This window comes from Pseudomonas sp. Z5-35, assembly GCF_051131945.1.
Classification (GTDB): Bacteria; Pseudomonadota; Gammaproteobacteria; order Pseudomonadales; family Pseudomonadaceae; genus Aquipseudomonas; species Aquipseudomonas marvdashtae.
The window spans coordinates 1,338,663-1,453,084 of record NZ_CP071640.1 but is presented as its reverse complement, the minus strand read 5'-3'; the positions used below and the strand labels follow the sequence as shown (position 1 = coordinate 1,453,084).

The following is a 114,422-nucleotide window of genomic DNA, read 5'->3' as shown; positions in this document are numbered from 1 at the left end:
CGCAGGATCGCCAGGCGGTGCGCGGGTTCCCCGATGTGGTGCAGCAAGCGCATGCAAAAAATGCTGTCGACGGCGTTATCAGGCAAGGCGATGTCGAAGGCAGAAGTGTGCAAGGGTTGTACCCGTTTTACGGCGTCGGTGGGTTGAACGCTCATTGCGGTCTTTAACATGGCTTCGGAATTGTCCGCACCGATGACTACCCGGTTCGGTTTTTCCGCCAGCAATGACCAGAAACGCCCTGCGCCGCACGGCAGATCCAAGACCAAGCCTGGATCACCGGCCAGGGCCAGGGCGCGGCGGGCCAGTTGTTGGTCCCGCAGGTTGGAGAGACGGCGGCTCAGGCCGCTGCGATGTTTGTGAAAATACTCTTCGGCGTGCTGTTCATCGTACTTTTCGGAAAAATCCAGCTTGACGGCTTTGGACATGGGGTGGCTCTCCCTTATTGATCAGCTCACCCTATGAACCGGCATGTCATCGCCTTGTGAAAAAACCGTCATGTAACCGAACGAATCATTTCAATTTTTTTCAGTGAGCCGTCATTCTTTCGGATTCAAAGCCACTTCGAAACGGCAACCGTTAGGCTCCATCGTGCTGAGGCTGACCGTCCAACCCTGATCCTCGCAAATCCGCTGCACCAACGACAGCCCGAGCCCCAGCCCCTCGCCGCGCTTTTCATTACCGCGCACGAACGGCTCGAACATCGCCTCACGCTTTTCCTCGGGAATCCCCACGCCGCTGTCTTCGACCACGAACCCCGTGGCGGTCAGCGAGACGCGGATAAAACCCTGGTCGGTGTAGTGCAAGGCGTTACGCAGCAAATTCCCCATGACGGCAGTCAGGAATGTGGCGTTATACGGCGTATCGGTGGTGTGCCCTGGCTCGAAGACCAATGTGAGGCCCTTGGATTCGATCGGCGTGCGCCAGACCCCGAGAAGGTTTTCTGCCACCTGTCCCAATGTCGCTCGAGGCGACATGCCGTTGTCTTCACGCTGGGCCCGGGCGAGCATCAGGAAGGTCTGCACCAGCTCGCGCATTTCTTCACTGGCACGGTTGATGCGCTCGACCTGAGTGCGTCCCCGTTGATCCAGTGCCGGATTTTCCAACAGCAGTTCGCAGGACGTGGCCAAGACCATCAACGGGGTGCGCAGCTCGTGGCTGACATCGCTGGTGAACAGCCGCTCACGGGTCAGGGCTTGGCGCAGCCGTCCCAATGTCGCGTCGAAGGCCACGGCCAGCTCGCCCACTTCGTCGGCGGCATAGTCCGGGGCCAGCGGCGGAGCAAGTCCCAGGAGCTGGTCGCGATGTCGCACTTGCCGGGCCAGGCGAACCACCGGCGCCATCACTCGGCGTGCCAGCACCCAGCCCAGGAATACCGCCAACGCCAGACTGAGCACGAAACCCACCAGCACCACGGCGAAGAGCACGCGTTCGCGCTCTTCGAAATCGCTCTGATCTTGCAATAACACGTAGTGTCGGCCGTCAACGATCTCTACCATCGCGTGATAGGACAGTTGGTCGCGAAACACTTCATGGAAGCCACGGTCGAGATGGCGCAAATCCTTGGGCAACTCGAAATCACCTGGGCCGCCAGTGAAGTAGAACAATTGGTCGGGTTCAGGGCGATGACTCCAGTCGGAAACACTGTCCATCAGCAGCAGGCGTTGCAGGTCTCCACCGAGACCGGCGGAAATCAGTTTTTCTTCCACCAGGTGAACCGTTGCCACGATACCGAGGGCAAAAGCCCCCGCCACCAATGCGCTCATCAGTGCGAAAGCGATGATGATCCGTTGGGCAAGGCTTTGCTTAAACTCCATCTCGGCCCTCGGCCAAGCGGTAACCCACGCCGTGCACCGTGTGCAGCAGCGGCTTCTCGAACGGCTTGTCGATCACCTGGCGCAATTGGTGGACATGGCTGCGCAGGCTGTCACTGTCCGGACAATCGTCTCCCCACAAGGCTTCTTCGAGGATTTCGCGGCGTAGCACGTGAGGGCTTTTCTGCATCAATACCGCCAGCAGCTTCAGGCCAACGGGGTTGAGCTTGAGCAGCCGCCCTTCACGGGTCACTTCCAATGTATCGAGGTCGTAGCTCAAGTCTGCGACCTGCAGGGCGCGCCGGCCGCCGCCCTGGGCGCGGCGCATGACAGCTTCGATCCGTGCTGCCAGCTCGGACAAGGCAAAGGGCTTGACCAGATAATCGTCAGCCCCGGATTTGAAGCCTTGCAGACGGTCGTCCAATTGGTCTCGCGCAGTGAGCATGATCACCGGCGTATCGCGCCGGGCGTCTTCGCGCAAGCGCTTGCACAAGGTGTAGCCGTCGATGCCCGGAAGCATGATATCGAGCACGATCAAGTCATAGTGTTCGGTCGCGGCCAGGTGCAACCCCGACAACCCGTCCTGGGCGCAATCGACGGTATAACCCTTGAGTCCCAGGTAGTCGGCCAGGTTGGCCAGGATGTCACGGTTGTCTTCGACCAATAGAATTCGCATGGGCATCTCCTCTGCGCACGTAGGCAATCGTCGTGGCCCGCGCAGCTTAAGGCCAAGCGTGCCGCACCGCTAGGGTTGTATCCGCTTGTGTCAGGCCAGCGGGGAGCAATCCCAGAAGAGAGCCAGCTGGATTGACGAGTTTTTCACCACGGATTCACGCCTCGCCAACGCCGCGGGGAACAGACTCCGCATCACCTGCTGCCCACGAAGACTTCCCACATAGGTATCGCCATGGTTTCCATCGCCCTGCGCCCCGCCTCCAGACCGCTGAACTTACGGATCGCCCTGGGTGTTCCTGTCGCAGTCGCGCTCATCCTGGTGCTGCTGGAATTGACCACGCTGGATATGACATTGGCCAGGCTTTTCTACAGCTCCGCTGATGGTGGATTCATTGGCCGGCATAGTTTTTTTCTAGAAGACATCCTGCACGACCGGGCCAAACAACTGGTCATCGTCTTTTCGGTACTTTCGGTCCTCGGCTTCGTCGCTTCGTTTTTTATCGCTCGACTCGCGCCTTTCAAGCGGGAGCTGGGTTGCCTGGTCCTGTCCCTCGCGCTGGCAACTGCCTTTGTCACGCCGCTCAAAGCCGTGACGGCCGTGCAATGCCCCTGGAGCCTGAAGGAATTTGGCGGCAAGGAAACCTACAGTGAATTGCTGAGCCCGCGTCCGGCGACGGAAAAACCTGGCCGCTGCTGGCCGGGCGGGCACGCCGCCACTGGTTTTACGCTCTTCGCGCTGTTTTTCGTATTGCGTGACCGCCGCCCACGCCTGGCTCGCCAGGCGCTTATCTTCGCATTTGGGCTGGGTACGGTGTTTTCGGTGGGCCGGATGATGCAAGGGGCGCACTTTTTCTCCCACAACGTGTGGACGGCAGTGTTCTGTTGGCTGATTTGCCTGGGTTGTTATTGCTGGATTCTTTACCGGCCGGCCTCCAAGGATGAGCGTGCGGTTGGCATTCAGCCCGTCAGCGCCTGAATTCGCGTCGCAGGGTGAATCCAACGTATTAAAAAACCCCGCCTGCTTTCGCAGGCGGGGTTTTTCGCTACAGGGGTAAGGCTGGCTTACATCATGCCGCCCATACCACCCATGCCGCCCATGTCTGGCATGCCGCCGCCAGCTGGAGCGTCGTCCTTGATTTCAGCGATCATCGCCTCGGTGGTGATCATCAGGCTGGCAATCGACGAAGCCGCTTGCAGGGCCGAACGAGTCACTTTGGCTGGATCCAGGATACCCATTTCGATCATGTCGCCGTATTCGCCGGTGGCAGCGTTGTAACCGTAGTTACCCGAACCCTGCTTGACCTTGTCGACCACTACGCTTGGCTCGTCGCCGGAGTTGGCAACGATCTGGCGCAGAGGCGCTTCAACAGCGCGACGCAGCAACTGGATGCCCACGTTCTGGTCATCGTTGTCGCCTTTGAGCTCGCTGATGGCTTGCAGGGCACGAACCAGTGCCACGCCGCCGCCAGGCACCACGCCTTCTTCAACGGCTGCGCGGGTCGCGTGCAGGGCGTCTTCAACGCGGGCTTTCTTCTCTTTCATTTCAACTTCGGAACCGGCGCCAACCTTGATGACAGCAACACCGCCGGACAGCTTGGCCAGGCGCTCTTGCAGTTTTTCACGGTCGTAGTCGGACGAAGTCTCGGCAACTTGTGCACGGATCTGGGTTACGCGAGCCTGGATGTCAGTCTCAACGCCAGCGCCGTCGATGACGGTGGTGTTTTCCTTGGTCACGGTCACGCGCTTGGCATTACCCAGGTGTTCCAGGGTAGCGCTTTCCAGGCTCAGGCCGATCTCTTCGGAGATAACGGTACCGCCGGTCAGGACAGCGATGTCCTGCAGCATGGCCTTGCGGCGATCGCCGAAGCCTGGTGCCTTGACGGCAACGACCTTGACGATACCGCGCATGTTGTTCACAACCAGCGTCGCCAGGGCTTCGCCTTCAACGTCTTCGCTCACGATCAACAGCGGGCGGCCGGCCTTGGCAACAGCTTCCAGCACTGGCAGCAGCTCACGGATGTTGGAGATCTTTTTGTCGACCAGCAGGATCAGCGGACCGTCGAGCTCGGCGGTCATGGTGTCCGGCTTGTTGACGAAGTACGGGGACAGGTAGCCACGGTCGAACTGCATGCCTTCTACAACCGACAGTTCGTTTTCCAGGCCCGAGCCTTCTTCAACGGTGATCACGCCTTCTTTACCGACTTTTTCCATGGCTTCGGCAATGATGTCGCCGATGGAGCTGTCGGAGTTGGCAGAGATGGTGCCGACCTGAGCGATTGCCTTGGTGTCAGCGCATGGCTTGGACAGGGCCTTGAGCTCTTTGACAATGGCGATGGTTGCCTTGTCGATACCGCGCTTGAGGTCCATCGGGTTCATGCCGGCAGCGACGGCTTTCAGGCCTTCGTTGACGATCGACTGAGCCAGTACGGTCGCGGTGGTGGTACCGTCGCCTGCGTCATCGTTGGCACGGGAGGCAACGTCTTTAACCAGCTGCGCGCCCATGTTTTCGAAGCGATCTTTCAGCTCGATTTCTTTGGCTACGGAAACGCCGTCCTTGGTGATGGTCGGAGCGCCGAAGCTCTTCTCGATGATCACGTTACGGCCTTTCGGGCCCAGGGTCGCTTTTACTGCGTCAGCCAGGACGTTGACACCGGCGAGCATTTTCTTGCGGGCGGAATCGCCGAATTTAACTTCTTTAGCAGCCATGATCGATATTCCTTAAATACTTTGTAGTAGCGGGAAAATGAGCGGGGAATCAGCCTTCGACAACAGCGAGGATTTCGCTTTCGCCGATAACCAGCAGGTCTTCACCGTCGACTTTCACTGTGTTGCTGCCGGAGTAAGGGCCGAACACAACCTTGTCACCCACTTTCACGGACAGCGCACGTACTTCACCGTTTTCCAGGGCTTTGCCTGGGCCAACAGCGAGGACTTCACCCTGGTTTGGCTTTTCAGCAGCCGAACCTGGCAGGACGATACCGCCAGCGGTTTTCTTTTCTTCTTCGCTGCGACGGACGACGACGCGGTCATGCAGAGGACGAAGCTTCATTGTCGATCTCTCCTAATTGTGGTTTTCATCGGCCGGTGTAGTCCCGGCGGGTTTAACGAATCCGGCGGTGCCGGGTGCGGTTCGCCAAGCGAACCGCGGAAGTCTGTCCGGCGTTGCCACCGGAAACCTTGCGGTGACCCATACATAAGGGCGTACAAGCCGATTACAAGGGCCGGGTATGAATTTTTTTCTTCAAGCGGGCAAACGAACACGGCACCCGAAGGTGCCGTGTGGCTGGCTGCCGTGTCACTGGAAAGCTACTTGGGATCGCGGTGTTCGAATTCGCCTTCGATCACGTTGGGCTCGCGGCCCAGGGGTTCTCGCGGAGCCGGCCCGCCACGTGGCTGCAGGTCGTCGGCGAAGGCCCGCTGGTGCATCGCCTGTTCTTCGGCGCGCCGGCGCATTTTATTGGCCACCAACCGCCGGGTGATTGGCAACAACATGACCAGGCCCAGCACATCGCTGATGAAGCCAGGCAGGATCAACAGACCGCCACCCAGGGCGAGCATCAGGCCCTCGAGCATGGTCTGCGCAGGCAGCTCGCCCCGACTCAGGCTTTCACGGGCGCGCAGCGCCGTGGCAAGGCCGGCGATACGCAGCACGAACACGCCGAGCATCGAGCCGAGAATGACCAGCAGCAGCGCCGGGAAAAACCCGATCGCACCGCTGACCTTGACGAATACGAACAGCTCCAACACCGGGAACAGCAGAAAGAGCAACAAAAAAGGGCGCATCAAATGGTTCCTCAACGCAAGAATACCTTGCTATGAAAACCTAAATGACGTCGCCCTTTCGTGAATTCAAGCGCCGACCTCCAGATTTTTCGGCCATTGCTCAGCGTGAGCCAGGTAAACCAACGCTTCGCGCACTTGTGTCGGCGTGTTGCAAGGTGCGGGAAACGCCAACCAATGCAAGCCTTCGCCGATACGCAGGTGCATGCCTTCACTGTCGATACCCACCAGTTGCGCCGGTTCGGTTTTCGGCAGGCTGGCCAAGTCCACGTAGTGGGCGATGGCCTTGGCGTGATCGGCGTTCATATGTTCGATCATGCTGGCTTCGGCCTTGCCCGCAAAGGGGTTGGCCAAGGTGATCTGATCGATCCAGTGAATCGCGCCAAAGCCACCGATGTAACGGTGGCGCACCGGGGTGAGCACCCAGAAATCAAAATCGTGGGCCTTGTGATAGTTCTGCGAATCAGGGAAATAGCGGTAATAACGTTCGGCGGCAAACTCGATGGCGGCACTGTCCTCGAGCTTCTGCGCCTCGGCCAGGTAAGTCAGGCGCCCTACCGCTTGCACATCTTCAGCGCCCCGCTCGCCGACCAGCATCGAGCACCTGGCGTCCTTCTGGAGGTTGTGGGTGTGCTGCGCGATGCGGCTAATGAGAATCAACGGCCGGCCCTGATCATCCAGGCAGTACGGCACCACGGAACCGAACGGGAAACCAGGCATGGCTTTGGAATGGGTGGAGAGCATCCCACGGTATTCCTTGAGCAGTAATTCTCGTGCATGCTTAGCGGGCTCAACGCTCAATTTATGACTCCTTTTATGAAATCCGTCTAAAAACCGTCGGGTGACTGAGATATTGTTCCAGTACGCCTTCGGGCAGCTCTCGTGTGGGCCAAGGAACTGGCACGATACGGCATCCGCGTGGCGGGTATCGCACCGGGCTTTATCGAAACCGAGATGACCCTGGGCATGAAGCCCGAAGCCCTAAAAAGATGACGTCCGCAATTCCGCTCAAGCGCATGGGCAAACCCGAGGAGATCGCCCATTCGGCCGCCTACATCTTCGAGAACGATTACTACACCGGGCGCATCCTGGAAATGGACGGCGGATTGCGGATCTGACATCACCGCAGAGGGACGCGCTTGCTCGTGTCCCTCTCTGATCAGCTCATCAATCGTCGCTGACGGTAATGTTCGGCATCGCCGGCGTCGCCGCTTCCTGCAACACGATCCGCGCGCCCACGTGGCGGGCCAACTCTTGATAGACCATGGCGATCTGGCTGTCCGGCTCGGCGATGACGGTTGGCTTGCCGCCGTCGGCCTGTTCGCGGATCAGCATCGACAGCGGCAGCGAGGCCAGTAGCTCAACGCCGTACTGAGTTGCCAGTTTTTCACCGCCGCCTTCACCGAACAGATGCTCGGCGTGTCCGCAATTGGAGCAGATGTGCACGGCCATGTTTTCCACCACGCCCAGCACCGGGATGTTCACCTTGCGGAACATCTCCACGCCCTTGCGGGCGTCCAGCAAGGCCAGGTCTTGAGGCGTGGTGACGATCACCGCGCCGGCCACCGGGACTTTCTGTGCCAGGGTCAGCTGGATGTCACCGGTGCCCGGCGGCATGTCGATCACCAGGTAGTCCAGGTCGCCCCACGCGGTTTGCGTGACCAACTGCAGCAAGGCGCCCGAAACCATCGGCCCGCGCCAGACCATCGGCGTGTTGTCGTCGGTCAGGAACGCCATGGACATGACTTCCACGCCATGGGACTGGATCGGCACGAACCACTTCTGGTCCTTGATCTGCGGTCGGGTGCCCTCGGCGACGCCGAACATGATGCCCTGGCTCGGGCCGTAGATGTCGGCGTCGAGAATACCGACCTTGGCCCCTTCACGGGCCAAGGCCAGGGCCAGGTTGGCGGCGGTGGTGGACTTGCCGACGCCGCCCTTGCCCGACGCCACGGCGATCACATTCTTGACGTTGGCCAGCCCAGGCACCTGCGCCTGGGCCTTGTGGGCGGCAATCACGCTGTTGACCTGGACCTTTGCGGCTGCCACGCCGTCCAGGCCCTCGATCGCCATCTGCAGCATTTGCGCCCAACCGCTCTTGAACAGGTCGGCGGCATAGCCAATTTCCAGCTGGACGCTGACACGATCCCCCTGGATATCGATGGCGCGCACACATCCGGCGCTCACCGGGTCCTGGTTCAGGTAGGGGTCGGTGTATTGGCGAAGAACGGCTTCCACCGCTGCGCGATTGACGGCGCTCATGGGCAACTCCGATAGCAAGACTTGAAAACAGGCCGCTATCCTACGCCGCGCATGCTGTCGTGGCGACCCGATTAAGGACGACAAACGCTCTTGTGGCGAGGGAGCTTGCTCCCGCTCGACTGCGCAGCAGTCGCAATGGGGCTGACGCAGTTCGCCTGCATGCCTGGCTGACAGCTTTGGGGCGGCTTCGCCACCCAGCGGGAGCAAGCTCCCTCGCCACAACCGCGCAGCACTCTGAAACAGCCCCGAAGGGTGAAAAAAAGCCGCCAGCGCTTTATAGTGGCCGACCTCCGTTTCATCAAGTAGCCGAGCCCCATGTCCGAGCCACGCAAGATCCTCGTCACCAGCGCCCTGCCCTATGCCAATGGTTCGATTCACCTCGGCCATATGCTGGAATACATCCAGACCGATATGTGGACGCGCTTCCAGAAACATCGCGGCAATCAATGCATCTACGTCTGCGCCGACGACGCCCACGGTTCGGCCATCATGTTGCGCGCGGAAAAAGAAGGCATCACCCCGGAGCAACTGATCGCCAACGTCCAGGCTGAGCACAGCGCCGACTTTGCCGAGTTCCTGGTGGACTTCGACAACTTCCACTCCACTCACGCCGAAGAAAACCGTGAGCTGTCGAGCCAGATCTATTTGAAGCTGCGTGATGCCGGGCACATTTCGACCCGTTCGGTCACGCAGTACTTCGACCCGGAAAAGAAAATGTTCCTGGCCGACCGCTTCATCAAGGGCACCTGCCCGAAATGCGGCACCGAAGACCAGTACGGCGACAATTGTGAAAAATGCGGCGCCACTTACGCACCGACCGACCTGAAAGACCCGAAATCGGCGATTTCTGGAGCGACCCCGGTGCTCAGGGACTCCCAGCATTTTTTCTTCAAGCTGCCGGATTTCCAGCAGATGCTGCAGACCTGGACCCGCAGCGGCACGTTGCAGGACGCCGTGGCCAACAAGCTCGCCGAGTGGCTCGACTCTGGCCTGCAAGAGTGGGACATTTCCCGCGATGCGCCGTATTTCGGCTTCGAGATTCCCGGCGAGCCTGGCAAATATTTCTACGTATGGCTGGATGCGCCCATCGGCTACATGGCGAGTTTCAAGAACCTTTGCGACCGCACCCCGGAGCTGGACTTCGATGAGTTCTGGGCAAAGGACTCCACGGCCGAGGTGTATCACTTCATCGGCAAGGACATCGTCAACTTCCACGCGCTGTTCTGGCCCGCCATGCTTGAAGGCGCCGGTTTCCGCAAGCCGACCGGCATCAACGTCCATGGCTACCTGACCGTCAATGGCCAGAAAATGTCCAAGTCCCGCGGCACCTTCATCAAGGCGCGGACTTACCTGGACCACCTGTCGCCGGAATACCTGCGCTATTACTACGCGGCCAAGCTGGGCCGTGGCGTCGATGACCTGGACCTGAATCTCGAAGACTTCGTGCAGAAGGTCAACTCCGACCTGGTGGGCAAGGTCGTCAACATTGCCAGCCGTTGCGCCGGGTTCATCCACAAAGGCAACGCCGGTGTGCTGGTGGCGGGCAATGCCGCGCCGGAGCTGACCGAGGCCTTCCTGGCCGCCGCGCCAAGCATCGCCGAAGCCTACGAGGGCCGCGACTTCGCCCGTGCCATGCGCGAAATCATGGGGCTGGCCGACCGTGCCAATGCCTGGATCGCCGACAAGGCACCGTGGTCACTGGCCAAGCAGGAAGGCAAGCAGGACGAAGTGCAGGCGATCTGCGCCCTGGGCATCAACCTGTTCCGCCAGTTGGTGATCTTCCTCAAGCCGGTGCTGCCGTTGCTGGCCGCCGATGCCGAAGCGTTCCTGAACGTTGCGCCACTGACCTGGAACGATCACCAGACCCTGCTGAGCAACCATCAGTTGAACGAGTTCAAGCCGCTGATGACCCGCATCGACCCGACCAAGGTACAAGCCATGATCGACGCCTCCAAGGAAGACCTGGCCGCCAGCCAGACCGACACCGGCGGCCCTGCCGGCAATGGCGAACTGGCCAAGGATCCGTTGTCGCCGGAAATCGATTTCGATGCGTTCGCCGCCATCGACCTGCGCGTGGCGCTGATCGTCAAGGCTGAGGCCGTCGAAGGCGCCGACAAGCTGCTGCGCCTGACCCTGGATATCGGCGATGAGCAACGCAACGTGTTCTCCGGCATCAAGAGCGCGTACCCGGACCCTGCCAAGCTCGAAGGCCGGCTGACGATGATGATCGCCAACCTCAAGCCGCGCAAAATGCGCTTCGGTATTTCGGAAGGCATGGTGATGGCGGCCGGCCCCGGCGGCGAGGAAATCTACCTGCTGAGCCCCGACAGCGGTGCCAAGCCAGGCCAACGAATCAAATAACACGACGGCGCGCTGCACCGATCCCACGGTGGCTGTCGAGCGACTGTGGGATTTTCATATCTGGCTCACTCTCACGGCGTGCCGGATAATGCCTACTCTTGTAACAGGCACTGTCACCCAATACCCATGACCGAAATCCTCTTGCCCCTATTGAGCGCGGCCCTGATCAACAACCTCGTGTTGCATTGGCCGCTGGGCGTCGATCCGCTCTTGGCAGCCGAGGGCAGAGACCAGGTCCATGCCTTGGGCCTGGCGACGGCATGCCTGATGCTGATAGTGGGGACCTTGGGGTATCTGATCGATTATTGGCTGCTGGTGCCGGCCGACCTGGCGTCGCTGCGGTTATTCGTGTGGCTGCCCCTGAGCGTATTGCTGATCGGGCCGTTGTTGCGGCGGCTGGCGCGCACGTTTCCCTTGTTACCATTCGACGGCCTGTGGCCCGTGTTGCTCGGCAACGCCGGCATATTGGGTGTCACCCTGCTCAACAGCCGGGAGGGATCAGGCTTGGGCCAGGCCATTGCCGGGAGCTTGGGCGCCGGGCTGGGTTTCTGGCTGGTATTGAGTCTGTTCGATGACCTGCGCCAGCGAGTCCTGGGTAACAATATTCCCCAGCCTTTTCGAGGCCTGCCGATTCAGTTGATCAGCGCCGGACTGATGGCGGTGGCCTTTCTCGGATTACGCGGGCTGGTCAAGACATGAGCCTGATTCAACGTATCGACGCCTTGCTCCCGCAGACTCAATGCGGTAAATGCGGCCATCCCGGTTGCAAGCCTTACGCTGAAGGCATCGCCCAGGGTGAGCCCATCAACAAATGCCCGCCAGGCGCAAGCGAGACCATCACGGCCCTGGCCGAGCTGATGAAGATCCCGGTGCTGGAGCTGGACGTCAGTCGCGGCTCGGCGCCGGCGCAGCTCGCCTTTATCCGCGAGGCCGAATGCATCGGTTGTACCAAATGCATCCAGGCCTGCCCGGTGGACGCGATTGTCGGCGCGGCAAAGCTGATGCACACCGTGCTAGTCGACGAATGCACTGGTTGCGATCTGTGCGTGGCGCCATGCCCAGTGGACTGTATCGAGATGCGGCCATTGCCGATGGCAACCGTATTGCCGATCGTGGGGGGCTTGGCCTTCAGCGTCGAGGAACAGCAGGCGCGAACCGCCAAGCGCAATCACGCCCGCCGACGCTTTGAACAACGCAACGCGCGCCTGCGTCGCGAAGAAGAGCAGCGCCAGGCCGAGCGTCTCGCCCGGACCCAGCGCAACGTCCAGCAAGCCGAGGCACAGCCCCTTGACCCGGTGCAGGCCGCGCTGGAGCGAGTGCGCGCACAGAAAGCCGCCAGCGCCGATGCCGCCTTGAAAAAAGCCAAGATCGATTTGGCCATGAGTCGGGCGCAACTGAACAAATCCTTGAAAGCGTTCGGCCATCCGCCGACCTTCGAGCAGCAGTCGCAACTGATCGTGCTGCAACGCCAGTTCGAGACGGCGGAGCAAGTGCTGGCCCAACTGGAAAACAGCGCTTGCCCCGTTGCTTCAGCGCCAGCCGCCATGCCGGTAAACGACGCCGAGCTCAAGCGGGCCAAGATCCAGCTGGCGATGCGTCGCGCAGAGCTGAGCAAGGCCCGGACTGCCGCGGCATCGCAGGAGCAACTGCAAGCGTTGGAGCAAGCCGTAAAAGACGCCGAACAGCAAGTGAACGCCCATGCCGCTACCTGACCCGGTGGACGAACGACTGCGACAAGCCATGCGGCAAGTGCTGCTGGCGGCGCTGCCCGGAGTGCTGGTGTCGGTGTGGGTCTACGGCTGGGGCGTGCTGCTCAACTTGCTGTTGTCAGGCCTCGCCGCACTGGCGGTCGAGGCGCTGGTGTTGCGTTTGCGGCGATGGCCACTCAAGCCGGGCCTGAGCGACGGTAGCGCATGGGTCAGCGCCCTCTTGCTGGCCTTGGCCTTGCCGGCGTATTGCCCTTGGTGGCTGATCGTCACAGCGGTCGCCTGCGCCTTGTTGTTCGGCAAGCATTTATGGGGCGGAGTCGGCAGCAATCCGTTCAACCCGGCGATGTTGGGGTATGCCCTGGTGCTCGTGGCGTTTCCCCAGTACATGAGCCAATGGCCCTCGCTCCACGGCATGGACCTGCTCGAGGGCTTGCGGCAGGTTGCTGGCATTGCCCAGGCGCCCGACGGGTGGGCCGCAGCCACAGCATTGGACAGCCTGCAGATCAATAGAAGCCTGACCATCGACGAGCTGTTCGCCAGCGACCCGGCGTTCGGTCGCTGGGGTGGACACGGTGTCGAGTGGATCAACCTGGCCTTCCTCGCCGGGGGCCTGTTTCTGTTGCGACAACGGGTATTCAGCTGGCACGCCCCGGTGGGCATGCTTGTCAGTTTGTTCACGATCAGCTTGCTGTGCTGGAGCGGCTCGGGCTCGGACTCCCATGGCTCGCCACTGTTTCATCTGCTGACCGGAGCCACCATGCTGGGTGCGTTTTTTATCGTGACCGAACCCGTGTCGGGCGCGAAGGCCCCGCTCGCCCGGCTGTTGTTAGGCGCCGGCGCAGGATTACTGGTCTATCTGATTCGCACGTGGGGCGGTTTCCCGGATGGCGTGGCGTTTGCGGTGTTGTTGATGAACCTCGGCGCGCCCGCGCTGGACCGCTTCGTCGAGGCACGACAAAGGCGTTCGGTGACATGAAAAACGTCACGGGCATTGTAATCCTGATACTGCTGACTGGCCTTTGCATCGGCGCCACGTATGTCATGCAAATCAATACCACCGGACGCATCGAAGCCCAGCGACAAGCGATAGCCAACAAAACCTTGCTCGACGTACTGCCGGCCGACCGCTACGACAATCAGCCGCTGGAGCGGCCCGTCCTCGCGACCCCGTTCACGTTATCTCACAGCACCGTGTTGGGCGGTTACCTGGCGACCCACACCGGCCGGCCCAGAGCAGTACTGTTACGCAGCCAAGTATCGGGTTATGAAGGCAGCATCGAACTGCTGATCGCTATCGACCCGACAGGCCGACTACTGGGAGTGAAGACACTGCGCCAGTCGGAAACCCCAGGCCTGGGCGCGGCGATCGCCGGCTGGCCGAACACTTGGCTGCAAACCTTTCACGGAAAGTCACGCCAGGCGCCTACCGATGACGGCTGGGCCTTGAAAAAGGATCAGGGCCAATTCGATCAACTGGCTGGCGCGACGGTCACGTCCCGGGCCGTGCTCCAGGCTGTGCACGACGCGCTGCGTTACTTCGACGAGAACAAGGCTCGGCTGACAGGAGCGGTTGATCATGAATAAACCTGCGGCCTGGACCCGTGGACTGGTGCTCGTCCCCCTGGTGGGCGCAAGCGACTCGCTGATCAATTCGCTGCTTCTATGGTGTGCCTGGGTTCTGATCAGCTTCACCCATGGCGGCACCATGATTTTGCTGAGGCAACGCCTCACGGCCAACCAACGGCTTCTTGCGTCCGTCGTCCTGGCCGCGACGCTGACCGCTTGCGCAGGCCTTGTTGCACAGGCCTGGCTGCTGGAGCGCCACGCAGCGTTGAGCCTGTATATCGGATGGATCGCCGTGAGCTGCGTAGCGCTGGAGCACGCAACCATCGTCGAGCCCCGCATGGCTGCCCATCTCAGGCTGGCGGGACAGTTTGGCCTGTTGATCATCACCCTGGGTGCTCTGCGGGAACTGATCGGCAGAGGCGTCCCACTGGCCCTGCTCGCCCCTGGCGGATTCATTCTGCTGGGCTTGCTGCTGGCGGCTTACCAAGCCTGCAAAACCATCAAAGCCCCATCACCCCAAGAGGAACCGCCGCGCCCATGAACGCCGCAAAACGCCTGGAAATATTTCGTCGTTTCCATGAAGACAACCCGGAGCCGAAAACCGAACTGGCCTATTCTTCTGCGTTCGAGTTGCTGATCGCGGTGATTCTGTCGGCCCAATCCACCGACGTCGGCGTCAACAAGGCTACGGCCAAACTATTCCCCGTGGCCAATACGCCTCAGGCGATCCACGCCCTGGGCGTTGAAGGGCTGTCCGAATACATCAAGACCATCGGGCTGTTCAATAGCAAGGCAAAAAATGTGATCGAAACCTGTCGCCTGTTGATTGAGCGCCACGGGGGCGAAATCCCACAGACTCGGGAGGAGCTGGAGGCCCTGCCGGGCGTCGGTCGCAAGACTGCCAACGTAGTCCTCAACACGGCGTTTCGTCAGTTGACGATGGCGGTCGATACCCACATTTTCCGCGTCAGCAACCGCACCGGCTTGGCTCCAGGCAAAAATGTGGTGGAAGTGGAAAAGAAGCTGCTGAAATTCGTACCCAAGGAATACCTGCTGGACTCCCATCACTGGCTCATCCTCCACGGGCGTTACGTTTGCCTGGCGCGCAAGCCACGCTGCGGGAGTTGCCGGATCGAAGACCTCTGCGAATACAAGCACAAGACATCGGACGATTGAGGCGCTATTGCTTTTATTGATAAGTCGATTGAAAAAATCTTTTTTACCCGCCGGTGGTTTATCGATATAAGGAGCGCCAATGGCATCCTTAGCCTGGAGTCGACCCCATGAGTACTGGCAAAGAACAATTGGATGTAGAAGACGATTTCATCGCCGTCGAGGCTGACGACGCGGAGCCTGCGGTCGTGGAAGTGGCGAAAACCAACCTGAGCAAACGCCGCACCATCGATAACCTGCTGGAAGAGCGTCGACTACAAAAGCAACTCGCCGAGTATGACTTTGATCTCTGACACGTAAAAGCCTCCCTGATGGAGGCTTTTTTCTGATTACGCGTAGCCGGAAACTCACACCAAGCCGTTTCGCTGTGCCAGTTCGATCAGGTCGACCAGCGAACGGGCATTGAGCTTCAACAACAAGCGAGTCTTGTAGGTGCTGACGGTCTTGTTGCTCAGGAACATCCCATCCGCTATTTCCTTGTTGGTCTTTCCGCGAGCCAGTTCCTGCAGGACCATCATTTCCCTTGCGGACAGGCGATCAACCATATCGGACTCGCTGGCATTCCCAAGGCTTGAACGAACCGTATGCAAGGCTTGGTTAGGGAAATAGCTGTAGCCGGACAGCACCGCCTTTATTGCGCTTAACAGTTCGGTCAAATCCTGTTGCTTGCAAACATAGCCGGCAGCGCCTGTCTGCATGCAGCGCATAGAGAAATGTCCGGGTGCTTGTGAAGTCAGCACTAATACTTTCAAGGGTAATGGATTGGCGGTCAAACGAGCAATGACCTCCAACCCATCCAATTTCGGGATTCCAATATCCAGGATGACGATGTCGGGCATTTGTTCCCTGGCAATCTGTAACGCATCGACGCCATTATCTGCTTCAGCGATAACTTCATATCCATGGCGCTCCATTAGCAAACGTACAGCAAGACGAATGACGGGATGATCATCCACGATCAGCACTTTATTCATGGGCAAATCCAATTCGCTGTTCGAGTTTTTAGAGCACGCACAATAGCCTAGTCATTTCGGCCTTGGCATGCCGCCCCCCATGACCGCTCGCACCGAAAGACATAACCTACAAGCAATACAGAAAAATCCTACAAATAACCTGAGAGATGATGTGCCACGATTTTTTCCACAGACATGAAGCGGCTTATTCTGACGAGCCGGAAACCCTATAAACAATGCGAGCTTTCCCGGAAAAACGTCCCTGACGGCAACATCAGGAAAAAGCCATTTATCATAAATAGTTACTGATTTATTTATAGACAACAGCAAAAATTTCGCCCAGAGGAATGAGTTTCTGTATAAAAGATTCTATCTGATCGGCGACAGAACAATTGCACCATCAATATTATTATCGCTTCAGAGCACGCAATACTACTTAATCTTATTTAACTCTTCGAGCATGAAACTATTTATGAGTATCCACCATGAACAAACCACCGAGAACCGTTACCAACCCCCTGACACTTATCGCCATACTAGCAACTTTATCCGAAAGCTCCGCCGCCATCTCCCTGCCGTTCCTGGATGACCAGGATCGCGAATACTTTCTTTGGTTCCTGATCAGCTTTCCGTTCTACTTGTTACTTCTGTTCTTCACTACGTTGAACTTCAACTACCGTTCCCTGTATTCACCTTCGGATTTTCGCAAGAGCAAGCATTTCACGAAAAGCATGGACGTCTCCTCCGAGGATAGCCATCGCCCACGTCGTTCACCTGGTAAAAGGCGCAGGCGTTCTGCCAGATAATCCGCGTTATCAACTGGGAAGTCGAGTCATCACGGGGATGAGCCGAAAGGGGGACGATAGAAGGAATGTATAAAAAAACGGCCTGCTCATGGCAGGCCGTTTTTTAAAACCGGATCAGAACAACTTACGACCCTTGTTCGCCGCAATGCGCATGCGCAGGGCGTTGAGCTTGATAAAGCCGGCCGCGTCGGCCTGGTTGTAGGCCCCACCGTCTTCCTCGAAGGTCGCGATGTTGGCATCGAACAACGACTCGTCGGATTTGCGTCCGGTGACGATCACGTTGCCTTTGTAGAGTTTCAACCGCACGACGCCATTCACGTGAGCCTGGGAGGCATCGATCATCTGTTGCAGCATCAGACGCTCCGGGCTCCACCAGTAGCCGGTGTAGATCAGGCTGGCGTACTTGGGCATCAACTCGTCTTTCAAGTGAGCCACTTCGCGGTCCAGGGTGATCGATTCAATCGCCCGGTGCGCGCGCAGCATGATGGTGCCGCCCGGGGTTTCGTAGCAGCCACGGGACTTCATGCCAACATAGCGGTTCTCGACGATGTCCAGACGACCAATGCCGTGTTCGCCGCCGATACGATTCAGCGTCGCCAGAACGGTGGCCGGGCTCATTTCCACGCCATCCAGCGCGACAATGTCACCGTTGCGATAGGTCAGTTCCAGGTATTGCGGCGTATCGGGGGCTTTCTCCGGGGAGACGGTCCAGCGCCACATGTCTTCTTCGTGCTCGGTCCAGGTGTCTTCCAGCACGCCGCCTTCATAGGAGATGTGCAGCAAGTTGGCGTCCATCGAGTACGGCGATTTCTTCTTGCCGTGGCGCTCGATCGGGATCGCATGCTTCTCGGCGTAGTCCATCAATTTTTCACGGGACAGCAAGTCCCATTCGCGCCACGGGGCAATGACCTTCACGCCCGGCTTGAGGGCATAGGCGCCCAGCTCGAAACGCACCTGGTCGTTGCCTTTACCGGTGGCGCCATGGGAAATGGCGTCGGCGCCGGTTTCGTTGGCGATTTCGATCAGGCGCTTGGCAATCAGCGGACGGGCAATGGAAGTACCCAACAGGTACTCGCCTTCATAAACAGTGTTGGCGCGGAACATTGGGAACACGAAGTCGCGGACAAACTCTTCGCGCAAGTCGTCGATGTAGATCTCTTTGACGCCCATGGCCTGAGCCTTGGCGCGTGCAGGCTCGACTTCTTCGCCCTGCCCCAGGTCAGCGGTGAAGGTCACCACTTCGCAGTTATAAGTGTCCTGCAGCCACTTGAGGATCACCGAAGTGTCCAGGCCGCCGGAATACGCCAGAACGACCTTGTTTACGTCCGCCATGCCATCACTCCACGGGTTGTACGGAAAGCCGGGAAGTCTAACGTCCAGCGCGAATAATTTACAGGGGCGCGACAGCTTATGACGACGAAGCGACAGATTATGTCGAGCCGGCGACGATCAGGGCAGGATCAGGAGGTTCGCGCCGTCGCCGCAGCGGGGGCTGCAGTTTTGGTGGGAGCGACCGGCGTCGGAACCTTGCCAGGCGCCCCTACCGGTGCCGCAGGTGGCGTCGTCGGCTGTGGCGTCGGAGCTTGAGTCGCCGTCACACGCGCCAGATGCACAACCACGCGCCGGTTCTTGGCTCGATTGGCGGCGTTGGTATTAGAGACGAGGGGATAACGCTCACCGTGAAAACGCACGGTGAATTGGGATTCCTGGAAACCGTTGGCCTTGAAGAAATCCATGACCGCCAGCGCACGACGGCGCGACAATTCACGATTGGTCAAACGGTTGCCACTGTTGTCGGAATGGCCGTCGAGTTCGACATGATTGACGCTCGGGTCAGCCTTGATGAAGTCGAGCATGACTTGCAACTGCGCCTTGGCTTGGGCGTCGAGTTCAATCCCCTCGCCGGGAAAGCCGATCTGGGTTTGCTTGATCTGCTCGAAATTCTTCGGTAACAGTTTCGCTACACAGCCTTGATAATCGCTGAAAGCCTTGTTGAAGCGCACAGGCAACAGGCGGACCTCCGATACCCGGCCGTCCTCGGTATTGCGTCGGACCACAGGGCTACGACCCTCCATCAGCCCACTGATCAGACGGCCCGCCTGCACTTGGGAGCTGTCGAACAGCACATCGCCGCTGCCGATCCTGACCGAGCCCAGGTTGATGTCACCCCGCCCTGGCTGCCAAGGCGCCGCAGCCGCCAGCAACGTGGCGGAGCCGCCACCCATCATCGGGTTATAGGCCTTGAGCCGGAACGTGGCCTGCTCGCCTGCCCGGCGCACGAACTCGCCGCTACCGAAATCGGTGATCGGCTGGCTCAGCCGGCACTCGAACTTGTCGCCTTCGACCGTCCACTCGATGCTCTCCAGACGGGTCTGGAAAGTGAGCGCCATCGCGGGAAGGCTGGCAAACACACTGAGCAAGGCTAGATAACGCTGGCGCACGGGAGGCTCCACTGGCTTTATACGGAAATCGAAAAACACGTGGCATGACGCTTGTCCGAGACACCGCACGGAATCGTGGCACACCTGAAGGGGCTATCGGTCACTTGCGGCAAAACTTGATAGCGGGTGCCCGCATCGGTCTTTTCCGGTAGCATTCCCCAGAGTTTGACCCGCCTGGAAGCCCCCCATGTCCGACCGCCTGACCCTGCTGCGTCCCGACGACTGGCATATTCATCTTCGCGATGGTGCTGTGTTGACCCATACCGTCGCCGATGTCGCGCGCACCTTCGGGCGCGCAATCATCATGCCTAACCTGGTTCCGCCCGTGCGTAACGCCGTCGAGGCTGACGGCTATCGCCAGCGCATCCTCGCCGCGCGCCCGGCTGGCAGCCGCTTCGAGCCACTGATGGTGCTTTACCTCACCGACCGCACCCAGCCCGAGGAAATACGCGAGGCCAAGGCCAGCGGTTTCGTCCACGCGGCCAAGTTGTACCCGGCCGGCGCCACCACCAACTCGGATTCCGGCGTCACGAGCATCGACAAGATTTTCCCGGCGCTGGAAGCCATGGCCGAAGTCGGGATGCCCCTTCTGATCCACGGTGAAGTCACCCGCAGCGATGTCGACGTGTTCGACCGCGAGAAAATCTTCATCGACGAGCATATGCGTCGCGTCGTGGAGCGTTTCCCGACGCTCAAGGTGGTCTTCGAGCACATCACCACCGGCGATGCCGTGCAGTTCGTCAACGAAGCCCCGGCCAATGTCGGCGCGACGATCACTGCGCATCACCTGCTGTACAACCGCAACCACATGCTGGTGGGCGGCATCCGGCCGCACTTCTATTGCCTGCCGATCCTCAAGCGCAACACCCATCAGGAAGCCTTGCTCGACGCCGCCACCAGCGGCAGCGCCAAGTTTTTCCTCGGCACGGACTCGGCGCCCCACGCCCGCCACGCCAAGGAAGCCGCTTGCGGTTGCGCCGGGTGCTACACCGCCTACGCCGCCATAGAGATGTACGCCGAGGCGTTCGAGCAGCGCAATGCGCTGGACAAGCTCGAAGGTTTCGCCAGCTTGCAAGGCCCGCGTTTCTACGGCCTGCCGGTGAACACCGATTGTATTACCCTGGTCCGCGACGAGTGGACCGCCCCCGCCAGCCTGCCCTTTGGCGAGCTGACTGTCATCCCGCTGCGCGCCGGTGAAAAACTGCGCTGGCGCCTGCTGGAGGAAAACGCGTGAGTGAAGATCATTTCGACGACGAACTGGACGGCAACGCTGGTTCCGGGGGCGCTCGCCATCCCATGGCCGCTCGGTTCCGGGGCTACCTGCCGGTGGTGGTCGACGTAGAAACCGGCGGATTCAACTCCGCCACCGATGCGCTGCTGGAAATCGCCGCGACGACCATCGGCATGGACGAAAAAGGTTTCGTCTTCCCTGACCACACCTATTTCTTCCGCGTCGAACCGTTCGAAGGCGCCAACGTCGAAGCCGCCGCGCTGGAATTCACTGGGATCAAGCTTGATCACCCACTGCGCATGGCAGTGAGTGAAGAAACCGCCCTGACCGACATCTTCCGCGGCGTGCGCAAGGCGCTGAAGGCCAACGGTTGCAAGCGCGCGATCCTGGTGGGTCACAACAGCAGCTTCGACTTGGGCTTTCTCAATGCCGCCGTTGCGCGGTTGGACATGAAGCGCAACCCGTTCCATCCGTTTTCCAGCTTCGACACCGCAACCCTCGCGGGCCTGGCGTACGGCCAGACCGTATTGGCGAAGGCCTGCCAGGCCGCTGACATCGATTTCGATGGCCGCGAAGCCCACTCGGCCCGCTATGACACTGAGAAAACTGCCGAGCTGTTCTGCGGCATCGTCAATCGCTGGAAGGAAATGGGCGGCTGGCAGGATTTCGACGACTGATAGCGGCTAAGCCTGGCTCTGGCTCTGGCTCTTGTGCTCTTGAGCTCTTGTGGCGAGGGAGCTTGCTCCCGCTTGAGTGCGAAGCGCTCACACAGTTTTGAGGGCGGCTGCGCCCCCCAGCGGGAGCAAGCTCCCTCGCCACAGATATCTGCATTGCAGCTGATAACCGGCCCATAAAAAAACCGGCCCATCAAGGGCCGGTTTTTTTATGCCGCGTGCGCTTACAGCTTGTCGCTGTGCTCGCCCAGATAGGCGGCTACGCCTTCAGGCGATGCAGTCATGCCCTTGTCGCCTTTTTTCCAGTTGGCCGGGCAGACTTCGCCGTGCTCTTCGTGGAATTGCAGGGCGTCGACCAGACGGATCAGCTCTTCCATGTTACGGCCCAGCGGCAGATCGTTGATGATCTGCGAACGAACCACGCCTTTGTCATCGATCAGGAACGCGCCACGGAAGGCCACGCCGCCTTCGGACTCAACGTCGTAGGCCTTGGCGATTTCATGCTTCATGTCGGCAGCCATGGTGTACTTCACTTGGCCGATCCCGCCATTGTTGATCGGGGTGTTGCGCCAGGCGTTGTGGGTGAAGTGCGAGTCGATCGAAACCGCGACCACTTCAACGTTGCGCGCCTTGAAGTCGTCCATGCGGTGATCCAGTGCGATCAGCTCGGATGGGCAGACGAAGGTGAAGTCCAGCGGGTAGAAGAACACCAGGCCGTATTTGCCTTTGATGGCGGAGGACAGGGTGAAGCTGTCGACGATTTCGCCGTTGCCGAGGACGGCTGGAACGGTAAAGTCAGGGGCTTGTTTGCCTACGAGTACGCTCATTGGATATCTCCTGGTGTAGTAACGTGAAAACAGAGTCCGCGCCAGCCTGCCACCCTCAGGCGACAGCCCTGTGACACGAACCCGCTTTGCAAGGACCGACCATCATACACCGCACATTTGGACTGTCCTCAACGGTTTTTCAGCGACATCGAAAATCCGAAGCACCTGGCGGCATGCACCTCCACCAAACCGTTCGTCAGCCTGATGCCGCTCTGGTGAAAGAGCTTTAGAAACCACTTTGACAATCATTCTCGTTAACATTAAGATCTGTCTCAATTGAGTCACAACCAGCGACGGTTCTTACTTATGTATGTATGCCTCTGCACTGGCGTCACCGACGGACAAATCCGCGAAGCGATCTATGAAGGTTGCTGCAGCTACCGCGAAGTCCGCCAGGCCACCGGCGTAGCCAGCCAATGCGGTAAATGCGCCTGCCTTGCCAAGGAAGTGGTGCGTGAAACCCTCGCCAAAGTGCAGACCGCCCAGGCCTCGATCCCTTATCCGGTAGAATTTACTGCCGCATAAATCCAGCTTTTTGAAGAACCGGACTCAATGTCCGGTTTTTTTATGCCTGTAAATCAATTGCTTAGCGTCCAGACGCGGAACACAAACATTCTTATTCCGATTAATTTTCATTTATTATTCAATAACTTAGGTTTGACACCCGGAAATGGGCGGCTCAAACTCCGCCTTATACACAGCTATTACAGGGCAGGCCCTCACCATGAAAGGCGACATTACAGTCATCCAGCATCTCAACAAGATCCTCGCCAATGAGCTGGTCGCGATCAATCAATACTTCCTGCATGCACGCATGTATGAAGATTGGGGCCTGAACAAGCTGGGCAAGCACGAGTACCACGAATCCATCGACGAGATGAAACACGCGGACAAGCTGATCAAGCGCATCCTGTTCCTCGAAGGCCTGCCGAACGTCCAGGACCTGGGCAAGCTGCACATCGGCGAACACACCCGGGAAATGCTCGAATGCGACCTGCGCATCGAACGCACCGGCCACGCCGACCTGAAAGCCGCCATCGCCCACTGCGAAACCGTCGGTGACTTCGGCAGTCGCGAGCTGCTCGAAGATATCCTCGAGTCCGAAGAAGAACATATCGACTGGCTGGAAACCCAGTTGGGCCTGATCGACAAGATCGGTCTGGAGAATTACCTGCAATCGCAGATGGGTGAAGAATAAGCTTCCCCGAAAGCAAGCCACAAAAAAGCCCCGCCCTCTTTCGAGGAGCGGGGCTTTTTGTTGCCTGGATTTCCAGGCATCCCACAACGTTCGTCCACCACACCCCGTGCGGCGAACAGAACCGTCATGGATCAAGCTTCAGTCTTGTTCGCCGCTGCCGCTTCTACAGCTGCTTTGATCGCGGACTGCAACGAACCGTCAGCCGCCATCTCGGTCATGATGTCGCTGCCGCCAATCAACTCACCGCCGACCCACAACTGTGGGAAGGTTGGCCAGTTGGCGTACTTGGGCAGGTTGGCGCGGATTTCCGGGTTCTGCAGGATGTCCACGTAAGCGAACTTCTCGCCACACGCCATCACCGCTTGAGCAGCCTTGGCCGAGAAGCCGCACTGAGGCGCATTCGGCGAGCCTTTCATGTAAAGCAGGATGGTGTTGTTGGCAATCTGGTCTTTGATCGTTTCGATGATATCCACGGAGCACCTCGGCTTGAACTTTGCGACTACAGATGTCGACACGGTGGCGCATTGTAACGGAAAGCCGAGCACCCTGCTCGGTCCGCCCCAAGGACAATTCTACGCAGCCGCCACCTTCACCGGAACCCCATTAAGCGCCGCGTTGCCGGACAACTCATCGAGTTGGCATTCATCGGTCAAGTCATTGGCACTGGAACCGGGCTGCGCGCTGGCAATGGCCATCTGCACACCCGGTCGGGCATGGCCCCAGCCATGGGGAAGACTGACCACGCCTTTCATCATGTCCAGGCTGCCCTGCACCTCCACTTCGATCACGCCTACTCGCGAACTGACCTTGACTCGTTGCCCATCGACAAGACCCCGGCTCGCCAGGTCATCGGGATGCATCAGCAGCTGATGGCGCGGCTTGCCTTTCACTAGCCGATGAAAGTTATGCATCCAGGAGTTGTTGCTGCGCACATGGCGACGGCCAATCATCAGCAGCTCATCGGATGCCGGCGCTCGCAACACGGCAAAGCGCGCCAGGTCGGCAAGGATCACCGCGGGCGCGGCCTGCAAGCGACCATTTTCAGTTTTCAACCTTGCGGTGAGATTGGGTTTGAGCGCACCGAGATCAATGCCGTGGGGATGATCAAACAGAGTCGCCAGGGACAGCTTGTGCGGCGATGCATCCCCATAGGCACCCGCGCGCAGCCCCAGATCGATCATCTGCGCTGGCGGCATGGTCGGCTTGAGTTCCTTGCCGGTCCGGGCTGCAAAGGCCTTGGCCAGGCCGACGAATATTTCCCAGTCATGCAGCGCACCCTCAGGCTTGGGCAGGATCGCCCGATTGAAACGGCTGACGTTACGCACCGCGAACAGATTGAACGTGGTGTCGTAATGATCGTTTTCCAGGGCAGAGGTCGACGGCAGGATCAGGTCGGCATAGCGAGTGGTCTCGTTGATGTACAGATCGATACTGACCATGAACTCCAGGCCATCCAGTGCCTGCTCCAGCTGCCGCCCATTGGGCGTGGACAACACCGGGTTACCCGCCACGGTGACCAACGCACGGATCTGCCCTTCGCCCTCGGTGAGCATTTCTTCGGCGAGGGCCGACACCGGCAGCTCCCCCGCGTATTCGGGACGCCCGGACACTCGACTTTGCCATCGGTTGAAGTGTCCGCCCGAGGTGCTCGCCACCAAATCCACCGCTGGCTCGGTGCACAGCGCCCCGCCGACCCGATCAAGATTTCCGGTCACCAGATTGATCAACTGGATCAGCCAATGGCAAAGCGTGCCGAAAGCCTGGGTCGATACGCCCATCCGTCCGTAACACACCGCTGACGGCGCGGCGGCAAAATCACGCGCCAGCTGACGGATCTGCGTCGCCGGAATCGCACAGAGAGGGCTCATCGCCTCCGCGGTAAAGCTTGCAACGGCCTGGCGCACCTCTTCGAGGCCATCCACCGGCAAATGACCGTCACGAGTCAGGCCTTCGCTGAAGAGCGTGTTGAGCAAGCCAAACAGCAACGCAGCATCACCACCGGGGCGTACGAAGACATGCTGGTTGGCGATGGCCGCGGTCTCGCTGCGCCGAGGATCGACCACCACCACTTGGCCGCCCCGGGCCTGGATCGCCTTGAGGCGTTTCTCCACGTCCGGCACGGTCATGATGCTGCCGTTGGAAGCCAACGGGTTTGCACCCAAGATCAGCATGAAGTCGGTGTGGTCAATGTCCGGAATTGGCAGTAAGAGGCCGTGGCCGTACATCAAGTGGCTGGTCAGGTGATGGGGCAGTTGGTCCACCGAGGTCGCCGAGAAGCGGCTACGGGTTTTCAGCAGACCGAGAAAATAGTTGCTGTGGGTCATCAGCCCATAGTTATGCACGCTCGGGTTGCCTTGATAGACGCCCACCGCGTTCTGGCCGTGGCGTTCCTGAATGCTTGCCAGGCGTTCGGCCACCAACGCGAACGCGTCCTCCCAGGCGATGGGTAGCCATTCGCTGCCCATCCGCCGCATGGGCTGGCGCAGCCGGTCCGGATCGTTCTGGATATCCTGCAGCGCGACGGCCTTGGGGCAGATGTGTCCACGACTGAAACTGTCCAGCGGATCCCCCTTGATCGAGGTGATCGCCGGGCCTTGGCCTTCAGTTTCGGTGGTTTCGAGCGTCAGGCCACAGATGGCCTCACACAGATGGCACGCACGGTGATGAAGAGTCTTGGTCATGGCCAGTCTCTGTTTTATTCGTAGCGGCCGCTTTTGGCCGCGGGAACAAAACTATGGCCCGTGATCCCCTACCGCGCCAGCGACGTTCGTCCTGTGAATCGGCGGGCATCAGGCCAGCCGATTTCAGGGCTGCTCGGGAGGCGGCGCCAGCAACTGGATTTCCTCGATGGTCTCCACTTCCTCATGGGAGATGGGTACGCCCGTCAACTCGCCAATCAAGCGCCAATGCTCGTCAAGTCCACTGCTGATAGTGGCCATGCGATCAATCATCCGCCGACCCGCGGCCTTGGTCACTTCGTCGTCGCTGCGCAACAACTCGAATGACATGGACGTCACCGAAGCGGTCAGGTGCGTCAGGGAGCGCGCCGTCAGCCCCAGCAATTCCATCAGTTGTCGCTCTTTCGAATCCATTTGGGGGCTCCTGCATATAGGGGTTCATTTATAACCCAGGCCCTTGGTTTAGGAAATCTCACATCCGACAACGGACACTGGGAAATCCACGCCCGCCCGCCGAAAACCGAGCGTTTATCGTCCCACGCCCGTCCGGCTTGTTTGCCAAGCGCCGCCACGCCAGTGTACAAATGGGCTGCTGCTGTCAGGAAACCGGCTTTAAATACGTCATTGCAGTCCTGCCGTGACTTCGCTGAAATCCCCTATAACCGTAGCCCTATTGGTAAGACGCGACATTTAATGTCAATATCGCGCCTTCCCCTAATTTCGTCGCCCCGTGCGGCTTTTGCCGCAGGTCTCGCCCGTTTTTCCATTAAACAAGGCTTTGAGTATCTGCGGTCAGTAACAAAAGGTAGTCAATCATGAGCGCAAGGCACTTTCTCTCCCTGATGGATTTCACGCCCGATGAGTTGCTCGGCGTCATCCGTCGAGGCGTGGAGCTCAAGGACCTGCGTAAGCGCGGCGTACTGTTCGAGCCCTTGAACAACCGTGTACTGGGGATGATTTTCGAGAAGGCCTCGACGCGCACGCGCATTTCGTTCGAAGCCGGCATGATCCAGCTCGGTGGCCAGGCGATTTTCCTGTCGCCCCGCGACACCCAGCTCGGCCGCGGCGAGCCCATCAGCGATTGCGCCATCGTCATGTCGAGCATGCTCGATGCGGTGATGATCCGGACCTTTGCCCACAGCACCCTGACCCAATTCGCAGCCCATTCCCGCGTGCCGGTGATCAATGGCCTGTCCGATGACCTGCATCCCTGCCAGCTCCTGGCCGACATGCAGACGTTCCTCGAACACCGGGGCTCGATCCAGGGCAAGACCGTGGCGTGGATCGGTGACGGCAATAACATGTGCAACAGCTATATAGAAGCAGCGATCCAATTCGATTTCCAGCTGCGCATCGCCTGCCCTGAAGGCTACGAACCCAATCCGCAATTCGTCGCCCGGGCCGGTGACCGCGTAACCCTCGTTCGCGACCCGCAACAAGCGGTCACCGGCGCGCACCTGGTAAGCACCGACGTCTGGACGTCCATGGGCCAGGAAGAAGAAACCGCCAAGCGCCTGAAGCTGTTCGCGCCTTTCCAGGTCAATCGCGCCCTGCTCGACCTGGCGGCCGACGAAGTGCTGTTCATGCATTGCCTGCCGGCCCATCGTGGCGAAGAGATCAGCCTCGACCTGCTGGATGATCCGCGCTCCGTGGCCTGGGACCAGGCCGAGAATCGTCTCCACGCACAGAAGGCCCTGCTCGAATTTCTCGTCGAGCCGGCGTACCACCACGCATGAGCCATTCCTTGTTGTTGAATTTGCACAACTTGGCCTGCGGTTATCAGGACCAACGGGTCGTACAGAACCTCAACCTGCACCTCAACGCCGGCGATATCGGCTGCCTGCTCGGCTCGTCCGGGTGCGGCAAGACCACGACCTTGCGGGCCATCGCTGGTTTCGAGCCCGTGCATGAAGGTGAGATCCAGCTGGCCGGGGAAACCATTTCCCGCGCGGGCTTTACCCTCGCCCCCGAGAAGCGCCGTATCGGCATGGTGTTCCAGGACTATGCGCTGTTCCCGCACTTGAGCGTCGCCGAGAACATGGCCTTCGGCATTCGCAAACATCCTCAAAAGGATCGCGTGGTCGAAGAGCTGCTGGAATTGGTCAACTTGAAGAACCTGGGCAAGCGCTTTCCCCATGAACTTTCTGGGGGCCAGCAACAACGCGTGGCGCTTGCCCGGGCGTTGGCGCCCGAGCCGCAACTGTTGTTGCTCGACGAACCGTTTTCCAACCTCGACGGCGAGCTGCGACGCAAGCTCAGCCATGAGGTGCGCGACATTCTCAAGGCTCGCGGCACCAGCGCAATCCTGGTGACTCATGATCAGGAAGAGGCCTTTGCCGTGAGCGATCATGTCGGTGTGTTCCGGGAAGGTCGACTGGAACAATGGGATACACCTTACAACCTGTATCACGAACCGCTGACGCCTTACGTCGCCAGCTTCATTGGCCAGGGTTATTTCATTCGCGGCCAACTCGACAGCCCGGAATCGGTGCAAACTGAACTGGGCGTGCTGCGCGGCAACCGAGCCTACACCTGGCCGATCGGCGGCGCCGTGGATGTGCTGCTGCGCCCGGACGATATCGTCTATGCGCCAGACAGCCAGCTGACAGCCACTATCGTCGGCAAGACGTTCCTTGGTGCTTCTACCTTGTATCGCCTGCAATTGCCGACAGGCGCGCAATTGGAATCGATTTTCCCGAGCCATGCCGATCATCAGGTCGGGGCGACCGTTGGTGTCCGAGTGGCGGCTGAGCACTTGGTATTGTTCCAGGCCTCGGGCAGCACAGCGGCACATCTGCCGCCGGTGGAAAATGGCGTGCGGCGACACAGCGCGGCCAGCTAATGCTTCGGGAGGCTTTTGTGGCGAAGGGGCTGGCTCCCTCGCCACAAGTCAACCCAGGGACAGCGTCCCGCTCGCCACAAGCGTCGCATGCCCGCCGATCTTCACCCGCTCTCCCTCCAACCGACAAAACAATGCCCCGCCCCTGGCTGAACACTGATACGCCGTAAGACCGTGCTTGTTCAGGCGCTTGGACCAGTATGGAATCAAGCTGCAATGGGTCGACCCGGTGACCGGATCCTCATTGATGCCGATCGCCGGGGCAAAATAGCGCGAGACGAAATCGTGCTTGCTGCCCGGCGCCGTCACGATAGCGCCCGGCCACGGCAGCTTTGCCAAGGCTGCCATATCAGGCTTGCAGTCGAGCACGGCTTGCTCCGATTCCAACACCACGAACAGCTCGTTGGAGCTCAGCACGTCCACCGCCTCGACCCCCAAGGCATTCTGGACCGCCAGGGAAGCGCCCAATTCGGCCGGCACTATCGCAGGGAAATCCAACCACAGCCGGTCACCTTCGCGGCTGACGCTCAGCGCTCCAGACTTGCAGATGAAATCCAGCCGCTGCGCGGTTTCGTGATAGACCTCGAACAATACGAAGGCGCTGGCCAATGTCGCATGTCCACAGAGCGGGACTTCCGTGGTGGGAGTAAACCATCGAATGTGCCACTGCTGGTTTTCACGCACCAGGAAAGCGGTTTCAGCCAGGTTATGTTCGGCCGCGATCTTCTGCATCAAGTCGTCGGCGAGCCAGGCATCGAGCCGATAGACCATCGCCGGGTTACCGCCAAACGGCCGGTCACTGAACGCATCGACCTGATGAAACGCGAGCTGCATGGCACTTCTCCTTTTTATAGATGCGCGAGCATGAGCCGCACCGGCACCGTTTATCCAGTGACAGATGAGCACAATTTTTGCCCTACAGCACAGGACGGAAGTTTTGACACCCAATGAAACCTGAAGCCTCAGATTATCTTGGCAAGGGATTCAGGGACGCCCAATGTCGGCGAATGCCGCCCCGGTATGTTCCTTCAATACCAAAGGCGCCAATTCGACTTCCAAACCACGCCTGCCCGCACTGACGAACAGACTGGCTAGAGGCTGCGCAGAATTATCGATAAACGTGCGAAGACGTTTTTTCTGCCCCAGCGGGCTGATACCGCCAAGCAGATAACCCGTCGAGCGTTGAGCGGCGGCTGGATCAGCCATCTCGACTTTTTTCACCCCCGCGGCGTGGGCCAGCGCTTTCAGGTCCAGGCTTCCAGCCACGGGCACCACCGCCACCAGCAGCTCGCCCTTTTCGCTGGCGGCCAACAAGGTCTTGAACACCCGCGCCGGCTCCAATCCGAGCTTTTCAGCTGCCTCCAGTCCATAGGACGCTGCCTTGGGATCGTGTTCGTAGCTGTGGATGCGATGTTCGGCGCGCACTTTCTTAAGCAGATCCAACGCGGGGGTCATGGCCACTCCTGACAGAAAAACCAAAAGACTATGAGGAATTCTATGCGATCGGCGGGTAAAAGGCTTCGCGGCGGTCATTCACGCCACGAATAATCCCAAAGTGACTGATGGTTCACTTTCGACCTTTGACAGCGGCGTTTCTTGTCTATATTTTTTCGAAACTGAAAGCAGAAACACGTGTCTCAAGCAACAGCCCGAGCGCAGGATGGGGATCCCGCCCTCGGTGAAAACGCGCTGACGAGTTGTATCCGACGCGCAGGACAACAAAAAGAACCGAGGTTTGAATGACAACTGCTTTACAACAACCCTCCCTTTCCAGCCAATGCCTGGCCGAGTTTCTCGGTACGGCCCTGCTGATCTTTTTCGGTACCGGTTGCGTTGCGGCGCTCAAGGTCGCGGGTGCGAGTTTCGGCTTGTGGGAAATCAGCATCATCTGGGGCGTCGGTGTCAGCATGGCGATCTATCTCAGCGCCGGTATTTCCGGTGCCCATTTAAACCCCGCCGTCAGCATCGCGCTGTGTATTTTTACTGACTTCGAAAAACGCAAACTGCCGTTCTACATCATCTGCCAAGTCGCCGGCGCCTTCTGCGGTGCGCTCTTGGTCTATACGCTGTACAGCAATCTGTTCTTCGATTTCGAACAGTCTCGCCAGATGATTCGCGGCACCGAAGCAAGCCTCGAACTGGCGTCGGTATTCTCTACCTACCCGCACCCAGCACTGTCCACCGGCCAGGCCTTCCTGGTGGAAACGATCATCACCGCCATCCTGATGGGCGTGATCATGTCCCTTACCGATGACAATAATGGCCTGCCTCGCGGTCCGCTGGCTCCGCTGCTGATCGGCCTGCTGATCGCCGTGATTGGCAGTTCGATGGGGCCGCTGACAGGCTTCGCGATGAACCCGGCGCGGGACTTCGGTCCAAAACTGATGACATTTTTCGCTGGCTGGGGTGAAATTTCCCTGACCGGGGGACGCGACATCCCGTACTTTCTGGTGCCTATCTTCGCACCGATTGCGGGGGCTTGCCTGGGTGCCGCCGCCTACCGCGGGCTGATTGCCCGTCACCTGCCCGGCGCCGTGGCTGCTACAAAGGATGCAGAGCCGACCATTGACGGCAAGCCCAGAACATCCTGAACAGTCGGCGCAGGCTCCTGCCATTCCGGTCTGCGCCGTGGCTTCTTTATCTACGTCTCCCTTTATGAAAGACCCGAGGCAATCGACATGACCGACATTGAGAATAAAAACTACATCATTGCCCTAGACCAAGGCACGACCAGCTCGCGGGCGATTATTTTCGACCGTGACGCCAACGTGGTCTGCACAGCCCAACGCGAATTCGTCCAGCATTATCCGCAGCCAGGCTGGGTCGAACATGATCCGATGGAAATCTTCGCCACGCAGAGCGCGGTCATGGTAGAGGCCTTGGCCCATGCCGGGCTGCACCACGACCAGGTTGCCGCCATCGGCATTACCAACCAGCGCGAAACCACTGTGGTCTGGGACAAGTCCACCGGGCGTCCGATCTACAACGCCGTCGTCTGGCAATGCCGACGCAGCACCGAGATCTGCCAGCAACTCAAGCGCGACGGCCACGAGCAGTACATCAGCGAAGCCACCGGCCTGGTCACCGATCCGTATTTCTCCGGGACCAAGCTCAAGTGGATCCTCGACCACGTCGAAGGCAGCCGCGAACGCGCGCGCAACGGCGAATTGCTATTCGGCACCGTGGACAGTTGGCTTATCTGGAAATTCACTGGCGGCAAGGTCCACGTCACCGACTACACCAACGCCTCGCGCACCATGCTGTTCAACATTCACTCGCTGGAATGGGACGCGAAGATGCTCGACATCCTCGACATCCCTCGCGAGATGTTGCCGGAAGTGAAATCTTCCTCGGAAATCTACGGCCGCACCAAAAGCGGCATTGCCATCGGCGGTATCGCCGGCGACCAGCAAGCCGCCCTCTTCGGCCAGATGTGCGTGGAACCGGGCCAGGCGAAGAATACCTACGGCACCGGCTGCTTCCTGTTGATGAACACCGGCGACAAAGCCGTCAAATCCAACCATGGCATGCTCACCACCATCGCCTGCGGCCCGCGCGGCGAAGTGGCATACGCCCTGGAGGGCGCGGTGTTCAACGGCGGCTCCACGGTCCAGTGGTTGCGCGATGAACTCAAGATCGTCAACGACGCCCTCGATACCGAATATTTCGCCAACAAGGTCAAGGACAGCAATGGCGTGTACCTGGTGCCGGCGTTCACGGGCCTTGGTGCGCCGTACTGGGACCCTTATGCCCGCGGCGCACTGTTCGGCCTGACCCGTGGCGTACGAGTCGATCACATCATTCGGGCGACGCTGGAATCAATCGCCTATCAGACCCGCGACGTGCTCGATGCCATGCAGCAGGATGCCGGCGAACGCCTCAAGTCCCTTCGCGTGGACGGCGGCGCGGTGGCCAACAACTTCCTCATGCAGTTTCAGGCAGACATTCTTGGCACCTTGGTCGAGCGCCCGAAAATGCGCGAGACCACCGCACTGGGCGCAGCGTACCTGGCCGGTTTGGCATGCGGCTTCTGGGGCAGCCTGGACGAGTTGCGCGGCAAAGCGGTCATCGAGCGCGAGTTCGAGCCGCAGCTGGATGAACAGGCCAAGGAAAAACTCTACGCCGGCTGGAAAAAAGCCGTCAGCCGCACCCGCGATTGGGAGCCACACGAAGACGCTGAGTAAGCCGAAGCCGGGAACGATGAGGATCTGAAACTGGTCGGGAATGGATTCCTGCGGCATCATGGGCAAATTTTGTACGGCAGCCCAAAGGAAGCCCCATGAATCTGCCTCCCCGCCAGCAGCAAATCCTCGAGCTGGTCCGCGAACGCGGCTATGTCAGCATCGAGGAAATGGCGCAGCTCTTCGTCGTCACCCCGCAAACCATCCGCCGCGACATCAATCAATTGGCGGAAGTGAACCTGCTGCGCCGCTACCACGGCGGCGCCGCCTATGATTCGAGCGTCGAAAACACCGCCTACGCCATGCGCGCCGACCAGATGCGCGACGAAAAGCAACGCATTGCCGAAGCCATCGCCGCCCAGATTCCCGATCACGCCTCGCTGTTCATCAATATCGGCACCACCACCGAGTCGATTGCCCGGGCGCTGCTCAATCACAACCATCTGAAAGTCATCACCAACAACCTGCACGTGGCATCGATCCTCAGCGCCAAGGATGACTTCGAAGTCCTGATTGCCGGGGGCAACGTACGCCGTGATGGCGGCGTGGTAGGCCAGGCCAGCGTCGATTTCATCAACCAGTTCAAGGTGGACTTCGCCCTGGTGGGTATCAGCGGGATCGACGAAGACGGCAGCCTGCTGGATTTCGATTATCAGGAAGTGCGGGTTTCCCAAGCCATCATCGCTAATGCGCGGCAGGTATTGCTGGCGGCCGATTCCAGCAAGTTCGGGCGCAACGCCATGGTACGCCTGGGCCCGATCAGCCTGATCGACTGCCTGGTGACCGACCAACAGCCAGTGCCGGCGCTGGCGCAATTGCTGAGCCAGCACAAGATTCGGCTGGAAGTGGTCTGAAGCCCCACTACCCTGTGGCGAGGGAGCTTGCTCCCGCTCGGCGGCGTAGCCGTCGCAAATTTTACTGAATGCGGCTCGCCTGAAGAAACGCGTCGGCCTGATTGGGATGGCTTCGCCATCCAGCGGGAGCAAGCTCCCTCGCCACAAGAGCCCTCCCCAACTCCTTTTTGTTCGAAAATTTTCCTTCAGCGTCGTTCGATCAGTATTTTCAATCGAATTCGACTGGCTGTCGCTGTGCTTATGGGCTAGTATTTTCGCAAATGAACATTTATGTTCGAATTCAAATATTACGAAAAGAGCCCGAGGCCAGCCGATGCCCACTTCTACCTTGCCTACGCCCCCTCTCGCAGAGATCTATGATGTCGCCGTCATCGGTGGCGGTATCAACGGCGTGGGGATTGCCGCGGACGCTGCCGGTCGCGGCCTTTCGGTGTTCCTTTGTGAAAAGGATGACCTGGCCAGCCATACCTCGTCGGCGAGCAGCAAGTTGATCCACGGCGGTCTGCGCTATCTCGAGCATTACGAATTCCGCCTGGTGCGTGAAGCGCTGGCCGAGCGCGAAGTGCTGCTCACCAAAGCCCCGCACATCGTCAAGCAAATGCGCTTTGTGTTGCCCCATCGGCCGCACCTGCGTCCTGCCTGGATGATTCGCGCCGGCCTGTTTCTTTACGATCACCTGGGCAAACGCGAGCAACTGGCCGGTTCCAAGAGCCTGAAATTCGGCGCCGACAGCGCATTGAAAAGCGAAATCACCAAAGGTTTCGAATACTCCGACTGCTGGGTAGATGACGCACGACTGGTGGTGCTCAACGCCATGGCGGCCCGTGAAAAAAGCGCGCATATCCACACCCGCACCCGCTGCGTGAGTGCTCGCCGCAGCAAGGGCCTGTGGCAGCTGAACCTGGAACGCACCGATGGCAGTCTGTTTTCCATCCATGCCAAGGCGCTGGTCAACGCCGCCGGGCCGTGGGTCGCCAAGTTCATTCGCGATGACCTGAAGCTCGAATCGCCCTACGGCATCCGCCTGATCCAGGGCAGCCACCTGATTGTTCCGAAGCTCTACGAAGGCGAGCACGCGCACATTCTTCAAAACGAAGATCAGCGCATCGTGTTCACCATTCCGTACCTGAACCAGTTCACCCTGATCGGCACCACCGATCGCGAATACACCGGCGACCCAGCTTCAGTGGCGATTACCGAGGGCGAAACCGATTACCTGCTGAAGGTGGTCAACGCACACTTCAAGAAGCAGATCAGCCGTGACGAGATCCTGCACAGCTATTCGGGTGTTCGCCCGCTGTGCAATGACGAATCCGACAACCCATCCGCCGTGACCCGGGACTACACCCTCGCGCTCTCCGGCGGCGGCGATGAAGCTCCATTGCTGTCAGTGTTCGGCGGCAAGCTGACCACTTATCGCAAGTTGGCCGAATCGGCCATGGCGCAGCTGGCTCCCTATTTCACGCAGATGCGCCCAAGCTGGACCGCCCTGGAAACCTTGCCTGGCGGCGAAAACATGACCACGCCGCAGGCGTTGTGCTCGGCCATTCGCGACAAATTCGACTGGCTGCCGACCGATATCGCCCGCCGCTGGGCCACCACTTATGGCAGCCGTACCTGGCGCATGCTTGAAGGGGTGCAAAGCCTCGCCGACCTGGGCGAACACATCGGCGCAGGACTCTACACCCGGGAAGTCGACTATCTGTGCAGCGACGAATGGGCCGTGTATGCCCAGGACATTCTCTGGCGTCGCAGCAAGCTGGGCCTGTTCACCAGCGCCTCGGAACAAGAGAAACTGCAGCAGTACCTTGACAAGGTCGAGCACAACCGACGCAAGATCGAAGCGGCCTGAAATCACCGCTGAGTAAATGAAGCCCCCGGATCGAAAGATTCGGGGGCTTTTTGCTGCCTGGCGCCCTTTCCCCAAGCACACGCCCTATGCGGCGCATTCGGTTTTCCGAACGCGACCCGACGGTCAATTCGGCAAACCGGATAAGTTATCGGCCGAAAAGCTGAAACAAAACGTTAATTTCCTTTTAAAACAACTAGATGATCATTTGGCGCTGGCCTGGCACGAGTCATGCTCTACACTCGTGGAGACGAACGCCTGTACGCCAACACAACAGGAGCTGCCAGGCATTCGAAGCACTCAGGGCCGGTTGAACCGGCCGAATAAAAAAAACAATGTCGAGGAAATATCGATGCGCATCGTTCCCCATCTCCTGGGCGCAGCCGTTGCTGCCGCTCTGATCAGCACTCCGGTCTTCGCAGCCGAACTGACCGGTACGCTGAAAAAGATCAAAGAGTCCGGCGTCGTTACGCTCGGCCACCGCGACGCCTCCATCCCGTTTTCCTACATTGCGGACGCTTCCGGCAAGCCGGTCGGCTATTCCCACGACATCCAACTGAAAGTCGTCGAAGCGCTGAAAAAAGAGCTGGACGTGCCGAACCTGCAGGTCAAGTACAATCTGGTCACCTCGCAAACCCGTATTCCCCTGGTGCAGAACGGCACCGTCGACCTGGAATGCGGCTCCACCACCAACAACGTCGAGCGCCAGCAACAAGTCGCTTTCTCCGTAGGCATCTTCGAGATCGGCACCCGGCTGCTGACCAAGAAAGATTCCAAGTACAAGGATTTTGACGACCTGAAAGGCAAGAACGTCGTGACCACCGCCGGCACCACGTCCGAGCGCCTGCTCAAGTCCATGAACGCCGACAAGCAAATGGGCATGAACGTCATCTCCGCCAAGGACCATGGCGAATCCTTCCAGATGCTCGAAGGCGGTCGTGCCGTCGCGTTCATGATGGACGACGCCCTGCTGGCCGGCGAAGCCGCAAAGGCCAAGAAGGCTGATGACTGGGCCGTGACCGGTACCGCACAGTCCTACGAAATCTATGGCTGCATGGTGCGCAAGGGCGACGAGCCGTTCAAGAAGGCTGTGGATGACGCCATCAAGGCCACCTACGCTTCGGGCGAGATCAACAAGATCTACGAAAAATGGTTCATGCAGCCAATCCCGCCAAAAGGCCTGAACCTCAACTTCCCGATGAGCGACGAACTCAAGGACCTGATCGCCACCCCGACCGACAAAGCGGCTGACGACAAAAAATCCTGATTTCTGACTAACCTTACCTCTTGGAAGGGCCCAGCCCTTCCAAGAGTGTGTCATTCCCTGCTGGCAATAATGGAAACACTCGAACGGTGAGGTCGAGCCGTCGGTGTGTGCCTGATCGTCAAGATTAGGCGGGAAAGGATTTCCCCCTGCAGATATTTGTACATCGATCGATCTGAGGGGAGACCCTGATGAATTACAACTGGGACTGGGGTGTGTTCTTCAAGTCCACCGGCGTGGGCAGCGAGATCTATCTCGACTGGTACGTGGCCGGCCTGGGCTGGACCATCGCCATCGCCGTCGTCGCCTGGATCATTGCCCTGCTGCTGGGCTCGATCCTGGGCGTGATGCGCACCGTGCCGAACCGGCTGGTGTCGGGCATCGCGACTTGCTACGTGGAGCTCTTTCGTAACGTGCCGTTGCTGGTACAGCTGTTCATCTGGTACTTCCTGGTACCGGACCTGCTGCCCGCAGACATGCAGGAATGGTACAAACAGGACCTGAATCCGACCACCTCGGCCTACCTGAGCGTTGTCGTGTGCCTGGGCCTGTTCACCGCCGCGCGAGTTTGCGAACAGGTACGCACCGGGATCCAGGCGCTGCCGCGCGGCCAGGAATCCGCCGCACGCGCCATGGGCTTCAAGCTGCCGCAGATCTACTGGAACGTGCTGCTGCCCCAAGCCTACCGGATCATCATTCCACCGCTTACCTCGGAATTCCTCAACGTCTTCAAGAACTCTTCCGTGGCGTCGCTGATCGGCCTGATGGAGCTGCTCGCGCAGACCAAGCAGACCGCCGAGTTCTCCGCCAACCTGTTCGAAGCCTTTACCTTGGCGACCCTGATCTACTTCACCCTGAACATGAGCCTGATGTTGCTCATGCGCATGGTCGAGAAGAAAGTCGCGGTGCCCGGCCTGATCTCCGTGGGGGGTAAATAATGGAATTCGACTTCACAGGCATCATCCCCGCCATTCCCGGCTTGTGGAATGGCATGGTGATGACCCTCAAGCTGATGGCCCTGGGCGTGGTTGGCGGGATCATCCTGGGGACGATCCTGGCGCTGATGCGCCTGTCCCACAACAAGCTGGTTTCCAACATCGCCGGCGCCTACGTCAACTATTTCCGCTCGATCCCGTTGCTGCTGGTGATCACCTGGTTCTACCTGGCGGTGCCGTTCGTGCTGCGCTGGATCACCGGCGAGGACACGCCTATTGGCGCGTTCGGTTCCTGCGTCGTGGCGTTCATGATGTTCGAAGCGGCGTATTTCTGCGAAATCGTCCGGGCCGGCGTGCAGTCGATCCCCAAGGGCCAGATGGGCGCGGCGCAGGCGCTGGGCATGAATTATGGCCAGGTCATGCGCCTGATCATCCTGCCCCAGGCGTTTCGCAAGATGACTCCGCTGTTGCTGCAACAGAGCATCATCCTGTTTCAGGACACCTCGTTGGTCTACACGGTCGGCCTGGTGGACTTCCTCAATGCTTCGCGAGCCAATGGCGACATCATCGGCCGCTCCAATGAGTTCCTGATCATCGCAGGTCTCGTGTACTTCACAATCAGCTTTGCCGCCTCGCTGCTGGTCAAGCGTCTGCAAAAAAGGTTCGCCGTATGATCTCTATCAAAAATATCAACAAGTGGTATGGGGACTTCCAGGTACTGACCAATTGCAGCACCGAGGTCAGCAAAGGTGAAGTGGTGGTGGTCTGCGGGCCGTCGGGTTCGGGCAAGTCCACGCTGATCAAGTGCGTGAACGCGCTGGAGCCGTTCCAGAAAGGCGACGTCGTGGTCGATGGCACATCCATCGCCGACCCGAAGACCAACCTGCCGAAACTGCGTTCGCGCGTCGGCATGGTGTTCCAGCATTTCGAACTGTTCCCGCACCTGACCATCACCGAGAACCTGACCATCGCGCAGATCAAGGTGCTGGGCCGCAGCAAGGAAGAAGCCACCAAGAAAGGCCTGCAACTGCTCGAACGCGTCGGCCTCTCGGCCCACGCCCACAAGCACCCTGGCCAGCTCTCCGGCGGCCAGCAGCAGCGCGTGGCGATCGCCCGTGCCCTGGCGATGGACCCGGTGGTCATGCTGTTCGACGAACCCACCTCGGCCCTTGACCCGGAAATGGTCAACGAAGTGCTCGACGTGATGGTGCAACTGGCCCACGAAGGCATGACCATGATGTGCGTGACCCACGAAATGGGCTTCGCCCGTAAAGTGGCGAACCGGGTGATCTTCATGGACCAGGGCCAGATCATCGAGGACTGCCCGAAAGAAGAGTTCTTCGGCGACATCAGCGCCCGCTCCGAACGCGCCCAGCATTTCCTTGAGAAAATCCTGCAGCACTAAGCGTCGCCTTCCTTAGACACGCTTGCCCTTGTGGTGAGGGAGCTGGTTCCCTCCCCACAAGGCCGCGTTTGAAGGACGACCGCCGCCACACTGGTTGACCCAAGGCTTCTGTGATGAAATGCGACCCCACCTTCTATCGCGCCGCGCCGCCATCACTCGCCGTGAAACCCCGCCTGATCCGCCATCTATTTTTGCCGCCCTTGGTCATTGCCCTGATGATCGGCTTGGGTTACCTCGGCTTCTGGCTCAGCGAGCACTATGGCATTCGCGGCCTGGCCGAGAATGGCGAGCGCCAGCTGGAACTGCATGCCCGCGCGGTGGAAAGCGAAATCAGCAAGTACACCTATTTGCCCAGCCTGCTGGAGCTTGAATCGAGCGTCGCGCAACTGCTCGACGACCCGACACCCGAACACCGCAAGACCGTCAACGAGTACCTCGAAGGCCTGAACCGGCGTAGCCGCAGCCGGGCCATCTACGTCATGGATACCACCGGCCGGGTGATGGCCACCAGCAACTGGCGCGATGTCGACAGTTACCTTGGCGAAGACCTGTCCTTCCGCGCCTACTTCCAGAATGCCGTACGCGGCCAGCCAGGGCGCTTCTACGGCATCGGCAGCACCAACGGCGAGCCCGGCTATTACCTCGCCCATGGCCTGGAAGAACAAGGCAAGATCATCGGCGTGGCCGTGGTCAAGGTACGCCTCGAAGCCATGGAGGAACGCTGGCAGCGGGCACGCCTGGAGGCCTTCGTCAGCGACGAGAACGGCATCATCATCCTCTCCAGCGACCCGGCACGACGGCTCAAGTCCGTACGCCCGCTGAGCGATGAAACCAAGGAACGCCTGGCCCGCAGCCTGCAATATTACTGGTTCCCGTTGAATGAGCTGATCCCCCTGGCCCGGGAGCGGCTGGGCGAAGGCATGGAAAAACTGACCTTCCCCGCCAATACCGAAATCGCCACCGAACAGCAGGCCATCAGCTACCTGTCACAGACCCGCCCGTTGAGCGACACACCGTGGAATTTCACCTTGCTCACGCCGCTTGAAGACCTGCGTCGCCAAGCGATCAACCAAGGCATCCTGGTGGCCGTGGCGTTTGCCCTGGTGGCCTTCCTGTTGATCGCCTGGAACGAGCGGCGCAAGGTGATCGCCACGCGCCTCGCCGCCCGCGAAGCGTTGCAACAGGCCAACAACCAACTCGAACGTCGGATTACCGAACGCACCACTGACCTTCGCGCCAGCAACGAACAGCTCAAGGGCCAGATCCGCGAGCGACGGCAGGCCGAAGAGACCTTGCGCCGCGCCCAGGATGAACTGGTGCAGGCCGGTAAACTGGCGGCCATCGGCCAGATGTCCACCAGCATCGCCCATGAACTCAACCAGCCGCTGGCGGCGTTGCGCACCCTGTCCGGCAATACCGTGCGCTTCCTGGAGCGCGGCCAGTTGGACATCGCCAGCACCAACCTCAAGACCATCAATGAACTGATCGACCGCATGGGCCGGATCACCGCCAGCCTGCGCGCATTTGCCCGGCGCGGCGACGACAAGGGCCAAGCCAGCCTGGGCAAGGCCGTCGAGGCGGCGCTGCAATTGCTCGGCGCACGCCTTGAGAAACTCGGCATCCAGGTTCACTCGGCTTTCGAAGACGCCCAGGTGCAGATCGACCAGACGCGCCTGGAGCAGATCCTGGTCAACCTGATCGGTAATGCGCTGGACGCCATGCAGGTCCAACCCGAGCCGAAACTGTGGCTTGTCGGCGACACCAGCGATGGCAAATACCGCCTGCGGGTGCGCGATAACGGTCATGGCATCGACCCGCAAGCGCGCAAGCATCTGTTCGAACCGTTCTTCACCACCAAACCCGGCGAACAGGGGCTGGGCCTTGGCCTGACGCTGTCGGCAAGCCTGAGCGCCGCCGCTGGCGGGCACTTGGGCGTCGAGCATCCGGAGGACGGTGGCACCACGTTTGTCCTCAGTTTACCGTTGGTAAGCCTTTCACCTGCCGAGCCGCTATGAACAACGACCTGAGCGTATTGATCGTCGAAGACGACCCCCATGTCCTGTTGGGCTGCCAGCAAGCCTTGACCCTGGAAGACATTCCCTGCATCGGCGTGGGCAGTGCCGAAGAAGCCCTGGAGCGGGTCGACGACAACTTCGCCGGCATCGTCATCAGCGACATCCGCCTGCCGGGCATCGATGGCCTGGAGCTGCTCACCCGCCTCAAGGCCCGCGACCGCAGCCTGCCAGTGGTGTTGATCACCGGCCACGGCGACATCTCCATGGCCGTCGACGCCATGCAGAAAGGCGCCTATGACTTCATGGAAAAACCGTTCTCTCCCGAGCGCCTGGTCGATGTCGCCCGCCGCGCCCTGGAGCAGCGCAGCCTGGCCCGCGAGGTGTCATCGCTGCGGCGGCAACTGGCCGAACGTGATTCGCTGGAAGGCCGGATCATTGGCCGTTCGCCGGCCATGCAGCATCTGCGGGCGCTGATCGCCAACGTCGCCGACACGTCGGCCAATGTGCTGATCGAAGGCGAAACCGGCACCGGCAAGGAATTGGTCGCGCGCTGCCTGCATGATTTCAGTCGGCGCCACGACAAGCAGTTCGTCGCGCTGAATTGCGGCGGCCTGCCGGAGAATCTGTTCGAAAGCGAAATTTTCGGCCACGAGGCCAATGCCTTCACCGGTGCCGGCAAACGCCGGATCGGCAAGATCGAGCACGCCGACGGTGGCACGCTGTTTCTCGATGAAGTGGAAAGCATGCCCCTGCCCTTGCAGATCAAGCTGCTGCGCGTGCTGCAGGAACGCACCCTCGAACGCCTGGGTTCAAACCAGAGCGTGGCCGTGGATTGCCGGGTGATCGCCGCCACCAAATCCGACCTCGACGAAATGGGCCGGTCCGGACAGTTCCGCAGCGACCTGTATTACCGCCTCAACGTGGTCACCCTGGAATTGCCGCCGCTGCGCGAGCGGCGCGAAGACATCCTGCAACTGTTCGAGCATTTCCTCCAGCAATCGTCCCTGCGCTTCGACCGCACCGTGCCGGAGCTGGACAACCAGACCCTGTCGAACCTGATGAGCCACGACTGGCCGGGCAACGTGCGGGAACTGCGCAACGTCGCCGAACGCTACGCCTTGGGCCTGCCGGCGTTCAAGAAGTCCGGCGCCAGCAGTGGCAGCCATGGCCTGGCCTTCGCCGAAGCAGTGGAAGCCTTCGAGCGCAATCTGTTGATGGACGCGTTGCAACGCAGCGGCGGCAACCTGACCCAGGCCAGCCAGGAACTGGGCATGGCCAAGACCACGCTGTTCGACAAAGTCAAAAAATATGGCCTGAGCCATTGATCCGGGATGTGAACCTGTGGACCTGATTTTCAAGGCGGCGCTCGGCGCAGCCGTGGTGGTCATCCTGGCGATGCTCGCCAAGACCAAGAACTATTACATCGCCGGGTTGGTGCCGCTGTTTCCGACCTTTGCCCTGATTGCCCACTACATTGTCGGCAAGGGCCGCTCGGTGGACGACCTGAAGACCACCATAGTGTTCGGCATGTGGTCGATCATCCCGTACTTCGTCTATCTTGCGACGCTGTACGTGATGATCGATCGCATGCGCCTCGAAGCCTCATTGGCCGTAGCAGCCGTCGCCTGGCTGATGGCGGCGACGGTGCTGGTCAGCGTCTGGGTACGGCTTCACGGCTGAACCCTGTGATCAATAACCGACGGTGAACCGCGTCCGTGGAAACTGCGGCGTTTCGACTTCATCGATCATCGCAATGGCGTAGTCGGCGAAGCTGATCCAGCTGCGTCCAGCAGCATCGAACAGCAGATGGTCCTTGCCGACACGGAACTGGCCGGTACGTTCGGTTTCGACGAACTCCGCCGAGGGCGACAAAAAGGTCCAGTCCAGATCCTGCTCCTTGCGCAACACGTCGAGGAACAAGGCACCGGCGCTGGCTTCGGCCAGGTATTCCTCCGGGAAGCCCTCGCTGTCAATGACACGGCTGTCATCCGGCAGCAGCAACGAACCGGCACCGCCCACCACCAGCAGACGCTTGACGCCGGCGGCTTTCACCGGGGCGATGACCTTGTCGGCCGGTACGGTGGCAAAGTGCGCGGCGCTGATTACCAGGTCATGCCCGTCGATGGCGGCGATCAACGCCTCGCTGTCCAATACGTCCAATGGTTTGCTGACCACCCCGGTCCTTTCGCCGATTTTCGCGGTGTTGCGGGCAATGGCCGTCACGCTGTGACCACGGCGCAGGGCTTCTTCCAACAGTTGGCTGCCGGCCCGGCCGGTGGCGCCGATGATTGCGATTTTGCTCATGTGATTCTCCTATGGTTATTCGTAGGGATTACTTCAACGCGTCTTGGAGCCATGAATACATTCGTGGCGAGGGAGCTTGCTCCCGCTCGGCTGCGAAGCAGCCGCAAAAAGGTTCATGCGGTGTGCCAGGTACAACTCATTTGCTGGTATGGGGGCTGCTGCGCAGCCCAGCGGGAGCAAGCTCCCTCGCCACAAAAGCCCCGATCAAAGGTTGAGGGTCACCACTTCATCTCGCCCTTGGCAACCTTGGCGCTGAGTTCCAGGGAGCTGTCTTCCCCCAGGTCCGGGTAGCGTTTTTTTATGGCGGCGATCAGCGCGGCGGAATCCTTGGCCTTGGCGGTTTCCTCGTCGAACGCCTTGATGTAGCCAGCAGTAAAGCGCACCGGGGCCAGGGAACGGGCGCTTGCGCCCAGGTAATGTCCAGGAATCACGGTGGCCGGTTGCAGCTTTTCGAGGTTATCCAGCGTCGCCAGCCAATCCTTGTGAGACTGCGGCGTCTGGGTGTCGGCCATCCAGACGTGAATGTTTTCCGCCACCACCACGCCACCAACCACTGCCTTGATCGATGGAATCCAGACAAAGCTGCGGTCCGGTTGCGGGCCGTCGAGGCCGATGATCTGTAAGCGCTTGCCTTCCAGCGTCAAGCTGTCGCCCTTGAGCACCTGGGGACGATGGCCTTGGTTGGGGCATCGGTCTTCAGGATCGGCGCCCAATATTTCAGCTTGCCGTCCATGGTGTGCTTGACGTGTTCGACGGTCGGCGCCGAGGCCAGCACCTTGGCCTCAGGGAACGCGGCGGTGAGGGTTTCCAAGCCAAAATAGTAGTCTGGATCGCCATGGCTGATGTAGATCGTGGTCAGTTGCTTGCCACTGGCGCGAATTTTCTCGACGACTTGCTCAGCCTGGGATCTGCCGAACTGGGCGTCGACGAGAATGGCTTCTTTTTCACCACTGACCAACACTGACGTCACCGGAAAAATCGCCGCCGCGCCGGGGTTGTAGACGTCAAGCGTCAAGTCGGCGGCCCAGGCCTGGGCCGTGAAAGCCAGGGCGGCGGTTGCCAGCAGCCAGCGCTTGATAGGGGTGAATCCGGTCATGAGATGCTCCGTCGTCCAAAGGCCCGCAAGGGAATGAAACAGAGCTTAGTTGCCAGAGTCGTTACAAAAAATGCCATGCTGGAACACAGTTTGTTTCTGAAAGCGGGCAAATCATGGATCGTCTACAAGCAATGCGGGTGTTTGTCACCGTGGTGGACCTGGGCAGCCAGTCGGCGGCGGCCGAGCACCTGGACCTTTCGCGGCCAGTGGTGTCGCGGTATCTGGCGGAGCTGGAGGATTGGGTTGGTGCTCGGCTGATGCACCGCACCACCCGCAAGCTGAGCCTGACGGCCGCCGGCAGCGAGATCCTGCCGCGTTGCCGGCAGATGCTCGAGCTGTCCGGCGACATGCAAGCCGCCGTGAGCACGCCGCAAGACGCGCCACGGGGCCTGCTGCGCATCACCGCCAGCCCCTCGTTCGGCCAGGCCCAGTTGGCCTGCGCCATGGCCGACTTTGTCCGGCGTTACCCAGGCGTGACCGTCGACCTGCAAATGCTCGACCGCACGGTGAACCTGGTGGATGAGCGCATCGACCTGGCGATCCGCATGAGCAACGACCTCGACCCGAACCTGATAGCCCGCCGCCTCACGGTGTGCCGTTCGGTAATCTGCGCCTCGCCCCGCTACCTGCGCGAGCATCCGACGCCGCAACGCGTGGAGGATTTGAGCCGGCACAATTGCCTGACCCACTCCTACGTCGGCAAAAGCCTTTGGCATTTCGAGCAGGACGGCGAACCGGTCTCGGTGCCGGTGCAGGGCAACATCAGCGCCAACGAAGCCAGCACGCTGCTGCAAGCAACGATAGCGGGCGCCGGCGTGGCGATGCTGCCCAGCTATCAAGCCGGTCCCCACATCCAGAATGGTGAACTGGAACGCCTGCTGGCCCACGCTGAACCTCGCCGGATGAACATGTACGCGGTATACGCGTCGCGCAAACACATGCCATCGGCGTTGCGCAGCCTGCTGGATTTCCTGGTGGAGAGGTTTCCGGAAACGCCGGAATGGGATGCGGGGCTCTAACGTCCCTCAGCCATCAGGATTTGCTGCGCTCGCAACGGTGTCCCCGGGATTTCACCAATAGCCCGCCCCAAGGCATACTTGCCACCCATCGTATTCCAGAACCCAAAGCCGCCCCATGCGTATCCACGTCAGTTTCATCGACCGCGTCGGCATCACCCAGGAAGTCCTGGCCTTGCTCGGCGGTCGCAATCTCAACCTGGATGCCGTAGAGATGGTGCCGCCCAACGTCTACATCGACGCCCCGACCCTCAGCCCGCAAGTGCTGGATGAATTGCGCGAGGCGCTGTTCAGCGTGCGCGGCGTGCAGGCGGTAACCGTGGTGGACATCCTGCCGGGCCAACGCCGGCACTTGCAGCTCGATGCCTTGCTCGCGGCGATGACCGACCCGGTCCTGGCGCTGGACAGCGCTGGCAAGGTGTTACTCGCCAACCCGGCGCTGATCGCCCTCTACGGCCGTGAGCCGGCCGGGGAAAGCGTGGCCGAGCTGTTCGGTGATGCGGCATTGCTCGATGCCCTGTTGGAGAATGGTTTTCGCCTGCCGCTGCGGGAAATCACCCTCAACGGCCAGACGCTGCTGCTGGACGCCACCCCGATCACCGACGCCGGGGCGCTGCTGACGCTGTATCAGCCCAATCGCATCGGTGAGCGCCTGTCGGCGCTTCACCACGACCATGCCGAAGGCTTCGACGCGCTGTTGGGCGAATCCCCGGCGATCCGCACCCTCAAGGCCCGGGCCCAGCGGGTCGCGGCCCTGGATGCACCGCTGCTGATTCAGGGTGAAACCGGCACCGGAAAGGAACTGGTGGCCCGTGCCTGTCATGCCATCAGCGCCCGTTACGGCGCGCCATTCCTGGCCCTCAACTGTGCGGCACTACCGGAGAACCTGGCCGAGAGCGAACTGTTCGGCTACGCCCCCGGCGCCTTCACCGGCGCACAACGTGGCGGCAAGCCGGGGCTGATGGAGCTGGCGAACCAGGGCACGGTATTCCTCGATGAAATCGGCGAGATGTCGCCCTACCTGCAAGCCAAGCTCCTGCGGTTCCTGAATGACGGCAGCTTCCGCCGGGTGGGCGGCGACCGGGAGATCAAGGTCAACGTGCGGATCCTCAGCGCCACCCACCGCAACCTGGAAAAAATGGTCAGCGAAGGCTCGTTTCGCGAAGACCTGTTCTACCGCCTGAACGTGCTCAACGTCGAAGTCCCGCCACTGCGCGAACGCGGCCAGGACATCCTGCTGTTGGCGCGTTACTTCATGCAGCAGGCCTGTGCGCAGATCCAGCGTCCGGTCTGCCGCCTGGCCCCCGGTACCTATCCGGCGCTGCTGGGCAATCGCTGGCCGGGCAACGTGCGGCAACTGCAGAACGTGATCTTCCGCGCCGCCGCTATCTGCGAAAGCAGCCTGGTGGACATCGGCGACTTGGACATCGCCGGCACCAGCGTGGCGCGTCAGGGTGATGTGGAAGTCGAAAGCCTGGAGCAGGCCGTCGAAACGTTCGAAAAGCAATTGCTCGAATCGCTGTACACCAATTATCCCTCCACCCGCCAACTCGCCAGCCGCCTGCAAACCTCGCACACCGCGATCGCCCATCGGCTGCGCAAGTATGGGATCTCCGGCAAGCCTTAGCCGTGTTACGGTCGAAAACGCATTAAAAACGACCTCGACCGTACTGAAAGCGCTACAGCGGAACGATATCGCTACACCGGGCGCTGAGCGGCGCTGGGTAAGGCTTTGATCCCAGGGTGATTTTCTCCTGTCTGGATACTGTAGCGATTTCGCTACAGAGTAAAAGCCTTTCGCCTTTCAAAATCTAATTAAGTCACTGAAAAATAAGAGATTTAAAACATTGGCCACGTTCTTGCTAAGGCTATGGTCATTCGGCCGGGCCAAGCCCCGCGCCTTTCTTCGCGTCCACCAGACGAAATCTGGCCCCAGGAGTTTCCATGAGCGAGTTGCGTTTTACTGAAGATCACGAATGGCTGCGCACCGAAGCAGACGGCAGCGTCACCGTAGGCATTACCGCCTTCGCGCAGAACGCATTGGGCGACGTGGTTTTTGTGCAACTGCCTGAATTGCAGTCCTACGCCAAGGGCGACGAAGCCTCCACGGTTGAATCAGTGAAAGCCGCCAGCGGTGTGTACATGCCCCTTGATGGTGAAGTACTTGAAGTGAACGACAAGCTCGGCGACAGCCCGGAACTGGTCAACGAAGATCCGCTGGGCGACGGCTGGTTCTTCCGCTTTAAACCGACCGACGCCGACGCAGTGGCTAAGCTGTTGGATCAAGACGCCTACGATCGCCTGATCAAAGCCAACGCCCAAGCCTGAGGAGCCACGACATGACCGTTAATCTCGGCACCGCCAACGAATTCATCGCCCGCCACATCGGCCCGCGTGCAGGCGACGAGCAAGCCATGCTCGAGCGCCTGGGCTTCGACTCCCTGCAAGCCCTGAGCGCCAGCGTCATCCCGGAAAGCATCAAGGGCACCAGCGTGCTGGACATGGGCGACGGCCAGAGCGAAGCCGATGCATTGGCCTCGATCAAGGCCATCGCTGGCAAGAACCAACTGTTCAAGACCTACATCGGCCAGGGCTACTACAACTGCCACACCCCGTCGCCGATCTTGCGCAACCTGCTGGAAAACCCGGCCTGGTACACCGCCTACACCCCGTACCAGCCGGAAATTTCCCAGGGCCGTCTCGAAGCGTTGTTGAATTTCCAGACGCTGATCAGCGACCTCACCGGCCTGCCGATCGCCAACGCCTCGTTGCTGGACGAAGCCACCGCCGCCGCCGAAGCCATGACCTTCTGCAAGCGCCTGAGCAAGAACAAGGGCAGCAATGCCTTCTTCGCCTCCGTCCACAGCCACCCGCAAACCCTTGATGTGCTGCGCACCCGCGCCGAGCCCCTGGGCATCGACGTGGTGGTGGGCGATGAGCGCGAACTGACCGATGTGAGCGCGTTCTTCGGCGCGTTGCTGCAATACCCGGCCAGCAACGGCGACCTGTTCGACTATCGCGAGCTGACCGAACGCTTCCACGCCGCCAACGCACTGGTGGCGGTCGCGGCTGACTTGTTGGCCCTGACCCTGCTGACCCCACCGGGTGAATTCGGCGCCGACGTCGCCATCGGCAGCGCCCAGCGCTTCGGCGTACCGCTGGGCTTCGGCGGCCCGCACGCGGCTTATTTCTCCACTAAGGATGCGTTCAAGCGCGACATGCCGGGCCGTTTGGTCGGTGTTTCCGTGGACCGTTTCGGCAAGCCGGCCCTGCGCCTGGCGATGCAGACCCGTGAGCAACACATCCGCCGCGAGAAAGCCACGAGCAACATCTGCACCGCCCAAGTGCTGCTGGCCAACATCGCCAGCATGTACGCGGTGTACCACGGCCCTAAAGGCCTGACTCAGATCGCCAACCGCATCCACCACCTCACCGCGATCCTCGCCAAGGGCCTGGGCGCGCTGGGCCTGAACGTGGAGCAAGAGAGCTTCTTCGACACCCTGACCCTGCACACCGGCGCACAGACCGCCGCCCTGCATGACAAGGCCCGCGCCCAACGCATCAACCTGCGCGTGGTGGACGCCGAACGCCTGGGCCTGTCCCTGGACGAAACCACCAGCCAGGCTGACGTGGAAATTCTCTGCGGCCTGTTGGCCGACGGCAAGGCGCTGCCGGACTTCGCGGCCCTGGCCGCCAATGTCCAAAGCCGTATCCCGGCGGCGCTGGTGCGCCAGTCGGCGATCCTCAGCCACCCGGTGTTCAACCGCTACCACTCCGAAACCGAGCTGATGCGCTACCTGCGCAAGCTCGCCGACAAGGACCTGGCGCTGGATCGCACCATGATCCCGCTGGGTTCCTGCACGATGAAACTCAACGCCGCCAGCGAAATGATCCCGGTGACCTGGGCCGAGTTCGGCGCCCTGCATCCGTTCGCCCCGGCCGAGCAGAGCGCCGGCTACCAGCAACTGACCGATGAGCTGGAAGCGATGCTCTGCGCCGCCACCGGCTATGACGCGGTGTCGCTGCAACCCAACGCCGGTTCCCAGGGCGAATACGCCGGTTTGCTGGCGATCCGTGCCTATCACCAGAGCCGTGGCGAAGACCGCCGAGACATCTGCCTGATCCCGTCTTCGGCCCACGGCACCAACCCGGCCACCGCCAACATGGCCGGCATGCGCGTGGTCGTGACCGCGTGCGATGCCCGTGGCAACGTCGACATCGAAGACCTGCGCGCCAAGGCCATTGAGCACCGCGAGCACCTCGCCGCGCTGATGATCACCTACCCGTCCACCCACGGCGTGTTCGAGGAAGGCATTCGCGAGATCTGCGGCATCGTTCATGACAACGGCGGCCAGGTGTACATCGATGGCGCCAACATGAATGCGATGGTCGGCCTCTGCGCCCCGGGCAAGTTCGGCGGCGACGTGTCGCACCTGAACCTGCACAAGACCTTCTGCATCCCTCACGGCGGTGGCGGCCCGGGCGTCGGCCCGATCGGCGTCAAGTCGCACCTGGCGCCGTTCCTGCCGGGCCACGCCAATATGGCGCGCAAGGAAGGCGCGGTGTGCGCGGCACCGTTCGGCAGCGCGAGCATCCTGCCGATTACCTGGATGTACATTCGCATGATGGGCGGCGCTGGCCTCAAGCGCGCCTCGCAACTGGCGATCCTCAACGCCAACTACATCGCCCGCCGCCTGGAAGAGCACTACCCGGTGCTCTACTCCGGCAGCAACGGCCTGGTAGCCCACGAATGCATCCTCGATTTGCGTCCGCTCAAGGACAGCAGCGGCATCAGCGTCGATGACGTCGCCAAGCGCCTGATCGACTTCGGCTTCCATGCGCCGACCATGTCGTTCCCGGTGGCCGGCACGTTGATGATCGAGCCGACCGAAAGCGAATCCAAGGAAGAGCTGGACCGCTTCTGCGACGCCATGATCTGCATTCGCGAAGAAATCCGCGCGGTGGAAAATGGCAGCCTCGACAAAGACGACAACCCGCTGAAAAACGCCCCGCACACCGCGGCGGAACTGGTCGGCGAGTGGACTCACCCCTACAGCCGCGAACAAGCGGTCTACCCGGTGGCGTCGTTGATCGAAGGCAAGTACTGGCCGCCAGTGGGCCGGGTCGACAACGTGTTCGGCGACCGCAACCTGGTTTGCGCCTGCCCGTCGATCGAAAGTTACGCATAAAAAGCAGCTACGAGCTTCAAGCTGCAAGCTACAAGTTAAAAGCCGAACGGCTCTTCTTGCAGCTTGTAGCTCACAGCTTGTCGCTGCTCCCCCAGGAGCCCCCCCATGTCATTAAGCGTGTTCGACCTGTTCAAGATCGGCATCGGCCCTTCCAGCTCCCATACGGTCGGCCCGATGCGTGCCGCCGCCCGTTTCGCCGAAGGGCTGCGTCGTGATGACCTGCTCAATGCCACTGCCAGCGTCAGGGTCGAGCTCTACGGCTCGCTCGGTGCCACAGGCAAAGGGCACGGCAGTGACAAGGCCGTGCTGCTGGGCCTGGAAGGTGAGCACCCGGACACCGTGGACACCGAAACAGTCGACGCCCGCCTGCAACAGATTCGCAGCAGCGGTCGCCTGAACCTGTTGGGTGAACACTCCATCGAATTCAATGAAAAGCTGCACCTGGCGATGATCCGCAAGCCGTTGGCCTTTCACCCCAACGGCATGATCTTCCGCGCCTTCGACGCGGCGGGCCTGCAAGTGCGCAGCCGCGAGTACTACTCGGTGGGTGGAGGCTTTGTGGTCGATGAAGGCGCGGCCGGCGCTGACCGGATCGTCGAGGACGCCACGCCCCTGACTTTCCCGTTCAAGAGCGCCAAGGACCTGCTGGCCCATTGTACGACCTACGGCCTGTCCATCAGCCAAGTGATGCTGACCAACGAAAGTGCCTGGCGCCCCGAGGCCGAAACCCGCGCCGGCCTGCTGAAAATCTGGCAGGTGATGCAGGATTGCGTGGCCGCTGGCTGTCGCAACGAAGGAATTTTGCCAGGCGGGCTGAAGGTCAAGCGACGAGCCGCGGCGCTGCACCGCCAGTTGTGCAAGAACCCGGAAGCCGCGCTGCGCGACCCGTTGTCGGTGCTGGACTGGGTCAACCTGTACGCCCTGGCGGTCAACGAAGAGAACGCCTACGGCGGGCGTGTCGTGACCGCGCCCACCAACGGTGCGGCCGGAATCGTGCCGGCGGTGCTGCATTACTACATGCGCTTCATACCCGGTGCCAATGAAGATGGCGTGGTGCGATTTTTGCTGACCGCCGCGGCCATTGGCATTCTGTACAAGGAGAACGCCTCCATCTCCGGCGCCGAAGTCGGCTGCCAGGGCGAAGTCGGCGTGGCCTGTTCCATGGCTGCCGGCGCGTTGTGCGAAGTCTTGGGCGGTACGGTGCAGCAAGTGGAAAACGCCGCCGAAATCGGCATGGAACACAACCTCGGCCTGACCTGCGACCCCATTGGTGGCCTGGTGCAAGTGCCGTGCATCGAGCGCAACGCCATGGGTTCGGTGAAAGCCATCAATGCGGTGCGCATGGCCATGCGCGGTGACGGGCATCACTTTGTCTCCCTCGATAAAGTCATCCGCACCATGCGCCAGACCGGCGCCGACATGAAAAGCAAATACAAGGAGACCGCCCGCGGCGGTCTGGCGGTCAACATCATCGAATGCTGATGCGCCACCTCTCAAGAATCAGGAGCTGATATGTCCACCGAACAACTGTTGAAAACCCCGCTGCATTCGCTGCACCTGGAACTCGGCGCGCGCATGGTGCCATTCGCCGGCTACGACATGCCGGTGCAATACCCACTGGGCGTGATGAAGGAACACCAGCACACCCGTGATCAGGCCGGACTCTTCGACGTGTCCCACATGGGCCAGATCCGCCTGACCGGCGCGGGTGCCGCCAAGGCTTTGGAAAGCCTGGTGCCGGTGGACATCATCGATCTGCCGGTGGGCATGCAGCGCTATGCCATGTTCACCAACGAGAACGGCGGCATCCTCGATGACCTGATGGTCGCCAACCTGGGCAATGACGAACTGTTCCTGGTGGTCAACGCGGCCTGCAAGGATCAGGACCTGGCCCACCTGCGCGCCCACATTGGCGACCAGTGCAGCATCGAGGCGCTGTTCGAAGCCCGCGCCCTGCTCGCCCTGCAAGGCCCGGCCGCCGTCACCGTGCTCGCACGCCTGGCGCCGGAAGTGGCGAAGATGACCTTCATGCAGTTCCAACGCGTTACGTTGCTGGGCGTGGATTGTTTTGTCAGCCGTTCGGGCTACACCGGCGAAGACGGTTTCGAGATTTCCGTGCCGGCTGCCGATGCGGAGAAACTCGCCCGTGCCCTGCTGGCCGAACCGGAAGTCGCGGCCATTGGCCTTGGCGCCCGTGATTCGCTGCGCCTGGAAGCCGGCCTGTGTCTCTACGGCCACGACATGAACACCGAGACCACGCCAATCGAAGCCAGCCTGCTATGGGCCATTTCCAAGGTCCGACGCGCCGATGGCACCCGCGCCGGTGGTTTCCCCGGGGCGCAGACCGTGTTCGCCCAACAACAGGGCGGTGTGCACCGCAAGCGCGTCGGCCTGCTGCCCCAGGAACGCACACCGGTGCGTGAAGGCGCAGAGATCGTCAACGAAGCGGGCAACATCATCGGCGCGGTGTGCAGCGGCGGTTTCGGCCCGACACTGGGCGGCCCCTTGGCGATGGGGTATCTGGACAGCGTCTACGCAGCGCTGGGGACGCCGGTCTGGGCGATTGTGCGTGGAAAAAAGGTACCGTTGCTTGTAAGCAAAATGCCATTCGTTCCACAGCGCTACTACCGCGGTTGATTAGTTGTTTCTATAAGTAACGCGGTTGCGTCATACATGCACTAATGTGTAACGCAACCGCCATAAAAAGGTGCATGTATCAATAGTGGACCGGCTTATAACGGTGCGGAACAAGTAGACAAACCTTGCGAATAAGCCTGCCCCAGCGAAACATATGAAATGCCAGCAAACTGAGCAAAACCGGGGTCTTGCAGGGGGTTGTTTTTTCCTTGGAAGTTGGCGTAGAGTTTCGTCACTGTGTTTGCATGGGTCGCTTGGATCGTGACCTGGGCAGTAGCCTACGAAGTTAGCTACATCCCGTTCGACGTCATCTTACTTTCCTGCAACCCAGCCCCAGTACTCTTTCGCATTGAAAGAGGCTGTCATTAATTTAGCGTCAAGGAAATTAAGAAAATGTCTACTCGTCAGAGCGGTACCGTCAAGTGGTTCAACGACGAAAAAGGTTTTGGTTTCATTACTCCTGAAAGCGGTCCGGATCTGTTCGTGCACTTCCGCGCCATTCAGGGCAACGGCTTCAAGAGCCTGAAAGAAGGCCAGAAAGTCACTTTCGTTGCCGTGCAAGGCCAGAAAGGCATGCAGGCTGACGAGGTTCAAGCCGAAGCCTAAGGCTTTCGGGAACTAAAAAGCCCCTGATTGATATCAGGGGCTTTTTTATGGGCGTAAATCCGTAAAATGGCTTCTTTTGTCCGCCGAGACCATCATGCCGAAACACCTGCTCACCCCTCAGGGGGACTTTCCTCCCGCCGGCTTGGGTCGTCGCCTGGCGGCGATGTTTTATGACTTTCTGCTGTGCACGGCGCTGCTGATCGTGACCGGCGGCGTCTATAAGATGATCCAGATGGCGATCCTCGGCGAAGAAAAGATGCGCGCCCTCACCGACACTGGCGCGCTGGACGGTGACCCGCTGCTGTCCACCGTGCTGTTATTCGTGCTGTTCGGTTTCTTCGCCAAGTTCTGGACCCACAACGGCCAGACCCTGGGCATGCAGGTCTGGTGCATCCGCGTACAGAACGCCGACGGCACCGCCATCAGCCTGTGGCAGGCGCTGTTGCGGTTCGTGGTATCGATTGCGTCGTTGCTACTGGTGGGCGCAGGCTTCATCTGGGCGCTGTTCGACAAGCGCAAGCGCAGCTGGCATGACATCTACTCGGATACGCAGTTGGTGCGGATTCCAAAAAGCAAAAAATAAGCTACAAGCTACAAGCTACAAGCTACAAGCCAAGCGATTGTGACCTTAGCTTGCAGCTTGCAGCTCGAAGCTGCCTTTAAGCATTCCCCGCCAGCTTCATCCGCGCCGCCTGGGTGAAGTCGAGCATGCGCTTGAGCGGGCGAATCGCGTGGGGGATCAAGGCCGGGTCGACGAAGATTTCGTTGCTACCGTCTTTCAACGCCTGGAGCGTGCGCTCCAGGGTGTTCATCGCCATCCACGGACAATGTGCACAACTACGGCAGGCCGCGCCGTTGCCGGCGGTGGGGGCTTCGATAAAGACCTTATCGGGACACAACTGCTGCATCTTGTAGAAGATGCCGCGGTCGGTGGCGACGATCAGCGTCTTGTTCGGCAGGCTTTGCGCCGCAGCGATCAACTGGCTGGTAGAGCCCACGGCATCCGCCAGCTCGATCACCGCCGTCGGCGACTCCGGGTGCACCAGGATGGCGGCGTCCGGGTACAGCGCCTTCATGTCTTCCAACTGCTTGGACTTGAACTCTTCGTGGACGATGCAGGCACCGTCCCAAAGCAGCATGTCGGCCCCGGTCTTTCGCTGGATGTAGGTGCCCAGGTGCTTGTCAGGGCCCCAGATGATCGTCTCGCCGTTGTCCATCAGGCTCTCGACGATTTCCAGTGCGCAACTGGAGGTCACGACCCAGTCGGCCCGGGCCTTGACCGCCGCCGAGGTGTTGGCGTAGACCACCACGGTGCGCTCGGGGTGCTGATCGCAGAACGCCGAGAACTCGTCCACAGGACAACCCAGGTCCAGGGAGCAGGTGGCTTCCAGGGTCGGCATCAATACGCGTTTTTCCGGGTTGAGGATCTTGGCGGTCTCGCCCATGAACTTGACCCCGGCCACCACCACGGTCTTGGCCGGGTGGGCATTGCCGAAGCGGGCCATTTCCAGGGAATCGGACACGCAGCCGCCGGTCTCTTCGGCCAGGGCCTGGATGATCGGGTCACAATAGAAGTGCGCGACCAGCACCGCGTCCTGAGCCTTGAGCTCGGCGGCAATGGCGGCGCGGTACCAGGCCTCTTGCTCGGCGGTCAACGGCTTGGGCTGCTTGGCATCGAGATGGGCCTGGACTAGAAGGCGTTCGGAAATTTGCGTCATGTTCGCAAGACCTATGGGCGCATTTGCGCGAAAGTCGAGTATACACCCGGCTCCGGACCACTCGGGTACCGCCGGGAAAGTGAGTATCTATCAGGCACGGGACAGCGTGAAGCCGGCAAGGCTACAGAATATCCCGCCGTTGCAAAAGATCATTCTGACCTGCGCCCGGCCACCGAAACGGACGCGTCCAGCAAGCTGACTGAAATGTAATCACTTGCCGCGTCCGGCTGTGTCATCTTCTTTTCAACCGGCACAGGGCAGCGCTTCTGTGCCTGCTTCAAATCGAGCGATGGATTCAAGGCATGCAATCGAACACTTCCAGGCGAACTTTCGTAAAGGGCCTGGCCGCGGGAGGCCTCCTGAGCGGCCTCGGCCTTTGGCGCCCGCCCGTCTGGGCCGTCACCAGCCCCGGCCAGCCCAACGTACTCACCGGCAGCGAATTCGACCTGTTCATCGGCGAGAGCCCGGTCAATTTCACCGGCAGCCCACGCACCGCACAAACCATCAACGGCGGTATTCCCGGCCCGCTGCTGCGCTGGCGCGAAGGCGATACCGTGACCCTGCGAGTGCGCAATCGCTTGGAGGACACCACGTCCATCCACTGGCACGGCATTTTGCTGCCGGCCAACATGGACGGCGTGCCGGGGCTGAGTTTCAAGGGCATCGAGCCCGGCGGCGTGTACGTGTATCAATTCAAGGTCCGGCAAAACGGCACCTACTGGTACCACAGTCACTCCGGTTTCCAGGAACAGTCCGGCGTCTACGGCCCGCTGGTGATCGACGCCAAGGAGCCCGAGCCCTTCCAGTACGAACGGGACTACGTGGTGATGCTCACCGACTGGACCGATGAAGACCCCACCGACATCCTGCGCAAGCTCAAGAAACAATCGGACTACTACAACTACAACAAACGCACCGTCGGCGACTTTATCGATGACGTGGGCAAGAACGGCTGGGGCGCCACCATGGCCGACCGCAAGATGTGGGCCGAGATGAAGATGAACCCCACTGACCTCGCCGACGTCAGTGGCGCCACCTACACCTACCTCATGAACGGCCAGGCGCCGGACATGAACTGGACCGGCCTGTTCAAGCCGGGCGAGCGCATCCGCCTGCGCTTTATCAATGGCTCGTCGATGACGTATTTCGACGTGCGCATTCCCGGCTTGAAGATGACGGTGGTAGCGTCCGATGGCCAATACGTCACACCGGTGAGCGTCGATGAGTTGCGCATTGCCGTGGCCGAAACCTACGACGTCATCATCGAACCGACCCAAGAGGCCTACACCCTGTTCGCTCAATCGATGGACCGCACCGGCTATGCCCGCGGCACCCTCGCCACCAAGGCCGGGTTGTCAGTGCCAGTGCCGCCGCTGGACCCTCGCCCCTTGGTGACCATGGACGACATGGGCATGGGCGGTATGGATCACGGCTCGATGCCGGGCATGGATCACAGCCAGATGCAGGGCGACAGCATGCTCTCGCATCCCGACACCGAGAAAGACAATCCCTTGGTAGACATGCAGGCCATGAGCGCCAAGCCCAAGCTCGACGACCCGGGCATGGGCCTGCGCAACAACGGTCGCAAGGTGCTGACTTATTCGGACTTGCGCAGCACATTCCCCGACCCCGACGGCCGCGAACCCGGCCGAACGATCGAGCTGCACCTGACCGGGCATATGGAAAAGTTCGCCTGGTCGTTCAACGGCGTGAAGTTCAGTGACGCCGCGCCGCTGCTGCTCAAGTACGGCGAGCGCCTGCGCATCGTGCTGATCAACGACACCATGATGACCCACCCTATCCACTTGCACGGCATGTGGAGCGATCTGGAAGATGAAAACGGCCAGTTCATGGTCCGCAAGCACACCATCGACGTGCCACCGGGCTCCAGGCGCAGCTACCGCGTGACCGCCGACGCGCTTGGACGCTGGGCCTATCACTGCCACCTGCTGTTCCATATGGAAATGGGCATGTTCCGTGAAGTCCGGGTGCAGGAATGAGGAGCCGACCATGATCAGCCTGTTGAAATACCCTACCCTGCCCGTGGCCGCCCTGGCCCTCGGCACCAGCGTTTCGGCCTGGGCGGCGAGCGACACGATGCAAGGCATGGATCACAGCCAGATGCAGGGCATGGACTATGGCCAGATGCAAGGCATGGACTCGATGCAGGGCATGGAGCCGATGCAGCCGGCCCCCGTCACCAGCCGCACGCCAATCCCGCAGCTGACCGCTGCCGACCGCGCCGCCGTCTATGAGGATCATGGCGGGCATGCGGTGCATGACAGCGCCATCCATTCGTTTTTTCTCATCGACCAACTCGAATGGCAAGACGCCAATGACGGCAGCGCCCTGAGCTGGGACGCCTCCGGCTGGATTGGCGGCGACATCGATCGTCTATGGCTGCGCTCCGAAGGTGAGCGCCTCAACGGCAAGACTGAAGAAGCCGAGCTCCAGGCCCTGTGGGGACACGCCATCAGCCCGTGGTGGGACGTGGTAGCCGGCGTGCGCCAGGACTTCAAGCCAGGCGATCCGCAAACCTGGGCCGCATTCGGTGTGCAAGGCATGGCGCTGTACAACTTCGAAGCCGAGGCCACCGCGTTCATCGGCGAAGGCGGCCAGAGCGCGGCGCGCCTGGAAGGCGACTACGACATCTTGCTGACCAACCGTCTGATCCTGCAACCCACCGCCGAAGCCAACTTCTACGGCAAGAACGACCCCGCCCACGGCGTCGGCTCGGGCCTGTCAGACACCGAAGTCGGCCTGCGGCTGCGCTACGAAATCCGCCGCGAATTCGCCCCGTATATCGGCGTCACCTGGAACCGTGTCTACGGCAATACCGCCGACTACGCCCAGGATGAAGGCGAAGACCGCAGCGAAGCACGCCTGGTGCTAGGCGTGCGCCTGTGGTTCTAATCCGCTGACCTGCTTTACTTAAAACTAAAAACGAGCTGTAGGAGTCCTTGCATGTCATTCATCAAGACCGCTGTCGCCTTGTCCGCCGGCCTGTTGTTCAGTGGCTTGGCCCAGGCCCATCCGAAACTGCTGTCCTCGACCCCGGCCGAAGGCGCCGAAGGTGCGGCGCCCACAAGAATCGAGCTGCGCTTTTCCGAAAACCTGATGACCAAGTTCTCCGGCGCCAAGCTGGTGATGACCGCGATGCCCGGGATGGCGGCGCATTCGCCGATGCCCATGGCGGCCAGGGTTTCCGGCAGCGACGATCCGAAAACCATGGTCATCACGCCAAACGCGCCCCTGGCTACGGGTACCTATCAGGTCCAGTGGCGCGCGGTATCGTCCGACACTCACCCGATCACCGGCAGCGTTACGTTCAAGGTGAAGTGAGTCGATGAGCGACTCGATCAACATCGCGCTGCGTTTAGCCCTGTACCTGGACCTCATGCTGCTGTTCGGCCTGGCCGCGTTCGGCCTCTACAGTCTGCGTGGCCAGGAGCGGGTGTCGGGCACGGCGTGGTCTTTCGCGCCGGTGCTGGTGACCACGGCGGTGCTTGGCGGGTTGCTGTCCCTGGCCGCCATGGCGTGCATGGCTTGGGCCATGAGCGGTGCTTCGGCATGGGCCGAACTGTGGCCGCACATTGAAATGATGGTACTGGAAACCGAGGTCGGCTTGGCTTGCACGTTGCGCATCGCGGCGTTGCTGCTGGCCGGTTTCGCCGTGGCGCTCAATAAACCTTGGCCGACCGCCAGCCTGGTCCTGGTCACGCTGGGCGGGGCTGTGGCGCTGGCGACGCTGGCCTGGGCAGGCCACGGCGCCATGGATGAGGGCTCACGCCGCAACTGGCACTTCATCACCGACTTCCTGCACCTGTGGGCGGCGGGCAGCTGGGTCGGCGCCTTGGCCGCGTTTGCCCTCCTGCTTCGCCAGGCCGAACCTCAGCTGGCGATACTGGTCCGGGCATTGGCTGGGTTTGAAACCGTCGGGGCGGTGATCGTGGTAGTCATCAGCGTGACAGGCGTGGGCAATTATCTGTTCATCGTCGGCGCAAGTGTCGCAGGGCTGTTCGACAGCACTTATGGTCAGTTGCTGACGTTCAAGCTCATCTTGTTCTCGGTCATGCTGGTGTTCGCCGCGCTGAACCGTTTTCGCCTGACTCCGCTGCTGGAACAGGCCCGACAGACCGGCGATCACCGCATCGCGGTGAGTGCGCTGCGGCGCAGCATGGCTTTGGAGTTTTCAGTAGCCGTCATGATTCTTGGATTGGTGGCGTGGCTTGGGACGCTGAGCCCGGCGATGGAATGACCGCCTAGCGCTCCCTCGCCACGAAGGGCAACCAGGCACTGTATTTAATTCTTCGATACCCCCAGCCAGTTTTCAGTTTGTCCACAGACACGCGCCCGGGCCTAAATGGCGCCACATCCCGCCAAGGCTCTGTCATGGAAAACATTCGAACCTCAAGCACCCACACCGCCTGGCTGATGGTCAGCATCGTGCTGGTGGCACTGAATCTACGGCCTTCGATGGCTGCGGTCGGGCCGTTGTTATCGGCCATTCGCGGCGAGGTGCCCTTGAGTTTCAGCATGGCATCGCTACTGACCATGCTGCCGGTCATGGCGATGGGCCTGGCGATGTTCCTGGGCATGCGCGTTGCCCTGCGCATCGGTGAACACCGCACCGTCGTTCTGTCGCTGTTGATCATCGCAATCGCCACGGCATCGCGCTGGTATCTGGACAGCGCCGCCGGATTGATCGCCAGTGCGGTCGCGGCCGGAATCGGGATCGCCCTGATCCAGGCTGTGATGCCGGCACTGATCAAGTCGCGCTTCGCCGGCAACGTCTCGCTGTTCATGGGGCTGTATGTCACGTCGATCATGGGTGGAGCGGCCATTGCCGCGTCGTTCTCTCCCCTCGTCCTGGCGCAGACCGGCCGTTGGCGCGCCGGCCTGGCGATTTGGGCGCTGCTGGCCGTGGTCGCACTCGGCTGCTGGTACGCACAACGCCGCGCCGTAACGCCCTTGCCTGAAACATCGGCGCGCCCACAGGCGTCGTTCTTCACCAGCGGCCGAGCCTGGTTGCTGGCACTCTTTTTCGGCATGGGTACCGCGTCCTACACCTGCGTCCTGGCCTGGTTGGCGCCGTATTTCGTGGAAAAAGGCTGGAGCGAACAGCAAGCCGGCCTGCTGCTGGGGTTTCTCACCGCGATGGAAGTGTTGTCCGGCCTCGTCACGCCGGCAATAGCCAATCGCAGCCAGGATAAACGCTTGGTATTGGTCGCGCTGCTGGCCCTGGTCATGGCTGGCTTTTGCGGCATGATCCTCAGCCCGGAGCGCTTGAGCCTGCTATGGCCGTGCCTACTGGGATTGGGAATCGGCGGCCTGTTCCCGATGAGTCTGATCGTGTCCCTCGACCATTTGGAAAGTCCACGCCGTGCCGGTGCGCTGACGGCGTTCGTGCAGGGCATCGGCTATCTGATCGCCGGGCTTTCGCCATTGATTGCCGGGATGATTCGCGATCAGTCGGGCAGCTTCGAATGGGCCTGGTGGTCGCTCACAGCAGTAATGGCGCTGATGCTGCTGATGGTGTTGCGCTTCAATCCCAAGCAATACGCGCGGCATATTGGCTAGGCATCGACCGTAACGGCAAGTATAAAGGTCCCTTTGTTCAGGGACAGGGACGGTACGTACGGATGGCGCCGAGAACAACCGATGCTCATTAGTAACCAGCTCAGAAAGCTGGACATGCAAGACTTGATGGTGTTTGTCGCGGTGTACGAACAGGGCAACGTCACCCAGGTCTCCGAAGCATTGTGTGTCAGCCAGTCGACGGTGAGCTACTGCCTGAAGAAACTGCGCATCAGCTTCGAAGACGAGCTGTTCATCAACACCCGCAGTGGCATGTGCCCCACCCACAAAGCCGCCGCCATGTACGGCCAGATACTTGAGATCCTCAAGACGATCAACCAATGCCACTCGGGCAAGCAGGCGTTCGATCCGCGTCAGGCAGCAATAACCTTCACCGTTTGCGCGCCGGAGTATTTCGAACTACTGGTCCTGCCGAAACTGGTTAAACGCTTCATCGGCAGCCGTTTTCCGGTGGTCCTCAACATCACGAAATTTCAGCGGGATATCCCGGTGGGCGCATTGGAGGAAGATCGCTTCGATCTTGTCGTGTGTTTCGGCCCGAACTTCCATGGCGACAGCCAGGGCTTGCACTCACAGACCCTGCTCGAAGATGAGCTGATGTGTGTGGTCGATAAACATTTCTCGGGGCCCAAGGAAGCGTTGAGCCTGGAGGACTTTGTCGCATGCAAGCATATCTTTCCGACACCTTGGACGTCTGACACCAACATGATCGATGGCTGGCTCGATCGACAGGGTCATAGCCGGCAGATCGTTGCCCGAGCCAACAGCTACGTGGCAGCGTTGAACCTGGTCGCCGGAACCGACTTTATCCTGACGCTGCCCAAGCGCATCCAGGCATTGCTTTGCGACAAAGCGAAATTCGCCGAGCGCCAGCCACCGGCAGGCCTGCCGAACTTTACGCTGGACATGGTGTGGAACGAGAAAGCGAGCCAGGACAGTGCCAATACCTGGTTGCGCCAGCAGGTCATGCAAGTGTGTTCGGAGGAAGGATTGCGCTGACTCCGATCAGGCCAGCGAACTTTCCTGCAGGCAAAAAAAAATCCGGAAATCCTCACTTGCGTGGGCCTTCCAGACTTTTAAAACTACAGAAAATGGTGGGTCGTGTGGGATTCGAACCTACGACCAATTGGTTAAAAGCCAACTGCTCTACCAACTGAGCTAACGACCCTCTGTGTGGTGGCGCGTATAATACTGATTTCTAAGGACTATTCAACACTTAATTTGAAATAAATCAAAAATAAGGGGTTGGATCGTCTACGCCCGCCATTGCGAAGCCTTCCGCACGCAGGCGGCAGCTGTCGCACTTGCCACAAGCGCGGCCCTGATCATCGGCCTGGTAGCACGAAACGGTCAGGCCATAGTCCACGCCCAGCTTCACCCCCGCCTTGATGATGTCAGCCTTGCTGAGGTTTTGCAGCGGCGCCTGGATGCGAAAGCCCTGTCCTTCTACGCCGGCCTTGGTCGCCAGGTTGGCCATGCGCTCGAACGACTCGACGAATTCCGGCCGGCAGTCCGGGTAGCCGGAATAATCCACGGCGTTGACGCCAATAAAGATGTCTCGGGCCTGCAGCACTTCGGCCCAGCCCAGCGCCAGCGATAGGAACACGGTGTTGCGCGCCGGCACATAGGTCACCGGAATGCCTTCGCTCGGCGCCTCGGGCACGTCAATGGAGCTGTCGGTCAGGGCCGAACCACCGATGCCGTTGAGGTTCAGGCCGATCACCTTGTGCTCGACCACGCCAAGGTCACGGGCAACCCGCTCGGCGGCATGAAGCTCGGCGCGGTGACGCTGGCCGTAATCGAAACTCATGGTGTAGCAGCTATAGCCGTCTGCACGGGCCATGGCCACGACGGTCGCCGAGTCCAGGCCACCGGACAGCAGGATGACCGCGCGCTTTTCAGAAATCGTGGTTTGTTCAATCATGTCAGCGCCCCGGCTCGTCGTTCCAAAGATATTTATGCAGCTGCAATTGCAGGCGCACCGGCAAATTGTCCGCCACGACCCAATCGGCCAATTCCCGGGCATTGAGGTCGTGATGACTCGGTGAAAACAACACCTCGCCGGCCCGCCGGTCGAGTCCATACTGGATCAGTTTGGACACGGCCCAGTCGTAGTCTTCCCTTGAGCAGATGACAAACTTGACCTGATCGTTGGGGGTCAACAGCTGGACGTTCTCGTAACGGTTGCGATGCGCTTCCTTGGAGCCTGGGGTTTTCAGGTCCAGGACACGACTGACCCGTGGGTCGACCGGCGAAATGTCCAGGGCACCGCTGGTTTCCAGCGAGACCTCATAGCCAGCGTCGCACAGCTGCTTGAGCAAAGGGATGGCATTGGGTTGCGCCAAGGGCTCACCGCCGGTCACGCAAACATAGCGCGGACGGAAGCCGGCCACCTGTTCGAGAAGATCGTCGAGGGTTCGCAAGGTGCCGCCGCTGAAGGCATAGGCACTGTCGCAGTATTGGCAACGCAACGGGCAACCGGTGAGGCGCACAAATACAGTGGGCAGCCCGGCCGTCCGCGTTTCACCCTGCAACGAGTAAAAAACTTCAGTAATTCTCAATGTGTCTTGCATAGTCGCCACGGGCGTAACAGCTAAACAGGCTGTCCGCCTCCGTCAGGCACTTCAAGCAACCCCGCCAACGCGTAGATCCCAAGAAGCGTGTTTCAGAAAAAGGGCGTGAATTCTAACGAAAAAACCCGCGACAAGCGCGGGTTTCTTCCAAGCGGGTCAAGCAACCTTACATGCGTTGCAGATCGCGTTGGGCCAACTGGGCAGCGGACGTACCCGGATACTGGGCCACCACCTGCTGCAGAATGCCTTTTACCTTGTCGGTGTGACCGAGGCGGCGTTCCACGTCAGCTAGCTTGTACAACGAATCCGGCACCTTGGCATGCTTGGGGTACAGCTGCGAGACCTTGGCAAAGGCCTGGCCAGCACCTTGCAGGTCACCTTTGGCCAAGTTCACTTCGCCCAACCAGTATTGGGCGTTACCCGAGTACTGGCTGTTGGGGTATTTGCGCAGGAAAGCGGTAAAGGCCTGGCTTGCCTTGTCGAAATCCTTGGCCTTGATCAGGTCGAAGGCAGCATCGTAATAGAGCTTTTCCTTCGCCGGATCAGCCGGCTCACCACCGGCTGCAGGTGCTGCTGGAGCGGCTGCTCCGGCGCCTGCGGCTGCACCGGGGGCGTTCAAATCGCCACCGGCTGAAGAATTATCAGGAGTCGCGGCAGGAGCAACGCCGGTTCCTATGCGCCGATCAAGATCCTGGTATCGCTCCAGGTTTTCTTGCTTCATGCGCGAAATATCATTTTGCAGTTCTTCGATCACACCCTGTTGGCGCGAGATCTGATCCTGCATTTGCTGCAGTTGGTTGAACAGCTGGCCCTGTGCCGAGACAGGGGCCGAAACCCCTCCCCCGGCATAGGCGCCGTTCGTACCGTAACCTGCAGGCGGATAACTGCTCCCGCTATTGTCATAGCCGGTCTGGTTATCGACCACAGGAACCGCAGCCCACGCCGCAAGCGGCGCGAGGCTGAGAGCCAGAACAGTTACAGCACGACGGCAAGTTCGCATGACGAATTACTTACGCAGTTCGACGCGACGGTTTTGAGCCCAGGACTGCTCGTCGTTGCCGGTAGCAACTGGACGCTCTTCGCCGTAGGAAACCAGTTCCAGCTGAGCTGGGGAAACACCTTGCAGTACCAGGTAGCGTTGAACGGCTTTCGCACGACGCTCGCCCAGTGCCATGTTGTACTCACGAGTACCACGTTCGTCGGTGTTGCCTTCCAGAACAACGCGAGCGCCGTTTGCTTTCAGGTCTTTGGCGTGAACGTCCAGAGCGCGCATGGCTTCTGGCTTCAGGTCCGAGCTGTCGTATTCGAAGTAGAAGGTGGTGATTGCGCGCAGAGCAGCTTCTTCGCTCAGGGAGCCGTCAACTGCACCAGTGTTAGCGCCGTAACCAGCGTTTGGATCAACAGCGCCTTCACCGGCGTTGTCGCCGCCTTTGGACGAGCAACCTACAGCTACAGCCATGGCCAGAGCCAGCGCAGCAAATTTACCAAACTTCAGCATTTCCATCGTGAAACTCCTAATGAACCCCAGTGTGTTAAGTAAAACGTATTGCGCCGCGTCAGTTCAGGTAAGGGGACCAGGACGGTTCTCTGACTTCGCCTTGAGCGGTAGGAAGCGGGAGCCTCACGCGTCCATTAATGGACACGAGCATCAAGACTCCCCGGCCCTGCTGGCGGGTGGCGTAGATTACCATGGTGCCGTTGGGCGCAACAGTAGGTGACTCGTCCAGAGTGCTATCAGTGAGGATTTTTACGCTACCGCGCTGCAAATCCTGGGCCGCCACCTTGAAATTGGTGAATCCATCCTGGCGATGGATCATCACCAGGGTCTTTTCGTCCGCTGACAGTTTAGGGTTGGCGTTGTAGTTACCCACGAACGTCACGCGCTCGGCACCGCCGCCACCGGCACTGGTCTTGTAGATCTGCGGCTTGCCGCCACGGTCGGAGGTGAAGTAGATGGTCGAGCCATCCTTGCCCCAGAACGGTTCGGTGTTGATGCCCGGGCCATTGGTCACGCGGGAAATCGAACGCGACGCCAGGTTCATCACATAGATGTCCGGGTTACCGTCCTTGGACAGCACGAACGCCAGGCGGGTACCGTCCGGCGACCAGGCTGGCGCGCCGTTCAGGCCTTCGAAGTTGGTAATCTGCTCGCGACGACCGGTGTCGATGTGCTGCATGAAGATGCGCGGACGCTTCTGTTCGAACGATACATAGGCGATACGCTTGCCATCGGGGGCGAAACGCGGCGACAGGATCGGCTCGCGCGACTGCAGCAGGGTCACTGCACGGGCACCGTCATAGTCGGAGCGCTGCAGGGTGTAGCGGGTGTTTTTCTCGGAGAAGCGTTCGGCCGTCACGTAGAGCATGCGGGTAGAGAACGCCCCCTTGATGCCGGTGAGTTTCTCGAACGACTGGTCGGCGATGTAGTGGGACATGTCACGCAACTGGTCAACGCTGCCCGACACGCTGCCGGTCAGCACTTGCTGCTCGGTAGCGACGTTGAACAACGCGTACTGGACCTGCAGGCGACCGCCGGCCGGAACGATGCTGCCCACCATGATGTACTGGGCGCCCAACGCCTTCCAGTCACGGTAGATGACTTCGCTGGCCTGGGTCGGCAGGCCGATCATGTTCTGCTTGGGAATCGGCGCGTAGTAACCCGAGTTGCGCAGGTCATTGCCGATGATTTCCGCCATGTCGTCCGGCAAGACGCTACCGCCCTGCCAGCCGAACGGTACGACGGCGATCGGCGTCGCCCGGTCGCTGCCGCTGGTGACCAGGATGTTCTTTTCCTCTGCTACCGCTATCCCTGCCAGGCAGCAGATAACGACAAGCATTGATCGAAGAAGGTTTCTCACAAGGCTAGATCCTCAGGTGTGAATGTCATCTTGAACGAACGATAGGGAGCAAAATCGCTCGGCTTCATTCCTTGCATTTCCGTCAATCGCCCAATGTTCTTGACCGCCGCGACCGCCGAAGCGTCGAACGGACCGTCACCGCTGGACTTGGCGACGTTGACCGAGGTAACCGTACCGTCGGGCAACATGCCGATTTGCAACACAACCGTCATGCCTTTGCGCGCTGAAGGTGGACGAGCCCAGCCTTCTGCCGCTCGGGCGCGAATCAGGTCATCGAAACTGCCGGCGACTTCATCGCCCTGCTCGTCGGCCAAGGCCTGCTGACGCTCCGGCGTGTCCGAAAGCAGGTCCGCCAAGGCCTGGGCCTTTTTCTCTTCGGCGGATTTGCGCGCTGCGTCCTGGGCCTTTTTCTTGGCGGCGTCGGCGGCGGCTTTCTTCTTCGCGTCTTCGGCGACTTTCTTTTTCGCCTCTTCAGCTTCAGTTTTCTTCTTGGCGTCTTCGGCCGCTTTTTTCTTCGCGTCCTCGACAATCTTTTTCTTCGCTTCTTCAGCGGCCGCTTTCTTGGCCTCTTCTTCAGCGGCTTTCTTGGCTTCTTCTTCGGATTTCTTCTTGGCTATATCAGCCAATTGTTTCTCTTCTGCCTTCTTGGCCTCGGCGGTTTTCTTCGCTTCGTCGGCTTTCTTGGCTTCGTCTGCCTTCTTCGCCTCGTCCGCTTTCTTCGCCTCATCGGCCTTCTTGGCTTCTTCGGCCTTTTGAGCAGCTTCCTCTTTCTTTTGTTCCGCTGCTCTCACCGCTTCCTGCTCGACCTTTTTCTGCTCCATCTGCTCGACCTCGGTCTGGCGCGCGGCGGATTTCTTCGCCTCGCCAGCCAGCTTCTGGTTGGTCTGCGTAGTCGCCTGGCTTTTCGACTTGAGCTGGTACAGGGTCGCCTGCACGATCGGCTTGGCCGGCGGCAGTTCCGGGGTCATGGCAAAACTGACGAACAGCATGCCGAACACCAGCACGTGCAGGCCGATTGCCAGGACACTGGGCCAGAAGTAGCTTTCCGAGGCGGACGGCTCTCGCTGTTGCTGCATCAGGGGGCCTCGGTGATCAAGCCAACATTACCGACCCCGGCTTTCTGCAAACCGCCCATGGCGCCCATGACGGCACCGTAGTCGACGGTCTTGTCGCCGCGAATGAAGACCTGGGTGCGCTTGCCGTTACTGTTACCGGCGTTGATGATCTTTGTCACCGCATCGGTCATCTGCGGCAAGGTCATGGCGCGGTCCTGCTGCTTCTCGGTATCGACTTCGCTGCCAAGGTTCCAGTAATAGGTCTTGTCAGCCTTGATCGAAATGGTCAGTACCTGGGTGTTGTTGTCCTGCGGCAAGGCTTCGCTGGAAACCTTCGGCAGATCAACCTTCACGCCCTGATTGAGCATGGGCGCGGTCACCATGAAGATGACCAGCAGCACCAACATCACGTCGATGTAGGGCACTACGTTCATCTCGGCGACCGGCTTGCGCTTTTTTCGGGCTCGAGCGATTAAAGCCATTGGGAAATACCTGCTTATTCTTCGCTGGTGTGCACTTTGCGGTGCAGGATCGCCTGGAACTCATCGGCGAAGGTGTAGTAGCGGCCGGTCAGCGTCTCGCTGCGGGCAGCGAAGCGGTTGTAGGCAATAACGGCCGGGATGGCCGCGAACAGGCCGATGGCGGTAGCGATCAGCGCTTCGGCAATACCCGGGGCCACGGTGGCCAGGGTCGCTTGCTGGGCGGATGCCAGGCCACGGAAGGAGTTCATGATGCCCCACACGGTACCGAACAGACCGATGTACGGGCTGACCGAACCGACGGTGGCCAGGAACGACAGGCCTTGTTCGAGTTTTTCTTCTTCGCGGGAGATGGCCACGCGCATGGCACGCGCCACACCTTCCATCACCGCTTCAGGATCGACACCCGGCTGCTGGCGCAGGCGAGAGAATTCCTTGAAACCTGCACGGAAAATCTGCTCGACGCCCGAATCCGGGTCCGGGTTGCTGCCGGCCTGGCGATACAGCTTGGACAGGTCGATGCCGGACCAGAAGCGCTCTTCGAAGCTCTCCAGGGCACGGCGACCGGCGCGCAGCATGTTGCTGCGCTGAAAGATCATGATCCATGAGGTCACCGATGCGGCTACCAGGATCAGCATTACCAGTTGCACCACGACACTGGCATTGCTGACCAGGCTCCACATGGAGGAATGGTCGACGACGTTAGCTTCCACGCTTTATCTCCTGCTCTGAGTGTGTACCCGCGCCGCTCACGCCGGCAAAGGCCGCGCGTAGAGCTTCGGGAATGGCCCGGGGTTTCAAACTATGGGTGCGCACACAGGCCACCAAAAACTGCCCTTCGCAGAGCAGCACATTATCCGCAGCCCGCCTGACCTGCTGCTTGAAGCGCAGGCTGACGCGGTTCAATTCGATGACATCGGCAGTCACCACAAGCTCGTCATCCAGTCGCGCCGGCGCGTGGTAGCGCGCTTCGCTGGAATGCACGACGAATAACAGGTCCTCCCCTGCCAGCGCGGATTGGGCGAAACCCAGTTCCCGCAGCCGTTCGGTTCGAGCCCGTTCCATAAACTTGAGGTAATTGACGTAGTAGACGATGCCGCCAGCATCGGTGTCCTCGTAATAAACGCGACAGCGATGTGCGAACGACTCCAGCCCGTTTTGCGCGCGCATACTCTAGTGCTTACTCCTCAGGTTGCCAATCGGCCGGCAACTGTTTTTTCATTCTCGAATGCATTGACGCTCCAGGCGTCGTCTGGGACAGCACGAACCGGAAAAAAGTCGGGACAAAGAGCGCGTTCAATCGTCCACCGCATCGAGGAATTCGTCTACCACCGGCATCTCACCCATTCGTGTCGGGATGTTTAAGCCAAAGTGCAGATAGGCGTGACGCGTCACCACGCGCCCGCGAGGGGTACGCATGATATACCCCTGCTGGATCAGGTACGGCTCCAGCACATCTTCGATGGTATGGCGCTCTTCGCTGATGGCCGCGGCGAGGCTGTCGACGCCCACCGGGCCACCGTCGAACTTCTCGATCATGGTCAGCAGCAGGCGTCGGTCCTGGTGGTCGAAGCCGCGCTCGTCGATGTCCAACAGGTTCAAGGCCAGGTCGGCAATTGGCTTGGTGATGTGGCCCTTGGCGCGGACTTCGGCAAAGTCGCGGACGCGGCGCAACAGTCGGTTGGCGATCCGCGGCGTGCCCCGGGCCCGACGGGCGATTTCATAAGCGCCGTCCGGATCCAGCGGCAACCCGAGGATGCTCGCCGAGCGGCTGACAATGGTCGCCAGGTCGGCGTTGTTATAGAACTCCAGGCGCTGGACGATACCGAAGCGGTCGCGCAGCGGGTTGGTCAACATGCCGGCGCGGGTGGTGGCGCCCACCAGGGTGAAAGGCGGCAGGTCGAGCTTGATGGAGCGCGCCGCCGGCCCTTCGCCGATCATGATGTCGAGCTGGAAATCTTCCATGGCTGGGTACAGCACTTCCTCGACGATCGGCGACAGCCTGTGGATTTCGTCGATGAACAGCACGTCATGGGGTTCAAGATTGGTCAGCAGCGCCGCCAGGTCGCCCGGGCGCTCGAGGACCGGTCCGGAGGTGCTTTTGATCGACACGCCCATCTCCTGGGCGATGATATTGGCCAGGGTGGTCTTGCCCAGGCCCGGCGGACCGAAGATCAGGGTGTGATCCAGGGATTCGCTGCGCCCACGGGCGGCCTGGATGAACAGCTCCATCTGCTCGCGCACTGTCGGCTGGCCGATGTAATCGGCCAGGCTGACGGGGCGGATCGCGCGGTCCTGGATTTCCTCGCGGTCACGGGGGGCGCCCGTGGCGGCGATCAGACGATCAGCTTCAATCACTTAAATCATTCCCTTCAGGGCGCGGCGAATCATGTCTTCGGTACTCAAGCCTTTTTCCTTGATCGCGGAAATCGCCTTGCTGGCTTCCTGCGGCTTATAGCCCAGGGAGATCAGCGCAGTGACCGCATCGCTCTCGGCGCTGACCGCTGGCGTTAGCGCGTCCGGCTGATTCGGCTGATTCGGCACCAGGGCGAACATCGCCGGTACCGCCTCCCAGGCCTTGAAGCGGTCCTTGAGCTCGACCAACAGGCGCTCGGCGGTTTTCTTGCCAACGCCCGGCACCTTGGTCAGCGCCGAAGTGTCCTGGGATTGCACGCAACGGATCAGCTCATCGACTTCCAGGCTCGACATCAAGGCCAGCGCCAGCTTCGGGCCGACGCCATTGAGGCGGATCAGCTCGCGAAAGAAATCCCGCTCGCGCTTGCCGACAAAACCATAGAGTAACTGGGCATCTTCGCGCACGACCAAATGAGTGTGAAGCGTCAGCGGCTCACCGACCGACGGCAAGCGATACAGCGTGGTCATGGGCACTTCCAGCTCATAACCCAGGCCGTTTACATCCAGAATCAGGTGCGGCGGCTGTTTTTCAGCCAAAGTGCCGCGCAAGCGTCCAATCACGTTTCAGATCCTTGGGCTCTGCCAACCGCTGGCTGGCGAATAACTGCCCGGGCATGGAGGCCAACGACACAGGCACAACTTGCTCGGGTTCATGAATGAATGCGCTGATGCTATCAGAGACGCAGGCGCCCGCCACGACTGCGTGCAGCTCCCAGTCCGTGAGGCAACAGGCTGGAACGGGTATGGGCATGGCAAATGGCGATGGCCAGGGCGTCGGAGGCGTCGATCTGCGGCTTGCTGACCAGTTTCAGCAAATGCATGACCATCATTTGCACTTGCTCCTTGTTCGCCGCTCCCGTCCCGACGACTGCCTGCTTGACCTGGGTCGCGGTGTATTCAGCGATCTCCAGGCTTTCCTCGGCGCCGGCCACGATGGCCGCGCCTCGTGCCTGCCCCAGCTTCAAGGCGGAATCGGCATTGCGGGCCATGAAGACCTTTTCGATACCCATGGTCACCGGGCCGTAGGTCTGGATGACTTCGCGCACGCCGCGATAAACAATCTGCAAGCGCTCGTGCAGTTCGCCCGCGCCGGTGCGGATGCAGCCAGACGCAACGTACACGCAGCCGCGCCCGGTATCGCGAACCACACCGTAGCCGGTGATGCGCGAACCGGGGTCGATACCAAGGATTAAAGTCATAACGCCTGCGAAAGGTAATGCGGTTGCAAAAGGATACAGCTCACCGAAGGTTTGCAGTGAATCCGTGGCGAGGGAGCTTGCTCCCGCTGGGCTGCGCAGCAGACCTTTTTTGGGAGCGCTTCGCACTCCAGCGGGAGCAAGCTCCCTCGCCACGATGATTTCAAGCAAACCTTAAGTGAGCGGCATCACGCCTGTCAGCCCAGCTGTTCAGCCACCGACTCCGGGATGTCGGCGTTGGAGTAGACGTTCTGCACATCGTCCAGGTCTTCCAGCATGTCGATCAGCTTGAGCACTTTCTCGGCGCCTTCCAGGTCCAGTTCGGCACTGGTGGTCGGCTGCATGACGATTTCCGCGTCGGCAGGCGTAAAACCCGCCGCTTCCAAGGCGTTGCGCACGGCATAGAAACTGGCGAACGAGGTGAACACGTCGAACGAGCCATCTTCATGACTGACCACGTCATCGGCGTCGGCCTCCAGGGCCGCTTCTGTCAACGCATCCTCATCGATGCCCGGGGCGAAGCTGATCTGGCCCTTGCGCTCGAACAGGTAAGCCACCGAGCCATCGGTGCCCAGGTTGCCACCGCATTTGCTGAACGCATGACGCACGGCCGCCGCGGTGCGGTTGCGGTTGTCGGTCATGCATTCGACCATCACTGCCACGCCGCCCGGGCCATAACCCTCGTAGGTCAGCTCTTCAACGTTGTCGGCCTCGGTCGCACCGGCGCCACGGGCGATGGCCCGGTCGATGATGTCGCGGCTCATGTTCGCGCCGAGCGCCTTGTCCAACGCCAGGCGCAGGCGCGGGTTGGAACCCGGATCGCCGCCACCCTGGCGGGCCGCGACCGTCAGCTCACGGATCCACTTGGTAAAGATCTTGCCTCTCTTGGCATCCTGACGTTCTTTGCGGTGCTTGATGTTCGCCCACTTGGAATGACCTGCCATAACTCGCTCCGTTTCTCTTTGGAACATTGCCTGCCCTGCGCGTGCGCAGTGGCCGGCAATCAGAAATATCGACCCCAATGAAAAGGCGCATCCGAAGATGCGCCCTCTCAGGTGCCAGCCTTACTCAGCCTTTGGCTGTTCACGCAGACGAATGTGCAACTCACGCAGCGCCTTGGCGTCCACCACGCCCGGCGCCTGGGTCATGACATCGGCCGCGCTCTGGGTTTTCGGGAACGCGATCACTTCGCGGATCGACTGGGCGCCGGTCATCAGCATCACCAGACGGTCCAGGCCGAAGGCCAAGCCACCGTGGGGTGGCGCGCCGTACTTCAGTGCATCCAGCAGGAAGCCGAATTTCTCTTCCTGCTCGGCTTCATTGATGCCCAGCAGGCGGAACACCGCCTGTTGCATTTCCTTGCGATGGATACGGATCGAACCGCCACCCAGCTCGGTACCGTTCAGGACCATGTCGTAGGCACGCGACAGAGCGGTGGCCGGGTTGGCCTCCAATTCTTGCGGCGAGCACTTCGGCGCGGTGAACGGGTGGTGCAGCGCAGAGAAGCTGCCGTCGTCGTTTTCTTCGAACATCGGGAAGTCGACGACCCACATCGGCGCCCACTCGCAGGTCAGCAGCTTGAGGTCGTGACCCAGCTTGATGCGCAACGCGCCCAAGGCTTCACTGACGATCTTGGCCTTGTCGGCGCCGAAGAACACGATGTCGCCGTCAACCGCGCCCACGCGATCGAGGATCACATTGAGGTTGGCTTCAGGAATGTTTTTCACGATGGGCGATTGCAGGCCATCAACACCCGCGGCGCGCTCGTTGACCTTGATGTACGCCAGGCCCTTGGCACCGTAGATGCCGACGAACTTGGTGTAGTCGTCGATCTGCTTGCGCGGCATGCTCGCCCCGCCTGGCACACGCAAGGCCGCGATACGGCATTTCGGGTCGTTGGCCGGACCGCTGAACACCTTGAAATCGACGTCCTTGAGCTGGTCGGCCACGTCCACCAGCTCCAGCGGGTTACGCAGGTCCGGCTTGTCGGAACCGTAGCGACGCATGGCCTCTTCGAAGGTCATGTGCGGGAACTCACCGAATTCCAGGTCCAGCACTTCCTTGAACAGGTTGCGGATCATGCCTTCGGTCAGGCCCATGATGTCTTTTTCGTCGAGGAAGCTGGTCTCGATGTCGATCTGAGTGAACTCAGGCTGACGGTCGGCACGCAGGTCCTCGTCGCGAAAGCACTTGGCGATCTGGTAGTAGCGGTCGAACCCGGCCACCATCAACAGTTGCTTGAACAACTGTGGCGATTGCGGCAGGGCGAAGAAGCTGCCGGGGTGGGTACGGCTCGGCACCAGGTAGTCGCGGGCGCCTTCCGGCGTGGCGCGGGTCAGGATCGGCGTCTCGACGTCGAGGAAGCCATTTTCGTCCAGGTAGCGACGGATGCCGGTGGTCATGCGCGAACGCAGGCGCAGCTTCTCGGCCATTTCCGGACGACGCAGGTCGATGAAGCGGTAGCGCAGGCGGGTTTCCTCGCCCACGTCGGAATATTCGTTGAGCGGGAACGGCGGGGTTTCCGACTCGTTGAGCACTTCCAGCTCATAGCCCAGCACTTCGATCATGCCGGACGCCATGTTGGCGTTACCGGCGCCGGCCGGGCGCAGGCGCACCTTGCCAGTGATCTTGACGACATATTCGCTGCGCACGCGGTCGGCGGTAGCGAAGGTTTCAGCGCGGTCCGGATCGAACACCACCTGGGCCAGGCCTTCACGATCACGGATATCGAGGAAAATCACCCCGCCATGGTCACGGCGACGATGGACCCATCCGCAAAGAGTAACTTCCTGACCTTCCAGGCTTTCGTTCAGTTGGCCGCAATAATGGCTGCGCATCATGGTAGTGGTTTCACTTCTCGTAATTCGACATTCGGTTGGAGGCCCTGCCTGTGCAAGAACTCGCGCGTATTCAGTTCAATCGGCTTTGTCGCCACCGGCCAGGTTTTTCTTGGCGCCGGTCTTGAAGTCGGTTTCATACCAGCCGGTACCACCGAGGCGGAAACCTGGCATGGACAGCATCTTCTTCAGCTCCGGCGCCTGGCAGGCAGGGCAGTCGACCAGCGGTGCCGCGCTGATCTTTTGAATGGCTTCCATCTGATGACCACAGGAAGCACATTGATAGTCGTACATCGGCATGGGGTTGTCTCGGCGATCAGGTTATTACGCAAAGCGCGGCTTTGCGGCAAAGAGCGGGATTATATCCATTAAATGCAGCCTGTGCAGCCGTAAGACCGCACAGTCATTGCCGGCAATGTCGTTCATTCCAGGCTTGCGTACCCCACTTGGCGAGGGGACTAGATCACGCACTGATCAATTTCAGCTTCCTTCAAGCTGTGCACAACGCAGACAACACGCACCAAGCCGCTGAAATTGCGCACGCCACCGTGACGCAGATGCACCTCACGATCCACATGGGACAGCAAGGTGCTGACGGAGCAGCTATTGAGCTGGGCCATGTCGCCAAGGATATCCCAATAGATTTGTTCCAGCCGCAGACAGGTGGCGAACCCGTTGAGCCGGATAGAGCGGGCCAAGGGCCGGGCCAGTTGCATGTCAAACCCTCTGACGAACGGGTCGGTGCTTACGGACAGCAAACGTTCGCGCGCACTTCCCCTGGGTTCTTTTCCTTGAATCATACCGTTGACACTCCTTTGCCATACGAGCCTCAGTCGGAACAACCGACCTGTGGCCCTATGGAAGCTCAACTGGATCGCCAGTTCCAGATGACTTTTTGACCATCAACGTAGGACAAGCCAACGGGGAGTTGGCGACAAATCATGCCTTCCTACACGCGACGGCAAGCGATGGCGCCAACGGCAGCACCATCACCTGTACAGACTTATTGATCTTCCAGCAGCGAACGCAGCATCCAGGCGGTTTTTTCGTGGACCTGCATACGCTGGGTCAAAAGGTCGGCGGTGGGTTCGTCGCTGACCTTGTCCAGCAAAGGAAAGATGCCACGGGCCGTACGCGTCACCGCCTCCTGGCCCTCGACCAGTTGTCGAATCATGTCCTCGGCACCCGGCACGCCCTCTTCTTCCTTTATAGAAGACAAGCGCGCGTACACCGAGTAGGCGCCGGGCGCCGGAAAGCCGAGCGCACGGATCCTTTCGGCGATCAGGTCCACCGCCAGCGCCAGCTCGTTGTACTGCTCCTCGAACATCAAGTGCAGGGTCCGGAACATCGGCCCGGTGACATTCCAATGGAAATTATGGGTCTTGAGGTAAAGCACGTAGGTGTCCGACAACAGGCGCGAAAGCCCGTCGACGATGGACTTGCGATCTTCTTCGCTGATACCGATATCAATTGCCATGTGTTTGATCTCCTGACGGTGATGAATTCGACAGCGGCCATTGCACCCTAGCGGGTGTCGCCATCTGTAGCCTGCGACTAATCGCCAGCCCTCCTGAACCGACAAGCCGGGACGGCGCAGGGTTCCGGCGCGGCGCAAAATTCAACCTCCTTTGCCGATCACCTTCGAGCGCCCCGCCGGCGCTTTTCGGCCGACGAACAGCGTGTCACGGACCCGTAACGAGTTTGAGAAGGCCGGGGCTTTGCTGTTAAATAGGCAGTGTGTCGCTACGCCTCTTTTCCCGGGCATGGCGCATAGGCTGATTCGGGTACGTGTTCCTACGCCTCTCATTGTTCTGGAGCGAACCGCCCCCGACCAGCTCTTCCTTGTGATCTGTCTTAACCGTGAGCCAATCAAAATGTTGAAAATCGTCCACTTGCTAATGGGCGCAGCTGCCCTGCTGCTGTCCTTCATCCCTAGCCTGGGTTCCGAAGCCACACCTTACCTGCAACATCCCGACGCGCTGTACCTGGCCTTTTTCGGCCTGCTCAACCTGACCCTGGCACCCGTCATCCCTTACTGGAACAAAGGTCCACGTCATCAACTGCAAAACCTTGTCAGCGCCCTGCTGGTGCTGGCCGTTGCGCTGCAAACCCTGACCCTGCTGGCGCCCATGCCGGAAATCGGCGGCCAACCCGCCATTCTTTCCAGCCTGGCCGCGGCATTGCTCGCTGTGTTGCTGCACCTGGCCGTCAGCTTCTACAAGAAGTCGTCGCCGGCCGCCGCACCGCAGAACTACGACATGTCCAACCGCGATACCGGCACCGTGAAGTGGTTCAACACCTCCAAGGGGTTCGGTTTCATTTCTCGCGATTCCGGTGATGATATTTTCGTGCATTTCCGGGCGATCCGTGGCGAAGGCCACCGCGTCCTGGTCGAAGGCCAGCGTGTCGAGTTCTCGGTCATGCACCGCGACAAGGGCCTGCAGGCCGAAGACGTGATCGCCGCGCTCCCGCGCCGCTGATCCAGGCGTAAAAAAACCGCGATGCAGCCTGGCTGCTCGCGGTTTTTTATTGCCCGTCGTTCGGGCCCAGATCAGTAATGCGGGGGTGGCGCGTCTTCTTCGAAGGATTCGAACTGCCCGGCCATTTCCTCTTGGCGCTTGAGAAGTGCGGCCATCTGCAGCTGCAGACGTTCGACAATTCGTTGCTGCGCCACCAGCACGTCATTCAACGCCTGGATAGTGTCATCCTGAAACGCCAGGCGGCTTTCAAGCTCGGTTACACGCTCTTCAAGGTTCATGGTTCAGCCCTCCAGGAACTTGAAATCATCGGTCAGGACCGCTCGCAAGCGTTCGCGAATGGCGCTCACCTGCTCGGCATTATAAGGCTGCGCCGGATGTTTGCCCCATACCGGCGCGGGCCACGCAGCGTCCTCTCGCTTGCGCACGATCACATGCATGTGCAATTGACTGACAACGTTACCCAAGGTTGCAACGTTCAGTTTGTCGGCATCGAACGAGTCCTTGAGCGTTTCGGCCAGCGCCGTGGTTTCTTTCCACAACTGTTGCTGGTCACCGTCATCCAACTGAAACAATTCGCTGATATTTTCCCGTCGCGGCACGAGGATGAACCATGGGTAGTTCGAGTCGTTGGACATGAGCAACCGGCACAGCGGGAAATCGCCGATGGGCAATGTGTCTTGTTGCAATCGTGGATCTAAGGCAAACACCGTGCGTACTCCTTACATGATCGATTGAGCCCGATTTGGCCCGCAGGCCGGCACCGGACGCAGGGGGTCAGCATACCTGTGAACGGCAACGGGTTCATCGCGAATGATGAACCGACACGGCGCCTGCTTTCGACGCCGCGCACCAATACAGCGCAGCGAATACTCGGCGATGCCAAAACAGCTCTATAGACGCCGCATCGAGAATTCGCACTGTAAGTTTTTCGTACAACCAGAAGATTTTCTGCACCAAAATCGCACAGCGCGTCTACGCTCAGTGCACGAAGCATCCGTGATCTACTCACTCGTGGGGTGAACCGGTAACGTTTTTGGTTGTCGCACGGCCTTTCCGAGCGGCAATCACGGCACTGGCCTCGTAGTCAACCTTAATTAAAACAAGGCCTTTGGAGCCCGGTTTCATGAGGTTTCGCTACGAGCAAATGGGAAATGTGAAAAAAACGTGAACAGAAATGGGATTTGAGCATGCTTGTTGCATTCATCCCCACATCGCCTACAGGGGAATCGCCGGACGCGCGAACCTGAAGGCTCATGAATAAAGTGGCAAGGTTGCCCTCAGGGAGCTTCAAGCGCAGTTATCAAGGACTCTTTACGCCGGTGCCGGAAAAAAAAGCAACATACAAGTTGCGGATCCGATTGTGCCGCAGTAGCTGAAATACGACAGGGATCGAGCCATTGGCGACACGGTCGTAAAGAAGCTGAAAGGTTGAATGGGCAAGTATCGCCAAAGAATGTCAGCGTGATATAAGTTTGCGCCGACACAAAAAGAAAGAGCCGCCCAGATAAAAAAACAGGTGGGACGGCAGTACTCTTCTAAAAACCAAAGGAGCAAATCACGATGCGCGTGATGAAGTGGAGCATGATCGCACTGGCTGTATCGGCCAGTACCTCGCAGTTCGCAGTGGCCTCTTCCCAGGAAGAATCCAAGGGCTTTTTTGAAGATCAGAGTTTGAACGTTCTGAGCCGTGCGCTGTACATGAATCGCGATTGGAAGAACAACGACAGCGACGAGCAAAGTTATCGTGAAGAAGCTGGCCTTGGTGTACGTGCCACGTACGAATCGGGCTTCACCCAAGGTACCGTTGGTGTAGGCGTCGATGCCTTCGCATTCGGCTCCGCCCGTTTCGACGGCAGTGCTGGTCGTGCCGGTAACGGTCTGTTCGCTCAGGACAGCGATGGCGACCTAGAACATACTCAGTCGAAGGCTGGTGGCGCGGTTAAGTTCCGTCTGTCCGACACCGTTCTGAAATACGGTAATCAAGTGGTTGCCAGCCCGGTTTTCTCGACTGACGACAGCCGTCTGCTGCCGGAAGTTGCCACCGGCACCCTGATCACCAGCAAGGAAATCAAAGGCCTGGAGCTGAGCGCTGGTCGCTTCACCTCGCTGAGTTCACAGACTGGTATGGGCCGTGACAGCATCAATGGTCGTAACGATGCCGGTATCCGCAACCCTGGCCTGACCTCCGCCAACATTGCAGGTGCTACCTACCAGTTCACCGACAATTTCGTCGCTGGCGTGGCTGCCTCCGACGTTGAAGATTACTTCAAGAAGAAGTACATCAACCTGAACTACACCCTGCCAATCAACGAAGATCAATCTCTGAACTTCGACTTCAACGGCTATGACAGCGAGAGCCAAGGTCGGGAACTGAGCGGCAACATCGACAACCGCATCTGGTCCCTCGCAGCGGCCTATGCTATCGGTGCCCACAAGTTCACCGTGGCTCATCAGCGCTCCACCGGTGATACTGGCTACCTTTATGGCGTTGACGGCAACGGCACCATCTTCCTCGCCAACTCCATCCAGTACTCCGACTTCAACAACGAAGACGAGCGGTCCTGGCAGGCTCGCTACGACCTGAACATGAAGACCTACGGCGTTCCTGGCCTGAGCTTCATGACTCGCTACGTCCGAGGTGACAACATCACCATTGGCGACGACAGCGACAACAAAGAACACGAACTTGACTTCGAAACCAAGTACGTCATGCAGAGCGGTCCAGCAAAAGACCTGTCTTTCCGTGTTCGTAGCGCGTTCTACCGCGGCAGCGATGGTGTTGGCCGCGACAACAACGACTTCCGCTTCATCGTCGAATACCCACTGAGCATCTTGTAATTCAGTGCTAATTCGATAGCGACACCCGCAACAAACAAAAACCGCTCACCTGATCCAGGTGAGCGGTTTTTTTTATGCCTGGTGCAATGCCAGCGTTAACACAACTCATTAAATAGCAAGCTAGCTAAATATAACCTGACCATCGCGCCAAGTTATATTTAACTCGTTATTGCGCCGGCCCTTCCTGAACAACCCGAATCACCCGTTGCGGAAACGGAATATCAATGCCCGCATCCTTCAAGCGGTCCCGCGCCTGTTCGTTAAGCATGAACATCACGTTCCAGTAGTCCGCCGTTTTCACCCAGATACGCAGCGACACCGTGATCGAGCTATCGCCTAGGGTGGAAATCACCGCTTCTGGTGCAGGATCGGCCAATACGCGCTCGTCCTTGGCCAACTCCAGTAACACTTCCCGGGCCTTTTGCAGGTCGGCCTGGTAATCCACGCCCACGTCGAACACCACTTTGCGAGTGGGTTGGCGATTGGTGTTGGTGATGATGCCGTTGGACAGGTTGCCGTTGGGCACGATAACGGTCTTGTTGTCACCGGTACGAATGATCGTGTGGAAGATCTGGATGCTGTCGACCGTACCGGCCACGCCTTGGGCTTCGATCCAGTCACCGATGCGAAACGGACGGAACAGCAGGATCAGCACGCCGCCGGCGAAATTCGCCAGGCTGCCCTGCAAGGCCAGGCCGATCGCCAAGCCTGCCGCACCGATGGCCGCGACGAACGAGGTGGTTTCCACGCCGATCATCGACGCGACGCTGACGATCAGTAAAATCTTGAGGATGACGTTCGCCAGGGTGCTGATAAACCCTTGCAATGCCAAGTCGGCATTGCGCAAGGCCAGCAGTGCGCCCAGTTTGCGGGTCAACTTGTTGATCAGCCACCAGCCGATAGCCAGGGTGACGACCGCCAGCAGCACGCGGCTGCCGTACTCCATGATCATCGGTATCCAGGCCTGGGAAGCCTTGACCAGGTGGTCCACTTCAGCGTTCAAGTCCATCTAACTCTCCTTATTCCTGTTGCACGCGGCATGTTGTGTGTTTCCGTATAACGGAGATCAGTCGCGGAAGTTATTGAATTGCAGGGGCATGCCGAATTCCTTCCCGCGCAGCGCGGCGATGGCTTCCTGCAAGTCGTCACGCTTCTTGCCGGTCACGCGCACCTGCTCGCCCTGGATTGCGGCCTGGACCTTGAGCTTGGCGTCCTTGATGTGGGCAACGATCTTCTTCGCCAATTCCTTGTCGATACCTTCCTTGAGCACGGCTTCCTGCTTCATCAGCTTGCCCGAGGCGTAGGCTTCCTTGACCTCCAGGCATTGCACATCGATCTTGCGCTTGACCAGCGCCAGCTTGAGGATTTCGATCATCGCCTCGAGCTGGAACTCGGCCTCGGCGGTCAGGTTGACGGTCAGGTCCTTTTCCTTGAACTCAAAACTGCCCTTGCCCTTGAGGTCATACCGACGGTCGAGTTCCTTGACGGCGTTTTCAACGGCGTTGGTGACTTCGTGTTTGTCCAGTTCGGATACCACGTCGAATGACGGCATGTAGTGTTCTCCAAATAAAAAGGCGCGCCCGTGACAAAGGCGCGCACTTGGCTTGTGGTTAAAATCGGGCTCATTATAACGGGTCTTTTCCCGTCGTTACCGCGAGCCCCTCAGATGCCAGCGCCAAAGCGAGTAAAAAACTGATGTCCACCACCTGGCATGTCCTGGGAGCCGGCAGCCTCGGCACGTTGTGGGCGACGCGCCTGGCCCGGGCCGGCCTGCCGGTGCGGCTGGTGTTGCGCAATGAGCAGCGGTTGCAGGCTTACCGGGCCAGCGGCGGCCTGACGCTGGTGGAACAGGGCCAGGCGCAGTGTTACCCGGTGCCCGGCGAAACCGCGCAAAGCCCCGAACCCATCCAGCGCTTGCTGCTGGCTTGCAAGGCCTATGACGCGCAAGCGGCGGTGGCTTCGGTCGCCCATCGACTGAGTGCCGAGACGGAACTGATCCTGCTGCAGAACGGCCTCGGCAGCCAGGATGCGGTGGCGAACCGCGTCCCCCTGGCTCGCTGCATCTGCGCCTCGAGCACCGAAGGCGCGTTCCGCGACGGTGACTGGCGCGTGGTGTTCGCCGGCCATGGCTACACCTGGCTGGGCGACCCCGCGCACCCGGTGGCGCCAGTCTGGCTAGATGACCTGAGCGCTGCTGGCATCCCCCATGAATGGAGCGCCGATATTCTCACTCGCCTGTGGCGCAAACTGGCCCTCAACTGTGCGATCAATCCGCTCACCGTGCTGCACCATTGCAAGAACGGCGGCTTGCAGGAACACCACTGCGAAGTGGCAACCTTGTGCGCGGAACTGACCGACCTGCTCGAACGCTGCGGCCAGCCCGCGGCGGCCGAAGACTTACCGGCCGAAGTCGAACGGGTCATCCAGGCCACCGCTCAGAACTATTCGTCGATGTACCAGGATGTCGCCAACCAGCGCCGCACCGAAATCAGCTACCTGCTCGGCCATGCCTGCGCGGTCGCACAACGTCATGGGGTGGCCGTGCCGCATCTTGAACAAATGCGCCAACGCCTGATTGCCCACTTGGACAACCTCGGATTGCCCAGCGACTGAGCAGCGGCTACGCTGGCCCACGTGTTCCTTTTTAGCGACGAGTCAGATGCCATTGCGCCAGCGCCTTGAAAACCTCCCGGTCGGCCAGAAACTGCTGGCGGCCCTGTTGGTATTGTTGACCACCGTTTTGCTGGTGGCGAACCTGACCTTCATCAGCGCGGCCTACTACATTTCCCAGGAAAGCATGGCCCCGCAGGCCTTGCAGACCATCGGCCGGCTGGTGGCCAACCCGAGCCTGATCTCCGACGCGTTGCAGTCGCCGCAAAGCGCCCAGCGCCTGCTCGATGAACTCAACAGTTACGCGCCCCTGCGGGCAGCGGCGCTGTATGACGGTCGGGGTGAACGCCTGGCCGAGTTGCAACAGGGCGAAAAGCTCAGGTTGCCGGAACACTTTCGCCATATGCAAACCTGGCAGGCCGGGGAATTTCGTAGCAACCAAGTCATCACCCTGCCCCGTCCCGGCACCCAACCCGGCCATTTGTTGCTGGTCGCCAGCAGCGAGTTGCCCACCGCCTTCTACACCGGCACCCTGACCGCCAGCCTCGGCATCCTGATTTTCAGCGTGCTGCTGTGGTTGCTCATTGCCCAGCAGATCAAGCGGCTGATTACCCAGCCGATCCACCAACTCGAAGAACTGTCGCGCCAGGTTACCCGCGAGGAAAACTATTCCCTGCGGGCCGGCCGTGGCAACCATGACGAGATCGGCAGCCTGGCCGAGGCGTTCAACACCATGCTGTCGCGTATCGAAGCCCGGGAGCAGCAGCTCAAGCGCGCCCGGGACGATTCCCAGGCGGCTTATGACCAGGCCCAGGGCCTGGCGGAAGAAACCCGCCACACCAACCGCAAGCTGGAGCTGGAAGTCCAGGTGCGCAGCAAGATCGAGAAAAAGCTCACGGGCTTTCAGAACTACCTCAACAGCATCATCGACTCCATGCCGTCGGCGCTGATCGCCCTCGACGAACAACTCTATGTCACCCAATGGAACCAGGAAGCCAGCGCCCTTTCCGGCACTCGGCTGGACGAGGCGTTGAACCAGCCGATCTTCCTCGCCTTCGAACCGCTCAAGCCCTATCTGCCACAGCTCAAGCAGACGGTCGAGCAGCACACGGTCGCCAAGATCGAGCGCGTCACCTGGACCAAGGACGATGAAGCCAAGCACTACGCCCTGACTTTCTATCCGTTGATGGGCGGCGCCGGACGGGGCGTGGTGATCCGCATCGACGACATCACCCAGCGCCTGTCGCTGGAGGAAATGATGGTGCAATCGGAGAAAATGCTCTCGGTGGGTGGCCTCGCAGCGGGCATGGCCCATGAAATCAACAACCCACTGGGGGCGATCCTGCACAACGTGCAGAACATCCGCCGACGCCTGTCGGCCGAACTGCCCAAGAACCTCGAACAGGCCGAACAGTTGGGGATCGACTTGCCGGTGGTCAATCGCTACCTGCAAAGCCGGGAGATCCCGCAGTTGCTCGATGGCATCCAGCAGGCCGGCGCCCGCGCCGCCAAAATCGTCACCCACATGCTCAGCTTCAGCCGGCGCAGCACCCGGCAAATGGCGCCCTGCGACCTGCCGGCGCTGATCGACCAGGCGGTGGAGATCGCCGGCAACGACTTCGACCTGGCGATTGGTTTCGACTTCAAAGGCCAGGCGATCACCCGCCAGTTCGACCCGAACCTGGGCCCGGTGCCCGGCACGGCCAACGAATTGGAGCAGGTGCTGCTGAACCTGTTGAAGAACGCCGCCCAGGCCATTCACCAGCGCCAGGACGACGGCGAGCCCGGCCGCATCATCTTGCGTACCCGGCTGAACCCGCCGTGGGCGCAAATCCAGGTCGAGGACAATGGCATCGGCATGAGCGAAAACGTGCGCAAACGCACCTTCGAACCGTTCTTCACTACCAAGGAAATCGGCCAGGGTACGGGGCTCGGGCTGTCAGTGTCGTATTTCATCATTACCAACAACCACAAGGGCCAGATGGAAGTGCAATCAACGCCGGGCCAAGGCACTTGCTTCACCTTGCGCCTGCCCCTGGCGGGCACTTCGATGGTGGCGCAAGAACACAAGCAAGTGGAGCGCTGAACATGGGTTTTCGCCTGTCGAAGATATACACCCGCACCGGTGACAAAGGTGAAACCGGGCTGGGCGATGGCCGCCGCGTAGCGAAGGACCATCCACGGGTCGAGGCCATCGGCGAAGTGGATACGTTGAACAGCCAGTTGGGGTTGCTGCTGGCCGGGCTGGCCAATGAAATGGGCCAGTATCCGGCACTGGAGGAACTCGTCGAAGTGCTGGCGCCCTGTCAGCACCGGTTGTTCGACCTGGGTGGCGAGCTGGCGATGCCGGCGTATCAAGCACTGGATATGGCGGAAGTCGAACGCCTGGAAGCGGCCATCGACGTGTGGAACGACGAACTGGGGCCGTTGGAGAACTTCATCCTGCCCGGTGGCTCGACCTTGATAGCCCAGGCCCATGTGTGCCGGAGCCTGGCCCGCAGCGCGGAGCGCCGTTGCCAACAGCTGAACGCCATGGAGCCGCTGGCGGGGCCGGGGCTGGCCTATATCAATCGGTTATCGGACCTGCTGTTCGTAGCGGCGCGGATCATTGCCCGTCGGCAGGGAATTGCAGAAGTGCTGTGGCAGGCGGCAGCCAAGCCTGCGCACTGATCACTCACGCCTCAGGCCAGAACGCCCGAATCCCCGCCACGCCCTGGGCCCCGGCCGCCCAGGCTTTCTGCTGTTCGCCAGGCCCGACCCCGCCCAGCAAATAAACGGGTTTATCGAACCCGTCGATCAACCGCGCCGCCTCTTCCCACCCCAACGGCTGTGCATCCGGATGGGTCTGGGTCGGCTGTACGGGCGACAGTGTCACGAAGTCCACGTCCATCTGCTGCGCCATGGATAATTCCTCTGCGTTGTGACAAGAAGCCGCCAGCCAGCGATCCTTGCCGAACGGTCGGCCGGCCGCCGCGTGCTTGCGCAGTTGCGCGGCGGTGATGTGCCAGCCAGCGGAGGGGAAATCGCCCAACCATTCAAACGGCCCGTTGAGCATCAACTGGGCCTTGCCCGCACAAAGCCCTGCGGCATCCACCGCCAGGTCGCGGTATTTCGGGTCATAGCCGTTAGGCGCGCGCAGCTGGACCAACTTGATCCCGCCGGCGATAGCTTTCTGCAGGCCACGCAGCAGGGCTGGGGTTTCCAGGCCCTCTGGGGTAATCAGGTACTCGCCCGGCAATCGGGCCGCCGCGACGATTGGCTGATTGGCCGCCGGAAACTCATAGTTCGCAAGCTCCCGAGTGGTCACCCAGGCCAGCGGTTGTCCTTCGGCACCATGGGGCTCGCCGGTGAAGGTCGAGACTTCCCAGACATCCAGCAACACCTGTTTGTCCGGGTAATCGTGACGCACCTTGATCAGCGGTCGGGCAGCGCCGACGACGATGCCCAGCTCTTCATGTAGTTCGCGGGCCAGGGCCGTTTCAACGGATTCATCCGCCTCGACCTTGCCTCCGGGAAACTCCCACAGGCCACCTTGATGCTGGGAATCGGCCCGTCGGGCAATCAGGATCTTGCCGCTGGCGTCACGAATGACCGCCGCCGCTACGTGTACTCGTTTCACCGCGCCACTTCCTCCAGACCAGCCTGCAGCCAAGCCTTGAATGCCGGCCATTGATAAAGGGTTTCGACGTAGTCCGCGTCGACTTCCGGCAATTGCACATGATACGTGCGCAGGGACCAGGAGAAAATGCGCTTGTCGCCAATGATCAGGTGCAGGCTCATGTGATTCCTTACTCGCGTTGGGAGCAGCTCGGTCCCGAGCGGTTTAAGTCCGGTACTCAGCGTTGATCTTCACGTACTCGTGGGACAGGTCGGTGGTCCAGATCGTTTCGCTGCAATCGCCACGTCCCAGTTCGATGCGGATGGTGATTTCTTCCTGCTGCATCACCGCCGCGCCTTGGGCTTCGGTATAGGTGGAGGCGCGGGCGCCTTTGCTGGCGATGCAGACGTCACCGAGGAACACGTCGATCTTGCTCACGTCCAGCTCCGGCACGCCGGCCCGGCCGACGGCGGCGAGGATCCGGCCCCAGTTCGGGTCGGAGGCAAACAATGCGGTCTTGATCAGTGGCGAATGCGCGACGGTGTAGCCGACGTCCAGGCATTCCTGGTGATTGCCACCGCCGTTGACCTGCACGGTCACGAATTTGGTCGCGCCTTCGCCGTCACGGACGATTGCCTGGGCCACTTCCATGCACACTTCGAACACGGCCTGCTTCAAGGCTGCGAACAGCGGACCGCTGGCTTCGGTGACCTCCGGCAGGTTGGCCTTGCCCGTGGCGATCAACATGCAGCAGTCATTGGTGGAGGTGTCGCCGTCGATGGTGATGCGGTTGAACGACTTGTTCGCGCCGTCGAGCATCAGGTCTTGCAGCACCTGGCGCGAGACCTTGGCGTCGGTGGCGATGTAGCCGAGCATGGTCGCCATGTTCGGGCGGATCATGCCCGCGCCTTTGCTGATGCCAGTCACGGTAACGGTCACGCCGTCGTGCTGGAACTGGCGGCTCGCACCCTTGGGCAGGGTGTCGGTGGTCATGATGCCGGTGGCGGCAGCCGCCCAGTTGTTTTCCGAGAGGTCATCGAGGGCGGCCTGCAACGCGCCTTCGATCTTCTCGACTGGCAGCGGCTCGCCGATCACGCCGGTAGAGTAAGGCAGCACCTGGCTGGCATCGACGCCAGTCAGTTCGGCCAACTTGGCGCACGTGCGCTCGGCGGCGGCCAGGCCTGGCGCGCCCGTGCCGGCGTTGGCGTTGCCGGTGTTGGTCAGCAGATAACGCACCGGTCCTTGCACGCGCTGCTTGGCCAGGATGACCGGCGCGGCGCAAAAGGCATTGAGGGTGAACACGCCGGCCACCGTCGAGCCTTCGGCGCAACGCATGACCACGACATCCTTGCGCCCGGGGCGCTTGATGCCCGCCGAGGCGATACCGAGTTCAAAACCGGCAACCGGGTGCAACGTTGGCAACGGACCAAGACCAACAGCCATGAATGCGCTCCTAAATTAGATGTCTATCGACGCCGCCTTTTCAGGACGGCGAATCAAATGGCAAAACGCCGCGGCAGGGAAAACCTGCCGCGGCGCGGGTCGTTCAGCGTTGAAACGGGTTTATTGGATCTGCCCGTGGCAATGCTTGTATTTCTTGCCCGAACCGCAATAGCACAGTTCGTTGCGGCCCAACTTCTGTTCGTTGCGTACCGGCGTGGTTGCCAAGGCGACATCCACATCGACACCCTCTTCCATCGCCTGGACGACTTCCAGGCCTGGGGCTTCGGCGTGTTCGAACTGCATGCGCGCGGCCAGGGCTTCGGCTTCCTGGCGCAGGCGGGCTTCCTCTTCGACCGGGTCTTCGCGACGAACCTGGACATGGGACAGGACCCGGATCGAGTCGCGCTTGATCGAATCCAGCAGCTCGGAGAACAGCGTGAAGGACTCGCGCTTGTACTCCTGCTTCGGATTCTTCTGGGCGTAGCCGCGCAGGTGGATACCGTGACGCAGGTGGTCCATGGTCGACAGGTGGTCTTTCCACAGGTCGTCGAGGACGCGCAGCACAATCTGCTTCTCGAAGGAACGCAGTGCCTCGGCGCCGGCCTGGTCTTCCTTCTCGTTGTACGCGGCGATCAGTTCGGCCAGCAGCTTCTCGCGCAGGGTTTCTTCGTACAGCTTGTCATCTTCATCGAGCCACTGCTGGATCGGCAACGACACGCCGAAATCGCTGCGCAGGGAGGCTTCCAGGCCCGCGACGTCCCACTGTTCCGGCAGCGATTGCGGTGGAATGTGCGCGCTGATGGTCGCGTCGAGCGCTTCGCGGCGGAAGTCGGAAATGGTTTCGCCAATGTCATCAGCGGCCAACAGGGTGTTGCGCATGTGATAGATCACTTTGCGCTGCTCGTTGTTGACGTCGTCGAACTCCAGCAATTGCTTGCGGATATCGAAGTTGCGGCCTTCGACCTTGCGCTGCGCCTTCTCGATGGCGTTGGTCACCATCCGGTGCTCGATCGCCTCGCCCGGCTGCATGCCAAGGGCCTTCATGAAATTCTTCACCCGGTCAGAGGCGAAGATGCGCATCAGGCTGTCTTCCAGCGACAGGTAGAAACGGCTGGAGCCGGCGTCACCCTGGCGACCGGCACGGCCGCGCAGCTGGTTGTCAATACGGCGCGATTCGTGACGCTCGGAAGCGATCACCTGTAATCCGCCGGATTCGAGTACCTGTTGGTGGCGCTTCTGCCAGTCGGCCTTGATCTGCGCGATCTGCTCGGGGGTCGGGTTTTCCAGGGAAGCCACTTCCACTTCCCAGTTGCCGCCCAGCAGGATGTCGGTACCACGGCCGGCCATGTTGGTAGCGATGGTCAACGCACCCGGGCGACCGGCCTGGGCGATGATCTCGGCTTCCTTCTCGTGGAACTTGGCGTTGAGGACCTTGTGCTCGATGCCTTCCTTGTTGAGCAGGGCAGACATGTGCTCGGAGGTCTCGATGGTGGCGGTACCCACCAGGATCGGACGGCCCTGGGCCATGCCTTCCTTGATGTCATTGATGATCGCCGCGTATTTCTCTTCGGCGGTCAGGAACACCAGGTCGTTGTAGTCTTTACGCGCCAGTGGCTTGTTCGGCGGAATCACCACCACTTGCAGGCCGTAGATCTGGTGGAATTCGAACGCCTCGGTGTCAGCGGTACCGGTCATGCCGGACAGCTTGTTGTACAGGCGGAAGTAGTTCTGGAAGGTGGTCGAGGCCAGGGTCTGGCTTTCAGCCTGGATGTTCAGGCCTTCCTTGGCTTCGATGGCCTGGTGCAGGCCTTCGGACAAGCGACGGCCCGGCATGGTGCGACCGGTGTGTTCATCCACCAGCACGACCTGGCCGTCCTGCACGATGTACTCGACGTTGCGATGGAACAGCTTGTGGGCACGCAGGCCGGCGTAGACGTGGGTCAGCAGCCCCAGGTTGTGCGCCGAATACAGGCTCTCGCCTTCGGCCAGCAGGCCGACGCGGGTCAGCATTTCCTCGACGAACTGGTGACCGGCTTCGTTGAGCTCGACCTGACGGGTCTTTTCGTCGACGGTGTAGTGCCCGGCCTGGGTCACTTCGCCTTCGACTTCCTCAACGTGCAAGGTGAGCTGCGGGATCAGCTTGTTGATCTCGATGTACAGCTTGGAGCTGTCCTCGGCCTGACCGGAAATGATCAGCGGGGTACGGGCTTCGTCGATGAGGATGGAGTCGACTTCATCGATCACGGCAAAGTTGAGTTCACGCTGGAATTTTTCATCCATGCTGAACGCCATGTTGTCGCGCAGGTAGTCGAAACCGAATTCGTTGTTGGTGCCGTAGGTGATGTCCGAGGCGTAGGCGGCACGCTTCTCTTCTGGCGGCTGGAACGGTATGACCACGCCAACGGTCAGGCCGAGGAATTCGTAGAGCGGGCGCATCCAGTTGGCGTCGCGGCGGGCCAGGTAGTCGTTGACCGTCACCACGTGCACGCCCTTGCCGGACAATGCGTTGAGGTACACCGCCAAGGTGGCCACGAGGGTCTTGCCTTCACCGGTGCGCATTTCGGCGATCTTGCCTTCGTGCAAGGTCATGCCGCCGATCAACTGGACGTCGAAGTGACGCATGCCCATGACCCGCTTGCCTGCTTCGCGGCAGACCGCAAAGGCTTCGGGCAGGAGTTGGTCAAGGGTCTCGCCCTTGGCGAAGCGGTCCTTGAATTCGGCAGTCTTGGCGCGTAACTGATCGTCCGAAAGGGCCACCATTTGCTCTTCGAAGGCATTGACAGTCTGTACCGTCTTGAGCATGCGTTTGACTTCACGCTCGTTCTTGCTTCCAAAAAGTTTCTTTAACAAAGGCGCAAACATATCGGCAGGATCTTCCACACTAAAGGGATGGAGGGCGGCCCCATGAGTCGCCCGTGCAGCCCTCATGGCCGCATGCGAACGAGCATTCTACCCGGAAACGATGGTGAGGAAAGTGGCGTTATTCCACGATGCTGGCACAGCGCTGTGACGGGGCTTCCCTAAAATAAGGGCTTTTGCGCGAACTTCAACCCACAAAACGCAGAAGTTACTGATTGATTGTGCAGGTAAAATGCCGCTCGGCAGCTGCGCCCGGAGCGCATCGGACGCTTTCTGCTACCATGGCGCCTCTGTCACTTGTGGTATTCATTCATGGCCTTCCGCCCTCTTCCAGCCAAGGCGCCCGCCGTGCTCCTGCGCGAAGCCAAACCGCTGAAAGCGATCTTCGGCCACGCCAAGCGCCTGGGCCACCTGCAACGGCTGCTGGACAGTCAGCTGCAGCCGGCCGCACGCGAGCATTGCCACGTGGCGTCATGGCGCGAAGGCAGTTTGCTGCTGATCGTCACCGACGGCCACTGGGCCACGCGCTTGCGTTACCAGCAAAAGCGCCTGCTGCGTCAATTGCAGGTTTTCGATGAGTTCGCCAACCTGACGCGGATCCTGTTCAAGGTTCAGCCACCCACCGTACAGGCCGCCGTCAAGGGCCATACGCTGGACCTGTCCACCGATGCGGCCGCGACCATCCAGGCCACGGCCGAAGGCATCAGCGATCCCAAGCTGCGGGCGGCGCTGGAGCGATTGGCGGCGCACGCCAAACCCAAGGACTGAGTATTCTGGGCGCCTGTCCCTCAGCTTGCGCCCTGACTAGCGGCGCTTGCTGCCTCCCAGCAACGACCCCATCAACCCACGTACCAGTTGCCGACCCAGTTGGTTGGCTGCCTGGCGCATTGCCGATTTCAACGCCTGGCCGGCCGCGGTGCCGAGGAACTCACCGGCCTTTTCGGTAAAGCTCGGCTCTTGCGCGGTCGGTTTTCCCGGCGCCGCTTCGGCCTGCGGTTCCAACCCCTTGCGCCCCATCAGCACTTCATAGGCAGACTCGCGGTCGATGGGTTTGTCATAGCGCCCCTGCAACGCTGAGCCGGCGATGAGTGCGACGCGCTCGGCCTCGGTCAGCGGCCCGATGCGCGACTGCGGCGGCGCCACCAGCACGCGCTGGACCATTTCCGGCGTGCCTTTTTCTTGCAAGGTGCCCACCAGGGCCTCGCCGATGCCCAGCTCAGTCAGCACCGACAAGGCATCGAATTGTGGGTTCGGTCGAAAACCGTCCGCCACCGCCCGCAGGGATTTCTGCTCCTTGGCGGTAAACGCCCGCAAGCCGTGCTGGATGCGCAGCCCCAACTGCGCCAGCACGTCGTCCGGCAAGTCGCCTGGCGACTGGGTCACGAAATACACCCCGACGCCCTTGGAGCGAATCAGCCGCACCACTTGTTCCAGCCGCTCCTGCAACGCCTTGGGCGTACCGGCAAATAACAAATGCGCCTCGTCGAAAAACAGCGCCAGCAGGGGTTTATCCGCGTCGCCGCGCTCGGGCAGTTGTTCGAACAGCTCGGCCAACAACCACAACAGGAACGTCGCGTAGACCTTGGGTGCCTCATGGACCAGGCGACTGGCGTCCAGCAGATGAATCCGGCCGCGGCCATCACTGGCCGGTTGCAGGATGTCTTCGAGTTGCAACGCCGGCTCGCCGAACAGCGCATCCGCGCCTTGCTGCTCCAGCGTCGACAAGCGTCGCATCAAGGCCTGGCTAGAGCCGGTGGTCATCAAGGCCGCATCGTCGCCGAGCAGCTCGGGATTGTCCTTGAGGTGATTGAGCAGCGCCTTCAAGTCCTTGAGGTCCAGCAGCAACAGCCCCTCGCGGTCGGCCACCTTGAACGCCGCGTACAACGCCGCTTGCTGGCTGTCCGTCAGCTCCAGCAGGCTACCGAGCAGCAACGGCCCCATTTCACTCAAGGTCGTGCGCAACGGATGACCGGATTGGCCGTGGATATCCCACAAGGTCACCGGGTAGGCCTGGGGCGTGTGGCCGAGCCAGGGCATGCCAGCGATGCGCTCGGCGATCTTGCCTTGGGGATTGCCGGCGGCACCGAGGCCACATAGATCGCCCTTGATGTCCGCTGCGAATACCGCCACGCCGGCATCGCTGAACATCTCGGCCAGGCGTTGCAAGGTGACCGTCTTGCCCGTGCCGGTGGCCCCCGCCACCAAACCATGTCGGTTCGCCAGGCGCATGGCCTGGGCCACGGGTTGGCCGGCAAGGTCGGCCCCGATGATGAGTTGCGATGAGTCAGGCATTTGGTCACCCGTGATGTTTGCGATATGACGTCATTTTGCACGCTTATATAAAAGCATGCCCGGGACATTAAGACCCTGGCGCTGGAAACAAAAACATCGTCACGTCTGATGCCGTATCGCTACGTCACCACAACCCAACCGAACATCTATTCTTACTAAAGGTCAACAAGGGAGAACACAGACCGGAGGGACGTTCATCGTGCATATAGCGGACATCACCATGTTCTACGCCCCCGCCAGCGGCGGCGTGCGCACTTATCTGGATGCCAAGCACCGGCGCCTGGGCAATCGGCCCGGCATACGCCACAGCCTCCTGATACCCGGTGCGCATTTGAGCGAGCAGGACGGCATCTACAAGGTTCCAGCCCCTCCCCTGCCCTTCGGCAAGGGCTACCGCTTCCCGCTTCGCCTGGCCCCGTGGCGTAATGTCCTGCGCGACCTGCAACCGGATCTGATTGAAGTCGGCGACCCCTATCTCACCGCCTGGGCTGCCCTGGATGCCCGGCGGCAGCTTGACGTCCCCGTGATCGGTTTCTATCACTCCGACCTGCCCCTGCTGGTGAGCAACCGCATGGGGAACTGGTTCACGCCCAACATCGAAGCCTATGTCAGCAAGTTGTACGGCAACTTCGACCGGGTATTGGCGCCGAGCCAGGTCATGGCCGATAAGTTGACCGGGCTGGGCGTCAGGAATGTCCATGTGCAGCCTCTGGGTGTGGACCTGCAAACCTTCAACCCTGCCGCTCGAGACCCGGAACTGCGGGCCGAGCTGGGCATCGCCGAAGACGCGCGGCTGTTGATTTTCGCCGGTCGCGGCTCCAAGGAAAAAAACCTGCCGGTGCTGCTCAAGTGCATGCAACGCCTGGGCGAGCGCTATCACCTGTTGCTGGTGGGCTCTTCGATGCCCGCCCTGGTGCCGGACAATGTCACGGTGATCGACGAGTTCTGCCCGGCGCCGCAAGTCGCCCGGCTGATGGCCAGTGCCGACGCGCTGCTGCATGCCGGCGACCAGGAGACGTTCGGCCTGGTCATCCTCGAAGCGATGGCCAGCGGCATTCCGGTGGTGGCGGTAGCGGCGGGCGCGTTCAGCGAAATCGTCCAGCAAGAGTGCGGCCTGTTATGTACGCCCAACAATCCACAAGCCATGGCCAATGCGGTGCGCCAACTGTTCGCCGAGGGCTGTCAGCAGCGCGGCGCAAGGGCACGCCGCCACGTAGAACGTCATTACGCTTGGGATTCGGTGGTCAACAGCCTGTTGGGCCACTACTACAGTGTGCTGGGCGCAGAGATGCCACTGCTGGCAAACGGTTGAGGTCAACCCCATGGCGATGACCCCTTCACCCAGCCTGTTGCTGGTGCTTCATGACGTCGCACCGCAGACCTGGCCCGACTACCAGCCCTTCGTCGAAGCCGTCGACGCCCTCGGCCAAGTGCCGATGACCTGGCTGGTGGTGCCGGATTTCCACCATGCCAACGCTCTGGACAATCATCCGGGCTTCAGACGCTTGCTCGACAGCCGTGTCGAACGCGGCGACGAACTGGTCTTGCATGGTTACTACCATTGCGACGACGGCCCGCCCGCCGCTCATCCCAAGGACTGGTTCATGCGTCGGATCTATACCCATGAAGGCGAGTTCTACCACTTGTCCGAGGAAGCCGCCCTCACCCGTCTGCACGCAGGCGTTGAACTCTTCCAGCGCTATCAATGGCCGCTGGAAGGCTTTGTCGCGCCCGCCTGGTTGATGAGTGAGGGCACCCGCCGTGCCTTACGCCAGTTGCCCCTGAGTTATACCAGCGACACCCAGCACCTTTACCACTTGCCGGACTTCACCCAGGTCGATGCCCCCGGCCTGGTCTGGAGCGCTCGGAGTGCCTGGCGCCGGGGCCTGTCGAAAATCATCAGCGATCAGCGCCAACAGCGTTGGCGCCAGGCACCGGTGATTCGGCTGGGCCTGCACCCGGTGGATATGCGTCACGACTTTTCCCGCGACTATTGGCTGCAGACCCTGGAACGTCTGCTCGAAGATGGCCGGGTGCCGATGACCAAGGCCGGCTGGCTGGCAACCCAGGGCCTGCGGGTCAGCAGCGCCGCATGAAACGCTTGATATGGCTGGGCGCCGCCCTGCTCACGGCGTTGCTGGTTCCGATGTTGTTGGGCGGCGGCGAGATGTGGTCACGCGTGCAGCGCTTTCCGCTGTCGTTGTTGCTGATCATGCTTGGCATGATCGTGCTCTGCTGGGGCCTGAACTCGGTGCGCCTGCGCCTGTTGCTGGGTGAACATCGAGGACGCATTGGCGGGCTCAAGAGCATTGGCGTGGTGATGTCCACCGAGTTCGCCATGTGCGCGACACCCGGCGGCAGTGGCGGCCCGTTGACGCTGATGGCGCTGCTGGCGCGCAACGGCGTGCGTCCGGCCCATGGCAGCGCGGTGTTTGCGATGGATCAGTTGAGCGACCTGCTGTTCTTCCTCTGCGCCTTGCTGGGCATTCTGTTCTACGCCTTGTTCCAGAATCTCAGCCAGCGCATGGAATGGATGCTCGCACTGAGCGCGATTTCGTTGTTCGGCGGGCTTCTCTGCTGCGCGCTGGTAGCTCGCTATCATCGGCGGCTAATTCTGCTGGGGGCGCGGCTGCTGCGTCATCTGAGGGTGAAATCCACGACCCGTCGGCGCTGGGGTCGCAAGATCCTGAATTTCCTGGCGGCCTTTACCGATACCCTGAAATTGCCTCGGCAGACGCTTTTCCAGGTGTTCGGCCTGACGTGCCTGCACTGGGCCTTGCGCTACAGCGTGTTGTACCTGGCATTGAGAGGGTTGGGAGCGGACTTGCAGTGGGCCTGGAGTTTTCTCATCCAGATGCTGTCCCTCAGCGCGGGGCAGTTCAGCCTGCTACCGGGCGGCGCAGGGGCGGCAGAGCTGACCTCAGCGGCGTTGCTGGCGCCCATGGTGGGCAAATCCACCGCCGCGGCGGCGATCCTGATCTGGCGGGCGGTCACCTATTACTTTTATCTAGTGGCCGGCGGACCGGTGTTCTTCCTGATGGTCGGACGCCCCTTGATCAAGAAACTGATCAGGCTCCGGCAGGCCTGACAGTTCAACGCTTGCGTTCAGGATCGTCTGGCGGTGACGGCTTTTGCAGCGTTTCCCACAGCTGGGCGGCGTCGGGGAATTCCGTGCCGTCTTCCGGCCCCAGCGCTTCGGGATCGTAACGACTCAGGCAGCCCTCGCCCACCGTAGCCGGGGCTTTGGCGGTGGCTTTGTCCAAGGGATCGGTCATTGCTATTGCTCCCTCGAAGTCCTCATGGACCATTGTGGCGAGGGAGCTTGCTCCCGCGCCACAGGGTTCTGCATGGAATCAGAATACGACGGTCTTGTTGCCGTGTACCAACACGCGGTCTTCCAAGTGGTAACGCAAGCCACGCGCCAGCACCATTTTTTCCACGTCACGGCCGAATCGAACCATGTCTTCGATGCTGTCGCTATGGCTGACACGCACCACGTCCTGCTCGATGATCGGGCCGGCGTCGAGCTCTTCGGTCACGTAGTGGCACGTCGCGCCGATCAGCTTCACACCGCGCATCGAAGCCTGGTGGTAGGGCTTGGCACCAACGAACGACGGCAGGAAACTGTGGTGGATATTGATGACCTTATGGGCGTATTCGCTGCACAGCGACGGCGGCAGGATTTGCATATAGCGCGCCAGCACCACCACTTCGGCGTCGTGCTGCTTGACCAGCCGCGAGACTTCGGCGAACGCTGGCTGCTTGTCCTGCGGATTGACCGGTACGTGGTAATAAGGAATGCCGTGCCACTCCACCATGCTGCGCAAGTCGTCATGGTTGGAAATCACACAGGCGATGTCGCAATCCAGCTCATCGCTGTGCCAGCGGTGCAACAAGTCAGCCAGGCAATGGGACTCGCGACTGGCCATCAGCACCACGCGTTTTTTCTGCGCGGTATCGGTGATTCGCCAGTCCATCGAGAACGCTTCGGCAATCGGGGCGAAGGCCTCGCGAAACGCTTCGATGCCGAAGGGCAGCGAGTCGGCACGGATCTCGTGGCGCATGAAGAACCAGCCACTTTGATTGTCCGAATGATGGCTTGCTTCAGTGATCCAGCCGTTATGGGACGCCAGAAAGTTACTGACTTTAGCAACGATGCCGACGCGGTCCGGGCAAGCGATCACCAGCCGAAAAGTGCGCATGAGGAAACTCCAGAACTTCGCAAAAGGCGGCCATTCTAGCCATTGCGCAGCAAAACTGCAGTACCGATGAGGCGCCGAGCCCTTCTTGACCGCCCACGACGTGCAGCCTGCCCCATGAGCGAGGGCTATTTGTGTGAACAAATGCACAGACGCGTCATATATTAATTCGCATTGCCCGTTTTCGTGGCATCGCACTATTTAATTAAATAAACACGGCTTAAATGTTTACTTGATGAAACTGTCTGATTACTATTGCTGCACTGTCTCCTTGTCACCAGCGTCCTACATAAGGTAGTCCAAATGTCCCTGATCACCGAATACAACGCCACAAAACAAGCCATTGAAGAACTGCAACAACGTCTGGCCGACCTGTCTAAAGACGACAAACTGCAAAAAGAACTGGAATTCGAAGGCAAGCTGCGCACGCTGATGGGCGAGTACTCCAAGTCCCTGCGCGACATCATTGCCCTGCTGGATCCAGAAGCCAAGTCGAGCAAAGCACCCCGTGGCGCGGTAAAAACCACCGGCACCAAACGCGCTCGCAAAGTTAAGCAATACAAAAACCCGCACAACGGCGAAGTCATCGAAACCAAAGGTGGCAACCACAAGACGCTGAAAGAGTGGAAAGCCAAGTGGGGCGGTGACGTCGTAGAAGGCTGGGCAACCCTGCTGGGCTAAGCCTCGCCGATCAGCGCTGCTCTTTACGGGCGACGCTTACGGACCCGAAAACGCCAGTCATTACTGGCGTTTTTTTATGCCCTCATGTTAAGTCCTGGCTTCAATTGCTGCAGGGCCGTTCAAAGGCTTAAACGTTTACGCAATTGTTGGCTATACCCCTGCCATTGCATGAGTACCTCTTGCTGCAACGGCGTGGAGAGCCCCATCCACTCAGCCATTGCTTCATCAAAACTTTCCAGGGTATTAGGCGCCCCCCATTCAGGGGACGACAGGCGTTGCTGGCAAAATAGTTTCCAGCGTTCCTGCTCGTTCGGCTCCAAGGTGTCCGGGAAGTTGCGCGCACGGTAACGAAACAATAATTCCGGCAGGCGTTCGTCGTCGAACGGCCAATGCTCTTGCGCCAGTTGAGCGGGATCGGCCAAGCGTACTTGTTCAGATAATCGACGATCACGATCACCCAGGAAGCCTGCGTATAACTGCTGCTCGGGATCTTCGCTGGCAGCAAAGTCTTCCGGCCCATAAATGTGCTGGAGTTTATCTTGCCAGAGCTGTTGTGCGTCACTTAGCCGCAGCGCCCGCTCCTGAAAGCCGTCCATGTCCAGCTGCAGCCGATGCTGGTCTTCGGCGCGCAAGACAGTCAACGGTGCGATGACCGGGCACTTGTTGATATGAATCAGCTTGAGCGGTACCGGGAGCTCCCCTTCGAGCAGTTCTTCGCGACGGGTATACAGGCGTTGACGCAGTAACTGCGCATCATGGTCCAGCAATCCTTGGGGATCGAGGTGCAGGTCGCAGACGATCAAGGCGTTGCGGTTCTTCGGATGCCAGGCCAGCGGCAGCACCACGCCGATGTAGTTGCGCGCCGCCGAGAAACGCCCGGATATATGCACCATCGGCTGCAGCAGGCGGATCTGGTCCAGCACCTTCTGTTTACTGCGCAATTGGAACAGCCAGTCATAGAGCCGTGGTTGCTTCTGGCGGATCAACCGGGCCAGGGCAATCGTCGCGCGCACGTCCGACAGCGCGTCATGCGCCTGGCCATGGTCGATGCCGTTGGCGGCGGTCAGGCGTTCCAGCTTGAGGGTGACGCGACCCTCCTCCTGCGGCCAGATAATGCCATCGGGTCGCAACGCGTAGGCAGCGCGCACCAGGTCGATCAAGTCCCAGCGACTGTTGCCGCCCTGCCACTCCCGCGCATACGGGTCGAAAAAATTCCGATACAGACTGTAGCGCGTCATCTCATCGTCGAAGCGCAAGGTGTTGTAGCCGGCGCCACAGGTTCCGGGAGCGGCCAGTTGCGCGTGGACACGGGTCATGAAATCGGCTTCGCTCAAGCCCTTTTCGGCCAGGCATGCCGGGGTGATGCCGGTAATCGCGCAGGCCGCTGGATGAGGCAGGATGTCGTCGCTGGGCCGGCAATAAAGGTTTACCGGTTCGTCGATCTCATTGAGTTCGAAATCGGTACGGATCCCCGCCACCTGCAACGGTCGGTCGCAACGCGGATTGATGCCGGTGGTTTCGTAGTCGTACCAAAAGATCGAAGTCACGGGGGGTTCCTGAGCTGGGGACTGGCGAAGTCTAGGCGTTCGAACCCGGCGCCCGCCAGCATTGCCGTCGTTGAATCATGTTGCAGGCCATTAAATGACCCACACACGTGTATCGTGTGCCCGCCAGAAGACTGCTAGCATCTGGGCCGAGATCGAACGTCCAAACCGGTCCATTACAGGTAGCCCATGCCCGAGACACCAGCACTGCAAAGGAACGCGCCGCTGCCGCCGCCACTGGACACGCGCTACCAGGTAGAAACGCCCGAAGGTATTGACCTGCCGCTGCGCCCGGCGGGGCTGATGCCCCGCGCGCTGGCCTTCGCCATCGACCTGGGCATACGTGGGCTGGTGCTGGGCCTTTTCTTCATCGTCCTGGCGTTTTTCGGCGAGCTGGGGATCGGCCTGGGTTCGATCCTGCTGTTTGTCATCAGCTGGTGGTACATGGTGCTGTTCGAAGTACTGAACCAAGGCCGTTCTCCCGGCAAGCAAATGATGGGGTTGCGCGTTGTGCAGGACGACGGCAGGCCGATCGGCTGGTCCGCATCGCTGATTCGCAACCTGCTGCGCTTCGTCGACATGCTGCCCTTCGGCTACACCTTCGGGGCAATCTGCTGCCTGCAAAACCCTACTTTCAAACGCCTGGGGGACTTGGCGGCCGGCACTTTAGTGGTCTATCGCGAGCAACCGGTCAAACGCCCCGTACTGCCTTCCGCCCGATCGATACGGCCGCCTTTTGCCCTGGGCCTGGCAGAACAACGCGCCGTGCTGGGTTTCGCCGAGCGCCAGGCAGAACTGTCCGAGGCACGGGTCACCGAACTGGCAACGATCCTCGCCACGCCGCTGAAAGTGCATCCGACAGGCGCCGTGGCCGAACTCAACGGCATTGCCCGCGGCCTGCTGGGGCCGACATGAAGCAAAGCCTGTTCGAAAGTCGCCACCAGGCGCAATGGGACCAGTTGTCCCGGCTGCTCGACCAGTTGGAACGCAGCCGTAGCGTCGCCCAGAGCAGCGACTTCCCCCACGTTTATCGACGGCTCTGCCATCATCTGGCGCTGGCACAGGCGCGCGGCTACAGCAGCCTGCTGGTGGATGCGCTACAGCAACTGGCGCTGCGCGGCCACCAGCAACTCTACCGGGACCGCAGCCGCCCCTCGACCAGCTTGTCGGCCTTCATCCTGGCCGGTTTTCCCCAATTGGTGCGCGAACAATGGCGGTTCGTCCTGGCGGCTGGGCTGATGTTCCTGGGTAGCCTGATCGTCATCGGGATATTGGTCTATCTGTTTCCCGAACTGGTCTATAGCCTCCTGAGCGTCGAGGAAATCAGCGGGATGCGCGCCATGTACGACCCGGCGGCGGGGCACCTGGGACGTTCGATCGAGCGAGCCGCCAGCGAGGATTGGGTCATGTTTGGTTATTACATCATGCACAACATCGGCATCGCCTTTCAGACCTTTGCCAGTGGCTTGCTGTTTGGCCTGGGCAGCGCGTTTTTCCTGTTCTTCAACGGCCTGACAATCGGGGCGGTGGCCGGGCACCTTACCCAGATCGGCTCCGGCGGCACGTTCTGGTCCTTCGTGATCGGCCATGGCGCCTTCGAACTCACCGCCATCGTGCTGGCCGGCGCCGCGGGCCTGCATTTGGGCTGGGCGTTGATCGCGCCGGGGCGCCTCACCCGCGGTGAAGCCTTGCGGCTCGCCGCGGGCAAAAGCGTGCTGATGATCGGCGGCGTGACATTGCTGTTGCTGATCGCCGCATTCGTCGAGGCCTACTGGTCCTCCAGCGCGGTGACGCCGGCCACCAAATACACCGTCGGCGCATTGTTGTGGCTGCTGGTGCTCGGTTACCTGCTGTTTGCCGGACGAGGCCACCATGCGCCTGAGTGACGCCACCGTCGTCATCCGTCCACGCACCACTTGGGAAGCCATGGACCTGGGTGTGCTGATGAGCCAGCGGCATCGGTGGCTGTTGATGACCAGTTGGGCACTTGTCACGCTGCCGGTTTATGCGCTGCTGGCACTGTTGCTGTGGGATTCGCCGTCCCTGGTAATGTTTATATTCTGGTGGCTGAAACCAGCCTTCGACCGGCTGCCCTTGTACATCTTGTCCAAGGCGCTGTTTGGCGAGACGCCCACCTTGAGGCAGGCCTTGCGCCAATGGCCGGCCTTGCTCAAGCCCCAACTGCTGGCCAGCCTGACCTGGCGCCGGCTGAGCCCGAGCCGCAGCTTCCTGATGCCCGTCGTGCAACTCGAAGGGCTTGCCGGTGAGGCGCGGGAGCAGCGTTTGGGGGTGTTACTTCAACGCAACGGCGGTGCGGCGCAATGGTTGACCATCATTGGCGTGCACCTGGAAATGGCCCTGTGGTTCGGCCTGATGGCGCTGTTCTATTTGTTCATACCGCAGCAGGTCGAGCTGGAATGGGATTGGCAGACGCTGATCGCCGTCGCCGAGCACGATTGGTTATGGCTCGAACACCTGATCAACTTGCTCTATCCGCTGCTGCTGATTCTTTGGGAGCCGGTGTACGTCGCCTGCGGCTTCAGCCTCTATCTGAACCGGCGCACCATGCTTGAGGCCTGGGACATCGAATTGGTATTCCGCCGACTGCGCCAGCGCCTGAGCGCCGTCGCTCCGATGCTGATACTGCTGGCATTGACCCTGCTGCCGCTGGCGCCACCGGTCTGGGCCGCCGAAGACAGCAACGCGCCCGACAGTCCCCGACTGCTCAACCAACCGCTTACCAGCGAGGCCTCCCGGGACAGCATCGAGACGATCCTGGAAGCCCCGCCCTTCAAGAATCCGGAAACAGTCACCCGTTATCGTTTCGGTGAAGAACAGACCAGCGAGTCAGCCGAGGCTGGCAAAGCCCCGGGCTGGCTCAAATCGATGTTCGAATGGAGCGCCAAACGCTTCGACACCCTCGCCACGCTGATCCAAGTAATGCTCTGGGCCGCACTGGTGGGCGCGGTCGTGTGGCTGGGCTGGCATTATCGCGAGCGACTCAATGCCCTGGTGAACCTGCGCCCGACGAAGCGCCTGCGCGCAGAGCGGCCCACGCCAGCCCGAATGTTCGGCCTGGATATTCGTGAGGAAAGCCTGCCGGACGACGTCGCGGCCAGTGCCGAGCAGCTATGGTCCGGTGCTCCCCGAGAGGCGCTGGGCTTGTTGTATCGAGCATTGCTCAGCCGCTTGCACCATGAATTCAACGTTCCTCTGAAACCCGCCGATACCGAAGGCCAAGTGTTGCAACGTGTCGAAAACCTCCAACACGAACAGCTATTGGCCTTCAGCAAGAACCTGACGCTGCACTGGCAGAACATTGCCTACGGGCACCGTGCCCCGCCGCCCCATCTGCAACAGGAACTGTGCGATGGATGGCGTCAGCTGTTCGGCCCGGGGGCGTCCCGATGAGGCGACGCACAGGGATGCTGGTCGGGGCCGTGGTCGCCGCGTTGACCGGTGCTTTGGCCATTTACCTGTACCTGAAGGCCGTGCCGTATCAGGAAGTCGTTGAGCATGGCCCCTCCCCCGAGGCCCAGGCCAACCCTTACCTGGCCGCCGAACATTTCTTGCGCAAGCAGGGCATCAACGTCGAGCACGCCAACAGCCTGGACGTCCTGCCGACCCTGGAGCCGCACCAGCGCAGCCTTTTGCTGCTGGGCGAGCGCAGCAACATGACCCCACGGGACGCCGATCAACTGTTGAACTGGACCCGCGCCGGAGGGCGCTTGCTGTTTGTCGCCGAAGCGATATGGGATGACAGCACCAGCAGCAGCGGCGATCTGCTGCTGGACCGCGTGCGCCTACGCCAGTTGCTGAGCAAGGACCTCAAGGAGCCCGATCCCGAGCTCATCAAGGATCCCTACCCGAAACTGACCAAGCTGTACCTGGAGGACGAAGAGGCGCCGGCCTATCTCGGCTTCGACACCGACTTCCACCTCGAAGACCCGCTGAACCTTGTCCAGGCCTGGGCCAACAGTGCGCAGGCGACCCATTTGATGCAACTGAACCACGGCCTGGGCACGATCACCGTGCTCACCGACGCCGAGCTGTGGAAGAACGACCAGATCGACCAATACGACAACGCCTGGCTACTCTGGTACCTGAGCGCCGACACCGACGTCACACTGCTGTTCAATACCGACCATGACAATCTGCTGACCTTGCTGCTGCGCTATTTCCCCCAGGCCTTGGTGGCGCTGCTGGCCCTGGTTGCCCTTTGGTTCTGGCGTTCGGCAGTGCGCCAGGGTCCGCTGCAACAACCGGCGCCCAAGGCCCGCCGCCAACTGCAAGAACACCTGCAAGCCAGCGCCGCGTTCCATCTGCGCCACAACGGTCAACAACAGCTGCTGCAGACCTTGCAGCAGGACGTACTGCGTCGGGCTCGCCAGCTTCATCCGGGCTTCGAGCAACAGGTCGTGGCCGATCAATGGCAAGTGCTTGCGCGCCTGACCCGGCAACCCACCCGAACCATCAGCCAGGCCCTTAGCCCCCGGCCGAAACAGCGCCTGTCCAGCGCCGAGTTCTGCCGCCAGGTCGCCCTTTTGCAAACCCTTAGGAATGCTTTATGACTGAACAGAACGAACCTGCCGGCGGCCAGACCCACGCCGCCCAACAGCGCCAGCGTGCCAGTCAGTTGGCCCAGGCGATTCGCACCGAACTGCACAAGGCCGTGGTCGGCCAGGGTGCGGTGATCGACGATGTGCTCACGGCGCTGATCGCCGGTGGTCATGTCCTGCTCGAAGGCGTCCCTGGGCTGGGCAAGACCTTGCTGGTGCGGGCCCTGGCGCGCTGTTTCGGCGGCGAGTTTGCGCGCATCCAGTTCACCCCCGACCTGATGCCCAGCGATGTCACCGGCCACGCGGTGTACGACTTGCAGACCGAGCAGTTCAAGCTGCGCAAGGGGCCGGTGTTCACCAACCTGCTGTTGGCCGACGAGATCAACCGCGCACCGGCCAAGACCCAGGCCGCGCTGCTCGAAGCCATGCAGGAACGCCAGGTCACCCTCGAAGGTCGCGCCTTGCCCATCGCTCAACCGTTCATGGTGCTCGCCACCCAGAACCCTATCGAACAGGAAGGCACCTATCCGCTGCCGGAAGCCGAGCTCGACCGCTTCATGCTCAAGGTGCGCATGGATTACCCCGACGCCGACCAGGAATTGAACATGGTGCGCCAGGTCAGCCGCTCGACCCGTGCCGACATGCTTGATGTGCAGCCGTTGCGCACGGTGTTGCAGGCCAAGGATGTACAAGCGCTGCAGCGCATTGCCAGCGACCTGCCGATGGACGACCAGGTGCTCGACTACGCCGTACGCCTGGCCCGCAGCACCCGCACCTGGCCGGGCCTGACTCTGGGCGCCGGGCCTCGGGCTTCGATTGCACTGGTGCGCTGCGCCCGCGCCCGGGCGTTGCTGCGTGGGGGCGAGTTCGTGGTGCCGGACGACATCAAGGGCTGCGCCCTGGCCGTGCTGCGCCACCGTGTGCGGCTGGCACCGGAGCTGGACATCGAAGGGCTGTCGGTGGACCAGGTGCTGGGGCAACTGCTCGACCAAGTGCCGGCGCCGCGGTTGTGATGAGATCTCCTGTGACGAGCACGCTTTCTGTGCCAGGAATATTCTCTGTGGCAGGCATGCTTTTTGTGGCGAGGGAGCTTGCTCCCGCTGGGCTGCGAAGTAGCCCCCTGGCTCTATCTGACACACCGCCAGGGGACGCTGCGCGTCCAGCGGGAGCAAGCTCCCTCGCCACGGGGATTTGCGCAGCCGAGATGTTGCGATGAAACCCTCGCGCCTGCTGCTGTCCTGGCTCGCTGTCCTGCTGACCGTCGGCATCGTGCTGGGCACCTTGCGGGCGTTGGGCGTCGCGCTGCCCGTCACGCTGCTGTCCATCAACTGGGGCTTGCTGCTGGCCTTGCTGGCCTTGGCGATACTCGACGCGGTGCGGCTGCGACGCCTGCCCTCGCCGCGCGTACAACGGCAGATGCCTGGCAGCCTGGCGCTGGGCCGCTGGAGCGAAGTGCGCCTGGCGATCAGCCACGACTTTACCCAGCCGCTGGAAACGCTGATTTTCGATCACGTGCCCGACGGCCTCAGCTTCGAACACCTGCCGCTGTCAGCTGAGCTACAACCGGGCCAGCTCACCCAACTCGGCTACCGCGTGCGTCCGCTCAAGCGCGGACACTTCACCTTCGAGTACTGCGAAATCAACCTGCCCAGCCCGCTGGGCCTGTGGAGCGACAAACGCCTGATCGAAGCGCTTGACGACACCCGCGTCTACCCGGACTTCGCCCGGCTCTACGACGGCCAATTGTTGGCCGTGGACAACTGGCTCAGCCAACTCGGCATCCGTCAGCGCCAACGACGGGGCCAGGGCCAGGAATTCCATCAGCTACGTGAATTCCGCGAAGGCGACAGCCTGCGCCAGATCGACTGGAAAGCCACCGCCCGCCACCGCACGCCCATCGCCCGCGAATACGAAGATGAACGCGACCAGCAGATCATCTTCATGCTCGACTGCGGCCGGCGCATGCGCAGCCAGGACGGCGAGCTGGCGCATTTCGACCACGCCCTCAACGCCTGCCTGCTGCTCAGCTACACCGCGCTGCGCCAGGGCGATGCCGTGGGCCTGAGCACCTTCGCCAGCGAACAGCCGCGCTATCTCGCGCCGGTCAAAGGCACCGGCCAACTCAATGTATTGCTCAACACCGTCTACGACCTCGACAGCAGCCAACACCCCGCCGACTACCAGGCCGCCGTCACGCAACTGCTGACGCGGCAGAAGCGCCGCGCCCTGGTGGTGTTGGTGACCAACCTGCGGGACGAAGACGATGAAGAACTGCTGACCGCCGTCAAACGGCTGGGCCAACGGCATCGGGTATTGGTGGCGAGCCTGCGGGAAGAGGCGCTGGACCGGTTGCGCCAGGCGCCGGTGCAGACCTTGCCCGAGGCGCTGGCCTATTGCGGGACGGTGGATTACTTGAACGCGCGGGCGACGCTGCATGAACGGCTGAGCGCCCATGGGATCGTGGTACTGCAAGCCCGGCCCGGGGAGTTGGGGGCCGAGCTGGTGACGTTGTATCTGGAGTGGAAGAAGGCGGGGGATTTGTAGGTGATCGATCACCTTGACGCTAAAACATTTACCTCTGCGTTGATTGCCCGTGTGGGCAGGTCTGGACTGCGTAACTCCAACACGAAAGGCCCGTAATGCGCTGGCTTAGTCAAGATAGACCACCTCAAGGGGGCCGCCGTTACCGGCTGCGGCTGGAACAACCCGGGATCGAACTCCAACCCAAGGCCTTCGGACCCCTGCATCCACAAAGCAACGCTGGTTGAGTCAATCAAACTGCTGCCTTCCTTGACTCTCAATTCCAAGGTGTTAGTGGTTCCATCTTTGAGGTAGAGGTCCCTATGAGCCAGATCGAACAGCTGTTCGTTCAGGTAGAACGTGAACTCTTCCAGCCAGCTATCTGTATCGCGTGTAATCCCCGGCACAGGTGGTGACATTGGCATGTCACTCATCAAGGGCATGGCGAACTGCAACACAAAGGTCCTGTTTTGCGCTTGGTCGGCGGATATGGACCAGCTCAAGGAACTACTCCCTTGCTCCATCGCAACCGGCTGCCCCAACGGCGGATCGATAACAAGGTTCTGTGCCTCTTCGCCAGGCTTGTAGTCCAGAAGGATCCGGGCATGCGGATCGCCGATCAGCCAACTATCCCTATAATCCAGCTTCAATGTATAACGCTGTCCAGCAAATACATTCAGTTTTATTTCAGACCACTGTACTCGAGTGTTGTTGACGTAAGGCGTGAATTCACTCGACCACGTCGTCTCATCGGGCACCAACTCAAATTCAATATGCTCAATCTCCCACCCAGCGTACCCACCCCGTACCGAGGCCTCTAAAAGTCCCCGTCTCACGCCTGGCAAATTGAACTCCACTCGGGCTTTGCCATCATCGTCCGTACTCGTCGAAGCAAGCGAGAGGTTAGGGTAATTCCACATAACTTCTACGTTTGGTAATGGCTCACCGGTTAATGCTGATACCACAGTGACAGTCGCTGAAACCAACTCCCCCAAATGCCCATTGGGCTTGGGGCTGGTGAGCGACTGTATTTCCCGGGGGTCGTTCAGGAAATAGGACAACGCCACCGATTCCGAATACGCCACATCGCCTACCGTAGCGGTCAGTTGGGCCGCGCCTGGTGTGATAGGGACAAAGCGCACGTTAGCCACGCCATACCAGTTGGTCACTGAGGTCAGCTCTCCAAGATCGGGGCTGCGCCAAGTCACTGTCCACCCGGCCATCGGCTTACCATTGATCGCCGAGAGCAATTTGACCTCGGCATAAAGCTCGCTCTCCCAATCCAAGATCTGATGGACATTGCCGCTCAGCACCAGCTTCAGCGCCTGTGAACCGGCCCCCACGGACATCGCGTTGGCAGGCGACAGATTCGCCAGTCGCGTTGCCGACAAGCGCAATGCGAAACTGCCGTCGGTAAGATCATTCACCTTGAAGGCGTAGCTCAATCCCCCTTGGGGTAGTTTTTTCGGCACGCCAAGCGCGGCCGGTAAAAACTCCAACCCCAACTCGGCAGGTCCGGTTCCGGTCAGCCCCAATGTCACCTCATGATCGAACAGAGGGCTATTGTCCGGGGCTTGCAATATCAAGCTGTGGGTACCTCGACGACGAGGGAAATAAGTCTTGTCACCCCAGCGCTGCGGCGGCTGTTCGTCGAATTGAACGGTCAACTCCGCCCAGGGATCATTTGCCAATGGGGTGACCGTCAGACAATGGCTACCCTCGAAGTCGTCATAAAGACTGACGACCGATGCCGTCACTTCATAAGGTCGGGCGTCGGACGGTTCCAGCGCAAACCCAGACCAGCCTGCGGCATCAGTGGGCACGTCAGTTGGCGCTCCCCCTGCACTCCAACTCACCGGCACCTGATCCACAGCAAGTTCGGTGAAATGAGAAAAAACCTGTACCCACAGCCACGCAGGGTCTTGCCCCACAACCGGGTCTACCGGCGAATCGCGCCAGTCCTGAATTCGGACTCTGTTATGTGCAAGCATCATTGGCTTGGCGGTTGCGGCGAAGTCCAGCTGCGGCAGTTCCCATGCAAGGGCAAACTGCCCCGGTTGCTCACTGGCGGTAAAGTCCAGCGTCCAGATTGCACCACCGTCATTGACAGGTTGTGCATTGTCGAGTAGAGGTTGAACGGTCGCATTCAACTGCTCAGCAGACGTCCCGGACCACACCAACCTTGATGCCAGCCCGACCAAGGGACTCAACGCATTAGGCAAAATACTGAAACGGTGGCGAGCCCCCAGGCATGGATAAAGTGTCTGGTCATTCAACTGCGCCGATATCTGGTCGAGCCTCAGGCTCACTTCTTCCGCCAGATTTTCGGAAACCAGGCGCCCAGCCAATTCCCGGACGACGGAAACACTTTCAAGGCGTAGCTCCAACTCGAACAGACTGCTGGTACTGCCATTGACGGGTGATGCTAGGCTCCATTGTGCCCCAACGGCCGCCAGCGGCTTGGGTGTTTCAAGGTCACTTGGAACCAGACCGATACCCGGTGCAGCCCCTCGCCAATGCAAGCTGATGTTTTTACCGATCCAGCTACTTCCGCTATTCGGCACGACCTTCAACGTATGGGTCCGGCCGCGCCAGCAGAGCACGCCGAGGGCATTACGCTCGACTTCTAGCTCATCCAGGAGAATCGTGACCTCATTTTTCCAGGGGCTGGTCGCGATCGCTTTCACATTGAATGGATGCTCCACCGCAACGGCCTCGGCGTGGGCCTTGATGCTGGCGGTGACAGTTTTGTCCCCAGGGGTCTGCGGCTCGTACAGTAAGCTCGCCCAGCCACCGGCCCCGGTGGGCACGGTGGTGATCGGTCCGTCGGAACTCCTCCATTCAACCAATGCATTGATGACCGGATCACCGTCCCCAGCAGCGATGACGTGCACCCCTTGCACCCGCAACAGCACGCTTTCGTTTTCGTCCACGATCGGAAACTTATTGGCCTCGCGGACTTCGCCCACCTTGACCAGATTGCGCGCCAGCGACATGGTTTTTTTCGGTGAAGGGAGCAACAGTTTGGAGCAGGCCAGCTCCAGGTAGAACCGACCATCCAGGCGGTCTTGGCTCGTCAATGTCCAAGCGAATTCAGTGCCGGTGATCGGGACGGGATCTCCAAGCGCAGGCTCGACGTCAACACCCAGCTGTTCCTGGGGGTCGCCGCTCCAATGCAACGACAGATCCGTACCCAACAACGGACTGGCCACCGGCACCTTCAAGTCCAACGCATAATCCGTGCCTCGGTTGGGGTACCCGGTTTTTTCATCCCAACGCGTCTCCTCCCCCTCGACAACGGTCGATACACTTTTCCACGGGTCTGTCTCAAGGGCCCGGACGGTCAAGGTTTGGGACACAACGCCCGCGGTGTAATAGGGACTTTCAACCGATGCCTCGATTTCCAACTCCCCGGCCTGGGTTGGCTGGTAATCAAAATAGGCCCAGCCCTGGTCGTCCGTCAGGGCAACCGTTTTGATCTGGCCGGGCGTGACGGTCCAGCTCACGGTCCGCCCACTCAGAGTCTGACGGGTGTAATACGAACCAACCTGAACCCCCAGGCGAACACTTTGTTCGTACTCCAACACCGGGTAATACGCCGCTTCGCGCACGTCGAGGAAGACCAACCGGTGGTGCCCGAGCGACACCTGCAGCGGATAAGGGTCGGCGGTGTACTGGTTGAGCAGATTCATCGAAAACAGGTAGGGCTCGTCCTCACCGATCAATGGACATTCGAGTGTCCAAGACAATTCCAACGGTTGGTCCTCGCCCCAGCCCGGCGTCGTTTCAACCGCTTCCAATGGATTGTCGTCGCTGGTCAGCGCAGCCTGCGTACCGAGCCAGGCGTTGTCCGGCTCAGGCACAAATTCAAGTTGATGGGACTGGGACACCGTTGCCCCCAGGCATATATATAGCGGACCGGTTGGCGCGAGGGATTGCTCGTCGAGCTTGAGCCCTTGCATGGCAACAGGCTCCAGATGCACATGGAGCTTGATGCGGGTGATAAAGACCGCCGATGTGTAGTCCCCGGATGCGTTGGGCGGGCTGAATACGCTGACAATCAGCGTATCCTGCTCATTGAATGACAGATCCAGCTCGACGCGATACTCCTTCGGCAAGAACTCCAGAAGCTCCCCGCTCTTCAGTCGAGCCTGATCCTTCTTTGCATTGCGGGGTGGGCCCGGCAATAACGGGATATCCAGCTGCTCCTCCCGTCCATCAACTTCAATCCTCAATGTACCCTCTTCGGCGTGTCGCACCTCGCAGAGAAAAGTGAGGATGTAGAGAGCCTGGTTGCCTGGGTCCTTCGGAGCCGTCAACGGCTGACTGACTGATGATCTATTGCCAGCCAATAGCACACGAATCATCTCCCCGTTATACATTTCGCTATCTATGCCCAGCCAGCTCGGATTGGTCGGCCCCTTCCTCCAGTGACTGAACGATTGGGCGAAATCCCCATTGACCACCAAACTCTCATCGGTTCTCACCACGTTATCCATGACACGCTACTCCTTCGGAAGGGGATTGAGTCTATCGGGGGTTTCCGCCTCGACTACCCGGTCCTCGACGGCCCGTATGAAGGTCGGTTCACCGGCTTTCGCCGTGTAGCGAATGCGCACGATAATGTCGGTCAAAGATGCGAGCATCTGTAGCTGTGAGTCATTATTCGGCCATGGAAACTTCAGCATCCAGCGTGAGACAACGCCGGTATTTTCAAAGGGGTTGAGCAGCCCCTCATCCGGTTTCATCGCCGTCAAGCCGCTGTCGCCCAGCCCGACGGACAAGGCTATTTGCTGACCACTGCGCAGGTTGAACAGCACATCCGAAGGCGCCACGAACTCTGTCGGATGATGCAGGTAGCGCACCGATTGCAACGACGCCTTGGTGGCGATCATGCTGCCAATCTGCAGCAAGGTGGCTCGTACATTTTCGAAGGGGCCGGTCAGCACCGGCAGGTCGACTTCGATCGAACTGATCTGCCGGCAGTAATGCCCGGGATGATCGCGATCGAAAAGCAGTTGGGTGAGCGCGAACTCCAGCATCCCTTGGCCCCGCAACTGGGCCAGCGCGGCCGCCCACCCATCAACGCCGGCTTGACGCTCGACCGAATCATCGAAAAGCCGACGCAGGGAAACGGTCTTGACCAGCTCCATCCGTCGCTCATGGCGTTGCAGGTATTCACGCTCCATGCGCAACAGGTGCCCGTGCAAATGCTCGCCGGCGGTCAAGCCGTGGCGGTTGTCCAGCCAGACTTGTGGCAAAGGGATTTGGGCATCGTAATCGCCGGTCTCGGCAGTCAACGCGGCCTGGGCACCGAGGCACAGGCTAACGACCGCGTCATAAGCCTGATAATGCAACGCTTTGAGCTGGCCCAGTAGCCAGCCGAACAGTTCGGCATTGCTCGCGCGTTTTTTAATGAAGTTGTAAACCGTCAAGGCCTGGCTGTTGGCTTTCAGCGTTTGCGCCAGGGTAGTTTGCGCGGCCTGCAAGGCGTGGGTCTGTGCGGTGATTTGGGCGTCGATGGCCCGTACCTCCGCCAGCGCCTGATCGCGTTGCAGTTGCCACTCTTCACGGCGCCGGCGATAGCCCTCGGTGGTCGCCTGCTTATCCGCGTCGATCTGCATCGCCGACGCAGCGACACTCAATACGAAACTCACCGCGTCGATGGTCTTGTCCAGACGATGGCCGCCGTTGGCCATGCCGAAGATTGTGGGCAGCGACGCCACGACCGCCCCCGCTGGTTTGATAATCGAGGAGGCCAATTCGAGCTTTTTCGAAAGTTGCAGGTTTTCCATGACCTGGTATTCAACCTCCGAGACGTTTTCATCGTAGCGCCGCGCATACGCCTCGGCCCTCTCCTGGGCCATGGCGCGACTTTGTTCCAACGCGGCCGTGCTCGCTTGCAATTGGGTAATGCTCTGTTCTTGAACGGTCTGGGCGTAGCTTCCCAATTCCACCAGGTGGTTTTGCTGCATTTCCTCCTGCTCGGCCCGGTCACGCTGCTCGAGCAAATGCAGGACCTGGCTACCGTGCTCCTGCAAGCTCTGCACGGCGCGCAACGCCGTCTCGAAGGTCACGCGCCAGCGGAACGCACCGACCACCAGACGCCCGCCCATGGGCCTTGCTCCACCACTACCCGCCGCCAGGTCACGTAGCAATTGGTTGGGATCGGTGGGTGGACTGAACAGCGGAATGTCCAGTGGCTTGCCATCGAGCGTGAGGTTATTGCGCAGGTTGTACAGGCGCTGGCCGGGCAAATCATAGACCGCCAACAATTGCTCATTGATCGGGGCCTTGAACGGCTCGTTTGCCAGCAAGCCCAACAGAGGCGGCGCCTCGGCGGTGGCCGGAAAATCCGCCAGGCTGAACACCAGTTCTTTTTCGAACTGCTCAAGCGCCGGTCGCGAGGCACTTTTGTTCAACAGCCCTTCCACCGTGTTCGTCTCCCAACGGTTCACCGTCCGGACCTCGGGTGCCTTGCCCATCAGGAACTCGGCCTGGACGTAACACAGCTTGGCCGCCACCAAGCTCTCCCGGGTGAGCTGGCGGTAATACCAGTCACCCCAGGCGATCAGGTTTTTAACGTATTCAGTAAACACCACAATCTGGAAGTGCCGGGGCGCCGAATACCCGATGGCATCGGGATCGGTGGGGGCATCGGCTTCACAACCCAGGTTACCGGGACCATACAAGGGTCGGCAGCGCCAGTAGAGAGGTTTTGGATGATCCACGGGAGATCGCCCAAGATCAGCTGGCGCTTGTGGATCGAACAGATAATGCAACCAATTCTGCGCTTCGAGAAAACGATCCTCGGCATTCAAGCGTGCGGTCACCAAGTGAGGCAGATGAAAAAACAGCTCCCAAAAAAATAAACCGTTGGCGCCGTTGAACGCACCGTTGGGCTCCGAAAAATCAGGCACGCCCAGGGGAGGTGGTTCCGATAGGAATTGTGTATCCCAGTCCAGTACCGCATCGACGGAAATATTGGAACGCTGCACCAATTCGGGACCAAACAGCGAGTTCAAACGGGTGTACTTAAGGTTCAGCCCCGATTGGTTGAGGGAAAGAAACTGCGCCGCATCGAGCGTGTTTTTAGACAGGGTCACGGGAGGGAAGTCCGTGACGTTTATGATCGTCAGTCGAAGCTGTTTACGCCCAATGGGTGTGTCCGCGCCGAACCAAAGGACCGGATTCTGCCACGAGCCCTCCCCCCGATTGAGCTCCAGCCATTGCGTACTCCAGCCACCAGCAATAGGGTGTTGTTCCTCAAGGTGCGGATCGCCCGCTGCCGGTGCCTCAAGCTCCAGTTTCAGAGTTACAGGATCCCCAGTCATCCCCGTTGGCCTACAGAAACCCTGCACGAACAACTTATCGACATCCCCCACACGAAACGCCACCGCCTGCAGGCCCAAGTACTGCGTCAAGGAGCCTGACGCAGCATCGGAAATAACCATCGTCGGCTGATTCGTCAGCGGATGTTGAACTGTTTCGGCAGTGGTAAAACGATAGAGTGCAGCCTTTTCCAACCAACCGCCGTCGTCCCAATCCACGGGACGAAACAGCACATCACGCACCGCAAATACCTCCGGATCCACGCCGATCAGCATAACCCCCAGCCTGCCCTGGGGATGATTTGGATCGGCCCAAACGGTCGCGACCAGACGAGCGCCTTGGGGAGGGGGATCTTGGTCCCGCACGGAGCTGTGCAGGCTCAGCGGAGCTGACCAGTTGCCAT

The 114,422-nt window shown here is 60.4% G+C and carries 105 protein-coding genes, 1 tRNA gene and 4 pseudogenes (2 of these 110 cut by a window edge); 58 read left to right on the top strand and 52 right to left on the bottom strand.

Annotation, left to right across the window (positions count from 1 at the left end; translation table 11 throughout):
* The 3 genes from J3P95_RS06760 to colR all read right to left on the bottom strand — a co-directional run.
* Positions 1-425, bottom strand: the 5' portion of a protein-coding gene (locus J3P95_RS06760; protein WP_434578172.1) for a class I SAM-dependent methyltransferase. Its footprint begins 244 nt before the window's first position; only the first 425 of its 669 coding nucleotides appear in the window; the start codon lies at positions 423-425; its stop codon lies off the left edge, out of view.
* A 111-nt stretch (positions 426-536) separates the two neighbouring features.
* Positions 537-1,814, bottom strand: coding sequence for a sensor histidine kinase (locus J3P95_RS06755; RefSeq protein WP_434578174.1), 1,278 nt, complete (start codon positions 1,812-1,814; stop codon positions 537-539).
* Positions 1,804-2,487, bottom strand: a complete 684-nt coding sequence (colR, locus tag J3P95_RS06750; protein WP_434561696.1) for a two-component system response regulator ColR — start codon at positions 2,485-2,487, stop codon at positions 1,804-1,806. The genes J3P95_RS06755 and colR overlap by 11 nt, the downstream gene beginning before the upstream one ends.
* Before the next feature lie 231 nt (positions 2,488-2,718).
* On the opposite strand from colR, the gene J3P95_RS06745 reads away from it, so the two are divergent.
* Positions 2,719-3,462 carry a phosphatase PAP2 family protein gene (locus tag J3P95_RS06745; protein WP_434578176.1) on the top strand — a complete coding sequence of 248 codons (744 nt, stop codon included), beginning with the start codon at positions 2,719-2,721 and terminating at the stop codon, positions 3,460-3,462.
* Positions 3,463-3,548: 86 nt separating this feature from the next.
* Here the strand turns inward: J3P95_RS06745 and groL are convergent, their stop codons facing one another.
* From groL to J3P95_RS06725, 4 genes are all read right to left on the bottom strand, one after another.
* Positions 3,549-5,192 (bottom strand): chaperonin GroEL, encoded by a 1,644-nt coding sequence (gene groL / locus J3P95_RS06740; protein ID WP_186635754.1) that lies wholly within the window; start codon positions 5,190-5,192, stop codon positions 3,549-3,551.
* 49 nt (positions 5,193-5,241) lie between these two features.
* Positions 5,242-5,535 (bottom strand): co-chaperone GroES, encoded by a 294-nt coding sequence (locus J3P95_RS06735; protein WP_024619193.1) that lies wholly within the window; start codon positions 5,533-5,535, stop codon positions 5,242-5,244.
* Positions 5,536-5,792: 257 nt separating this feature from the next.
* Positions 5,793-6,269, bottom strand: coding sequence for an FxsA family protein (locus J3P95_RS06730; RefSeq protein ID WP_434561692.1), 477 nt, complete (start codon positions 6,267-6,269; stop codon positions 5,793-5,795).
* A 66-nt stretch (positions 6,270-6,335) separates the two neighbouring features.
* Positions 6,336-7,067 carry a HugZ family protein gene (locus J3P95_RS06725; RefSeq protein ID WP_434561690.1) on the bottom strand — a complete coding sequence of 244 codons (732 nt, stop codon included), beginning with the start codon at positions 7,065-7,067 and terminating at the stop codon, positions 6,336-6,338.
* 78 nt (positions 7,068-7,145) lie between these two features.
* Between J3P95_RS06725 and J3P95_RS06720 the strand changes: the two are divergent.
* Positions 7,146-7,384: pseudogene (locus J3P95_RS06720) on the top strand (SDR family oxidoreductase); the annotation flags it as partial.
* Between the two features lie 49 nt (positions 7,385-7,433).
* Here J3P95_RS06720 and apbC read toward each other — a convergent pair.
* Positions 7,434-8,528, bottom strand: coding sequence for an iron-sulfur cluster carrier protein ApbC (gene apbC, locus J3P95_RS06715; RefSeq protein WP_434561688.1), 1,095 nt, complete (start codon positions 8,526-8,528; stop codon positions 7,434-7,436).
* 315 nt (positions 8,529-8,843) lie between these two features.
* On the opposite strand from apbC, the gene metG reads away from it, so the two are divergent.
* The 8 genes from metG (at position 8,844) to J3P95_RS06675 (ending at position 15,630) form a co-directional block, all read left to right on the top strand.
* A complete protein-coding gene (gene metG, locus J3P95_RS06710) occupies positions 8,844-10,889 on the top strand; it encodes a methionine--tRNA ligase (RefSeq protein ID WP_434578180.1) in 2,046 nt (681 codons plus the stop codon).
* Between the two features lie 126 nt (positions 10,890-11,015).
* Complete coding sequence (locus J3P95_RS06705) at positions 11,016-11,588, top strand: Rnf-Nqr domain containing protein (RefSeq protein ID WP_434626409.1); 573 nt, start codon at positions 11,016-11,018, stop codon at positions 11,586-11,588.
* Positions 11,585-12,601 (top strand): electron transport complex subunit RsxB, encoded by a 1,017-nt coding sequence (rsxB, locus tag J3P95_RS06700; RefSeq protein ID WP_434561682.1) that lies wholly within the window; start codon positions 11,585-11,587, stop codon positions 12,599-12,601. The genes J3P95_RS06705 and rsxB overlap by 4 nt, the downstream gene beginning before the upstream one ends.
* Positions 12,588-13,574, top strand: coding sequence for an RnfABCDGE type electron transport complex subunit D (locus J3P95_RS06695; RefSeq protein ID WP_434578184.1), 987 nt, complete (start codon positions 12,588-12,590; stop codon positions 13,572-13,574). The genes rsxB and J3P95_RS06695 overlap by 14 nt, the downstream gene beginning before the upstream one ends.
* The gene (locus J3P95_RS06690; protein ID WP_434578186.1) at positions 13,571-14,182 is read left to right on the top strand and encodes an RnfABCDGE type electron transport complex subunit G; all 612 of its coding nucleotides are present in this window, start codon (positions 13,571-13,573) and stop codon (positions 14,180-14,182) included. Before J3P95_RS06695 ends, J3P95_RS06690 begins: the two co-directional genes overlap by 4 nt.
* Complete coding sequence (locus J3P95_RS06685; protein WP_434578188.1) at positions 14,175-14,705, top strand: Rnf-Nqr domain containing protein; 531 nt, start codon at positions 14,175-14,177, stop codon at positions 14,703-14,705. The genes J3P95_RS06690 and J3P95_RS06685 overlap by 8 nt, the downstream gene beginning before the upstream one ends.
* A complete protein-coding gene (gene nth, locus J3P95_RS06680; protein ID WP_186635724.1) occupies positions 14,702-15,340 on the top strand; it encodes an endonuclease III in 639 nt (212 codons plus the stop codon). Before J3P95_RS06685 ends, nth begins: the two co-directional genes overlap by 4 nt.
* 107 nt (positions 15,341-15,447) lie before the next feature.
* Positions 15,448-15,630 (top strand): PA3496 family putative envelope integrity protein, encoded by a 183-nt coding sequence (locus J3P95_RS06675; protein WP_186635721.1) that lies wholly within the window; start codon positions 15,448-15,450, stop codon positions 15,628-15,630.
* Positions 15,631-15,684: 54 nt separating this feature from the next.
* Here J3P95_RS06675 and J3P95_RS06670 read toward each other — a convergent pair whose 3' ends face one another.
* Positions 15,685-16,311 carry a response regulator gene (locus tag J3P95_RS06670; RefSeq protein WP_434578190.1) on the bottom strand — a complete coding sequence of 209 codons (627 nt, stop codon included), beginning with the start codon at positions 16,309-16,311 and terminating at the stop codon, positions 15,685-15,687.
* A 464-nt stretch (positions 16,312-16,775) separates the two neighbouring features.
* On the opposite strand from J3P95_RS06670, the pseudogene J3P95_RS06665 reads away from it, so the two are divergent.
* A pseudogene (locus J3P95_RS06665) lies at positions 16,776-17,051 on the top strand (hypothetical protein); the annotation flags it as partial.
* Between the two features lie 159 nt (positions 17,052-17,210).
* On the opposite strand, the gene J3P95_RS06660 reads toward J3P95_RS06665, so the two are convergent.
* Positions 17,211-18,428 carry an argininosuccinate synthase gene (locus J3P95_RS06660; RefSeq protein WP_003204943.1) on the bottom strand — a complete coding sequence of 406 codons (1,218 nt, stop codon included), beginning with the start codon at positions 18,426-18,428 and terminating at the stop codon, positions 17,211-17,213.
* 128 nt (positions 18,429-18,556) lie between these two features.
* Positions 18,557-19,537 carry a flagellar protein MotY gene (locus J3P95_RS06655; protein ID WP_434578192.1) on the bottom strand — a complete coding sequence of 327 codons (981 nt, stop codon included), beginning with the start codon at positions 19,535-19,537 and terminating at the stop codon, positions 18,557-18,559.
* Positions 19,538-19,724: 187 nt separating this feature from the next.
* On the opposite strand from J3P95_RS06655, the gene pyrC reads away from it, so the two are divergent.
* Both pyrC and rnt read left to right on the top strand, forming a co-directional pair.
* Positions 19,725-20,771, top strand: coding sequence for a dihydroorotase (gene pyrC / locus J3P95_RS06650; RefSeq protein WP_434578194.1), 1,047 nt, complete (start codon positions 19,725-19,727; stop codon positions 20,769-20,771).
* Positions 20,768-21,445: a ribonuclease T gene (rnt, locus tag J3P95_RS06645; protein ID WP_186611625.1), complete on the top strand. Its 678-nt coding sequence runs from the start codon at positions 20,768-20,770 to the stop codon at positions 21,443-21,445. The genes pyrC and rnt overlap by 4 nt, the downstream gene beginning before the upstream one ends.
* Before the next feature lie 221 nt (positions 21,446-21,666).
* On the opposite strand, the gene J3P95_RS06640 is transcribed toward rnt, so the two are convergent.
* Positions 21,667-22,269: a peroxiredoxin gene (locus J3P95_RS06640; RefSeq protein WP_003204949.1), complete on the bottom strand. Its 603-nt coding sequence runs from the start codon at positions 22,267-22,269 to the stop codon at positions 21,667-21,669.
* A gap of 306 nt (positions 22,270-22,575) precedes the next feature.
* Here J3P95_RS06640 and J3P95_RS06635 point away from each other — a divergent pair, with 306 nt between their 5' ends.
* A complete protein-coding gene (locus J3P95_RS06635) occupies positions 22,576-22,794 on the top strand; it encodes a bacterioferritin-associated ferredoxin (RefSeq protein WP_003178704.1) in 219 nt (72 codons plus the stop codon).
* 199 nt (positions 22,795-22,993) lie between these two features.
* Positions 22,994-23,467, top strand: a complete 474-nt coding sequence (gene bfr / locus J3P95_RS06630) for a bacterioferritin (RefSeq protein ID WP_186635709.1) — start codon at positions 22,994-22,996, stop codon at positions 23,465-23,467.
* Between the two features lie 131 nt (positions 23,468-23,598).
* On the opposite strand, the gene grxD is transcribed toward bfr, so the two are convergent.
* The 3 genes from grxD to J3P95_RS06615 all read right to left on the bottom strand — a co-directional run bounded on the left by grxD (position 23,599) and on the right by J3P95_RS06615 (position 26,559).
* Positions 23,599-23,940: a Grx4 family monothiol glutaredoxin gene (gene grxD, locus J3P95_RS06625; protein ID WP_434561668.1), complete on the bottom strand. Its 342-nt coding sequence runs from the start codon at positions 23,938-23,940 to the stop codon at positions 23,599-23,601.
* Between the two features lie 99 nt (positions 23,941-24,039).
* Positions 24,040-26,148, bottom strand: coding sequence for a molybdopterin oxidoreductase family protein (locus tag J3P95_RS06620; protein ID WP_434578197.1), 2,109 nt, complete (start codon positions 26,146-26,148; stop codon positions 24,040-24,042).
* Between the two features lie 123 nt (positions 26,149-26,271).
* Positions 26,272-26,559: a hypothetical protein gene (locus tag J3P95_RS06615; RefSeq protein WP_186635701.1), complete on the bottom strand. Its 288-nt coding sequence runs from the start codon at positions 26,557-26,559 to the stop codon at positions 26,272-26,274.
* A 401-nt stretch (positions 26,560-26,960) separates the two neighbouring features.
* Here J3P95_RS06615 and argF point away from each other — a divergent pair, with 401 nt between their 5' ends.
* Positions 26,961-27,881, top strand: coding sequence for an ornithine carbamoyltransferase (gene argF / locus J3P95_RS06610; RefSeq protein WP_434561664.1), 921 nt, complete (start codon positions 26,961-26,963; stop codon positions 27,879-27,881).
* The gene (locus J3P95_RS06605) at positions 27,878-28,987 is read left to right on the top strand and encodes an ABC transporter ATP-binding protein (protein ID WP_434578200.1); all 1,110 of its coding nucleotides are present in this window, start codon (positions 27,878-27,880) and stop codon (positions 28,985-28,987) included. Before argF ends, J3P95_RS06605 begins: the two co-directional genes overlap by 4 nt.
* 48 nt (positions 28,988-29,035) lie before the next feature.
* Here the strand turns inward: J3P95_RS06605 and J3P95_RS06600 are convergent, their stop codons facing one another.
* The gene (locus J3P95_RS06600; protein WP_434561660.1) at positions 29,036-29,818 is read right to left on the bottom strand and encodes a PhzF family phenazine biosynthesis protein; all 783 of its coding nucleotides are present in this window, start codon (positions 29,816-29,818) and stop codon (positions 29,036-29,038) included.
* Positions 29,819-29,968: 150 nt separating this feature from the next.
* On the bottom strand, positions 29,969-30,439 hold the full coding sequence (ybaK, locus tag J3P95_RS06595) for a Cys-tRNA(Pro) deacylase (RefSeq protein WP_434561658.1): 471 nt from the start codon (positions 30,437-30,439) through the stop codon (positions 29,969-29,971).
* A gap of 284 nt (positions 30,440-30,723) precedes the next feature.
* On the opposite strand from ybaK, the gene J3P95_RS06590 reads away from it, so the two are divergent.
* From J3P95_RS06590 to J3P95_RS06540, 11 genes are all read left to right on the top strand, one after another.
* A complete protein-coding gene (locus tag J3P95_RS06590; RefSeq protein WP_434578202.1) occupies positions 30,724-31,575 on the top strand; it encodes an MIP/aquaporin family protein in 852 nt (283 codons plus the stop codon).
* Between the two features lie 87 nt (positions 31,576-31,662).
* Entirely contained in the window at positions 31,663-33,168 is a 1,506-nt protein-coding gene (gene glpK, locus J3P95_RS06585) for a glycerol kinase GlpK (RefSeq protein ID WP_434578204.1), read from the top strand.
* Between the two features lie 95 nt (positions 33,169-33,263).
* The gene (locus J3P95_RS06580) at positions 33,264-34,019 is read left to right on the top strand and encodes a DeoR/GlpR family transcriptional regulator (protein ID WP_003204973.1); all 756 of its coding nucleotides are present in this window, start codon (positions 33,264-33,266) and stop codon (positions 34,017-34,019) included.
* A gap of 313 nt (positions 34,020-34,332) precedes the next feature.
* The gene (gene glpD, locus J3P95_RS06575; RefSeq protein WP_434578206.1) at positions 34,333-35,871 is read left to right on the top strand and encodes a glycerol-3-phosphate dehydrogenase; all 1,539 of its coding nucleotides are present in this window, start codon (positions 34,333-34,335) and stop codon (positions 35,869-35,871) included.
* 349 nt (positions 35,872-36,220) lie between these two features.
* Positions 36,221-37,135 carry a glutamate/aspartate ABC transporter substrate-binding protein gene (locus tag J3P95_RS06570; protein ID WP_434561650.1) on the top strand — a complete coding sequence of 305 codons (915 nt, stop codon included), beginning with the start codon at positions 36,221-36,223 and terminating at the stop codon, positions 37,133-37,135.
* Between the two features lie 188 nt (positions 37,136-37,323).
* Entirely contained in the window at positions 37,324-38,070 is a 747-nt protein-coding gene (locus tag J3P95_RS06565; protein WP_053124568.1) for an amino acid ABC transporter permease, read from the top strand.
* Positions 38,070-38,741 carry an amino acid ABC transporter permease gene (locus J3P95_RS06560; RefSeq protein WP_014339892.1) on the top strand — a complete coding sequence of 224 codons (672 nt, stop codon included), beginning with the start codon at positions 38,070-38,072 and terminating at the stop codon, positions 38,739-38,741. The genes J3P95_RS06565 and J3P95_RS06560 overlap by 1 nt, the downstream gene beginning before the upstream one ends.
* Entirely contained in the window at positions 38,738-39,472 is a 735-nt protein-coding gene (locus tag J3P95_RS06555) for an amino acid ABC transporter ATP-binding protein (protein WP_186635675.1), read from the top strand. Before J3P95_RS06560 ends, J3P95_RS06555 begins: the two co-directional genes overlap by 4 nt.
* A gap of 113 nt (positions 39,473-39,585) precedes the next feature.
* A complete protein-coding gene (locus J3P95_RS06550; RefSeq protein ID WP_434578209.1) occupies positions 39,586-41,487 on the top strand; it encodes a sensor histidine kinase in 1,902 nt (633 codons plus the stop codon).
* The gene (locus J3P95_RS06545) at positions 41,484-42,812 is read left to right on the top strand and encodes a sigma-54-dependent transcriptional regulator (protein WP_434626403.1); all 1,329 of its coding nucleotides are present in this window, start codon (positions 41,484-41,486) and stop codon (positions 42,810-42,812) included. Before J3P95_RS06550 ends, J3P95_RS06545 begins: the two co-directional genes overlap by 4 nt.
* Positions 42,813-42,837: 25 nt before the next feature.
* On the top strand, positions 42,838-43,167 hold the full coding sequence (locus tag J3P95_RS06540; RefSeq protein ID WP_434563730.1) for a GlpM family protein: 330 nt from the start codon (positions 42,838-42,840) through the stop codon (positions 43,165-43,167).
* 9 nt (positions 43,168-43,176) lie between these two features.
* Here the strand turns inward: J3P95_RS06540 and J3P95_RS06535 are convergent, their stop codons facing one another.
* Positions 43,177-43,791 carry an NAD(P)-dependent oxidoreductase gene (locus J3P95_RS06535; RefSeq protein WP_434561646.1) on the bottom strand — a complete coding sequence of 205 codons (615 nt, stop codon included), beginning with the start codon at positions 43,789-43,791 and terminating at the stop codon, positions 43,177-43,179.
* Between the two features lie 218 nt (positions 43,792-44,009).
* A pseudogene (locus J3P95_RS06530) lies at positions 44,010-44,887 on the bottom strand (MBL fold metallo-hydrolase).
* Positions 44,888-45,000: 113 nt separating this feature from the next.
* On the opposite strand from J3P95_RS06530, the gene J3P95_RS06525 reads away from it, so the two are divergent.
* From J3P95_RS06525 to J3P95_RS06490, 8 genes are all read left to right on the top strand, one after another.
* Positions 45,001-45,906 (top strand): LysR family transcriptional regulator, encoded by a 906-nt coding sequence (locus tag J3P95_RS06525; RefSeq protein ID WP_434561642.1) that lies wholly within the window; start codon positions 45,001-45,003, stop codon positions 45,904-45,906.
* 115 nt (positions 45,907-46,021) lie between these two features.
* Complete coding sequence (locus J3P95_RS06520) at positions 46,022-47,530, top strand: sigma-54-dependent transcriptional regulator (protein WP_434561640.1); 1,509 nt, start codon at positions 46,022-46,024, stop codon at positions 47,528-47,530.
* Between the two features lie 317 nt (positions 47,531-47,847).
* A complete protein-coding gene (gene gcvH / locus J3P95_RS06515; protein WP_434578212.1) occupies positions 47,848-48,231 on the top strand; it encodes a glycine cleavage system protein GcvH in 384 nt (127 codons plus the stop codon).
* 11 nt (positions 48,232-48,242) lie between these two features.
* Complete coding sequence (gene gcvP / locus J3P95_RS06510) at positions 48,243-51,092, top strand: aminomethyl-transferring glycine dehydrogenase (protein ID WP_434578214.1); 2,850 nt, start codon at positions 48,243-48,245, stop codon at positions 51,090-51,092.
* Positions 51,093-51,197: 105 nt separating this feature from the next.
* Positions 51,198-52,574 carry an L-serine ammonia-lyase gene (locus tag J3P95_RS06505; protein WP_434561634.1) on the top strand — a complete coding sequence of 459 codons (1,377 nt, stop codon included), beginning with the start codon at positions 51,198-51,200 and terminating at the stop codon, positions 52,572-52,574.
* 30 nt (positions 52,575-52,604) lie between these two features.
* Entirely contained in the window at positions 52,605-53,729 is a 1,125-nt protein-coding gene (gene gcvT, locus J3P95_RS06500) for a glycine cleavage system aminomethyltransferase GcvT (RefSeq protein WP_434578217.1), read from the top strand.
* 393 nt (positions 53,730-54,122) lie between these two features.
* Positions 54,123-54,335, top strand: coding sequence for a cold-shock protein (locus tag J3P95_RS06495; protein WP_003227496.1), 213 nt, complete (start codon positions 54,123-54,125; stop codon positions 54,333-54,335).
* A 94-nt stretch (positions 54,336-54,429) separates the two neighbouring features.
* Positions 54,430-54,918 carry an RDD family protein gene (locus tag J3P95_RS06490; protein WP_434561630.1) on the top strand — a complete coding sequence of 163 codons (489 nt, stop codon included), beginning with the start codon at positions 54,430-54,432 and terminating at the stop codon, positions 54,916-54,918.
* Positions 54,919-54,994: 76 nt separating this feature from the next.
* Here J3P95_RS06490 and nadA read toward each other — a convergent pair whose 3' ends face one another.
* Positions 54,995-56,053, bottom strand: a complete 1,059-nt coding sequence (gene nadA, locus J3P95_RS06485; protein ID WP_434561628.1) for a quinolinate synthase NadA — start codon at positions 56,051-56,053, stop codon at positions 54,995-54,997.
* A gap of 302 nt (positions 56,054-56,355) precedes the next feature.
* Here nadA and J3P95_RS06480 point away from each other — a divergent pair, with 302 nt between their 5' ends.
* The 6 genes from J3P95_RS06480 (at position 56,356) to J3P95_RS06455 (ending at position 62,650) form a co-directional block, all read left to right on the top strand.
* Positions 56,356-58,053, top strand: coding sequence for a copper resistance system multicopper oxidase (locus tag J3P95_RS06480; protein ID WP_434561626.1), 1,698 nt, complete (start codon positions 56,356-56,358; stop codon positions 58,051-58,053).
* 10 nt (positions 58,054-58,063) lie between these two features.
* Positions 58,064-58,966 carry a copper resistance protein B gene (locus J3P95_RS06475; RefSeq protein ID WP_434578222.1) on the top strand — a complete coding sequence of 301 codons (903 nt, stop codon included), beginning with the start codon at positions 58,064-58,066 and terminating at the stop codon, positions 58,964-58,966.
* A gap of 51 nt (positions 58,967-59,017) precedes the next feature.
* The gene (gene copC / locus J3P95_RS06470) at positions 59,018-59,395 is read left to right on the top strand and encodes a copper homeostasis periplasmic binding protein CopC (protein WP_434561622.1); all 378 of its coding nucleotides are present in this window, start codon (positions 59,018-59,020) and stop codon (positions 59,393-59,395) included.
* A gap of 4 nt (positions 59,396-59,399) precedes the next feature.
* Positions 59,400-60,311 carry a copper homeostasis membrane protein CopD gene (copD, locus tag J3P95_RS06465; protein ID WP_434561620.1) on the top strand — a complete coding sequence of 304 codons (912 nt, stop codon included), beginning with the start codon at positions 59,400-59,402 and terminating at the stop codon, positions 60,309-60,311.
* 134 nt (positions 60,312-60,445) lie between these two features.
* Positions 60,446-61,633 (top strand): cyanate transporter, encoded by a 1,188-nt coding sequence (locus J3P95_RS06460; protein WP_434578224.1) that lies wholly within the window; start codon positions 60,446-60,448, stop codon positions 61,631-61,633.
* 81 nt (positions 61,634-61,714) lie between these two features.
* Positions 61,715-62,650 carry a LysR family transcriptional regulator gene (locus tag J3P95_RS06455; RefSeq protein WP_434578226.1) on the top strand — a complete coding sequence of 312 codons (936 nt, stop codon included), beginning with the start codon at positions 61,715-61,717 and terminating at the stop codon, positions 62,648-62,650.
* Between the two features lie 93 nt (positions 62,651-62,743).
* Here J3P95_RS06455 and J3P95_RS06450 read toward each other — a convergent pair.
* The 18 genes from J3P95_RS06450 to J3P95_RS06365 form a co-directional block, all read right to left on the bottom strand.
* Positions 62,744-62,819: transfer RNA gene (locus J3P95_RS06450), tRNA-Lys, on the bottom strand.
* Between the two features lie 63 nt (positions 62,820-62,882).
* The gene (queC, locus tag J3P95_RS06445) at positions 62,883-63,557 is read right to left on the bottom strand and encodes a 7-cyano-7-deazaguanine synthase QueC (RefSeq protein ID WP_434581278.1); all 675 of its coding nucleotides are present in this window, start codon (positions 63,555-63,557) and stop codon (positions 62,883-62,885) included.
* 19 nt (positions 63,558-63,576) lie between these two features.
* Complete coding sequence (queE, locus tag J3P95_RS06440; RefSeq protein ID WP_434561614.1) at positions 63,577-64,224, bottom strand: 7-carboxy-7-deazaguanine synthase QueE; 648 nt, start codon at positions 64,222-64,224, stop codon at positions 63,577-63,579.
* 166 nt (positions 64,225-64,390) lie between these two features.
* Positions 64,391-65,224: a tol-pal system protein YbgF gene (gene ybgF / locus J3P95_RS06435; RefSeq protein ID WP_434561612.1), complete on the bottom strand. Its 834-nt coding sequence runs from the start codon at positions 65,222-65,224 to the stop codon at positions 64,391-64,393.
* 6 nt (positions 65,225-65,230) lie between these two features.
* Positions 65,231-65,728 (bottom strand): peptidoglycan-associated lipoprotein Pal, encoded by a 498-nt coding sequence (gene pal, locus J3P95_RS06430; RefSeq protein ID WP_003178634.1) that lies wholly within the window; start codon positions 65,726-65,728, stop codon positions 65,231-65,233.
* Positions 65,729-65,780: 52 nt separating this feature from the next.
* Entirely contained in the window at positions 65,781-67,082 is a 1,302-nt protein-coding gene (tolB, locus tag J3P95_RS06425) for a Tol-Pal system beta propeller repeat protein TolB (RefSeq protein ID WP_434561610.1), read from the bottom strand.
* Positions 67,079-68,158: a cell envelope integrity protein TolA gene (gene tolA, locus J3P95_RS06420; protein WP_434561608.1), complete on the bottom strand. Its 1,080-nt coding sequence runs from the start codon at positions 68,156-68,158 to the stop codon at positions 67,079-67,081. Before tolA ends, tolB begins: the two co-directional genes overlap by 4 nt.
* A complete protein-coding gene (tolR, locus tag J3P95_RS06415; RefSeq protein ID WP_162277330.1) occupies positions 68,158-68,610 on the bottom strand; it encodes a protein TolR in 453 nt (150 codons plus the stop codon). The genes tolA and tolR overlap by 1 nt, the downstream gene beginning before the upstream one ends.
* A gap of 23 nt (positions 68,611-68,633) precedes the next feature.
* A complete protein-coding gene (tolQ, locus tag J3P95_RS06410; RefSeq protein ID WP_025215226.1) occupies positions 68,634-69,329 on the bottom strand; it encodes a protein TolQ in 696 nt (231 codons plus the stop codon).
* On the bottom strand, positions 69,319-69,786 hold the full coding sequence (gene ybgC / locus J3P95_RS06405) for a tol-pal system-associated acyl-CoA thioesterase (RefSeq protein ID WP_030140799.1): 468 nt from the start codon (positions 69,784-69,786) through the stop codon (positions 69,319-69,321). The genes tolQ and ybgC overlap by 11 nt, the downstream gene beginning before the upstream one ends.
* A gap of 126 nt (positions 69,787-69,912) precedes the next feature.
* Positions 69,913-70,974, bottom strand: coding sequence for a Holliday junction branch migration DNA helicase RuvB (gene ruvB / locus J3P95_RS06400; RefSeq protein ID WP_025215228.1), 1,062 nt, complete (start codon positions 70,972-70,974; stop codon positions 69,913-69,915).
* Complete coding sequence (ruvA, locus tag J3P95_RS06395) at positions 70,975-71,592, bottom strand: Holliday junction branch migration protein RuvA (protein ID WP_434561606.1); 618 nt, start codon at positions 71,590-71,592, stop codon at positions 70,975-70,977.
* Positions 71,593-71,705: 113 nt separating this feature from the next.
* Positions 71,706-72,230, bottom strand: coding sequence for a crossover junction endodeoxyribonuclease RuvC (gene ruvC, locus J3P95_RS06390; protein ID WP_025215229.1), 525 nt, complete (start codon positions 72,228-72,230; stop codon positions 71,706-71,708).
* A 194-nt stretch (positions 72,231-72,424) separates the two neighbouring features.
* Positions 72,425-73,171, bottom strand: coding sequence for a YebC/PmpR family DNA-binding transcriptional regulator (locus J3P95_RS06385; RefSeq protein ID WP_434561604.1), 747 nt, complete (start codon positions 73,169-73,171; stop codon positions 72,425-72,427).
* A gap of 120 nt (positions 73,172-73,291) precedes the next feature.
* Positions 73,292-75,067: an aspartate--tRNA ligase gene (gene aspS, locus J3P95_RS06380; protein ID WP_434578232.1), complete on the bottom strand. Its 1,776-nt coding sequence runs from the start codon at positions 75,065-75,067 to the stop codon at positions 73,292-73,294.
* Between the two features lie 75 nt (positions 75,068-75,142).
* Positions 75,143-75,364, bottom strand: a complete 222-nt coding sequence (locus tag J3P95_RS06375) for an FmdB family zinc ribbon protein (RefSeq protein WP_003178589.1) — start codon at positions 75,362-75,364, stop codon at positions 75,143-75,145.
* Between the two features lie 158 nt (positions 75,365-75,522).
* Positions 75,523-75,864: a ribbon-helix-helix domain-containing protein gene (locus J3P95_RS06370; RefSeq protein WP_434561600.1), complete on the bottom strand. Its 342-nt coding sequence runs from the start codon at positions 75,862-75,864 to the stop codon at positions 75,523-75,525.
* A gap of 203 nt (positions 75,865-76,067) precedes the next feature.
* Complete coding sequence (locus tag J3P95_RS06365) at positions 76,068-76,541, bottom strand: Dps family protein (protein ID WP_186611669.1); 474 nt, start codon at positions 76,539-76,541, stop codon at positions 76,068-76,070.
* A gap of 397 nt (positions 76,542-76,938) precedes the next feature.
* Here J3P95_RS06365 and J3P95_RS06360 point away from each other — a divergent pair, with 397 nt between their 5' ends.
* Positions 76,939-77,544 carry a cold-shock protein gene (locus J3P95_RS06360; protein WP_186611670.1) on the top strand — a complete coding sequence of 202 codons (606 nt, stop codon included), beginning with the start codon at positions 76,939-76,941 and terminating at the stop codon, positions 77,542-77,544.
* Between the two features lie 71 nt (positions 77,545-77,615).
* On the opposite strand, the gene J3P95_RS06355 is transcribed toward J3P95_RS06360, so the two are convergent.
* The gene (locus J3P95_RS06355) at positions 77,616-77,822 is read right to left on the bottom strand and encodes a SlyX family protein (RefSeq protein ID WP_434561598.1); all 207 of its coding nucleotides are present in this window, start codon (positions 77,820-77,822) and stop codon (positions 77,616-77,618) included.
* Between the two features lie 3 nt (positions 77,823-77,825).
* Complete coding sequence (locus J3P95_RS06350; protein ID WP_434561597.1) at positions 77,826-78,251, bottom strand: HIT domain-containing protein; 426 nt, start codon at positions 78,249-78,251, stop codon at positions 77,826-77,828.
* An 853-nt stretch (positions 78,252-79,104) separates the two neighbouring features.
* On the opposite strand from J3P95_RS06350, the gene J3P95_RS06345 reads away from it, so the two are divergent.
* Complete coding sequence (locus J3P95_RS06345; RefSeq protein ID WP_434561595.1) at positions 79,105-80,382, top strand: OprD family porin; 1,278 nt, start codon at positions 79,105-79,107, stop codon at positions 80,380-80,382.
* Between the two features lie 166 nt (positions 80,383-80,548).
* Here J3P95_RS06345 and J3P95_RS06340 read toward each other — a convergent pair whose 3' ends face one another.
* A complete protein-coding gene (locus tag J3P95_RS06340; RefSeq protein ID WP_186635585.1) occupies positions 80,549-81,391 on the bottom strand; it encodes a mechanosensitive ion channel family protein in 843 nt (280 codons plus the stop codon).
* Between the two features lie 57 nt (positions 81,392-81,448).
* Positions 81,449-81,934: a YajQ family cyclic di-GMP-binding protein gene (locus J3P95_RS06335; RefSeq protein WP_186611675.1), complete on the bottom strand. Its 486-nt coding sequence runs from the start codon at positions 81,932-81,934 to the stop codon at positions 81,449-81,451.
* 143 nt (positions 81,935-82,077) lie between these two features.
* Here J3P95_RS06335 and J3P95_RS06330 point away from each other — a divergent pair, with 143 nt between their 5' ends.
* From J3P95_RS06330 to J3P95_RS06320, 3 genes are read left to right on the top strand one after another with little or no spacing between them, the layout of a single operon-like run.
* On the top strand, positions 82,078-82,995 hold the full coding sequence (locus J3P95_RS06330; RefSeq protein WP_434561593.1) for a putative 2-dehydropantoate 2-reductase: 918 nt from the start codon (positions 82,078-82,080) through the stop codon (positions 82,993-82,995).
* A 46-nt stretch (positions 82,996-83,041) separates the two neighbouring features.
* Complete coding sequence (locus J3P95_RS06325; RefSeq protein WP_434578236.1) at positions 83,042-85,078, top strand: sensor histidine kinase; 2,037 nt, start codon at positions 83,042-83,044, stop codon at positions 85,076-85,078.
* A 2-nt stretch (positions 85,079-85,080) separates the two neighbouring features.
* On the top strand, positions 85,081-85,662 hold the full coding sequence (locus tag J3P95_RS06320) for a cob(I)yrinic acid a,c-diamide adenosyltransferase (protein ID WP_434561589.1): 582 nt from the start codon (positions 85,081-85,083) through the stop codon (positions 85,660-85,662).
* A 4-nt stretch (positions 85,663-85,666) separates the two neighbouring features.
* Here J3P95_RS06320 and J3P95_RS06315 read toward each other — a convergent pair whose 3' ends face one another.
* The 4 genes and pseudogenes from J3P95_RS06315 to secA form a co-directional block, all read right to left on the bottom strand.
* Positions 85,667-86,611 carry a Nudix family hydrolase gene (locus J3P95_RS06315; RefSeq protein ID WP_434578238.1) on the bottom strand — a complete coding sequence of 315 codons (945 nt, stop codon included), beginning with the start codon at positions 86,609-86,611 and terminating at the stop codon, positions 85,667-85,669.
* Positions 86,608-86,724, bottom strand: a pseudogene (locus J3P95_RS06310) (glutathione S-transferase); the annotation flags it as partial. The gene J3P95_RS06315 and the pseudogene J3P95_RS06310, both read right to left, overlap by 4 nt.
* 91 nt (positions 86,725-86,815) lie before the next feature.
* Positions 86,816-88,033: a bifunctional glutamate N-acetyltransferase/amino-acid acetyltransferase ArgJ gene (gene argJ / locus J3P95_RS06305; RefSeq protein WP_434561585.1), complete on the bottom strand. Its 1,218-nt coding sequence runs from the start codon at positions 88,031-88,033 to the stop codon at positions 86,816-86,818.
* Positions 88,034-88,153: 120 nt separating this feature from the next.
* Complete coding sequence (gene secA, locus J3P95_RS06300) at positions 88,154-90,895, bottom strand: preprotein translocase subunit SecA (protein WP_434561583.1); 2,742 nt, start codon at positions 90,893-90,895, stop codon at positions 88,154-88,156.
* 309 nt (positions 90,896-91,204) lie between these two features.
* Here secA and J3P95_RS06295 point away from each other — a divergent pair, with 309 nt between their 5' ends.
* Positions 91,205-91,660: a DUF721 domain-containing protein gene (locus J3P95_RS06295; protein ID WP_186611682.1), complete on the top strand. Its 456-nt coding sequence runs from the start codon at positions 91,205-91,207 to the stop codon at positions 91,658-91,660.
* A gap of 36 nt (positions 91,661-91,696) precedes the next feature.
* Here J3P95_RS06295 and J3P95_RS06290 read toward each other — a convergent pair whose 3' ends face one another.
* A complete protein-coding gene (locus J3P95_RS06290) occupies positions 91,697-93,184 on the bottom strand; it encodes a helicase HerA-like domain-containing protein (RefSeq protein WP_434578240.1) in 1,488 nt (495 codons plus the stop codon).
* A gap of 220 nt (positions 93,185-93,404) precedes the next feature.
* On the opposite strand from J3P95_RS06290, the gene J3P95_RS06285 reads away from it, so the two are divergent.
* From J3P95_RS06285 to J3P95_RS06275, 3 genes are read left to right on the top strand one after another with little or no spacing between them, the layout of a single operon-like run.
* On the top strand, positions 93,405-94,496 hold the full coding sequence (locus J3P95_RS06285) for a glycosyltransferase family 4 protein (RefSeq protein ID WP_434561579.1): 1,092 nt from the start codon (positions 93,405-93,407) through the stop codon (positions 94,494-94,496).
* A 10-nt stretch (positions 94,497-94,506) separates the two neighbouring features.
* Positions 94,507-95,280, top strand: a complete 774-nt coding sequence (locus J3P95_RS06280; protein WP_434578242.1) for a DUF2334 domain-containing protein — start codon at positions 94,507-94,509, stop codon at positions 95,278-95,280.
* A complete protein-coding gene (locus tag J3P95_RS06275) occupies positions 95,277-96,272 on the top strand; it encodes a lysylphosphatidylglycerol synthase transmembrane domain-containing protein (RefSeq protein WP_434578244.1) in 996 nt (331 codons plus the stop codon). The genes J3P95_RS06280 and J3P95_RS06275 overlap by 4 nt, the downstream gene beginning before the upstream one ends.
* Before the next feature lie 4 nt (positions 96,273-96,276).
* Here the strand turns inward: J3P95_RS06275 and J3P95_RS06270 are convergent, their stop codons facing one another.
* A complete protein-coding gene (locus tag J3P95_RS06270; RefSeq protein ID WP_434561573.1) occupies positions 96,277-96,459 on the bottom strand; it encodes a hypothetical protein in 183 nt (60 codons plus the stop codon).
* A gap of 78 nt (positions 96,460-96,537) precedes the next feature.
* Complete coding sequence (gene purU / locus J3P95_RS06265) at positions 96,538-97,386, bottom strand: formyltetrahydrofolate deformylase (protein ID WP_434561571.1); 849 nt, start codon at positions 97,384-97,386, stop codon at positions 96,538-96,540.
* A gap of 300 nt (positions 97,387-97,686) precedes the next feature.
* Between purU and mvaT the strand changes: the two genes are divergently transcribed.
* The gene (gene mvaT, locus J3P95_RS06260; protein WP_186611687.1) at positions 97,687-98,064 is read left to right on the top strand and encodes a histone-like nucleoid-structuring protein MvaT; all 378 of its coding nucleotides are present in this window, start codon (positions 97,687-97,689) and stop codon (positions 98,062-98,064) included.
* Between the two features lie 119 nt (positions 98,065-98,183).
* Here the strand turns inward: mvaT and sbcB are convergent, their stop codons facing one another.
* Positions 98,184-99,611 carry an exodeoxyribonuclease I gene (gene sbcB, locus J3P95_RS06255; RefSeq protein ID WP_434578247.1) on the bottom strand — a complete coding sequence of 476 codons (1,428 nt, stop codon included), beginning with the start codon at positions 99,609-99,611 and terminating at the stop codon, positions 98,184-98,186.
* 186 nt (positions 99,612-99,797) lie between these two features.
* Between sbcB and J3P95_RS06250 the strand changes: the two genes are divergently transcribed.
* The 6 genes from J3P95_RS06250 (at position 99,798) to J3P95_RS06225 (ending at position 106,711) form a co-directional block, all read left to right on the top strand.
* A complete protein-coding gene (locus J3P95_RS06250) occupies positions 99,798-100,523 on the top strand; it encodes an RDD family protein (protein WP_434561567.1) in 726 nt (241 codons plus the stop codon).
* Positions 100,520-101,494, top strand: coding sequence for a stage II sporulation protein M (locus tag J3P95_RS06245; RefSeq protein ID WP_434578249.1), 975 nt, complete (start codon positions 100,520-100,522; stop codon positions 101,492-101,494). Before J3P95_RS06250 ends, J3P95_RS06245 begins: the two co-directional genes overlap by 4 nt.
* Positions 101,481-103,019: a DUF4129 domain-containing protein gene (locus J3P95_RS06240; protein WP_434578250.1), complete on the top strand. Its 1,539-nt coding sequence runs from the start codon at positions 101,481-101,483 to the stop codon at positions 103,017-103,019. Before J3P95_RS06245 ends, J3P95_RS06240 begins: the two co-directional genes overlap by 14 nt.
* Positions 103,016-104,179, top strand: coding sequence for a DUF4350 domain-containing protein (locus J3P95_RS06235; RefSeq protein ID WP_434578251.1), 1,164 nt, complete (start codon positions 103,016-103,018; stop codon positions 104,177-104,179). The genes J3P95_RS06240 and J3P95_RS06235 overlap by 4 nt, the downstream gene beginning before the upstream one ends.
* Positions 104,176-105,180 (top strand): AAA family ATPase, encoded by a 1,005-nt coding sequence (locus J3P95_RS06230; RefSeq protein WP_434578253.1) that lies wholly within the window; start codon positions 104,176-104,178, stop codon positions 105,178-105,180. The genes J3P95_RS06235 and J3P95_RS06230 overlap by 4 nt, the downstream gene beginning before the upstream one ends.
* Before the next feature lie 199 nt (positions 105,181-105,379).
* Positions 105,380-106,711 carry a DUF58 domain-containing protein gene (locus J3P95_RS06225; protein ID WP_434578255.1) on the top strand — a complete coding sequence of 444 codons (1,332 nt, stop codon included), beginning with the start codon at positions 105,380-105,382 and terminating at the stop codon, positions 106,709-106,711.
* Positions 106,712-106,719: 8 nt separating this feature from the next.
* Here J3P95_RS06225 and J3P95_RS06220 read toward each other — a convergent pair whose 3' ends face one another.
* Together J3P95_RS06220 and J3P95_RS06215 are read right to left on the bottom strand one after the other, a co-directional pair.
* Complete coding sequence (locus tag J3P95_RS06220) at positions 106,720-111,186, bottom strand: hypothetical protein (protein ID WP_434578257.1); 4,467 nt, start codon at positions 111,184-111,186, stop codon at positions 106,720-106,722.
* Between the two features lie 6 nt (positions 111,187-111,192).
* Positions 111,193-114,422, bottom strand: partial view of a neuraminidase-like domain-containing protein gene (locus J3P95_RS06215; protein WP_434578259.1) — the 3' portion only. The gene runs 823 nt beyond the window's last position; the window shows 3,230 of its 4,053 coding nt (coding positions 824-4,053); the start codon falls outside the window, past its right edge — the gene reads right to left on this strand; it ends in the stop codon at positions 111,193-111,195.

What these genes read in the sequence shown, in the direction of transcription:
- J3P95_RS06755 (WP_434578174.1), bottom strand. Translation starts at nt 1,814, where the DNA reads ATGGAGTTTAAGCAAAGCCTTGCCCAACGGATCATCATCGCTTTCGCA.
- colR (WP_434561696.1), bottom strand. Translation starts at nt 2,487, where the DNA reads ATGCGAATTCTATTGGTCGAAGACAACCGTGACATCCTGGCCAACCTG.
- J3P95_RS06745 (WP_434578176.1), top strand. Translation starts at nt 2,719, where the DNA reads ATGGTTTCCATCGCCCTGCGCCCCGCCTCCAGACCGCTGAACTTACGG.
- groL (WP_186635754.1), bottom strand. Translation starts at nt 5,192, where the DNA reads ATGGCTGCTAAAGAAGTTAAATTCGGCGATTCCGCCCGCAAGAAAATG.
- J3P95_RS06735 (WP_024619193.1), bottom strand. Translation starts at nt 5,535, where the DNA reads ATGAAGCTTCGTCCTCTGCATGACCGCGTCGTCGTCCGTCGCAGCGAA.
- J3P95_RS06730 (WP_434561692.1), bottom strand. Translation starts at nt 6,269, where the DNA reads ATGCGCCCTTTTTTGTTGCTCTTTCTGCTGTTCCCGGTGTTGGAGCTG.
- apbC (WP_434561688.1), bottom strand. Translation starts at nt 8,528, where the DNA reads ATGAGCGCCGTCAATCGCGCAGCGGTGGAAGCCGTTCTTCGCCAATAC.
- metG (WP_434578180.1), top strand. Translation starts at nt 8,844, where the DNA reads ATGTCCGAGCCACGCAAGATCCTCGTCACCAGCGCCCTGCCCTATGCC.
- J3P95_RS06705 (WP_434626409.1), top strand. Translation starts at nt 11,016, where the DNA reads ATGACCGAAATCCTCTTGCCCCTATTGAGCGCGGCCCTGATCAACAAC.
- rsxB (WP_434561682.1), top strand. Translation starts at nt 11,585, where the DNA reads ATGAGCCTGATTCAACGTATCGACGCCTTGCTCCCGCAGACTCAATGC.
- J3P95_RS06695 (WP_434578184.1), top strand. Translation starts at nt 12,588, where the DNA reads ATGCCGCTACCTGACCCGGTGGACGAACGACTGCGACAAGCCATGCGG.
- J3P95_RS06690 (WP_434578186.1), top strand. Translation starts at nt 13,571, where the DNA reads ATGAAAAACGTCACGGGCATTGTAATCCTGATACTGCTGACTGGCCTT.
- J3P95_RS06685 (WP_434578188.1), top strand. Translation starts at nt 14,175, where the DNA reads ATGAATAAACCTGCGGCCTGGACCCGTGGACTGGTGCTCGTCCCCCTG.
- nth (WP_186635724.1), top strand. Translation starts at nt 14,702, where the DNA reads ATGAACGCCGCAAAACGCCTGGAAATATTTCGTCGTTTCCATGAAGAC.
- J3P95_RS06675 (WP_186635721.1), top strand. Translation starts at nt 15,448, where the DNA reads ATGAGTACTGGCAAAGAACAATTGGATGTAGAAGACGATTTCATCGCC.
- J3P95_RS06670 (WP_434578190.1), bottom strand. Translation starts at nt 16,311, where the DNA reads ATGAATAAAGTGCTGATCGTGGATGATCATCCCGTCATTCGTCTTGCT.
- J3P95_RS06660 (WP_003204943.1), bottom strand. Translation starts at nt 18,428, where the DNA reads ATGGCGGACGTAAACAAGGTCGTTCTGGCGTATTCCGGCGGCCTGGAC.
- pyrC (WP_434578194.1), top strand. Translation starts at nt 19,725, where the DNA reads ATGTCCGACCGCCTGACCCTGCTGCGTCCCGACGACTGGCATATTCAT.
- J3P95_RS06640 (WP_003204949.1), bottom strand. Translation starts at nt 22,269, where the DNA reads ATGAGCGTACTCGTAGGCAAACAAGCCCCTGACTTTACCGTTCCAGCC.
- J3P95_RS06635 (WP_003178704.1), top strand. Translation starts at nt 22,576, where the DNA reads ATGTATGTATGCCTCTGCACTGGCGTCACCGACGGACAAATCCGCGAA.
- bfr (WP_186635709.1), top strand. Translation starts at nt 22,994, where the DNA reads ATGAAAGGCGACATTACAGTCATCCAGCATCTCAACAAGATCCTCGCC.
- J3P95_RS06620 (WP_434578197.1), bottom strand. Translation starts at nt 26,148, where the DNA reads ATGACCAAGACTCTTCATCACCGTGCGTGCCATCTGTGTGAGGCCATC.
- J3P95_RS06615 (WP_186635701.1), bottom strand. Translation starts at nt 26,559, where the DNA reads ATGGATTCGAAAGAGCGACAACTGATGGAATTGCTGGGGCTGACGGCG.
- argF (WP_434561664.1), top strand. Translation starts at nt 26,961, where the DNA reads ATGAGCGCAAGGCACTTTCTCTCCCTGATGGATTTCACGCCCGATGAG.
- J3P95_RS06605 (WP_434578200.1), top strand. Translation starts at nt 27,878, where the DNA reads ATGAGCCATTCCTTGTTGTTGAATTTGCACAACTTGGCCTGCGGTTAT.
- J3P95_RS06600 (WP_434561660.1), bottom strand. Translation starts at nt 29,818, where the DNA reads ATGCAGCTCGCGTTTCATCAGGTCGATGCGTTCAGTGACCGGCCGTTT.
- ybaK (WP_434561658.1), bottom strand. Translation starts at nt 30,439, where the DNA reads ATGACCCCCGCGTTGGATCTGCTTAAGAAAGTGCGCGCCGAACATCGC.
- J3P95_RS06590 (WP_434578202.1), top strand. Translation starts at nt 30,724, where the DNA reads ATGACAACTGCTTTACAACAACCCTCCCTTTCCAGCCAATGCCTGGCC.
- glpK (WP_434578204.1), top strand. Translation starts at nt 31,663, where the DNA reads ATGACCGACATTGAGAATAAAAACTACATCATTGCCCTAGACCAAGGC.
- J3P95_RS06580 (WP_003204973.1), top strand. Translation starts at nt 33,264, where the DNA reads ATGAATCTGCCTCCCCGCCAGCAGCAAATCCTCGAGCTGGTCCGCGAA.
- glpD (WP_434578206.1), top strand. Translation starts at nt 34,333, where the DNA reads ATGCCCACTTCTACCTTGCCTACGCCCCCTCTCGCAGAGATCTATGAT.
- J3P95_RS06570 (WP_434561650.1), top strand. Translation starts at nt 36,221, where the DNA reads ATGCGCATCGTTCCCCATCTCCTGGGCGCAGCCGTTGCTGCCGCTCTG.
- J3P95_RS06565 (WP_053124568.1), top strand. Translation starts at nt 37,324, where the DNA reads ATGAATTACAACTGGGACTGGGGTGTGTTCTTCAAGTCCACCGGCGTG.
- J3P95_RS06560 (WP_014339892.1), top strand. Translation starts at nt 38,070, where the DNA reads ATGGAATTCGACTTCACAGGCATCATCCCCGCCATTCCCGGCTTGTGG.
- J3P95_RS06555 (WP_186635675.1), top strand. Translation starts at nt 38,738, where the DNA reads ATGATCTCTATCAAAAATATCAACAAGTGGTATGGGGACTTCCAGGTA.
- J3P95_RS06550 (WP_434578209.1), top strand. Translation starts at nt 39,586, where the DNA reads ATGAAATGCGACCCCACCTTCTATCGCGCCGCGCCGCCATCACTCGCC.
- J3P95_RS06545 (WP_434626403.1), top strand. Translation starts at nt 41,484, where the DNA reads ATGAACAACGACCTGAGCGTATTGATCGTCGAAGACGACCCCCATGTC.
- J3P95_RS06535 (WP_434561646.1), bottom strand. Translation starts at nt 43,791, where the DNA reads ATGAGCAAAATCGCAATCATCGGCGCCACCGGCCGGGCCGGCAGCCAA.
- J3P95_RS06525 (WP_434561642.1), top strand. Translation starts at nt 45,001, where the DNA reads ATGGATCGTCTACAAGCAATGCGGGTGTTTGTCACCGTGGTGGACCTG.
- J3P95_RS06520 (WP_434561640.1), top strand. Translation starts at nt 46,022, where the DNA reads ATGCGTATCCACGTCAGTTTCATCGACCGCGTCGGCATCACCCAGGAA.
- gcvH (WP_434578212.1), top strand. Translation starts at nt 47,848, where the DNA reads ATGAGCGAGTTGCGTTTTACTGAAGATCACGAATGGCTGCGCACCGAA.
- gcvP (WP_434578214.1), top strand. Translation starts at nt 48,243, where the DNA reads ATGACCGTTAATCTCGGCACCGCCAACGAATTCATCGCCCGCCACATC.
- J3P95_RS06505 (WP_434561634.1), top strand. Translation starts at nt 51,198, where the DNA reads ATGTCATTAAGCGTGTTCGACCTGTTCAAGATCGGCATCGGCCCTTCC.
- gcvT (WP_434578217.1), top strand. Translation starts at nt 52,605, where the DNA reads ATGTCCACCGAACAACTGTTGAAAACCCCGCTGCATTCGCTGCACCTG.
- J3P95_RS06495 (WP_003227496.1), top strand. Translation starts at nt 54,123, where the DNA reads ATGTCTACTCGTCAGAGCGGTACCGTCAAGTGGTTCAACGACGAAAAA.
- J3P95_RS06490 (WP_434561630.1), top strand. Translation starts at nt 54,430, where the DNA reads ATGCCGAAACACCTGCTCACCCCTCAGGGGGACTTTCCTCCCGCCGGC.
- nadA (WP_434561628.1), bottom strand. Translation starts at nt 56,053, where the DNA reads ATGACGCAAATTTCCGAACGCCTTCTAGTCCAGGCCCATCTCGATGCC.
- J3P95_RS06480 (WP_434561626.1), top strand. Translation starts at nt 56,356, where the DNA reads ATGCAATCGAACACTTCCAGGCGAACTTTCGTAAAGGGCCTGGCCGCG.
- J3P95_RS06475 (WP_434578222.1), top strand. Translation starts at nt 58,064, where the DNA reads ATGATCAGCCTGTTGAAATACCCTACCCTGCCCGTGGCCGCCCTGGCC.
- copC (WP_434561622.1), top strand. Translation starts at nt 59,018, where the DNA reads ATGTCATTCATCAAGACCGCTGTCGCCTTGTCCGCCGGCCTGTTGTTC.
- copD (WP_434561620.1), top strand. Translation starts at nt 59,400, where the DNA reads ATGAGCGACTCGATCAACATCGCGCTGCGTTTAGCCCTGTACCTGGAC.
- J3P95_RS06460 (WP_434578224.1), top strand. Translation starts at nt 60,446, where the DNA reads ATGGAAAACATTCGAACCTCAAGCACCCACACCGCCTGGCTGATGGTC.
- J3P95_RS06455 (WP_434578226.1), top strand. Translation starts at nt 61,715, where the DNA reads ATGCTCATTAGTAACCAGCTCAGAAAGCTGGACATGCAAGACTTGATG.
- queE (WP_434561614.1), bottom strand. Translation starts at nt 64,224, where the DNA reads ATGCAAGACACATTGAGAATTACTGAAGTTTTTTACTCGTTGCAGGGT.
- ybgF (WP_434561612.1), bottom strand. Translation starts at nt 65,224, where the DNA reads ATGCGAACTTGCCGTCGTGCTGTAACTGTTCTGGCTCTCAGCCTCGCG.
- pal (WP_003178634.1), bottom strand. Translation starts at nt 65,728, where the DNA reads ATGGAAATGCTGAAGTTTGGTAAATTTGCTGCGCTGGCTCTGGCCATG.
- tolA (WP_434561608.1), bottom strand. Translation starts at nt 68,158, where the DNA reads ATGCAGCAACAGCGAGAGCCGTCCGCCTCGGAAAGCTACTTCTGGCCC.
- ybgC (WP_030140799.1), bottom strand. Translation starts at nt 69,786, where the DNA reads ATGCGCGCGCAAAACGGGCTGGAGTCGTTCGCACATCGCTGTCGCGTT.
- ruvC (WP_025215229.1), bottom strand. Translation starts at nt 72,230, where the DNA reads ATGACTTTAATCCTTGGTATCGACCCCGGTTCGCGCATCACCGGCTAC.
- J3P95_RS06385 (WP_434561604.1), bottom strand. Translation starts at nt 73,171, where the DNA reads ATGGCAGGTCATTCCAAGTGGGCGAACATCAAGCACCGCAAAGAACGT.
- aspS (WP_434578232.1), bottom strand. Translation starts at nt 75,067, where the DNA reads ATGATGCGCAGCCATTATTGCGGCCAACTGAACGAAAGCCTGGAAGGT.
- J3P95_RS06375 (WP_003178589.1), bottom strand. Translation starts at nt 75,364, where the DNA reads ATGCCGATGTACGACTATCAATGTGCTTCCTGTGGTCATCAGATGGAA.
- J3P95_RS06370 (WP_434561600.1), bottom strand. Translation starts at nt 75,864, where the DNA reads ATGATTCAAGGAAAAGAACCCAGGGGAAGTGCGCGCGAACGTTTGCTG.
- J3P95_RS06365 (WP_186611669.1), bottom strand. Translation starts at nt 76,541, where the DNA reads ATGGCAATTGATATCGGTATCAGCGAAGAAGATCGCAAGTCCATCGTC.
- J3P95_RS06360 (WP_186611670.1), top strand. Translation starts at nt 76,939, where the DNA reads ATGTTGAAAATCGTCCACTTGCTAATGGGCGCAGCTGCCCTGCTGCTG.
- J3P95_RS06355 (WP_434561598.1), bottom strand. Translation starts at nt 77,822, where the DNA reads ATGAACCTTGAAGAGCGTGTAACCGAGCTTGAAAGCCGCCTGGCGTTT.
- J3P95_RS06345 (WP_434561595.1), top strand. Translation starts at nt 79,105, where the DNA reads ATGCGCGTGATGAAGTGGAGCATGATCGCACTGGCTGTATCGGCCAGT.
- J3P95_RS06340 (WP_186635585.1), bottom strand. Translation starts at nt 81,391, where the DNA reads ATGGACTTGAACGCTGAAGTGGACCACCTGGTCAAGGCTTCCCAGGCC.
- J3P95_RS06335 (WP_186611675.1), bottom strand. Translation starts at nt 81,934, where the DNA reads ATGCCGTCATTCGACGTGGTATCCGAACTGGACAAACACGAAGTCACC.
- J3P95_RS06330 (WP_434561593.1), top strand. Translation starts at nt 82,078, where the DNA reads ATGTCCACCACCTGGCATGTCCTGGGAGCCGGCAGCCTCGGCACGTTG.
- J3P95_RS06325 (WP_434578236.1), top strand. Translation starts at nt 83,042, where the DNA reads ATGCCATTGCGCCAGCGCCTTGAAAACCTCCCGGTCGGCCAGAAACTG.
- J3P95_RS06320 (WP_434561589.1), top strand. Translation starts at nt 85,081, where the DNA reads ATGGGTTTTCGCCTGTCGAAGATATACACCCGCACCGGTGACAAAGGT.
- argJ (WP_434561585.1), bottom strand. Translation starts at nt 88,033, where the DNA reads ATGGCTGTTGGTCTTGGTCCGTTGCCAACGTTGCACCCGGTTGCCGGT.
- secA (WP_434561583.1), bottom strand. Translation starts at nt 90,895, where the DNA reads ATGTTTGCGCCTTTGTTAAAGAAACTTTTTGGAAGCAAGAACGAGCGT.
- J3P95_RS06295 (WP_186611682.1), top strand. Translation starts at nt 91,205, where the DNA reads ATGGCCTTCCGCCCTCTTCCAGCCAAGGCGCCCGCCGTGCTCCTGCGC.
- J3P95_RS06290 (WP_434578240.1), bottom strand. Translation starts at nt 93,184, where the DNA reads ATGCCTGACTCATCGCAACTCATCATCGGGGCCGACCTTGCCGGCCAA.
- J3P95_RS06285 (WP_434561579.1), top strand. Translation starts at nt 93,405, where the DNA reads ATGTTCTACGCCCCCGCCAGCGGCGGCGTGCGCACTTATCTGGATGCC.
- J3P95_RS06280 (WP_434578242.1), top strand. Translation starts at nt 94,507, where the DNA reads ATGGCGATGACCCCTTCACCCAGCCTGTTGCTGGTGCTTCATGACGTC.
- J3P95_RS06275 (WP_434578244.1), top strand. Translation starts at nt 95,277, where the DNA reads ATGAAACGCTTGATATGGCTGGGCGCCGCCCTGCTCACGGCGTTGCTG.
- J3P95_RS06270 (WP_434561573.1), bottom strand. Translation starts at nt 96,459, where the DNA reads ATGACCGATCCCTTGGACAAAGCCACCGCCAAAGCCCCGGCTACGGTG.
- purU (WP_434561571.1), bottom strand. Translation starts at nt 97,386, where the DNA reads ATGCGCACTTTTCGGCTGGTGATCGCTTGCCCGGACCGCGTCGGCATC.
- mvaT (WP_186611687.1), top strand. Translation starts at nt 97,687, where the DNA reads ATGTCCCTGATCACCGAATACAACGCCACAAAACAAGCCATTGAAGAA.
- J3P95_RS06250 (WP_434561567.1), top strand. Translation starts at nt 99,798, where the DNA reads ATGCCCGAGACACCAGCACTGCAAAGGAACGCGCCGCTGCCGCCGCCA.
- J3P95_RS06245 (WP_434578249.1), top strand. Translation starts at nt 100,520, where the DNA reads ATGAAGCAAAGCCTGTTCGAAAGTCGCCACCAGGCGCAATGGGACCAG.
- J3P95_RS06240 (WP_434578250.1), top strand. Translation starts at nt 101,481, where the DNA reads ATGCGCCTGAGTGACGCCACCGTCGTCATCCGTCCACGCACCACTTGG.
- J3P95_RS06235 (WP_434578251.1), top strand. Translation starts at nt 103,016, where the DNA reads ATGAGGCGACGCACAGGGATGCTGGTCGGGGCCGTGGTCGCCGCGTTG.
- J3P95_RS06230 (WP_434578253.1), top strand. Translation starts at nt 104,176, where the DNA reads ATGACTGAACAGAACGAACCTGCCGGCGGCCAGACCCACGCCGCCCAA.
- J3P95_RS06225 (WP_434578255.1), top strand. Translation starts at nt 105,380, where the DNA reads ATGAAACCCTCGCGCCTGCTGCTGTCCTGGCTCGCTGTCCTGCTGACC.
- J3P95_RS06220 (WP_434578257.1), bottom strand. Translation starts at nt 111,186, where the DNA reads ATGGATAACGTGGTGAGAACCGATGAGAGTTTGGTGGTCAATGGGGAT.